This window comes from Micromonospora sediminimaris (assembly GCF_016863575.1).
GTDB lineage: Bacteria > Actinomycetota > Actinomycetes > Mycobacteriales > Micromonosporaceae > Micromonospora > Micromonospora sediminimaris.
In genome coordinates this window covers 1-113,079 of the sequence record NZ_BOPD01000020.1, presented here as the reverse complement: position 1 = coordinate 113,079, position 113,079 = coordinate 1, and the positions used below count along the sequence as shown (strand labels likewise).

General features: G+C 71.9%; 107 protein-coding genes and 3 tRNA genes. 51 read left to right on the top strand and 59 right to left on the bottom strand.

The features are described from left to right. The first annotated feature begins 13 nt into the window (after nt 1-13). From Vse01_RS17420 to Vse01_RS17405, 4 genes are all read left to right on the top strand, one after another. Nucleotides 14-85, top strand: a tRNA-Arg gene (locus Vse01_RS17420). A 355-nt stretch (nt 86-440) separates the two neighbouring features. Beyond that, entirely contained in the window at nt 441-974 is a 534-nt protein-coding gene (locus Vse01_RS17415; protein WP_093405370.1) for a SigE family RNA polymerase sigma factor, read from the top strand. Further along, on the top strand, nt 961-2,130 hold the full coding sequence (locus Vse01_RS17410) for a hypothetical protein (protein ID WP_093405367.1): 1,170 nt from the start codon (nt 961-963) through the stop codon (nt 2,128-2,130). Before Vse01_RS17415 ends, Vse01_RS17410 begins: the two co-directional genes overlap by 14 nt. Before the next feature lie 177 nt (nt 2,131-2,307). Then, nucleotides 2,308-2,901: a DoxX family membrane protein gene (locus tag Vse01_RS17405; protein WP_093405364.1), complete on the top strand. Its 594-nt coding sequence runs from the start codon at nt 2,308-2,310 to the stop codon at nt 2,899-2,901. Nucleotides 2,902-2,968: 67 nt separating this feature from the next. Here Vse01_RS17405 and Vse01_RS17400 read toward each other — a convergent pair whose 3' ends face one another. Both Vse01_RS17400 and Vse01_RS17395 read right to left on the bottom strand, forming a co-directional pair. Beyond that, nucleotides 2,969-3,931 (bottom strand): DNA polymerase domain-containing protein, encoded by a 963-nt coding sequence (locus tag Vse01_RS17400; protein ID WP_093405361.1) that lies wholly within the window; start codon nt 3,929-3,931, stop codon nt 2,969-2,971. Between the two features lie 127 nt (nt 3,932-4,058). Next, nucleotides 4,059-4,829, bottom strand: coding sequence for an isocitrate lyase/PEP mutase family protein (locus tag Vse01_RS17395; protein ID WP_093405524.1), 771 nt, complete (start codon nt 4,827-4,829; stop codon nt 4,059-4,061). A 126-nt stretch (nt 4,830-4,955) separates the two neighbouring features. Between Vse01_RS17395 and Vse01_RS17390 the strand changes: the two genes are divergently transcribed. Continuing rightward, on the top strand, nt 4,956-5,507 hold the full coding sequence (locus Vse01_RS17390; RefSeq protein ID WP_093405359.1) for a TetR/AcrR family transcriptional regulator: 552 nt from the start codon (nt 4,956-4,958) through the stop codon (nt 5,505-5,507). 36 nt (nt 5,508-5,543) lie between these two features. Beyond that, a complete protein-coding gene (locus Vse01_RS17385) occupies nt 5,544-7,796 on the top strand; it encodes an MMPL family transporter (RefSeq protein ID WP_093405356.1) in 2,253 nt (750 codons plus the stop codon). Between the two features lie 59 nt (nt 7,797-7,855). On the opposite strand, the gene Vse01_RS17380 is transcribed toward Vse01_RS17385, so the two are convergent. Further along, entirely contained in the window at nt 7,856-9,112 is a 1,257-nt protein-coding gene (locus Vse01_RS17380; RefSeq protein ID WP_093405354.1) for an erythromycin esterase family protein, read from the bottom strand. An 86-nt stretch (nt 9,113-9,198) separates the two neighbouring features. On the opposite strand from Vse01_RS17380, the gene Vse01_RS17375 reads away from it, so the two are divergent. After that, nucleotides 9,199-9,390: a DUF2795 domain-containing protein gene (locus tag Vse01_RS17375; protein ID WP_093405351.1), complete on the top strand. Its 192-nt coding sequence runs from the start codon at nt 9,199-9,201 to the stop codon at nt 9,388-9,390. 4 nt (nt 9,391-9,394) lie between these two features. Here Vse01_RS17375 and erm read toward each other — a convergent pair whose 3' ends face one another. After that, a complete protein-coding gene (erm, locus tag Vse01_RS17370; RefSeq protein ID WP_093405348.1) occupies nt 9,395-10,192 on the bottom strand; it encodes an ErmE/ErmH/ErmO/ErmR family 23S rRNA (adenine(2058)-N(6))-methyltransferase in 798 nt (265 codons plus the stop codon). 327 nt (nt 10,193-10,519) lie between these two features. Then, a complete protein-coding gene (locus tag Vse01_RS17365) occupies nt 10,520-11,422 on the bottom strand; it encodes a Gfo/Idh/MocA family protein (RefSeq protein ID WP_093405345.1) in 903 nt (300 codons plus the stop codon). A 259-nt stretch (nt 11,423-11,681) separates the two neighbouring features. Between Vse01_RS17365 and Vse01_RS17360 the strand changes: the two genes are divergently transcribed. Next, complete coding sequence (locus Vse01_RS17360; protein ID WP_093405343.1) at nt 11,682-12,080, top strand: hypothetical protein; 399 nt, start codon at nt 11,682-11,684, stop codon at nt 12,078-12,080. Beyond that, complete coding sequence (locus Vse01_RS17355; RefSeq protein ID WP_093405339.1) at nt 12,073-12,501, top strand: hypothetical protein; 429 nt, start codon at nt 12,073-12,075, stop codon at nt 12,499-12,501. Before Vse01_RS17360 ends, Vse01_RS17355 begins: the two co-directional genes overlap by 8 nt. A 38-nt stretch (nt 12,502-12,539) precedes the next feature. Here the strand turns inward: Vse01_RS17355 and fabG are convergent, their stop codons facing one another. Further along, nucleotides 12,540-13,298: a 3-oxoacyl-ACP reductase FabG gene (gene fabG / locus Vse01_RS17350; protein ID WP_093405336.1), complete on the bottom strand. Its 759-nt coding sequence runs from the start codon at nt 13,296-13,298 to the stop codon at nt 12,540-12,542. 140 nt (nt 13,299-13,438) lie between these two features. Then, on the bottom strand, nt 13,439-15,091 hold the full coding sequence (locus Vse01_RS17345; RefSeq protein ID WP_093405335.1) for an alpha-amylase family protein: 1,653 nt from the start codon (nt 15,089-15,091) through the stop codon (nt 13,439-13,441). Nucleotides 15,092-15,149: 58 nt separating this feature from the next. Here Vse01_RS17345 and Vse01_RS17340 point away from each other — a divergent pair, with 58 nt between their 5' ends. Then, a complete protein-coding gene (locus Vse01_RS17340) occupies nt 15,150-15,740 on the top strand; it encodes a DUF1349 domain-containing protein (protein ID WP_093405332.1) in 591 nt (196 codons plus the stop codon). 77 nt (nt 15,741-15,817) lie between these two features. Next, entirely contained in the window at nt 15,818-16,468 is a 651-nt protein-coding gene (locus Vse01_RS17335; protein WP_093405331.1) for a DedA family protein, read from the top strand. Between the two features lie 111 nt (nt 16,469-16,579). Here the strand turns inward: Vse01_RS17335 and Vse01_RS17330 are convergent, their stop codons facing one another. Beyond that, nucleotides 16,580-17,968 (bottom strand): chitinase, encoded by a 1,389-nt coding sequence (locus tag Vse01_RS17330; protein ID WP_093405329.1) that lies wholly within the window; start codon nt 17,966-17,968, stop codon nt 16,580-16,582. A 150-nt stretch (nt 17,969-18,118) separates the two neighbouring features. Further along, nucleotides 18,119-19,543: a carbohydrate-binding protein gene (locus Vse01_RS17325; RefSeq protein ID WP_093405326.1), complete on the bottom strand. Its 1,425-nt coding sequence runs from the start codon at nt 19,541-19,543 to the stop codon at nt 18,119-18,121. A 212-nt stretch (nt 19,544-19,755) separates the two neighbouring features. On the opposite strand from Vse01_RS17325, the gene Vse01_RS17320 reads away from it, so the two are divergent. The 4 genes from Vse01_RS17320 (at nt 19,756) to Vse01_RS17305 (ending at nt 24,721) form a co-directional block, all read left to right on the top strand. Next, entirely contained in the window at nt 19,756-20,904 is a 1,149-nt protein-coding gene (locus Vse01_RS17320) for a carboxylate-amine ligase (protein ID WP_093405323.1), read from the top strand. Between the two features lie 16 nt (nt 20,905-20,920). Then, nucleotides 20,921-22,291, top strand: coding sequence for an FAD-dependent oxidoreductase (locus tag Vse01_RS17315; RefSeq protein WP_093405320.1), 1,371 nt, complete (start codon nt 20,921-20,923; stop codon nt 22,289-22,291). Nucleotides 22,292-22,381: 90 nt separating this feature from the next. Then, nucleotides 22,382-23,806 (top strand): WGR domain-containing protein, encoded by a 1,425-nt coding sequence (locus Vse01_RS17310; protein ID WP_093405318.1) that lies wholly within the window; start codon nt 22,382-22,384, stop codon nt 23,804-23,806. Between the two features lie 42 nt (nt 23,807-23,848). Next, entirely contained in the window at nt 23,849-24,721 is an 873-nt protein-coding gene (locus Vse01_RS17305) for an aminoglycoside phosphotransferase family protein (RefSeq protein WP_232511271.1), read from the top strand. Nucleotides 24,722-24,797: 76 nt separating this feature from the next. Here the strand turns inward: Vse01_RS17305 and Vse01_RS17300 are convergent, their stop codons facing one another. Continuing rightward, nucleotides 24,798-25,604: an Fpg/Nei family DNA glycosylase gene (locus Vse01_RS17300; RefSeq protein WP_093405519.1), complete on the bottom strand. Its 807-nt coding sequence runs from the start codon at nt 25,602-25,604 to the stop codon at nt 24,798-24,800. A gap of 217 nt (nt 25,605-25,821) precedes the next feature. On the opposite strand from Vse01_RS17300, the gene Vse01_RS17295 reads away from it, so the two are divergent. The 4 genes from Vse01_RS17295 to rocD all read left to right on the top strand — a co-directional run bounded on the left by Vse01_RS17295 (nt 25,822) and on the right by rocD (nt 30,044). After that, complete coding sequence (locus Vse01_RS17295; protein ID WP_093405315.1) at nt 25,822-26,511, top strand: SDR family NAD(P)-dependent oxidoreductase; 690 nt, start codon at nt 25,822-25,824, stop codon at nt 26,509-26,511. Nucleotides 26,512-26,711: 200 nt separating this feature from the next. Then, on the top strand, nt 26,712-27,647 hold the full coding sequence (locus tag Vse01_RS29370; protein WP_232511270.1) for a thrombospondin: 936 nt from the start codon (nt 26,712-26,714) through the stop codon (nt 27,645-27,647). A gap of 370 nt (nt 27,648-28,017) precedes the next feature. Beyond that, complete coding sequence (gene ddaH / locus Vse01_RS17285; protein WP_170863453.1) at nt 28,018-28,833, top strand: dimethylargininase; 816 nt, start codon at nt 28,018-28,020, stop codon at nt 28,831-28,833. Continuing rightward, complete coding sequence (gene rocD, locus Vse01_RS17280; protein ID WP_093405310.1) at nt 28,830-30,044, top strand: ornithine--oxo-acid transaminase; 1,215 nt, start codon at nt 28,830-28,832, stop codon at nt 30,042-30,044. The genes ddaH and rocD overlap by 4 nt, the downstream gene beginning before the upstream one ends. Before the next feature lie 53 nt (nt 30,045-30,097). On the opposite strand, the gene Vse01_RS17275 is transcribed toward rocD, so the two are convergent. The 6 genes from Vse01_RS17275 to Vse01_RS17250 all read right to left on the bottom strand — a co-directional run bounded on the left by Vse01_RS17275 (nt 30,098) and on the right by Vse01_RS17250 (nt 37,693). Continuing rightward, a complete protein-coding gene (locus tag Vse01_RS17275; RefSeq protein WP_093405308.1) occupies nt 30,098-31,246 on the bottom strand; it encodes an FHA domain-containing protein in 1,149 nt (382 codons plus the stop codon). Beyond that, on the bottom strand, nt 31,243-31,536 hold the full coding sequence (locus Vse01_RS17270; RefSeq protein ID WP_093405305.1) for a 4a-hydroxytetrahydrobiopterin dehydratase: 294 nt from the start codon (nt 31,534-31,536) through the stop codon (nt 31,243-31,245). The genes Vse01_RS17275 and Vse01_RS17270 overlap by 4 nt, the downstream gene beginning before the upstream one ends. Before the next feature lie 224 nt (nt 31,537-31,760). After that, the gene (locus Vse01_RS17265) at nt 31,761-35,468 is read right to left on the bottom strand and encodes an SCO7613 C-terminal domain-containing membrane protein (protein ID WP_093405303.1); all 3,708 of its coding nucleotides are present in this window, start codon (nt 35,466-35,468) and stop codon (nt 31,761-31,763) included. Nucleotides 35,469-35,516: 48 nt separating this feature from the next. After that, nucleotides 35,517-35,837 (bottom strand): divalent-cation tolerance protein CutA, encoded by a 321-nt coding sequence (gene cutA, locus Vse01_RS17260; RefSeq protein ID WP_093405300.1) that lies wholly within the window; start codon nt 35,835-35,837, stop codon nt 35,517-35,519. A gap of 9 nt (nt 35,838-35,846) precedes the next feature. Further along, nucleotides 35,847-36,863 carry a 1-acyl-sn-glycerol-3-phosphate acyltransferase gene (locus Vse01_RS17255; RefSeq protein WP_093405298.1) on the bottom strand — a complete coding sequence of 339 codons (1,017 nt, stop codon included), beginning with the start codon at nt 36,861-36,863 and terminating at the stop codon, nt 35,847-35,849. Continuing rightward, nucleotides 36,863-37,693 (bottom strand): patatin-like phospholipase family protein, encoded by an 831-nt coding sequence (locus Vse01_RS17250; RefSeq protein WP_093405517.1) that lies wholly within the window; start codon nt 37,691-37,693, stop codon nt 36,863-36,865. The genes Vse01_RS17255 and Vse01_RS17250 overlap by 1 nt, the downstream gene beginning before the upstream one ends. Nucleotides 37,694-37,879: 186 nt before the next feature. Between Vse01_RS17250 and Vse01_RS17245 the strand changes: the two genes are divergently transcribed. Next, the gene (locus Vse01_RS17245; RefSeq protein WP_093405295.1) at nt 37,880-39,580 is read left to right on the top strand and encodes a serine/threonine-protein kinase; all 1,701 of its coding nucleotides are present in this window, start codon (nt 37,880-37,882) and stop codon (nt 39,578-39,580) included. A 10-nt stretch (nt 39,581-39,590) separates the two neighbouring features. Here Vse01_RS17245 and Vse01_RS17240 read toward each other — a convergent pair whose 3' ends face one another. From Vse01_RS17240 to Vse01_RS17210, 7 genes are all read right to left on the bottom strand, one after another. Beyond that, nucleotides 39,591-40,652, bottom strand: coding sequence for a glycosyltransferase family 4 protein (locus Vse01_RS17240; RefSeq protein ID WP_093405514.1), 1,062 nt, complete (start codon nt 40,650-40,652; stop codon nt 39,591-39,593). A gap of 151 nt (nt 40,653-40,803) precedes the next feature. Then, on the bottom strand, nt 40,804-41,475 hold the full coding sequence (locus Vse01_RS17235) for a BON domain-containing protein (RefSeq protein ID WP_093405292.1): 672 nt from the start codon (nt 41,473-41,475) through the stop codon (nt 40,804-40,806). A 181-nt stretch (nt 41,476-41,656) separates the two neighbouring features. Beyond that, a complete protein-coding gene (locus Vse01_RS17230) occupies nt 41,657-43,210 on the bottom strand; it encodes a S1C family serine protease (RefSeq protein ID WP_093405290.1) in 1,554 nt (517 codons plus the stop codon). A 65-nt stretch (nt 43,211-43,275) separates the two neighbouring features. Beyond that, complete coding sequence (locus Vse01_RS17225) at nt 43,276-44,826, bottom strand: HAMP domain-containing sensor histidine kinase (protein ID WP_093405286.1); 1,551 nt, start codon at nt 44,824-44,826, stop codon at nt 43,276-43,278. Beyond that, entirely contained in the window at nt 44,823-45,524 is a 702-nt protein-coding gene (locus Vse01_RS17220) for a response regulator transcription factor (protein ID WP_093405284.1), read from the bottom strand. Before Vse01_RS17220 ends, Vse01_RS17225 begins: the two co-directional genes overlap by 4 nt. A gap of 113 nt (nt 45,525-45,637) precedes the next feature. Next, a complete protein-coding gene (locus tag Vse01_RS17215) occupies nt 45,638-46,603 on the bottom strand; it encodes a lysophospholipid acyltransferase family protein (RefSeq protein WP_093405281.1) in 966 nt (321 codons plus the stop codon). Then, a complete protein-coding gene (locus Vse01_RS17210; protein ID WP_093405280.1) occupies nt 46,600-47,364 on the bottom strand; it encodes a GNAT family N-acetyltransferase in 765 nt (254 codons plus the stop codon). The genes Vse01_RS17215 and Vse01_RS17210 overlap by 4 nt, the downstream gene beginning before the upstream one ends. Nucleotides 47,365-47,529: 165 nt before the next feature. On the opposite strand from Vse01_RS17210, the gene Vse01_RS17205 reads away from it, so the two are divergent. The 7 genes from Vse01_RS17205 (at nt 47,530) to Vse01_RS17175 (ending at nt 57,643) form a co-directional block, all read left to right on the top strand. Then, nucleotides 47,530-48,177 (top strand): PaaI family thioesterase, encoded by a 648-nt coding sequence (locus Vse01_RS17205; RefSeq protein WP_093405277.1) that lies wholly within the window; start codon nt 47,530-47,532, stop codon nt 48,175-48,177. 149 nt (nt 48,178-48,326) lie between these two features. Beyond that, entirely contained in the window at nt 48,327-49,262 is a 936-nt protein-coding gene (locus Vse01_RS17200; protein WP_093405275.1) for an ABC transporter ATP-binding protein, read from the top strand. Next, nucleotides 49,259-50,074 carry an ABC transporter permease gene (locus Vse01_RS17195; RefSeq protein WP_093405272.1) on the top strand — a complete coding sequence of 272 codons (816 nt, stop codon included), beginning with the start codon at nt 49,259-49,261 and terminating at the stop codon, nt 50,072-50,074. The genes Vse01_RS17200 and Vse01_RS17195 overlap by 4 nt, the downstream gene beginning before the upstream one ends. 273 nt (nt 50,075-50,347) lie before the next feature. Further along, the gene (locus Vse01_RS17190) at nt 50,348-54,100 is read left to right on the top strand and encodes a multifunctional oxoglutarate decarboxylase/oxoglutarate dehydrogenase thiamine pyrophosphate-binding subunit/dihydrolipoyllysine-residue succinyltransferase subunit (protein ID WP_093405269.1); all 3,753 of its coding nucleotides are present in this window, start codon (nt 50,348-50,350) and stop codon (nt 54,098-54,100) included. 87 nt (nt 54,101-54,187) lie between these two features. After that, the gene (locus tag Vse01_RS17185; RefSeq protein ID WP_093405266.1) at nt 54,188-54,367 is read left to right on the top strand and encodes a DUF6104 family protein; all 180 of its coding nucleotides are present in this window, start codon (nt 54,188-54,190) and stop codon (nt 54,365-54,367) included. A gap of 76 nt (nt 54,368-54,443) precedes the next feature. Further along, entirely contained in the window at nt 54,444-56,528 is a 2,085-nt protein-coding gene (gene pta, locus Vse01_RS17180) for a phosphate acetyltransferase (RefSeq protein WP_093405263.1), read from the top strand. Further along, on the top strand, nt 56,525-57,643 hold the full coding sequence (locus Vse01_RS17175) for an acetate/propionate family kinase (RefSeq protein WP_093405261.1): 1,119 nt from the start codon (nt 56,525-56,527) through the stop codon (nt 57,641-57,643). Before pta ends, Vse01_RS17175 begins: the two co-directional genes overlap by 4 nt. Nucleotides 57,644-57,654: 11 nt before the next feature. Here the strand turns inward: Vse01_RS17175 and Vse01_RS17170 are convergent, their stop codons facing one another. After that, on the bottom strand, nt 57,655-57,822 hold the full coding sequence (locus tag Vse01_RS17170) for a hypothetical protein (protein WP_170863447.1): 168 nt from the start codon (nt 57,820-57,822) through the stop codon (nt 57,655-57,657). 84 nt (nt 57,823-57,906) lie between these two features. Between Vse01_RS17170 and Vse01_RS17165 the strand changes: the two genes are divergently transcribed. Next, nucleotides 57,907-58,890 (top strand): alpha/beta hydrolase family protein, encoded by a 984-nt coding sequence (locus tag Vse01_RS17165; protein WP_093405258.1) that lies wholly within the window; start codon nt 57,907-57,909, stop codon nt 58,888-58,890. Nucleotides 58,891-58,999: 109 nt separating this feature from the next. On the opposite strand, the gene Vse01_RS17160 is transcribed toward Vse01_RS17165, so the two are convergent. The 3 genes from Vse01_RS17160 to Vse01_RS17150 all read right to left on the bottom strand — a co-directional run bounded on the left by Vse01_RS17160 (nt 59,000) and on the right by Vse01_RS17150 (nt 61,735). Further along, a complete protein-coding gene (locus Vse01_RS17160; RefSeq protein WP_170863446.1) occupies nt 59,000-59,962 on the bottom strand; it encodes a zinc-binding dehydrogenase in 963 nt (320 codons plus the stop codon). 66 nt (nt 59,963-60,028) lie between these two features. After that, on the bottom strand, nt 60,029-61,207 hold the full coding sequence (locus Vse01_RS17155) for an NAD(P)-dependent malic enzyme (protein WP_093405256.1): 1,179 nt from the start codon (nt 61,205-61,207) through the stop codon (nt 60,029-60,031). Nucleotides 61,208-61,342: 135 nt separating this feature from the next. Then, on the bottom strand, nt 61,343-61,735 hold the full coding sequence (locus Vse01_RS17150) for a S24/S26 family peptidase (RefSeq protein WP_093405253.1): 393 nt from the start codon (nt 61,733-61,735) through the stop codon (nt 61,343-61,345). A 25-nt stretch (nt 61,736-61,760) separates the two neighbouring features. On the opposite strand from Vse01_RS17150, the gene sodN reads away from it, so the two are divergent. Together sodN and Vse01_RS17140 are read left to right on the top strand one after the other, a co-directional pair. Next, nucleotides 61,761-62,165, top strand: coding sequence for a superoxide dismutase, Ni (gene sodN / locus Vse01_RS17145; protein ID WP_093405250.1), 405 nt, complete (start codon nt 61,761-61,763; stop codon nt 62,163-62,165). Nucleotides 62,166-62,376: 211 nt separating this feature from the next. Continuing rightward, nucleotides 62,377-62,784 (top strand): ATP-binding protein, encoded by a 408-nt coding sequence (locus Vse01_RS17140; RefSeq protein WP_093405509.1) that lies wholly within the window; start codon nt 62,377-62,379, stop codon nt 62,782-62,784. Nucleotides 62,785-62,802: 18 nt separating this feature from the next. On the opposite strand, the gene Vse01_RS17135 is transcribed toward Vse01_RS17140, so the two are convergent. Next, nucleotides 62,803-63,192, bottom strand: a complete 390-nt coding sequence (locus tag Vse01_RS17135; protein WP_093405247.1) for a hypothetical protein — start codon at nt 63,190-63,192, stop codon at nt 62,803-62,805. Between the two features lie 42 nt (nt 63,193-63,234). Between Vse01_RS17135 and Vse01_RS17130 the strand changes: the two genes are divergently transcribed. Together Vse01_RS17130 and Vse01_RS17125 are read left to right on the top strand one after the other, a co-directional pair. After that, entirely contained in the window at nt 63,235-64,179 is a 945-nt protein-coding gene (locus Vse01_RS17130; protein ID WP_093405245.1) for a diacylglycerol/lipid kinase family protein, read from the top strand. 445 nt (nt 64,180-64,624) lie between these two features. Next, nucleotides 64,625-64,882 carry a WhiB family transcriptional regulator gene (locus Vse01_RS17125; RefSeq protein WP_007072794.1) on the top strand — a complete coding sequence of 86 codons (258 nt, stop codon included), beginning with the start codon at nt 64,625-64,627 and terminating at the stop codon, nt 64,880-64,882. Nucleotides 64,883-65,060: 178 nt separating this feature from the next. Here the strand turns inward: Vse01_RS17125 and Vse01_RS17120 are convergent, their stop codons facing one another. Genes Vse01_RS17120 through Vse01_RS17105 form a run of 4 tightly spaced genes read right to left on the bottom strand, consistent with a single transcriptional unit; the run spans nt 65,061 to nt 68,441 of the window. After that, nucleotides 65,061-65,849, bottom strand: a complete 789-nt coding sequence (locus Vse01_RS17120) for a sirohydrochlorin chelatase (protein ID WP_093405242.1) — start codon at nt 65,847-65,849, stop codon at nt 65,061-65,063. Further along, nucleotides 65,831-66,595, bottom strand: coding sequence for a phosphoadenylyl-sulfate reductase (locus Vse01_RS17115; protein ID WP_093405239.1), 765 nt, complete (start codon nt 66,593-66,595; stop codon nt 65,831-65,833). The genes Vse01_RS17120 and Vse01_RS17115 overlap by 19 nt, the downstream gene beginning before the upstream one ends. After that, entirely contained in the window at nt 66,592-66,753 is a 162-nt protein-coding gene (locus Vse01_RS17110) for an IS1 family transposase (RefSeq protein ID WP_139233147.1), read from the bottom strand. The genes Vse01_RS17115 and Vse01_RS17110 overlap by 4 nt, the downstream gene beginning before the upstream one ends. Further along, the gene (locus Vse01_RS17105) at nt 66,750-68,441 is read right to left on the bottom strand and encodes a nitrite/sulfite reductase (protein WP_093405237.1); all 1,692 of its coding nucleotides are present in this window, start codon (nt 68,439-68,441) and stop codon (nt 66,750-66,752) included. The genes Vse01_RS17110 and Vse01_RS17105 overlap by 4 nt, the downstream gene beginning before the upstream one ends. A gap of 389 nt (nt 68,442-68,830) precedes the next feature. Between Vse01_RS17105 and Vse01_RS17100 the strand changes: the two genes are divergently transcribed. Beyond that, nucleotides 68,831-70,333: a glycosyltransferase family 39 protein gene (locus tag Vse01_RS17100; RefSeq protein ID WP_232511273.1), complete on the top strand. Its 1,503-nt coding sequence runs from the start codon at nt 68,831-68,833 to the stop codon at nt 70,331-70,333. A 33-nt stretch (nt 70,334-70,366) separates the two neighbouring features. Here Vse01_RS17100 and Vse01_RS17095 read toward each other — a convergent pair whose 3' ends face one another. Both Vse01_RS17095 and Vse01_RS17090 read right to left on the bottom strand, forming a co-directional pair. Further along, nucleotides 70,367-71,917 carry a sensor histidine kinase gene (locus Vse01_RS17095; protein ID WP_093405231.1) on the bottom strand — a complete coding sequence of 517 codons (1,551 nt, stop codon included), beginning with the start codon at nt 71,915-71,917 and terminating at the stop codon, nt 70,367-70,369. Nucleotides 71,918-71,942: 25 nt separating this feature from the next. Beyond that, on the bottom strand, nt 71,943-72,974 hold the full coding sequence (locus Vse01_RS17090) for an SIS domain-containing protein (protein WP_093405228.1): 1,032 nt from the start codon (nt 72,972-72,974) through the stop codon (nt 71,943-71,945). Between the two features lie 194 nt (nt 72,975-73,168). Here Vse01_RS17090 and Vse01_RS17085 point away from each other — a divergent pair, with 194 nt between their 5' ends. Further along, nucleotides 73,169-74,839: a tetratricopeptide repeat protein gene (locus Vse01_RS17085; RefSeq protein WP_093405225.1), complete on the top strand. Its 1,671-nt coding sequence runs from the start codon at nt 73,169-73,171 to the stop codon at nt 74,837-74,839. A 15-nt stretch (nt 74,840-74,854) separates the two neighbouring features. On the opposite strand, the gene Vse01_RS17080 is transcribed toward Vse01_RS17085, so the two are convergent. Beyond that, complete coding sequence (locus tag Vse01_RS17080) at nt 74,855-76,441, bottom strand: MDR family MFS transporter (protein ID WP_093405223.1); 1,587 nt, start codon at nt 76,439-76,441, stop codon at nt 74,855-74,857. A gap of 114 nt (nt 76,442-76,555) precedes the next feature. Here Vse01_RS17080 and Vse01_RS17075 point away from each other — a divergent pair, with 114 nt between their 5' ends. Continuing rightward, nucleotides 76,556-77,173: a TetR/AcrR family transcriptional regulator gene (locus Vse01_RS17075; protein ID WP_093405220.1), complete on the top strand. Its 618-nt coding sequence runs from the start codon at nt 76,556-76,558 to the stop codon at nt 77,171-77,173. A gap of 6 nt (nt 77,174-77,179) precedes the next feature. Here the strand turns inward: Vse01_RS17075 and Vse01_RS17070 are convergent, their stop codons facing one another. After that, entirely contained in the window at nt 77,180-77,698 is a 519-nt protein-coding gene (locus tag Vse01_RS17070) for a GNAT family N-acetyltransferase (protein ID WP_093405218.1), read from the bottom strand. After that, a complete protein-coding gene (locus Vse01_RS17065) occupies nt 77,695-77,910 on the bottom strand; it encodes a biotin/lipoyl-binding carrier protein (protein ID WP_093405215.1) in 216 nt (71 codons plus the stop codon). Before Vse01_RS17065 ends, Vse01_RS17070 begins: the two co-directional genes overlap by 4 nt. Before the next feature lie 201 nt (nt 77,911-78,111). Here Vse01_RS17065 and Vse01_RS29805 point away from each other — a divergent pair, with 201 nt between their 5' ends. Further along, nucleotides 78,112-78,186 carry a 50S ribosomal protein bL37 gene (locus tag Vse01_RS29805; protein ID WP_370461611.1) on the top strand — a complete coding sequence of 25 codons (75 nt, stop codon included), beginning with the start codon at nt 78,112-78,114 and terminating at the stop codon, nt 78,184-78,186. Nucleotides 78,187-78,267: 81 nt separating this feature from the next. On the opposite strand, the gene rsrA is transcribed toward Vse01_RS29805, so the two are convergent. From rsrA to Vse01_RS17040, 5 genes are all read right to left on the bottom strand, one after another. After that, nucleotides 78,268-78,555, bottom strand: coding sequence for a mycothiol system anti-sigma-R factor (gene rsrA, locus Vse01_RS17060; RefSeq protein WP_093405211.1), 288 nt, complete (start codon nt 78,553-78,555; stop codon nt 78,268-78,270). Between the two features lies 1 nt (nt 78,556). Beyond that, nucleotides 78,557-79,372, bottom strand: a complete 816-nt coding sequence (locus tag Vse01_RS17055; protein ID WP_170863445.1) for a sigma-70 family RNA polymerase sigma factor — start codon at nt 79,370-79,372, stop codon at nt 78,557-78,559. A 245-nt stretch (nt 79,373-79,617) separates the two neighbouring features. Then, on the bottom strand, nt 79,618-80,229 hold the full coding sequence (locus Vse01_RS17050; protein WP_093405207.1) for an alpha/beta hydrolase family protein: 612 nt from the start codon (nt 80,227-80,229) through the stop codon (nt 79,618-79,620). Nucleotides 80,230-80,271: 42 nt separating this feature from the next. Then, nucleotides 80,272-80,664 (bottom strand): WhiB family transcriptional regulator, encoded by a 393-nt coding sequence (locus Vse01_RS17045; protein ID WP_093405204.1) that lies wholly within the window; start codon nt 80,662-80,664, stop codon nt 80,272-80,274. Nucleotides 80,665-80,860: 196 nt separating this feature from the next. After that, a complete protein-coding gene (locus Vse01_RS17040; RefSeq protein WP_093405202.1) occupies nt 80,861-81,571 on the bottom strand; it encodes an SOS response-associated peptidase in 711 nt (236 codons plus the stop codon). Nucleotides 81,572-81,673: 102 nt separating this feature from the next. Here Vse01_RS17040 and aroA point away from each other — a divergent pair, with 102 nt between their 5' ends. The 4 genes from aroA (at nt 81,674) to Vse01_RS17020 (ending at nt 85,986) form a co-directional block, all read left to right on the top strand. Next, on the top strand, nt 81,674-82,978 hold the full coding sequence (gene aroA / locus Vse01_RS17035) for a 3-phosphoshikimate 1-carboxyvinyltransferase (RefSeq protein ID WP_093405199.1): 1,305 nt from the start codon (nt 81,674-81,676) through the stop codon (nt 82,976-82,978). Nucleotides 82,979-83,185: 207 nt separating this feature from the next. After that, a complete protein-coding gene (gene rsgA, locus Vse01_RS17030; RefSeq protein WP_093405197.1) occupies nt 83,186-84,070 on the top strand; it encodes a ribosome small subunit-dependent GTPase A in 885 nt (294 codons plus the stop codon). Between the two features lie 109 nt (nt 84,071-84,179). After that, nucleotides 84,180-84,992 (top strand): histidinol-phosphatase, encoded by an 813-nt coding sequence (gene hisN, locus Vse01_RS17025; protein ID WP_093405194.1) that lies wholly within the window; start codon nt 84,180-84,182, stop codon nt 84,990-84,992. A 49-nt stretch (nt 84,993-85,041) separates the two neighbouring features. Then, nucleotides 85,042-85,986: a DMT family transporter gene (locus Vse01_RS17020; protein WP_170863451.1), complete on the top strand. Its 945-nt coding sequence runs from the start codon at nt 85,042-85,044 to the stop codon at nt 85,984-85,986. On the opposite strand, the gene Vse01_RS17015 is transcribed toward Vse01_RS17020, so the two are convergent. Further along, nucleotides 85,941-87,143 (bottom strand): glycosyltransferase, encoded by a 1,203-nt coding sequence (locus Vse01_RS17015; RefSeq protein ID WP_093405189.1) that lies wholly within the window; start codon nt 87,141-87,143, stop codon nt 85,941-85,943. The genes Vse01_RS17020 and Vse01_RS17015 overlap by 46 nt on opposite strands. Nucleotides 87,144-87,278: 135 nt before the next feature. Here Vse01_RS17015 and Vse01_RS17010 point away from each other — a divergent pair, with 135 nt between their 5' ends. Beyond that, the gene (locus Vse01_RS17010; protein WP_093405187.1) at nt 87,279-88,271 is read left to right on the top strand and encodes an SDR family oxidoreductase; all 993 of its coding nucleotides are present in this window, start codon (nt 87,279-87,281) and stop codon (nt 88,269-88,271) included. An 87-nt stretch (nt 88,272-88,358) separates the two neighbouring features. Then, nucleotides 88,359-88,931: a DUF5709 domain-containing protein gene (locus tag Vse01_RS17005; protein WP_093405184.1), complete on the top strand. Its 573-nt coding sequence runs from the start codon at nt 88,359-88,361 to the stop codon at nt 88,929-88,931. Here the strand turns inward: Vse01_RS17005 and Vse01_RS17000 are convergent. Both Vse01_RS17000 and macS read right to left on the bottom strand, forming a co-directional pair. Continuing rightward, the gene (locus tag Vse01_RS17000) at nt 88,928-89,590 is read right to left on the bottom strand and encodes a response regulator (RefSeq protein ID WP_093405181.1); all 663 of its coding nucleotides are present in this window, start codon (nt 89,588-89,590) and stop codon (nt 88,928-88,930) included. The two genes, Vse01_RS17005 and Vse01_RS17000, sit on opposite strands and share 4 nt — an antisense overlap. Further along, entirely contained in the window at nt 89,587-90,711 is a 1,125-nt protein-coding gene (gene macS, locus Vse01_RS16995; RefSeq protein WP_170863444.1) for a MacS family sensor histidine kinase, read from the bottom strand. The genes Vse01_RS17000 and macS overlap by 4 nt, the downstream gene beginning before the upstream one ends. A 116-nt stretch (nt 90,712-90,827) precedes the next feature. Here macS and Vse01_RS16990 point away from each other — a divergent pair, with 116 nt between their 5' ends. Beyond that, a complete protein-coding gene (locus Vse01_RS16990) occupies nt 90,828-91,301 on the top strand; it encodes an ATP-binding protein (RefSeq protein WP_093405178.1) in 474 nt (157 codons plus the stop codon). A 40-nt stretch (nt 91,302-91,341) separates the two neighbouring features. Here Vse01_RS16990 and Vse01_RS16985 read toward each other — a convergent pair whose 3' ends face one another. From Vse01_RS16985 to Vse01_RS16960, 6 genes are all read right to left on the bottom strand, one after another. Continuing rightward, nucleotides 91,342-92,172: a phosphoribosylaminoimidazolesuccinocarboxamide synthase gene (locus Vse01_RS16985; protein WP_093405176.1), complete on the bottom strand. Its 831-nt coding sequence runs from the start codon at nt 92,170-92,172 to the stop codon at nt 91,342-91,344. Between the two features lie 87 nt (nt 92,173-92,259). Further along, nucleotides 92,260-92,499: a hypothetical protein gene (locus Vse01_RS16980; protein ID WP_139233146.1), complete on the bottom strand. Its 240-nt coding sequence runs from the start codon at nt 92,497-92,499 to the stop codon at nt 92,260-92,262. Between the two features lie 116 nt (nt 92,500-92,615). After that, nucleotides 92,616-92,689, bottom strand: a tRNA-Met gene (locus tag Vse01_RS16975). A gap of 149 nt (nt 92,690-92,838) precedes the next feature. Next, nucleotides 92,839-92,912, bottom strand: a tRNA-Met gene (locus Vse01_RS16970). A 182-nt stretch (nt 92,913-93,094) separates the two neighbouring features. Continuing rightward, nucleotides 93,095-96,118, bottom strand: a complete 3,024-nt coding sequence (locus tag Vse01_RS16965; protein ID WP_170863443.1) for a UPF0182 family membrane protein — start codon at nt 96,116-96,118, stop codon at nt 93,095-93,097. 101 nt (nt 96,119-96,219) lie between these two features. Beyond that, complete coding sequence (locus Vse01_RS16960) at nt 96,220-97,233, bottom strand: YlbL family protein (protein ID WP_093405169.1); 1,014 nt, start codon at nt 97,231-97,233, stop codon at nt 96,220-96,222. A 184-nt stretch (nt 97,234-97,417) separates the two neighbouring features. Between Vse01_RS16960 and Vse01_RS16955 the strand changes: the two genes are divergently transcribed. Then, on the top strand, nt 97,418-98,647 hold the full coding sequence (locus Vse01_RS16955) for a zinc-dependent metalloprotease (RefSeq protein WP_093405167.1): 1,230 nt from the start codon (nt 97,418-97,420) through the stop codon (nt 98,645-98,647). A 33-nt stretch (nt 98,648-98,680) separates the two neighbouring features. Here Vse01_RS16955 and Vse01_RS16950 read toward each other — a convergent pair whose 3' ends face one another. Together Vse01_RS16950 and Vse01_RS16945 are read right to left on the bottom strand one after the other, a co-directional pair. Next, nucleotides 98,681-99,364, bottom strand: coding sequence for a hypothetical protein (locus tag Vse01_RS16950; protein ID WP_093405164.1), 684 nt, complete (start codon nt 99,362-99,364; stop codon nt 98,681-98,683). A gap of 41 nt (nt 99,365-99,405) precedes the next feature. Next, on the bottom strand, nt 99,406-99,927 hold the full coding sequence (locus tag Vse01_RS16945) for a M48 metallopeptidase family protein (protein WP_093405162.1): 522 nt from the start codon (nt 99,925-99,927) through the stop codon (nt 99,406-99,408). A gap of 535 nt (nt 99,928-100,462) precedes the next feature. On the opposite strand from Vse01_RS16945, the gene Vse01_RS16940 reads away from it, so the two are divergent. The 3 genes from Vse01_RS16940 to Vse01_RS16930 all read left to right on the top strand — a co-directional run bounded on the left by Vse01_RS16940 (nt 100,463) and on the right by Vse01_RS16930 (nt 103,269). Then, complete coding sequence (locus Vse01_RS16940) at nt 100,463-100,630, top strand: DUF5679 domain-containing protein (RefSeq protein WP_012014940.1); 168 nt, start codon at nt 100,463-100,465, stop codon at nt 100,628-100,630. Nucleotides 100,631-100,823: 193 nt separating this feature from the next. Next, nucleotides 100,824-101,870 carry a hypothetical protein gene (locus tag Vse01_RS16935; RefSeq protein ID WP_093405161.1) on the top strand — a complete coding sequence of 349 codons (1,047 nt, stop codon included), beginning with the start codon at nt 100,824-100,826 and terminating at the stop codon, nt 101,868-101,870. A gap of 70 nt (nt 101,871-101,940) precedes the next feature. Beyond that, entirely contained in the window at nt 101,941-103,269 is a 1,329-nt protein-coding gene (locus Vse01_RS16930; protein WP_093405158.1) for an ABC1 kinase family protein, read from the top strand. Nucleotides 103,270-103,563: 294 nt separating this feature from the next. Here Vse01_RS16930 and Vse01_RS16925 read toward each other — a convergent pair whose 3' ends face one another. The 3 genes from Vse01_RS16925 to Vse01_RS16915 all read right to left on the bottom strand — a co-directional run bounded on the left by Vse01_RS16925 (nt 103,564) and on the right by Vse01_RS16915 (nt 106,640). Beyond that, a complete protein-coding gene (locus Vse01_RS16925) occupies nt 103,564-103,929 on the bottom strand; it encodes a WhiB family transcriptional regulator (RefSeq protein WP_093405152.1) in 366 nt (121 codons plus the stop codon). Nucleotides 103,930-104,062: 133 nt separating this feature from the next. Further along, entirely contained in the window at nt 104,063-104,347 is a 285-nt protein-coding gene (locus tag Vse01_RS16920) for a hypothetical protein (protein ID WP_093405502.1), read from the bottom strand. 139 nt (nt 104,348-104,486) lie between these two features. After that, nucleotides 104,487-106,640 (bottom strand): ATP-dependent DNA helicase UvrD2, encoded by a 2,154-nt coding sequence (locus Vse01_RS16915; protein WP_093405149.1) that lies wholly within the window; start codon nt 106,638-106,640, stop codon nt 104,487-104,489. Between the two features lie 92 nt (nt 106,641-106,732). Between Vse01_RS16915 and Vse01_RS16910 the strand changes: the two genes are divergently transcribed. After that, nucleotides 106,733-106,975, top strand: coding sequence for a mycoredoxin (locus Vse01_RS16910; protein WP_093405499.1), 243 nt, complete (start codon nt 106,733-106,735; stop codon nt 106,973-106,975). Nucleotides 106,976-107,062: 87 nt separating this feature from the next. On the opposite strand, the gene Vse01_RS16905 is transcribed toward Vse01_RS16910, so the two are convergent. Continuing rightward, nucleotides 107,063-108,433, bottom strand: coding sequence for an MFS transporter (locus Vse01_RS16905; protein ID WP_093405146.1), 1,371 nt, complete (start codon nt 108,431-108,433; stop codon nt 107,063-107,065). Between the two features lie 217 nt (nt 108,434-108,650). On the opposite strand from Vse01_RS16905, the gene Vse01_RS16900 reads away from it, so the two are divergent. The 3 genes from Vse01_RS16900 (at nt 108,651) to Vse01_RS16890 (ending at nt 110,419) form a co-directional block, all read left to right on the top strand. Next, a complete protein-coding gene (locus tag Vse01_RS16900) occupies nt 108,651-109,631 on the top strand; it encodes a helix-turn-helix domain-containing protein (protein WP_093405143.1) in 981 nt (326 codons plus the stop codon). Nucleotides 109,632-109,699: 68 nt separating this feature from the next. Further along, the gene (locus Vse01_RS16895; RefSeq protein ID WP_093405140.1) at nt 109,700-109,936 is read left to right on the top strand and encodes a DUF397 domain-containing protein; all 237 of its coding nucleotides are present in this window, start codon (nt 109,700-109,702) and stop codon (nt 109,934-109,936) included. A gap of 210 nt (nt 109,937-110,146) precedes the next feature. Then, a complete protein-coding gene (locus Vse01_RS16890) occupies nt 110,147-110,419 on the top strand; it encodes a hypothetical protein (RefSeq protein ID WP_093405137.1) in 273 nt (90 codons plus the stop codon). Nucleotides 110,420-110,556: 137 nt separating this feature from the next. Here the strand turns inward: Vse01_RS16890 and nudC are convergent, their stop codons facing one another. Together nudC and Vse01_RS16880 are read right to left on the bottom strand one after the other, a co-directional pair. Next, on the bottom strand, nt 110,557-111,507 hold the full coding sequence (gene nudC, locus Vse01_RS16885) for an NAD(+) diphosphatase (RefSeq protein ID WP_373870680.1): 951 nt from the start codon (nt 111,505-111,507) through the stop codon (nt 110,557-110,559). A gap of 106 nt (nt 111,508-111,613) precedes the next feature. Next, nucleotides 111,614-112,948: a M16 family metallopeptidase gene (locus tag Vse01_RS16880; RefSeq protein ID WP_093405132.1), complete on the bottom strand. Its 1,335-nt coding sequence runs from the start codon at nt 112,946-112,948 to the stop codon at nt 111,614-111,616. Nucleotides 112,949-113,079 lie beyond the last annotated feature (131 nt).

Here is a 113,079-nt window from a genome sequence, read left to right as displayed (position 1 = left end):
CTCCAGTCGCTGAGCCCCCGTAGCTCAGGGGATAGAGCACCGCCCTCCGGAGGCGGGGGCGCAGGTTCGAATCCTGCCGGGGGCACGAGCTTTGGTGCCCCATGTCCGCTGAGAAGCGCGGACCTGGGGCGCTCGTCATTTCTCCTGGGGCCCGAGCCCCAGACCCCACGGCGGCGGACGCCGACGCCGTCCGACCCTGCCGGGCTTCCTCCCGGCCCGAGCCCCGAACCCCACGGCGGCGGACGCCGACACCGTCCGACCCTGCCGGCTTCCTCCCGGCCCGAGCCCCGAACCCTACGGCGGCGGACGCCGACACCGTAGGAGCGTTCCGGCTTTCCTCCCCGATGAGCCCCAAACCTCACCCGGCGGTCGCAGGCAGCGTCGTGCAACTTCTCGGGTCGCGGGCACCGTTCTACCTTCGTCAGAGGGGAGACGGCCGGTTGAAAGCCGCAGACGAGCAAGCGTTCCGAGAATTCGTCAACGCCCAGATGGGAGCACTGCGCAAGCTGGCCTACGTGACCTGCGGGGACTGGCACATGGCCGAGGATGCCGTCGCCAACGCGCTGGTCAAGCTCTATCCGCGTTGGCGGAAGCTGGACCGACCGGACCTGTACGTCAAGACCATGGTCTACCGGGCCGCCATCGACGAGCAGCGGAGACCCTGGCGTCGGGAACGCTCGTCCAGCGATGCCATGCCGGACGTGGCTATGCGGGACCTGAGCGGCGTCACCGACGAGCGGTTGCGGATAAAGGCGGCGCTGGACGCGGTGCCGGCCCGCCAACGGGCAGCCGTGATCCTGCGTCACTACCTGGGCCTGTCCTTGGAGGACACCGCCGCTGTCCTGGGCTGCAACGTCGGTACCGCGAAGAGCCAGACCTCGCGCGGGCTCGCCAAGCTACGGGAACTGCTGGCGACAGATCGGATCAGACTCACCGGGGATCGGATGGAGGAATGGGAAAGTGCAGTTGCGTGAGGTCGTGGACGTGGTGACGGCGGACGAGCCGCCGGTGTCGCACAGCACCGAGGAAATCATCAGGGCCGGCCGGAAGGCCGAGCGTCGGCGCCGGGCCGGATTCGCATCGGCCGGCGCGGCCGGGCTGGTCGCTGTCGTGGTGGCCGGCGTGTCCGCGCTGCCGCTGGTCACCGGGGGCCAGGCGGGGGACGTGGCCGCCGGGACCGGCGAGAGCATCGCCGCTCCGGCCGCCGGGAGCGGGGCAGCCGAGTGGCCGGACGCCCCGCCGTTCACCTTCACCTTCAAGGCGTTCGACGCCGGCAAGCTTCGCGTACAGGATCCGATCGTGGCGTCCACGGCCTACCAGATAGCGCGGGTGTACGTCGATGGCATGGTCACCAACGACCGGGCCGTCACCGACCAGGAAGACAAGCAGCACTCGGAGCAGCGGAAGACCGCTGCGGGGCCGTCCGACAAGCATGTTTCCGCCTACCTGACGCTCTACCGGCCGGGTGCGTTCGACCCGTCCGGCACCGAGGGCGGCACCAGCAGCACAGTGGCCGGGCGGGACGCGGTCCAGTGGACCTTCACCAGCCCGGCCGGCCGGCAGCTTGCCTGGGAGTACGCCGACGACGCGTGGGCGGTCGTCACCGCGTACACGCACGAGGCCGCCCCCACCTTCGCAGAGCTGTCGGCGCTGGCCACCGCCATGAAGCCGAGCACGCCCGAGGCGGCCACGCTGCCGTTCACGGTGGGCCACGTGCCCTCCGGCTACGCCCCGGTGGAACTCGGCACCCGAGCCACCTCCGGCGTCAACGGCGTCGCCTCGGCACGCGACGGCAACTACGGCGGCGCGGTCTACACGAAGCCGGCCCTGGCCACAACGGGGCTGGCCGCCCCCTGGGGATCCGACGGAGGGAACATCCCGGGTAGCTTCACCGTCTTCGTCACGCCGAGCACCAACTCCAACCAGCAGGCCGAAGCCGGTCGAACGCGGTGCCAGCAGAACGACTCGACGTTCTGCAACGTCTGGAGTCCCGACGGCAAGGTGCAGGTGCAGGTCAGCTCCGAGCACCTCTCGGTGGCGGAGACGACCAGGATCGCGGAGTCGGTGACGCTGGCCGACGTGCAGGACCAGGACACCTGGATCCCGGCGGCAGAGGCACTGGTGCCGTAGCCCCCGGTGCCGTTGGGCGCCGTGTTCCCGACCGGGAACACGGCGCCCGGTCCGTGCGCCGACGGGCCTGCCGAGGTCGGGACCTTGGTCCCACCGGCTTCGGGTGTTCCGGCCCGCGCGCGCCGACCCGCACCGGGGCGAGAGTGGTCACGTAAGAAGCTGACCACGGAGGCAACGATGACCATCCACCACGGCACCCACCGATCGATCGAGCGCCCGCTCGAACACGCCGAACTGCCCGGCGCCATGCTGACCACGACCGCCGCCCGGGCCCTTGCCGTGCTGCGGATCTCCACCGGCCTCGTCTTCATCTGGGCCTTCCTCGACAAGACCTTCGGCCTCGGCTACGCCACCCCGGCCGAGCGAGCCTGGATCAACGGCGGATCGCCGACCAAGGGCTTCCTCGCCAACGTCGAGGTGGGACCGTTGCAGTCGGTGGCCCATTCGATCGCCGGAACGTGGTGGGCGAACGCCCTCTTCATGGTGGGCCTGGCCGCGATCGGCCTCGCCCTGATCGCCGGCGTCGGCCTGCGGGTGGCGGCCGCCTCGGGCACCCTGATGATGGCGCTGATGTGGCTGGCCGAGTTCCCGCTGGCCAGGTTCACCGCCGGTGGCGACCCGACCGGCTCCACCAACCCGGTGGTCGACTACCACCTGATCTACGCCGTGGTCCTGGTCGCCCTGGCCGCTGCGTACGCCGGGCACACCTGGGGTCTGGGCCGGCTCTGGGCCCGCCTGCCCTTCGTGCAGCGCCACCGCTGGATGATCTGAAGCCCGACCCGGTGCGGGGCCGGACCGTCACCACGGTCCGGCCCCGCGCGGCCCGTTGTCGCGGTCCTCAGTCGGTGGCGGCGCGTCGGGCACGGGCCCGGCGGCGCCCCTCGTGCATGGCCTGCACCCTCGGCACGGGGATGGCCCGGCCCTCCTCGATCAGCTCGCCGGGGAGCCGCTGGGGTGCCGGCATCAACTCGCTCCACGGGTCCCGCTGCGCCACCAGCGCCGGGACCGTCCGGACGGTGAAGTCCGCAGCGGTGACGGACTCCAGGTCCGGCCAGGGCACCGGGAAGGAGACCGGCACGCCGGGACGCAGCCGGGGGCTGTACACCGACACGACGGTCGCGCCGCCGGTGCGGGTGGGATCGACGAAGACCTTGCCACCCCGGTCCTCGCGGATGAACGCGGTGGTCGCCAGCGCCGGATCCAGGCGCTCCGCCCGAGCCGCGAGAGCCCGGGTGGCCGCGGCCAATTCCTCGGCGTCGGGACCGGGTTCGACCGGGACGAAGACGTGCACCCCCTTGGCGCCGCTGGTCTTCACCGCACCCGCCAGTCCGGCGTCGGCGAGCGCCTGCCGGACCAGCAGCGCGGCCGCCACCGCGGCCCCGAACCCACCGGTCTCCGGCGGATCGAGGTCCAGCACCAGGTGGGTGGGACGGCTCAGGTCGTCGGCCACGGCCAGGGTGGGGTGGTACTCGACGGCCCGCTGGTTGGCGAACCAGAGCAGGGTACGGCGGTCGTCGCAGAGCGCGTACGCGATCTCCCGGCGGGACGCCTCGGCCCAGATCGACACCCGACGCACCCAGTCCGGGGTGTAGCGGGGCAGGTTCTTCTGCATGAACGGCGGCTGTCCCGGACGCACCCGGACCACCGACAGCGGACGGCCACGCAACTGCGGGACGAGCCGGTCCGCCACCGCGTCGAGATAGTCGACCAGGTCACGCTTGCGCTCTCCCGACCCGTCGAACAACTGCTGGTCGAGGTTGGTCAGCGCGACCCCGTCCCGGTTCTCGTCAGCCCCGCTCATCCGATCACCATCCCGGCCGGACGCCCGGCGGTCAACCGGAACGGCGCGCCGGATCCGTCCACGCCGTCAGCTCGCCAGCGTCAGCGGAGCCTACCTGCGGGCGACCGCCTTACGGGCCAGCCACCGCTCAGGCGAGGGGATCTCCGGCGGCGACGGCGGCGAGCAGGCGGGTGATGTGGGCGCGGGTCGCCGCGTACAGGCCGGAGCCGTAGCTGATCCGGGCCACTCCCAGGGCGGCCAGTTCCGATTGCTCCGGCGCAGCGGGTCGGGCCAGTACGTTTACCGGTGCCGCCACGGCCTGCACGAAATCCGGCAGTTGCGTCCGGTCGGCCAGCAGGATCGGGTAGACGCAGTCCGCCCCGGCGGCCAGGTAGCGGCGCGCCCGGCGGATCGCCTCGGTGAGCCGTTCGGCCGGTGCACCGCCGGGCCGTAGGAAGACGTCCACCCGGGCGTTCACGACCACCGCGACCCCGGCGTCGTCCGCCGCCGCCCGCACGCCGGCCAGCAGGTCGGCCTGTTCCTCGGCGTCGACCAGGACGCCGGTACGCGGATCCGAGTCTTCCAGGTTGAGCCCGACCGCCCCGCTGTCGAGCAGCCGGGAGACCAGTTCAGCCGGGCGCAGACCGTAGCCCCGCTCCAGGTCGGCGGTGACCGGCACGGCGACCGTGCGGGCGATCCGGGTCACGGCCGCGAACATCTCCCCCGGCGGGATGCGCTCGCCGTCGGCGTACCCGAGCGACTCGGCGACGGCGGCGCTGCCGGTGGCCACCGCCGGAAAGCCGGCGTCGACGACCGCCCGGGCCGAGCCGGCGTCCCAGGCGTTGGGGAGCACCAGCGGGTCGCCGGGACGGTGCAGGGCACGAAGCGCGACCGCCCGGGCCGCCGTCGAGTCGGTCACGATCTGATTCTCGGCCCGGCGCGACGCCCATCCGGAGAGCCAATTCGGCACCGCTGGCTGTGGGGAACGCCACTGATCTGACCGATCGGTCAGTCTCTGACCGATCGGTCAGGCATGCTGAGAGTCATGGCCCGCACCACCCCGCAGACCCACGGCGAGATCCTGGCAGCCGCGGCGAGACGTTTCGCCGCCACCGGCTACCGAGGCACCTCGTTGCAGGACATCGCCACCGAGGTGGGCTGTTCCAAGGCGGCGGTGCTGTACCACTTCGCCAACAAGGAGGCGATCCTCACCGCGCTGATGGCGCCCGCGATCGAGGTGCTGCGGTCGCTCGACGACCGGATCTCCGCCCAGCCCGGGCCGGCCGCCGCCCAGCGGGTCGCCGCCGAGGGCTTCGTCGATCTCGCGGTCCGGTTCCGCAGCGAGATCGCCCTGCTCCGGGGCGAATTCCCGGAGCTGCTGCAACAGCCCGTCTTCGCCCACATCCAGCAGATCTCCGAACGACTCATCGATGCGCTCGCCGGGCAGTCCGCGCGAGCCTCCGCCCGGATCACCGCGCTGGTGCTGCTCGCCGGCATCGCCGAGACCTGCGGCGAGTTCGCCGACGTGCCCGACCAGGAACTGGGCGACGCGCTGCTGGCCCTGCTGCGGCGGGCGCTTGAGCCGCCCGTCCACTGACCCGTCCCACCATCCACGACCGAGGGAAAGGACCTCATGGCGACCCTGCTCTACCGGCTAGGCCGGGGATCGATGCGTCGGCGGCGACTCGTCGCCGCGATCTGGCTCGTCGTACTCGTCGGGCTCGGCCTGGCAGCAGCGACCCTGCGCGGCCCGACGGCCAGCAACTTCACCATGCCCGGAACCGAGTCGCAACGCGCGCTCGACCTGCTCGACGAGCAGTTCCCGGCGGCGGCCGGCGCCACCGGCACCATCGCGGTCAAGGCACCGGCCCCGGGGCAGCTCGGCACCCCCGAGGGCCAGGCAGCGATCCGGTCGATCACCGAGGAGGCCACGACGGTCCCGGGTGTGCTCGCCGCCATCGACCCGTTCCAGGTCGGCTCGGTCTCACCCGACGGCCAGTACGCGCTGATCCAGGTGCAGTTCAACGACGGCGCCGACCAGATCACCGATGAACAGCGCGAGGCGTACGAGGAACTCGGTACCCAGGTCGAGGCCCAGGGTTGGCAGGTGGCACCCGGCGGTGAGGTGCTCAACACCGAGCCCGAGGTCGGCTCCACCGAGGCGATCGGCGTCGCGGTGGCCCTCGTGGTCCTGGTGGTCACCTTCGGCTCCCTGGTGGCCGCGGGCATGACAATGCTCAACGCGCTGATCGGCGTCGGCGTCGGCATGGCCGGCCTCTTCGCACTCAGCAGCGTGGTCGAACTGACCAGCACCGCACCCATCCTCGCGTTGATGCTGGGCCTGGCCGTCGGCATCGACTACTCGCTCTTCATCACCTCGCGGTACCGACAGAACCTGCTCGACGGCATGCCGGCGGACGAGGCGATCGGCCGGGCGGTCGGCACCGCCGGCTCGGCGGTGACCTTCGCCGGTGCCACAGTCGTCATCGCCCTGGCCGGTCTCGCGGTGGTGAACATCCCGTTCCTGACCGTGATGGGTCTGGCCGCCGCCGGCACGGTCACCGTCGCGGTGCTGGTGGCGATCACCCTGCAACCGGCGCTGCTCGGTTTCGCCGGACGCCGGGTGCTGCCCCGCCGGTTGCGCTCGTCGGTGCCGGTGGCCCTGACCGCCGATGACCTCCCGGACGACGCTGCCCGCCGCAGCGACGTGACCACCCACCGCGCGGCACCGGAGACCGCCACCAACGCCAGCGAGGACACCTCGGCGTTCGGCTTCCGTTGGGCCCGACTGGTCACTCGGCTCCGGATCCCGGTGATCCTCGTCGGCCTGCTCGGCCTGGGGCTGCTCGCGCTACCCGCACCGGACATGCGCCTGGCGCTGCCTGACGCCGGTACCGCTCCGGTCGGCTCCGCCGCCAGGGTCTCCAACGACCTGATCACGGAGGGCTTCGGCCCGGGCTTCACCGGCCGTCTCGCAGTGGTTGTCGCCGGCGACGACGCCGCCGCCACAGCCGCAGCCGTTCCGCAGGTCACCGCGCTGGTCCAGCGCACCGACAACGTGCTCGCCGTGGCCCCGCCGCAGCTCAGCCCGGACGGCCGGACCGCGCTGCTCGGGGTGATCCCGCAGACCGGCCCGACCGACCCGGCCACCGAGACGATGGTGCACGACATCCGCACCGCCGTCGGCGGCATCCAGGGCGCCGACGTACTGCTCACCGGCGTGACGGCGATCGGCATCGACATCTCGGAGAAACTCTCCGACGCGTTGCCGATCTATCTGGCGCTGGTGGTCGGCCTGTCGATCCTGCTGCTGATGCTGGTGTTCCGCTCGGTGCTGGTGCCGGTTAAGGCGGCCCTGGGTTTCCTGCTCACCGTCGCCGCCACCTTCGGCATCACGGTCGCGGTCTTCCAGCAGGGGCACCTCGCCGACCTGGTCGGCCTGGACACTCCCGGCCCGCTGATCAGCTTCCTGCCGATCCTGCTGATCGGCATCCTGTTCGGCCTGGCCATGGACTACGAGGTGTTCCTGGTCTCCCGGATGCGGGAGGATTTCGTCCACGGTGACACCGCCCAGCAGGCCACCATCAACGGGATGGGGCACGGGGCACGCGTGGTCACCGCCGCCGCCCTGATCATGACCTCGGTCTTCGGCGGCTTCATCTTCCTCGACGACCCGGTGATCAAGTCGATGGGCTTCGCGCTCGCCATCGGCGTGGCCATCGACGCCTTCGTGGTCCGGATGACCATCGTCCCGGCGGTGATGTCACTGCTCGGCAAGGTTGCCTGGTGGCTGCCCCGCTGGCTGGACCGGGCGCTGCCGAACGTCGACATCGAGGGCGAGAAGCTGCGCGCCGAGCTCGACGACAAGGTCGGCGCCGGCGCCTGACCAGCACGGCGACCCGGCCCTCCACCGAACGTCCGGTGGAGGGCCGGGTCGGCACCGGCTCAGACACCCGCCGGGTAGGTCTCCATCTCGCCCGGAGCGGCCAGCGCGGGCAACGGATGCAGCGCAGTGGTCTCGTCGCACCAGATGAAGGCGTCGTAGCGTTCCCCGAGCCGGGTCGGCACGTAGTTGCCCCACGACTCGAACGACGGGTCGTACACCACCCCGATCGCCCGGTGGTCGAGCGTGTCGGTGACCCAGCCCGGCTGGTCCGGACCGCCGAAGACCAGCACCGCGCGCTCGGGCATCAACTCGTGCAACCGGTGCTCCAGCGAACCGGGTCGGGCCGGCGGCACCACCATCGCCTCCGAAGGCGAGCCCCAGCGCGGCGCGGCGATCACCGTGCCCCGCCAACTGCCGAAGCCGATCAACGCCACCCGGTCCGCGCCGTGGCGTTCCCGCGCCAACTGGCCGATGTTCACCATCCCGTCGGCAGCCATGTCGGTCGCCCGCGCGTCACCGACGTGCGTGTTGTGCGCCCACACGACGCCCCGGGCACCCGGCCCGTAGCGGTCGAGCAACCGGTCCAGGGTGTCGGTCATGTGGATGTCCCGGACGTTCCACGAACCGGGCCCACCGGCCACCATCTCCCGGTAGTAGCGCTCCGCGCCGGCCACCACCTCCGCGTTCTGCCAGGCCGAGAAGGCACCCGGCCCGTCGGTGGCGGCGTGTTCGCGGGTACGGGCCAGCAGCCGGATCACCTCCTGCTCGCACCGGGCGGAGACGAACCGGCTCGCCGCGCCATACTCCTCGACCCGCTTGCCGTACGGCTCGAAGCAGCGGTACGCGTCCTGGGCGGCCTCCAACGACGCCGGCTCCTCCTCGCCGAGGTAGTCGAAGATCGCCTGCATCGACTCCCAGAGGCTGTAGACGTCGAGACCGTGGAAGCCGACCCGGGCCGCCTCGGCCCGCTCCATGTTCCAGGCGCGCAGCCAACGGCAGAAGCGGGCCACCTCGGCGTTGGCCCACATCCACGTCGGCCACCGCTCGAAGCCCTCCAGTGCGGTCTGCGGCTCGGCCACACCGCCGGGGGCGCCGGTCACCGAACGGTGCACCCGGTCGCAGTCCGGCCAGTCACCTTCCACCGCCACGAAGGAGAAGCCGCACTCGGCGACCAGCCGCCGGGTCAACTGCTCCCGGATGCGGTAGTAGTCGTAGCTGCCGTGCGTCGCCTCCCCGATCATCACCACCCGCGCGTCCCGGACACGCTCCAGCAACGGATCGAGGTCGCTCGGCGCACCGAGCCGCTGTACCAGCATGCCTGCGGCTACCCGGCACCCCGACGGGCAAACGCAGCGGCCCGCCGGGGGTGTGCCGGGGCACCTGCGCGGGTAGATCGGACAGCATGACCGACAGTGGTGCCGCCCTGCACGAATACCTCGCCGGGCTGGACTATCCCGTCTCCCGCGAGGACCTGATCCGCTGGTGCCAGGAGAACGGCGCGAGCACCGAGCAGTTGCAGGCTGTACGTGCGCTCCCGGTGGACCAGTTCAGCTCGCCCACCGAGTTGACCGAGGCGCTGGGCACGTTGCCCTGACGGCTCAGCGGGCGTGCAGCAGGCGGTACAGCACCAGCCACTGCTCCGGCCAGACCTGCCCGACCGGGAGGTCCAGGTCGAGCCGGCTGGCGCGCAACGCCGCCGCCAGCCGGGCCCGCGGATACTCGCGGGCCAGCGAGGCCGCGAGCGAGCCGCCGACCCCGCCGAACCCCAGCTCGACCATCCGCCGGTACGCCGGCAGCGCCCGCGGCGGCAGCAACGGCTGCGTCCGGCGCGCGATGCGCAGGATGCCCGCGTCGACCCGGGGCACCGGGCGGAACGCGGTCCGCGGCACCCGTCCGGCGAACCGCCAGTCGAACTCCGGCCAGCTCAGCACCGTCAGCCGGCTCCATCGGCCGTAGTCACCGGCCCGCCGCCGGGCGTACTCCAGCTGGGTGAGCAGGGTGGCCGTGCGCAGCATCGGGGCGGCCAGGCACCACCGCACCACGGCTGCGGTCAGCGACCACGGGATGTTGCCGACCACGGCGAACTCCTCCACGGGTGCCGCGACAGCGAGGAAGTCCGCCTGGCGACAGGTGACGTTCGGCAGGGTTGCGCAGACCCGGGCCAGTTCCGTTCCGGCGACGGGATCCACCTCGTACGCCGTCAGTCGGCCGCAGCGCATGGCCAGCGGGCGGGTCAGCTGCCCCCGCCCGGCACCCACCTCCAGCACCAGACCGTGCGGGTCGGGGCGGGCGGCGTCGACGAACCGCGCGACGGCGGCCGGGTCGGCGAGGAAATTCTGGGAGAGTACGCGACGGGACCGGTCGCGTCCGGTCGTGCGGGTACGGCGGGGCGCCATGGCGTCGTCCTTGTCTGTCGCCGGGTGGCGACGAGAGCGGACAGGCGACCGTCGACGGGGCCTGTCCGAGCGATCGGGACTCGGACGGCCCTGGTGAGATGGCGCGGGAGAACGGCACCGCGATGCAAGGCGGTGCCGGAGACGTACGCGGGAGAGGCGTCAGTCGCGGGTCGCGCCGGCCAGGGCCGGACGCCGGACGCGCGGGCGGGCCACCAGCAGCGGCCCGAACGCGGCCGACGTGGCGACCGCGTTGATCAGGGCGTGCACGCACATGTCGGCGACCCTACCGACCCTCCCGGCCGGTGGCGACCGATTTCCGGCCCGCGCTCAGGCCGGCACGTCGATCACGGTGCCCTGCGCACGGGCGGTCTCGGCGGCGGCGAGGACCGCCACCACCTCGCGGCCGAAACGCACGTCGCAGCGATGGTCACGGGTGCCGGCGTCGACCTCGGCCAGCAACTGATCGATCGCCACCCCGAACGCCGTCGCCGAACTCGCGCCACCGTTGGGGAGCAGCTCGATGCCGCTCTCGCCGTAGAAGACGAACTCCGCGGCGACCGAGCGGGGTGGTGCGTCAAGGGTCAACGAGACCGTGCTGGTGGCACCGTCGGCATGGCTGAGCAGCAGGTGCACCAGGCCACCGGGACCGTCGGTGGCGGCCACCCGGGTCACCCGGCCGAGCACCGGCAACAGGACGGCCAACGCGTGTGGGCCGATGTCCCACAGCGCGCCGTGCTCCCGACGCCACGGCGACTGCCCGTACGGGCTGCCGGGCTGGAAGATCGAGGCGAACCGGATCACGTTTGCGGTGTGCCAGCCTCCGGCTGCGGCGGTCGCGGCGATGAAGCCGGCGACGTCCGGTTGGTATCGGCCGGTGAAGAAGACCACAGACGCCACACCCGTCCCGGTGGCCGCCTCGACCACGCGGTCGGCGTCGGCGACGCTCAACGCGAGCGGCTTGTCCAGCAGCAGGTGCCGACCGGCGCTGGCGGCCCGGACGGCGATGTCCGCCTGGACGTCGGGCGGCAGCGCGACGGCCACCGCGTCGCACGCCTCGATCAGCGAGTCGACCTCCTCGAAGGCCGGTACCCCGTAGCGGGTGGCCAGCGCAGCGGCCTTGTCGGGGTTACGCCCCCACACGCCTACCAGTTCCGCCCTCGGGTGCGCCTCGAGTGCCGCCGCGTGCGTCTCCGCCGCCCAGTGCCCGGTGCCGAACAACCCGAACCGCATCCCTGTACCTCCGCTGTATTCGCCTGGCCACAGCTGACCCGCGACACTGATCACGCTAGTCCCCCGCGGTCCCCCGTGCCCGGCGTCCCCGCCGTGCCACGGCGCGACCGGCGCGACGCTGCCCGGCCGGGCAGGCGACGGTGGGTGCTCGGCCGGCCGCCCAGGACGGCGGGTGTCTGGCCGGCCCTCTCGGCGGGCGCTCTTACTACGGGGGTTAGTAGAGTGGCCCGGTGATCGGAACGAGCACCGGACGACCCAGGTGACCACCGCCGCGACCACCACCGGATCTCCGGCCGACGGGGCGTTGGCCGTCGCCGCCATCGTGCTGTCGCTGCTGGTCGCCGTCTGGGCGCTGGTGGCCGCGTTGCGCCACCGGCCGCCGGACCGGATGCAGTTGATCGGGCTGGCCGTGCTGGAGTTGCTGCTGCTCGGGCTGGTGCTGGTGACCGCCGTGGCGCTGGCCGGCGGCGAGCGACCGGGCGAACCCGGCTCGTTCTTCGGCTACCTCGTCACGCTGGTCTGCCTGCCGCCGCTGGCGGCGGTGCTGGCCCGGATGGAACCGACCCGCTGGGGGTCGGCGATCGTGTGCGCGGTGTGCCTGGTGACGCCGGTGGTGGTGGTCCGGCTCCAACAGACCTGGCAGGTGCTCGGTGGCTGAACTGAGCCCCGCCCGGCCCCGCACCAACTCCGGCCCGGGCCGGTTGTTGATCGCGGTGTACCTGCTCTTCGCCATCGCTGCCAGCAGCCGCGCCACCCTCCAGATCGTCACCAGGTTCGACGAGGCGCCGCTGGCGTACCTGCTCTCCGCGCTCGCCGCGGTGGTCTACATCGTGGCCGCGGCTGGTCTGGCGCGGGCCGGTCACGCGGGCCGTCGGATCGCCCTGGCCTGCTGCGCGCTGGAACTGGTCGGCGTCGTCGGGGTCGGCGCCTTCAGTCTGGCCCGCCCGGACCTCTTCCCCGACGAGACGGTCTGGTCCGGCTTCGGCAGCGGCTACGGCTACATTCCCCTGGTGCTGCCGATCCTCGGCCTCGTCTGGCTCCGGCACACCCGCAGCCGGACGGCACCGGCCCCTTCCTGACACCCGGTGTCCAGAAAGGGGCCGGTTGACGAGGCCGTTCAGTCCCGGGGTCCGCCGGCGACGTAGATGACCTGGCCGGACACGAAGGACGCTCCCTCGCTGGTCAGGAACGAGATGGTGTGCGCCACGTCGTCGGGCCGGCCCACCCGGCGGACCGGGATCTCCGCCTCGGCGTGCTTCTGCATCGCCTCGAAGTCCACCTTCATCCGGGCGGCGGTGGCCGCGGTCATGTCGGTGACGATGAATCCGGGCGCGACCGCGTTGGCGGTCACCCCGAACGGGCCCAGCTCGATGGCGAGGGTCTTGGTGAAGCCCTGCAGGCCGGCCTTGGCCGCCGAGTAGTTGGCCTGGCCCCGGTTGCCCAACGCGGACGTGCTGGAGAGGTTGACGATGCGGCCCCAGCGCGCCTCGACCATGTGCTTCTGCGTGGCCTGGCTGAACAGGAACGCCCCGCGCAGGTGTACGCCGAGGACGGTGTCCCAGTCGGCGTCGGTCATCTTGAACAGCAGGTTGTCGCGGAGCACGCCGGCGTTGTTGACAAGTACGGTCGGCGGGCCCAGCTCGGCGGCCACCCGTTCCACGGCGGCCTCCACCTGGGCCCGGTCCGCCACGTCCGCACCGACGCCGAGTGCCCGGCCGCCGGCCGCCACGATCGCGTCCACGGTCTCCTTGGTCGCCGACTCCTCGATGTCGACCACCGCCACGGCCAGCCCGTCGGCGGCCAACCGCCTGGCGGTGGCCGCGCCGATTCCCCGTGCCGCCCCGGTCACGATCGCGACCCGCTGCCCCTCCGACATGCCTACCTCCCGGTAACTTGGCTCGACGGCAGGAGCCTAACCCACGCCGGGGTGGCTTGACCCCCGTCGATCCCGACCTCCGGACCGGGCACGCCGGCCCGGAGGTCACCAACCCCCGACGGGTCGGCCCGGCCTGCCGCTCAGTGCGACCAGGATCGACAGAGCCGGATCCAGCGGTAGCCGTACCCGGAAAGTTGCAGTTTGTCGAGCTTGCCGACGTCGTCGTAGTTTCGGTCGGCGAGCACGTCGATGGGCAGGTCCGCCTCGGGCTGAAGCTGGCTGAGATCCACCTCGGCGTCGGTGGTGCCGAGGTTGTGCAGGAAGACCATCGTCCCCGTCGGCCCGTCGGCCCGGTGCGCCAGCACCCCCGGCGGCATCGGCACGTCGATGTGCGTGGTGGAGCCGGAGCCGATCTCCGGTGCCTCCCGCAGCGTACGGATCATCCGCTCGAACCAGGCCAGCAGCGAGGTGCGATCCCGTCGCTGGAGGGTGACGTTGACCTTGTCGTACCCGAACTCACCCTTGTCGATGACCGGGCGGACGAGCTTCTCCGGCTCCGCTGTGGAGAAGCCGGCGTTGGGCTGGTTCGACCACTGCATCGGGGTACGGATCGCTTCCCGCCCGTCCAGCGACAGATCCTCTCCCATGCCGATTTCCTCGCCGTAGCGCAGCACCGGCGTGCCGCGCAGGGCGAACTGCAGGGAGTACGCCAACTCGATGCGCCGGCGGTCGTTGCCGAGCATCGGTGCCAACCGCCGACGGATGCCCCGGTCGTAGATGCGCATGTGTTCCTCGGGGCCGAACTGCGCGTACACCTCGTTGCGCTGTTCGGCGGTGAGCCGGGACAGGTCGATCTCGTCGTGGTTGCGCAGGAACGTCGCCCACTGCCCACCCTCGGGCAGCGCCGGGGTGTCCCGCAGCGCCTCGATCACCGGTTCCGGGTCCTGCCGGGCCAGAGCCAGCATCAGCCGGCCGTTGAGCATGAAGTCGAAGAGCATGTGGACCCGGTTCGCCGAGCCGCCGCTGTCACCGAAGAATGCGGGAAGGTGGTCGGGCTCGACGTTCGCCTCGGCCAGCAGGACCGCGTCGCCGCGCCGCCACTGCACGTGCTGGCGCAGCTCGGTGAGGAATTCGAAGTCCAGTTCCGGGTTCGGGTCTCCGGGCTCGGTGCGTTCGATGATGAACGGCACCGCGTCCATCCGGAATCCGGCGACGCCGAGTTGGATCCAGAACGACATGATCTTCTTGATCTCGGCGCGTACCGCCGGGTTCCTGGTGTTGAGGTCCGGCTGGAACTTGTAGAAGCGGTGGTAGTACCAGGCCTTCGCGGTCCGGTCGTGGGTCCAGGTCTCATGCTGTTCGCCGGGGAAGACCATGCCCTGGTACCGGTCGGTCGGCTCCTGCTCCGACCAGACGTACCAGTCGCGGTACGGCGAGTCCGGCGAGGAGCGTGCGGACTGGAACCACGGGTGCTGGTCGGAGGTGTGGTTCACCACCAGGTCGATGATCACCCGGATCCCCCGGTTGCTGGCCTGGTGCAGCAGCTCGGCGAAGTCGCCAAGGGTGCCGAACCGTGGGTCGACGTTGTAGAAGTCGGTCACGTCGTAGCCGTCGTCGTCGTTGGGCGACGGATGGATGGGGTGCAGCCAGAGGCAGGTCACCCCGAGCCGGGCGAGGTAGTCCAGCCGGCCGATCAGACCCCGGATGTCACCGACCCCGTCACCGTCGGAGTCCGCGTACGTGTCGATGTCGAGGCAGTAGACGACCGCCTCCGAATACCACCTGTCAGACATGCCCCGGTACCTTCTCCCAGTCGGGACGTCGGCAAACCCGACTCGGTACGGTGCCGGGATGCGGAGCATCGAATGGTCGGGCGGCGACTGGCACGGCCGACCGGTCCGGGTGACCGAGGAACCGGACGGCACGCTGAGCGTCGAACCGGGCCAGGGCAGCGACCTGTGGCGACACACCAGTTACGGCTTCGTGCACGACGATGCCCCGGCCCTGCTCGCGCCGTTCCCGGCCGGCACCGCCGTGGAGGTCGACTTCCCGCTGGCCTGGACCGGGCAGTTCGACCAGGCCGGCGTGCTGGTCCGGGTGGACGACCGGAACTGGGTCAAGGCCGGCGTGGAGGTCAGCGACGGCCAGCCCCAGGTCGGCGCGGTGGTGACCCGCGACGTCTCGGACTGGTCCGTGGCACCGGTCCCGGACTGGGCGGGCCGGGAGGTGAGCGTACGCGTCAGCCGCGCCGGTGACGCGCTGACCGTACGCGCCCGGGTCGCCGGTGAGCCGTGGCGACTGGTCCGACTCGCCCCGTTGGCTCCCGACGCGGTGGCGACGGCCGGTCCGTACTGCTGCTCGCCCAGCCGGGGCGGGCTGGTCGTGCGGTTCACCGGATGGCGCCACGGCCCGGCCGACGAGGCGCTGCACCCGCAGGAGTGACCTGTCCGGGCCCGGTGTGCGGGGCGGTTCCGGTGGGTAAACGTCCGCTTTACGCCCGCACCGCGAAAGGCATCATCATGGCGCTCGCCCAGGACGTCGACCCCGCTCAGGTCGGCGGGCTGACCGGCTGGATCGCCGGCGTGATCGAGGCGGGCGGGGCGGCGGGGGTGGCCCTGCTGGTGGCGCTGGAGAGCATCATCCCGCCCATTCCGAGCGAGATCGTCCTGGCGATGGCCGGGTACCTGGCCGGCGAGGGTCGGTTCAACGTGGTCGTGGTGACCGTCGCGGCCACCGTCGGCTCAGTGCTCGGCGCGTTGTTCCTCTACTGGGTCGGCGCGGTCGTCGGCGAGGACCGCCTCAAGCGGTGGCTCGACCGGTTACCTCTGGTCGACATGCACGACCTGGAGAAGGCCGACCGGTGGTTCGAGCGGTACGGCCGCTGGGCGGTGTTCTTCGGCCGGATGGCGCCGGTGGTGCGCAGCCTGGTGTCGGTGCCGGCCGGGGCGAACCGGATGCCGCTTGTCGAGTTCGTCACGCTCACCACGCTGGGCAGTGGTATCTGGAACGGGATCTTCATCGGTCTCGGCTACGCGCTCGGCTCCCGCTGGCAGCAGATCGACCGCTACAGCTCCTGGTTCGACTACGGGATCCTCGCCTTGATCATCCTCATGGTCGCCACCTGGGTGATCAAGAAACTCCGCCGCCGCACCCCCACCCACACCCCCTGACCACCCCACCCACCCCTGCATCGAGCCCAAGATCCGGGCAACTTCGGGGATGGTGCTGCCTCAGCCGAGCCTGAAACAGCAACATCAGGGAAGTTGCCCGGATCTTGAGCGTCAGGGGAGGGTGCGGAGGTGGGGGGAGACGGTGCGGGCGAAGGTGTTGTTGTTGGTGATGTCCCAGTTGATGGACCAGGTCATCGCGCCACGCAGGCCGGGGTAGGTGCGCGGCGGGCGGAAGCTGCCGCAGTTGGTGCCCCGGGTCAGGCAGTCCAGCGCGGCGTTGACCACGCTGGGCGGGACGATGCCGCCACCGGCCGCGCCGGGACCGGCCGGCAGGCCGAGCCCGACCTGGTCGGGCCGCAGCCCCGCCTCCAACTGGATACAGGCCAGCGCGACGATGAAGTTGACCGTCCCCTGGGCGTACGCGGCGTTGTTGTCGCAGCCGAGCATCGCCCCGGAGTTGTAGTACTGGGTGTTCACCACGGTCAGGATGTCCTTGATGTCCAACGCCAGCTTGAAGTAGCTGCCCGCCGGGTTCTGCATGTCGATGGTCTGCGGCGCCATCGCGATGATCAGCCCGCTGCCCACCTTCGCCCGCAGTGACCGCAGGGCCTGCGCCATGTACGTCGGGTTCAACCCGTTCTCCAGGTCGATGTCGACGCCGTCGAAGCCGTAGCGCTGGATCAGGCCGTACACGCTGTCGGCGAAGCCCGCCGCGGACGCCGAGCTGTCGACCACGACCCGGCCGGTCTCGCCACCCACCGAGATGATCACCTTCTTGCCGCGACTCTGAAGGGTCCGCACGTCGGCGGCGAAGTCGGCGTCGGTGTACCCGCCGAGCGCGGCGGACAGGCCGGGGTCGATGGCGAAGCCGACCGCGCCGGGCGTGCCAGTCGCGTCGGCGAAGGCCACCGCCACCAGGTCGTACTCGGTGGGTACGTCACGCAGCCGCAACTCGACGGCCGGGTTGTCGAAGTTGTGCCAGTAGCCGGTCAGGATGTGCTTCGGCAGCCCGCCGACCGGCGGCGGCGTGGTCGGCGGCGGCGGCGTCGGCGGCGGCGTGGTGGGGGGCGGCGTGGTCGGCGGCGGCGTGGTCGGCGTGGTGCCGCCGGCGCAGGCCGCGCCGTTGAGCTGGCAGTTCGCCGGTACGCCGGAACCGCTGCCGAGGAAGCCGAAGGAGACCGAGGCACCGGGTGCGATGGTGCCGTTCCAGGAACGGTTGGTGAAGGTGTACCGCTGGCCGCTGGAGGTCAGCAGCGCGTCCCAGTAGGTGCCGACCGTGGTACCGGCGGGCAGGTCGAAGGCGAGACTCCAGCCGTTGACCGTGGTGCCGCCCCCGTTGGTGATGGTGTACTTCCCCTCCCAGCCCGAGCCCCAGTCGGACGTCTTGACGAAGCTCGCGGTGACTCCGGCGGCGTACGCGGCTGGCGCCAACCCGACCGCCCCGATCGCGGCGGCCATCGCGCCGATCACCGCCAGCACCAGCGTTCTGGACCGTTTCATGTGCCCCTCCAGCCCGGACGAAATCCATGGACGTCAACCTGGCGCCTATTATTAAGACTGTTAACTGTTTCTGTCCAGGGTTGGCCCCGGGTGCATCGACACGGCCCCCTGTCCGCCAGAGGCGATGCCAGGGGGCCGTGTCGTCACGCCTCAGCGGCGGAAGTGGAACCAGTTGACGTTCACGAAGTCGTTGGGCTGTCCGCTGGTGAAGGTGAGGTAGACGGTCCGTCGCCCGGTCACTCCGGAGACGTTGCCCGGCACCGACCGCCAGCTCTGCCAGCCACCGGTGTTGGCGATGGCGAAGCTGCCGATGGGTGCGCTGGTCGGGCTGTCCACCCGGACCTCCACCAGGCCACTGACGCCGGCCCCCGCGCCGGAGGCGACCCGGGCCACGAAGTCACGTGGCCCGCCGGAGCCGAACTCCACGTTGTCGAAACGGACCCAGTCGCCGTTGCGCAGTGCCCCGATGTTCTGCCCGCCCTCGGAACACGCCTCGACGATCACGCCGTTCTGGGCGTTGAAGGACTCGGCCTGGATGGTCGCGTACGCGTCCCGCGTCCCGCCCGGCGGCGGGGTGGTCGGCGGTGGCGTGGTGGGCGGCGGGTTGCTGCCCCCACCCCGGCTGTAGACCGCGACGTAGTCGACAAGCATCGGCCGGCCGGGCACGGTGGCCGAGGTCGGCGTGGCGCTGCCGGCGACCCCGTTCGGGAAGGCCCCGCCCATCGCCACGTTCAGCAGCAGGAAGTAACCGGCGTGGCTGGTCATCTGCGACCAGTACGGCTCACCGACCCGGCTCTGGCTGACCGTGTGGTAGAGCTGCCCGTCGACGTACCAGCGCAGTTGCTGCGGGCTGACCGAGGCGTCCCACTCGAAGCGGTAGGTGTGGAAGGCGGACTGGCAGGTGCTGCCGGGGCAGGCCCGGGAGGCGCCGATGCCGTTGAACTCGTCGCACGGGCCGCCCGGCGCGACGCCGCAGTGCAGCACGCCCCAGACCGAGTTGAGCCCGTTGACGTTCTCCATCACATCGAACTCGCCGATGCCCGGCCAGTTCTGGTAGTTGCCCCGGTAGGGCGAACCGAGCGCCCAGAACGCCGGCCAGTACCCCGACGCGGCGGCACCTGTCACGTTGGGCATCTGGATGCGGCCCTCGATGGCCAGGATCCCGCCGGCCGGGGCCTTGAAGTTGCTGCGGACGGTCTCGATGCGCGCCGAGGTCCAGCGGCCGGCGCTGTCGCGCAGCGGGGTGATCCGCAGGTTGCCAGCGCCGTCGTGGCTGACGTTGGCGGTGCTGTTCGTGTACGTCTGGATCTCGCCGGTGCCCCAGTTGGGTGGGCCACCCGGGTAGCTGGTGCCGGTGTCGATGATCCAGTTGCCGGCGGACGGGAGGGTGCCGGCGGCGCCGGTGAAGTCGTCGCTCCACACCAGGTTCCAGCCCGAAGGGGGCGGCGGCACGGCGGCGTCCGCGGTCGTGCCGAGTCCGGCCACGACGGTGGCGACGGCGGTGAGCAGGGTCAACGCCAGCGGCAGCCGGCGTCGCGCAGGCGGGGCGGCGGGTGCCGCCGGGGCAGTTGTCATGATGTGCCTCTCTGCGGGGACGGGAGAGAGCGCTCTCTCACGAGTTGTACGTCCCCCTCGCGCAGTTGTCAATATCGATCGATCCGGTCTGCCTCGCGATCGCGCACACCCCCGCCACACCCGGGCGGAGTTTCCCGGTACCACCACAGCGGGTAATTGCCGGCCGACCCGGTGCGGACGGACCGCCCGGGAGGAAGTGGACGGTGGTAGCGATGGTCAGGCAGGCGGCAACCGCCCCGCGTCCCCCGGTCGAGGCAACCGACATGCTCACCGTGGGTGTCGAGGAGGAGTTCCTACTCGTCGACCCGGAGACCGGGGCCGCGGCGCCCGCCGTCGAGGCGGTGCTGGAGGAGGTCCCCGCCGAGTTGCGGGGACAGGTCGAGCGGGAGTTCCAGACCAGTCAGATCGAGATCGGCAGCCCACCCGGATTGGAACTCTCCTCGATCCGGCACTCGCTCAGCCTGCTCCGCGCCGCGCTGGCCGACGCCGCCGAGCGGGCCGGCGCCCGGTTGCTCGCGATCGGCACCGGGCCGATCGACGGGCCGGTCCCCCCGGTGGTCGACAAGCCCCGCTTCGACCGGATGATCGCCCGGTTCCGGCTGTTGGTGCCCGGGCCGGGCAACAACGGCATGCATGTCCACGTCGGAGTGCCGGACCCGGACGCGGGCGTACAGGTGCTCAACCATGTGCGGCCGTGGCTGCCGATCCTGCACGCGGTCACCGCCAACTCGCCGTTCTCAGGCGGGGAGGACACCGGCTACGCCAGTTGGCGATCGATCGAGTGGGAACGCTGGCCCTCGGTCGCGCCGACGCCCTACCTGGTCAACCACGAGCACTACCAACGACTGATCCGTCAGCTAATCGCCAGCGGCGTGATGCTCGACGAGGGGATGCTCTACTGGTACGCCCGGCTGTCGGCCAAGTATCCGACGGTGGAGCTACGCATCGGTGACGTCTGCCCGACCGTCGACGACGCGGTCCTGATCGCCGCACTGGTCCGTGGGCTGGTGGCGACCGCGCTCGACGACATCGCGGCCGGGCGGCCACCGCTGCCGACCGACCATCACCTGCTGGTCGGCGCGCACTGGCGGGCCGCCCACGACGGGTTGGAGGGAGAGGCGGTCGACCCGCACAGCGGTGAGCTGCGGCCGGCCTGGGATCTGCTGCACCAGCTCGTCGGACGCCTCGGTCCGGCCCTCGACCGACACGGCGACCTCGCCGAGGTGACCGGCCTGCTGGAGGGGCTGCGCCGGCACGGCAGCGGGGCCGCACGGCAGCGTTCGGTGTACGCCCGGACCGGACGGTTGGAGGATGTGGTGGAGGACGTGGCACGCCAGACCCGGGGCGAGGACCCGGCCTGACGAGAGAGGTGATGGCGTGGCGGAACGGTTGATCGTCGTCGGCGGGGACGCCGCCGGCATGTCGGCCGCCGCCCAGGCGCGCCGTCGTCGGGGCGTGGACGACCTGGAGATCGTCGTGTTCGAACGGGGGCACTTCACCTCGTACTCGGCCTGTGGGATCCCGTACTGGATCAGCGGCCTGGTCACCGACCGGGAGCAACTGGTGGCCCGGTCGCCGAAGGTGCACCGCGAGGACTACGCCATCGACGTGCGGATCCGGCACGAGGTGGTCGAGATCGACCTGGTCCGCCGCGAGGTGGTCGCCCGTGACCTGGACGGCGGCGGTGAGGTCCGGGAACCGTTCGACACCCTGATGTACGCCGCCGGAGCGGTGCCGAAGAAGCCAGCCTGGGCGCACACCGACGCCGCCGGGGTGTTCGGGGTGCAGACCCTCGACGACGGTTCGGCGCTGCGCGGTTGGCTGGAGACCGAGCCGCGGCCCCGGCGGGCGGTGGTGGTCGGCGGCGGCTACATCGGCGTCGAGATGGCCGAGGCACTGGTCCGCCGCGGCCTGTCGGTCACCCTGGTCGAGCGCGACGAGCAGCCGATGTCGACAGTCGACCCCGACATGGCCCGACTGGTCACCGAGGCGATGCGCGGGCTGGGCGTGGACATCCGCACCGGCGTACGGGTGACCGGCCTGGCGGAGCGCGACGGCCGGGTCAGCGAGGTGGTCACCGACGACGGGCCGATCCCGGCCGACCTGGTGGTCCTCGGTCTCGGCGTACGCCCCAACACCGAGTTGGCCGCCGCCGCCGGCCTGCCGCTCGGGCCGACCGGCGGCATCCGGGTGGACCGTCAGATGCGGGTGTCCGGGGTGCCCGGGGTGTGGGCCGCCGGGGACTGCGTGGAGACCCTGCACAAGGTCAGCGGCATGCCGGTGCACGTACCGCTCGGCACCCACGCCAACAAGCAGGGCCGGGTCGCCGGCATCAACATCGGCGGCGGGTACGCCACCTTCGCCGGGGTGATCGGCACCGCGGTGACCAAGGTGTGCGAGCTGGAGGTGGGACGCACCGGCCTGCGGGAGCGCGAGGCCCGGGCGTCCGGCTTCGAGTTCGTCTCGGTGATCGCCGAGTCGACGAACCGCGCCGGCTACTACCCCGGCGCCCGGCAGATGACGGTGAAGCTGATCGCCGAGCGGCCGAGCGGGCGACTGCTCGGCGCCCAGATCGTCGGCTGGTCCGAGGCGGCGAAGCGGATCGACACCCTCGCCGTGGCGCTGTGGAACAAGATGACGGTGGACGACATGACCGCGCTCGACCTCGGCTACGCCCCGCCGTACGCCCCGGTCTGGGATCCGGTGCTGGTCGCCGCCCGCAAGGCCGTGGACGCGCTCGCCGGCTGACGGCTCCGGGGCCGGATTCTGTCGGTGCCGCGGGTTAGCGTAGGCGCGCCGCCCGGTCAGGGCCGACGCCAACCCCTCGGAGGAATCCTTATGTCGCAGGAGACGACCTACCTCGAACTGTCCGAAATGGACGGTGCCGCGCACAAGTTCTACGAGGTGATGGTCGACGACGCCACGATGACCGTGCGCTTCGGGCGGATCGGCGACCAGGGTCAGGTGAAGACCACCGGCTACCCCGACAACGCGCGGGCCCGCGCCGCCGCGGCGAAGAAGATCGGCGAGAAGATCCGCAAGGGGTACGCTCCGGCGGTCCGCGGCGTACGCCAGAAGCGGGCAGTCTCCCGGCGGCAGATCGTCAGCACCCGCTCGACCGCCCGCACCGCCCCGGTCCTCTGGCGGTACGACTCCGGCGCACCGGCCTTCGGCATCTTCGTCGACGGGCGCACCTGCATGGTGGGCAACGAGCGCGGTGTGATCACCACTCTCGATCACGACGCCCGCGTGCTGGACCAGGTCCGGCTTCCCGACGGGGTCAAGTGCATCGTCGCCGACGACGCCTGGATCTACGCCGGCTGCGACGACGGCAACGTCTACGACCTGTCCGGCAAGATCCCCCGGGTGGCGTACGCGATCGTTCCCGACATCGACATCTACTGGCTCGACATCCACGACGGCGTGCTGGGTGTCTCCGACGCCGACGGTGGGGTCGCCGCCATCGACCACGAGGACGAGTTCCTCTGGCGACGGGCCGGGCGCGGCCGGTCGGCCTGGATGGTGCGCTGCGACGCCGACGCCGTCTACCACGGCGACTCGACGGGGGTCAGCGGCTACGACTGGCGCACCGGGCGGGAGTTGTGGCACACCCGCACCGGCTCGGTGCTCTTCGGCTGGCAGGAACGCGACGCCGTGTTCGCCGGCACCGCCACCCGCGAGGTGGTGCGCCTCGGCAAGGACGGCGGTTCGGCGCTGCGCACCTACCGCGCCGATGCGCCGGTCTTCTCCTGCGCCACGGCCGCCGACGGTCGTTACGTCTTCGCCGGTGACAGCCAGTCGTCGATCTACTGCTTCGCCGCCGACGGCACCCGGCTGTGGAAGCTCGGCACCGGCTGCGGATCGGCCTACTCCATGCAGTACCACGACGAACGCCTCTACGTGGTGACCACCAGCGGCCACCTGGCCTGCATCGACGCCAGCGAGCCCGCGATCCGGGCGGCGGAGGCGGGCAACGTGCCCGACGTGGTCGACGTGAAGGCCCCGGCCCGGCTGCCCGAACCAGCCGCCGTCACCGAGGTCGAGGTCGTCGGCGACGCCGGTGACGGGGTGATCGTCGAGTGCGTCGAGCAGGGCGGTCGGCTGCGGGTGCACGTGCTGTCCGCCGGCTACCACCGGAACTGGTCGGTGCAGTTCCCCAAGGGCATCCGCCAGCCGGGTGCCCGCTACCTGGTCACCGAGGTCCGGGAGTCCGGCCGTGGCGGCTTCTACCGGGCGTACGGTGACATCCGCCGCCTCCGCTGATCACGGTTGTGGCCGCTGCTCGGCCTCGGTCACCATGAGCCGGTGACCGGCGCGCTGCGACTCCCCGACGGCTTGGCCTGGCTTCGCGACGTGCCGGGTGGCCCGGAGTGGTTGGCCGAGTTGCCGGACCGGCTGGCCACCTGCGCCCGGCGCTGGTCGCTGCGGCTCGGGCCGCCCTTCGGGTACGCCTGCGCCTCCCTGGCCTTGCCGGCCGAACTGCCGGACGGCACCCGTGCGGTGCTCAAGTTGCAGTTCCCCGACGCGGAGAGCGAGCACGAGGTGACCGCGCTGCGGCGTTGGGACGGCGACGGTGCCGTCCGGCTGCTCGGCCACGACCCCGACCTGCGGGCACTGCTGGTGGAGCGTTGCAATCCCGGGACCCCGCTGCACGCGTTACCGCTCGACGCGGCGCTCGACGCGGTGGTGGCGCTGCTCCCCCGCCTCTGGGTACCGGCCGGTCAGCCGTTCACGTCGTTGGCGGAGGCCGCCGCCGGTTGGGTGTCCCGGCTGCCGGTGAAGTGGGAGCGGGCCGGGCGGCCGTTCGAGCGGCGGCTGGTCGACGCCGCGCTCGACCTGCTCGGCGGGCTCACCGGCAGCCAGGGTGTGCAGGTCCTGGTCAACCAGGACCTGCATGCCGCCAACGTGCTGCGCGCCGAACGCGAGCCGTGGCTGGTGATCGACCCGAAACCGCTGGTCGGCGAGCGGGAGTTCTCGGTGGTCCCGATGGTGCGCGGCACCGAGCTGGGCCACTCCCGGGCGGCCGTCCGCCACCGCCTGGACCGGCTCAGCGCCGAGCTGGGGCTCGACCGGGACCGCGTCCTGGGCTGGACGATCGGTCAGACGACGGCCTGGAGCATCGACGGCGACCGGGTCTTCCCCGACCACGTCGAGGTGGTCCGCTGGCTCCTCGACTGATCCGCGTCTCGGTCAAATCTTGGTCGAGCACGGCCCCCTGAAGGGCCGTTCCAGACCAAGATCCCCGCCGGTCGGGTCAGGACTGGCAGGTGGGGCACCAGTAGAGGTTGCGGGCGGTGATGGTGCCTCGGCTGATCGGGGTGCGGCAGACGTGGCAGGGTTGGCCGGGGCGGCGGTAGACGTAGACCTCTCCCCCGTGCCGGTCGACTCGGGCCGGCCGACCCATCGCCTCGGGCAGGTGCGCGGCGCGGACGGTGTCGATCCGACCGGTGGTGACCGCGAGCGTCATCAGCTCGACCAGGTCTGCCCAAAGCACCTGCCAACCGGCCGGGGTCAACTCCCGGCCGGGCAGCCGCGGCGACAGACCGGCGCGAAACAACGCCTCCGTCACGAAGATCAGACCTGTGCCGGCCACCACCGTCTGGTCCAGCAACAGCGCCGCCAGTGGCATCACGCTGCGCGAGATCCGCGCGTACGCCCGCTCCGGATCGGCGTCGGCGCGCAGCGGATCCGGTCCGAGTCGAGCCCGCAGCGCGGCCACCTCGGGCGGGCTGAGCAGTTCGCAGGCGGTCGGCCCACGCAGGTCGAGCCAGTGCCGGTCGCTGGTCAGCCGTAGACGGATCTGCCCCACCGGCTCCGGCGGTTCACCATCGCCGTCGGTAACCTTCCCGTAGAGGCCGAGGTGCACGTGCAGCGCGAACTCACCGGCGTAGTGGTGCAGCAGGTGCTTGCCGTACGCCTCGGTGGCCTCCAGCACCGTGCCGGAGATCCGGGCGGCACCGTCGGCGAAGCGCCCCTGCGGGCTGGCGGCGAGCACCTTGTCCCCCACGAACAGCTCGGCGTGCCGGGCCGCCAGGCGATGAATGGTGTGTCCCTCTGGCACGACGCCAAGCGTAGCCAGCGGGCCGGTGAGCAGCGGTCGGGCCCGGCCTTGCCACGTGGTGACGGCCGGCAGGGGCGTGCCAAGCACCCCGAACCGGTCACCCGTCCCCGGGTAACGCTGCTACTCGACGGTAAGGGATCGCCCTCGGCGTCTGGTTCAATTGCCGATCGGGCCGCCGGCACGGCGGGCACCACGTCGACTCGATGGGGGCGGGGTCATGACGGATGAGATACGCCGTGCGGTGGTGGTCGGCAACAGCGACGGCATCGGGCTGGCGTTCACCCGCAGACTGCTCGCCGACGGCTGGCGGGTCACCGGGCTGTCGCGACGGGACAACGCCATCATCGTCCCCACATACGCCCACCACACGATCGATGTCACCGCGCCGGACTATCCGGACGTGCTGGGCAAGGCGATCGACGAGCTCGGCGGGGTGGACCTGTGTGTTTACGCCGCCGGCATCGGCGAACCTTTTGATCCGGTCGACCTGGACGCGCAGACGCGCACCTTCGAGGTCAACCTGATGGGCGCGGTACGGACCACCGCCGTGGTGGTGCCGAGAATGCTCGCCACCGGCGACGGGCACCTGATCGGGATCTCCAGTCTCGCCGACCGGCTGGTCTCCGGCGAGGCGCCCGGCTACGCCGGCTCGAAGGCCGGAGTGTCGTCGTACCTGACGGGTTTGTCGGCGGCGCTGCGCCGGCACGGCGTGCACGTGACCACCGTGCGATTCGGATTCGTCGACACCAAGATGGCCAAGGGCTCGTTCCGACCGCTGATGATCCCGGTCGATGACGCCGTGGAGATCCTCGTGCGCTGCGTCCGCAAGCGTCCCGTCCGGGTCTCCCGGCCCCGCCGCCTGGCCCTCCTCACCGCCACCCTGGCCCCCCTGATCCGCCCCCGCTAACACCCCACCCCCACCGCCGCCCTCGCCGTCGCAGCCCTCGCCTTTGCCTGCCGCAACTGCATGATCGACGAGGGGAGCGGTGCGGGGCGGGCGGAGTGGGGTGTCGGGTGGGTGGGGGTTGGGTACCTGCTGGGTGTTGTGGCGTGGTTGGCGATACGGGGCTGATGCCGCCATCCACGCATCGATCAGGAGGTGAACCCATGAAATTTTCTTCGTTGTTGCGCCGGGAGGAACCGGCGCCGCCGGCAGCCGACGACAGCAGGACCGGGACGGTCGCCACCGACACCCGCCCCGACGAGCGGTCCGGCGTCGAGGGTCGCACCGACGGCAGCACCACCCGCCGAACCGCTGCGGACCCGGTCGCCGGCCAGCCCGCCACGGACCGCGCCGCCAAGGACCGTGCCGCCACCAGCCCGACCGCTGGCGCCGGCACCGCCCGGGTGGATGGCCAGCCCGACGCACAACGGAGCGCCGAGGCCCGCGCCGCCACCGCCCGATCCACGGTTCACGGTTCCCGCCGCGCTCGTGCCGCCACCACCGAGACCGTCGACGGCCACCGCGTCACCGGCGTGGACCGCACTCTCGACGGTGACCGCGCCAGCGGCCGGGACCGGGCCGTCGATGGCCTCCACACCACCGACCGCACCACAGACCGCGACCGCACCTCCGACGGGGATCGGGCCGGCGACGCGGATCGCCACGCCGACCGGGACCGGAGCGTCGGCACCGTCGAGCGGGACGGCAGGGTCGACGACGACCGGACCCCCGACGGCGCAACCGGCCGGGACGTACCGTCGGCGCCGGTCGGGCCACGGCCCCGGGCCAGTCTGCTGGCCACGCTCGGCCTGATCGTCGGCGTCGGCGGCATCCTGTTCGTGCTCACCGGCGCCCTCGCCGGGTACGGCATCGCGCTGGGCGCGGTCGGAGCGGTGCTCGCCGTGCTCGGTCTGATGGCCACCCGTCGGCGCCACATCGCCGGCAAGTCCGACGCGCTGCTGGGCATCGCCTTCGGCCTCGGCGCGGTGGTCCTCGGCGTGCTGGCGATGACCGGCCAGTACGACTGGCCGTCCACCGACGGAGATGTCGTGGTCCGCTTCCGCGAGTGGCTTGATTCACAGTTTGTCGACCGCCTGTAACGGGCACTTTTCGGCCCGCCGGTGATTCACCGGTGCCGGTCGGTGCGGAACCGACCGTAGCCCGATCAGATCTGGTGGTTCACCAGCCGGGCGCACATGCTCGTCAGGGGCGGCGGTTCGCCGCCCCTGACGTATGTCCGGGGGCGGTCGTCCCCGGACAGCTGCCTGGCGACCCTCAACCCGCGAGCCGGGCCGGGAGCCGCACGCAACGAATCTGCTCCAGCCGGGTGCCATACGCAATGATCTGCCGCCCAATGCAAGGGTTCGCGGTGGATCCGGCTGGTCTAGCCCGCATACCGTTGAACCACGGCGCCAGCCCGTGGGCCGACGGTGGCCGGGCGCGCCCGAGGCTTGGAGCAGGACAATGACGATGGACGCCACCCGCCAGCGCTTTCTGATGTGCCGGCCGACGTACTTCGCCGTCGACTACGCGATCAACCCGTGGATGGACCCGACCGCACCGGTCGATGCCGACCTCGCAGTGCGGCAGTGGGAGCGGTTGCGCCAGGTCTACCTGGATCTGGGCCACACCGTCGAGGAGATCGCGCCGGTGCCGGGCCTGCCCGACATGGTCTTCGCCGCCAACGGTGGCACCGTGATCGACGGCAAGGCGATGGCCGTGCAGTTCCGCGACCCGCAGCGCGCCGACGAGGCGCCCGCGTACCGCGCCTGGTTCGAGGCCGCCGGCTTCGAGATGTACGACCCGAAGCACGTCAACGAGGGTGAGGGCGACGTCCTGCTGGCCGGGGGCCACCTGCTCGCCGGCACCGGTTTCCGCACCGCGCACGCCTCGCACGCCCAGCTCCAGGAGGTCTTCGGCTACCCGGTGATCACCATGCAGCTGGTCGACCCGCGCTTCTACCACCTGGACACCGCGCTGAGCGTGCTCGACGAGCGGACCGTCGCGTACCTGCCGGAGGCGTTCTCGCCCGGCAGTCAGGCCGTGCTGCGCCGGCTCTTCCCGGACGCGGTGCACGCCACCATGGCCGACGCGGAGGTGCTCGGGCTCAACGCGGTCAGCGACGGCCGGCACGTGGTACTGCCCGAGCAGGCCACCGGTCTGGCCGCCAAGTTGCGCGACCGGGGCTACGAGACGATCGGCGTCGACCTGTCCGAGCTGCGTCGGGCCGGCGGTGGCCCGAAGTGCTGCACGTTGCGACTCCGTCAGGGAAAGGCGAACCGATGATCGAGGACATGCTGCGGACCCCGGCCGCGGTGCAGGATGCGGAGCGCCACACCGCGCACAACTACCACCCGTTGCCGGTGGTGATCTCCTCCGCCGAGGGCGCCTGGGTGACCGACGTGGACGGCAGGCGTTACCTCGACTGCCTGGCCGGCTACTCGGCGCTGAACTTCGGTCACCGGCACCCGACGCTGATCGCCGCCGCGCACGCCCAGCTCGACAAGCTGACGCTGACCAGCCGGGCGTTCCTCCACGACCAGTTCGCCGACTTCTGCCGGGAGCTGGCGGCGCTGTGCGGCAAGGACCTGGTGCTGCCGATGAACACCGGGGCCGAGGCGGTCGAGACCGGCATCAAGGTGGCCCGCAAGTGGGGCTACCAGGTCAAGGGGATACCGGCCGGCCAGGCCAACATCGTGGTCGCGGAGGGCAACTTCCACGGGCGTACGACCACAATCGTCAGCTTCTCCACCGACTCCGACGCCCGGGCCGACTTCGGGCCGTACACCCCCGGTTTCCGGATCGTCCCCTACGGCGACCTGGCCGCCCTGACCGAGGCGATCGACGAGCACACCGTCGCCGTGCTGCTGGAGCCGATCCAGGGCGAGCAGGGCGTGGTGGTGCCACCCGAGGGCTACCTGCACGGGGTACGGCTGCTCTGCACCGAACGCAACGTGCTGTTCATCGCCGACGAGATCCAGTCCGGCCTGGGACGCACCGGCACCACCTTCGCGTGTGAGCAGGAAGGCGTCGTGCCGGACATGTACCTGCTGGGCAAGGCGCTCGGCGGCGGCATCGTGCCGGTTTCCGCGGTGGCCGCCGACACCGACGTGCTCGGCGTACTCCAGCCCGGACAGCACGGCTCCACCTTCGGCGGGAACCCCCTCGCCTGCGCCGTGGCGACCGAGGTGGTCCGGCTGCTGGCGACCGGAGAGTTCCAGCGCCGCTCCGCCGCACTGGGCGAGCGGCTGCAAGCCGGCCTGCGCGGCCTGATCGGCAAGGGTCTGGTCGCGGTACGAGGCCGGGGTCTCTGGGCCGGCCTGGACATCGACCCGGCCCTGATGAGCGGCCGGGAAGCCTGCGAGCGGCTGATGGAGCGGGGTGTGCTGGCCAAGGACACGCACGGCTCGACCATCCGACTGGCCCCGCCGCTGGTGATCACCGAGGAGGAGATCGACCACGCGGTGGCGCAGGTGGCCGCAGTCCTGGCCGGCTGAGCGTTCGTACCCTCCGGTGGGCGTCGGGACCCGGTCCCGACGCCCACCGGCGTTCAGCGTGGCAGCCGCATCGCCATCGTCGGGGCCTCGGACATCACCGAGTCCGGGTTGTACGGCGCTCCCGCCGGGAACTCGTTCGGGCGGCCGACCTGCACCCCCGGGTACAGCTCCACCATGTCACCGGTGCCGAGCACCCGGGACTGCTGCGGGGCCAGCGGGATCCGGTCCGCCTCCGTGAGGGATCCGCCCGGCCGTACGCCGGAGCCGTTGGTGCTGACGTCGGTGGCGACGACGTCTCCGCCGCGCAACTCCAGCCGCAGGTGGTTGCGGCTGATCCAGCGCCGCGCCTCGTCGTTGAGCCACTGGCCGAGCATGATGCCGCCGGAGCCCTCCGGTGCCCGGCCGATCACCACCGGCTGTTCCTCGGTGAGTACGAAGCGACGACGGATGAGGCCACCGACCCGGATCGCGAGGACCTCGCTGCGTGGCCGGGGCCCGGCGTCACGCAGCCGCGCACCGTGTCGGGGACAGGTGGGCACGCCGTTGCGCAGCGACGGTGGCGGCTGCCCGGTCGGTGCGCGGTCGATCCGGGCCAGGTCGGCGAAGGCTCCCCCGCCCCCGGCACCGCCGAACAGGGTGCAGCCGGACTCCGGGCAGCGCCACTCGCGGGAGAGCAACTGGGCACCGGCCGGTGAGGGCGGACCGGTGACCGGCGTGTGACCACCGCCGACGTGGGCGATGAAGACCGGACCGCCAGCACCCGGCACCGGAGCGAGGACCCGGCCCGGCTGCTCGACCAGCCAGGGGAACCGTCCCCGCAGGCCGTCGAAGCGGACCCGGCTGAGCACCGGCAGGCCGAGCAGGTCGGCCACCTCCAGCATCCGGTCACCCGGGTTGTCGAGCACCTCCACCAGGCCGTCGTCGGCCCATCTGCGCACCACCATCCGCTCGTTGGAGGTGAGGTCGGCGTCGGAGAGCATCCCCCGGTGCACCACCGCGTAGACCGGGACGCTGTCCTCCTCAAGGCTGCGCGCCAGCGCGTCGATGACCATGCCGAGACGCAGTGAACTGGCCGGCCGCCCACCGTCGAGATCCTGGTAGCGGATGATTTCGGCCAGGTCGAGCACCGCGCGGGCCAGCTGCGGGTCGGTGCAGACCCGCCCCTCGATGGCGTCCAGCACCTTGCTGATCTCGAACCTCATCGGGCACCTTCCACGATCTCGTCGATCCGGCGCGCCAGCCGGATGTCACGCATGGTGACCCCGCCGATCGAGTGGGTCGCGCAACGGAAGGTCACCGTGCGCCACCGGATGTCGATGTCGGGGTGGTGGTCCAGTTCCTCTGCCGCGACGGCAACCCGGTCGACCACTGCGATGGCGTCCGGGAAGCTGGCCAGCTCCACGGTTCGGGTGATCCCGGCGGAGTCTCCCGACCAGCCCGCCAGCCCATCCAGCTCGTCTCGCACCGCCTCGGCGGTGAGCACCTCTGCCATGGCCAGACCCTACCGGTGTCGGCCGGCACCACCGCCACCAGCGACGCCTCATCGGAGGCGACAACATCAGGAATGTGGTCGCCTCCGCCGCTGCCTGATACAGCAGAATCCCCGATGTTGTCGCCTGTCCGGGGAGCGTCCACTTCCCCAGCACGCCCGCGGCCTCGGCGTTGCCGGCGGTGTTGGGGCGACGGTGGTCCCGAAGGGAGGTCGCGGGCCGGGCGTCAGCTCATGCGGCCGACGGCGGATCGCAGTCGGAGCAGGTCCCGGCGGCGGCGCTCGTAGGTGGTCGCCACGCCGATCAGAGCCAGCCCGGCGGCAGCCAGGAACGCCCACCGGGGCAGCAGGTCCCAGCTGCGCACCAGCTCGTACAGGGCCAGCAAGGCCAGTGCGCCCGCGCCGAGCAGCACCGGTGCCTGCCAGCGGCGGACCGCGCCGAACAGCGTCACGGCGAGTGCGGCGGTGCCGATCAGCAGCCGTCGCCACGGGTGCGGGTCGGTGCCGAACAGCACGACGGTCAGGCTGGGCAGCAGCAGGGCGGCCAGGCCCGGGCCGAGCGCAAGCCAACTGTTCAGTCCAGGCCGGGTACGCAGCCCCACCGCACCAGCCCCCAGCGCCACCGCGGCCAGCGGCACCGTGTACGCCTCCAGCACGCTGACTCCGCCGGCCGCCAACAGCAGCCAGACGGCCATCAGTTCGCTGCCCCCGCCGATGCCGGCGAAGACCCGGCGCCGCTCGATCGACTCGTCCCGACGCAACAGCCGGACACCCATCGCGACGCCCCACAACACGCAGATCGTCGCGGCATGCCGGAGTGCCCCAAGGGTGAGCAGCAGCGCGAGCAGCGCCACCGCCTGTGCGGCGGCGTCCAGCACCCGCCCCACCAGCGCATCCTGGGCGGGCCGGGCGGACACCGCGGAAGCCGTCCAGGTGGCCACCGCCGCCCCGGACGTGGCGCCCGGCTGCGGAGGCAGCGATCCCGGCCGGTTCCATCGGCTCGACGGGAGCGTCGCGGCGAGCGCGAGGCTGACCACGGCGACGCCGAGCACCGCGAACGCCGCCACGTGAGGCGGCTGCCCGCCAGCCAGCGGGGCAGTCAACGCGAACCCGGTCGCCGCGGCCACCGCGACCAGCCACCCGAGCACGCGTACCGCGAGGTGACGCCCGCCCACGCCGACAACCGTCGCCGACACCACCAACAGGCCCAGTCCGCCCAGGGTGCCGGCCCGGGTCGCCTGGAGGTTGAGCAGCCCGGCCGCCGCCAGCACCAGACCGACCGGCATGGCCACTCCGACGAACGGCCCGCCCGGGTGGCGCAGCGTAACGGTCAGCAGCAGAACCACGCCACCCAGCAGAGCTGCGGCCGGCACCACCGGCCAGGGCACGGCGGCGGCGACCAGCAGCACCGGCCCGGCGGCGGCCACGAAGGGCAGCATCGCTCCGGCGACCCGCCAGCCATCGATACCGTTGCCGCGAGCCCGGCCACCGCCAGCCCGGCCACTACCGGCCCGGCCACTACCGGCCCGGTCACCACCGGCGCTGTCGGTGCCAGCGGAACCACCGACGGGGCCGGTACCAGCGCCGTCCCCCACAGCGGAGGAACCCGCAGCGGCGGTGCGGGTGGTCGGCCAGGTGAACAGGGCCGCCGCCAAGGACAGCAGCACCAGTGCCAGGCCGACCGGTAGCGCGTCCGGTGACAGACGAGTCGCCGGAACGCCGGACCACGGGGCGGGTGGCGGCCCGTACGGCGTCAGCAGGGCGGTCACCACCACCGGCACGGCCGCCAGCACCGCCACCATGGCCAGGCCCAGCCCGGCCACCGGCAACAGCCCCACCGGGCGGGCCCGGAATCCAGCGAGCGCCACCAGCGAGGCCGCCACCGACGCGTACACCGCCACCCGCTCGGCACCCGGCACGACCAGGGGCGACAGCCCGGTCAGCACCCCCACCACGGCGAGCCCGGTCGCGGCGTACCCGGCCAGTTCGGGCCAGGATCGACGCAGCGCGAGCAGCGCCACCGCCGGCAGCGCGACGGCGGCCAGCGCGCCCCGGGCCTGCCACCACGGCGGGGCACCGACGCCGATCAGCCCGATCGCCGCCCCCGCCGGCACCACGAGCACCGCGGCAGCCAGCCCGCAACCGGCCACCATCTGCCGCACCGGGTCGCCGCCTCGGCCGGCGACCGCCACGCCGAGCCCGACAGCCAGGACCACCGCGCAGGTGGCACCGGCACCGATCGGGTCGGCCAGCCCGACCAGCAGCCCGTGCCCGAGCAGTGCCGCACCGGCCGAGGCCGAGGTCAGCACCGCAACGGTGGGCAGCGTCGGTCGGACCACCGCCGCGACCAGCAACAGCACCCCGACCGCAAGGTCGATCGCGACAACCGCCGGCCACGGCGCGGCCCAGGCCACCGGCACGGCGAACGCGGTCGCGGCGAGACCGGCCACCAGCACCGCCGACCGCGCCGCCCGGGGCAGCAGCACTGCCACCGCCACCGACGTCAGCGCCGTCGCCACCGGCAGTTGCCAACCCCAGGCGAACAACGGGCCCGCCGTGGCTCCCCGCCACGGCGGCAACGATCGGCCCACGGCGGCACCGGCCAGCAGCAGTCCCGCCAGCGCCGCCAACAGCCCACCAGCGCCGGCCACCAGCAACGCCCCCGCGCGCGGACCGGCCCGCCAGCCGGACGGGAGCAGCCGTACCGCGCCGGCCAGCCCGGCCGCGACAAGCGCTGCCACCAGCAGCCACACCGAGGCGCGCAACTCCACCACCGGGCGGAGAATCGCCGCTGCCAGCACCGGCACCAGCGCACCGGCAGCCAGCGCCCGTGCCGGCCCGCCACCGGTCAGCAACGCCGCCCCGAAGGCGGTGAGCGCCACCAGCAGCATCGGTCCGCCAGCCAGCACCGGTACCCCAGCCGCCCGACCGACAAGCAGGGGCACCAGTGCGCAGCCTGCGGCGAGCAGCAGCCAACCGGCGAACCACGCCCAGGCCAGGAGCGTCCCGGCCAGCCGTACCGCCGGTGTCGTCGCGGCCCCCTCGTCCGCGACGACACCGGCCCGCCGCCGCAGCGCCACCACCACCGCCAGGTCGGCCAGCGCCGCCCCGACGAAGACCACCGCCCACCCGGCCGGTTCCGGTCGGACCTCGGCGGCCAGCAGCGGCAACAGCGGCTGAACGACCAGCAGCGCGGCGAACCACGGCACGGCCAGGCGGCTGAACCGGGCGTAACCGACCGTCACCGCCGCGCTGATCGCCACCACCAGGGCGGCGTACCGGCTGCCCGGCCAGGCGGTCACCCCGAACAGGTCGACCGACCAGGCGGCGTACCCGTCGAGCAGTACCAGCAGCAGCCCGACGGCGGCGAAGGTCTCGGCGGTGCCGCGCAGCCCTCGCCGACGTGCGATCAGCGGCACGGCCAGCAGCAGCGCGGTGAACGCCAGCAGGATCGCTGCCCGACCAGCCACCCCGACCGACGCCCAGGCCACTGCGGTGAAGACCGTCGCCGCCGTTCCGAGCAGCAGTCCACCCAGGACGAAGAGCAGGCCCTGCACGGTCCGCGTCGACGTCTCCGCGCCACCCGGGCGAACCGGGACGGAAGCGGGCCGGCCACCGATCGGCACCGGAGCGGGTGCCGGATGTCCGGCGACGGCCGGTGCGGCGCGATGGTTCGGCGGTGCGGTGGGCATCGGGAACTCGGCCCGGACCGCAGCGGCCAGTTCGTCCCGCCGTCGCCGCACCGTGTCCAGTCGCCCGACCAACCCCTCGTACGCCTGACGGGCCCGCTGCACCTCACCGCCCAGCACGGCGATCTCCCGGTCGAGCCGGATCACCTCGGCGGCGGCCGGATGCGGCGGCCGGCCGCAGCCGGTGCAGCCGGAGTTCAGGTTCGCCGGGCCTCCGCAGGCCGGGCAGGGGTAGGCGTTGTCCACGCCGTCATCCTCGACGGCGGAGCGCCGTCGGCACCAGAGTGCGCGTACTCAGGAGCGGGTGTGCTCGAAGACCCAGGCGGCGTACCCGGGATGGCCGCAGTCCACCCGGGTGACCAGAATCTCCGGCACCTCGTAGGGATGGCTGGCCCGTAACTGCTCGACCAACGCATCGACCCGGTCGGGTGCGGTCTTGAACTGCACCGACCACTCGGTGCTGGTCTCCACCCCCGACCGCCACCAGTACGTGCTGTCCACCTGGCCGCCCACCTGCGCGCAGGCCGCCAATCGCCCGGCTACCGCGGCGGCAGCCAGCAGATCGGCGACCGACCGCGCGTCGACCACCGTCGTCACCACGCTGATCTGCTCCACCTGCGCACCCTACGTCGCGTCGTCGCGGTTGGTCGCGATCCACTCGTCTATCCGACTCCACCATTCGTAGAGCCAGTCGATGCGCTCCTGCCGGCCGGTCGGCACCTCCTCCGGCGGCACCGACCAGAACCGCATCACCAGCCGCTTGTCCATCGGCAGCTCCCGCCACACGTCGGTCACGGTGAGCATGCGGTCCAGGCCGGTGTGGGCCACGAAGATCACCCCGGCGTCAGGTGCCGCGTCCAGTGCCGCCAGCAGTCCGCCCGGCTGTGGGGCGAGCACGTGCCGCATCGCCTCCGCCTTCAGCGCCATCCGCTCATGCCCCCGGTCCCGCAACCGCGCGATGGCCCGCAGCCGGCGTTTCGGGGTGAAGTTGCTGCCCTCGGGAAAGATGACGAAGGCGTCGTCGTCGTCCAGTCCGGTGGCGAGGTGCCCGACCTGCTCGGTAAGCGAGCCCCGGCCGTCGCGACCCGGCGCGATGAACCGGCTCGGCAGCCGGTTGAGCAGCACGTCGATCGCCGGGTCCCACTGGAGGGTGTCCTTCAGGACGATCCGTGGCTCGCGCTGGAACCAATTCACCAGCGCGTGGATCAGGATGAACGAGTCCCCCGGACCGGCGTGCCGACACAGCACCAGTTCCGGCCGGCCCGGCAGCGCGGTGTCCGGGTCGGTACCGACCACGTCGATGCGCAGCCGCAGCATCCACCGGGCCTGCCAGAAGAACACCCGCAGGAACCAGCCGGCAAGCACGTAGTGGGCCCGCTGGAAGGCCGGTGCCCGCACCCGCCAGCCGAACCCGGAGCCGACCCAGAGCCCGAAGAGGCTGAGCAACGCCGCCGCGTCCCAGACCAGGTAGAAACAGCCGAGCCAGAGCAGTCGCAGCGGACGCAGGTGCCCGGGGACGAACGGGGACATGGCGAGGGCTAGCAGGGCCCACAGCGGCACCGTGGTCACCAGCAGGATCGCCAGCAGCACCACACCGGGTGCCAGCAGCAGTCGGCGCAGCCAACGCGGCGGTAACGGCATCAACGTTCCAGGTTCGCCAGGTAGTGCCGGGAGGCCGAGTACGCCCGGCTGATCCGCCGGCCCACCGCCGCCATGTCCCGGTACGCCCACGGAGTGTCGTCGCGCGGTTCCAGCCCGCCGGTCGGCAGGACGTGCACCTCCACCCCGTCGGGCAGGGCGGCCATCTCCCGGGCGAACCGGTGCCGGCGGGCGATCTCGAACGCGACCTGGGCGATCTCCCAGGGCCGCCGGGGCGGTGCCAGCGCCCGTTCGATCCGGCCCACCTGAAGTACGAAGATTCGCCCGGCACCGGCCGCGACCGCCTCGCCGATCGGGATGGAGTTGACGATCCCGCCGTCCACATAGTGCTGGTCGCCGATGCGGGCCGGCGGCAGCAGCCCCGGCACCGAGGCGGAGGCGAGGACCGCCGGCACCACCGGTCCGCTGACGAACCAGTGCTCGGCGGCCCGCTCGATGTTGGCCGCGCAGCAGCGGAACGGAATCTTCAGATCGGCGAAGGTGGTCTGGGCGCCGAGTTCGTTCTCCAGCAGCTTCCGCAACGGGCGGGGCGAGTGCAGATGGGTACGGGCGGCGAAGCGCCGCAGCTGCCGGGCGACCGAGTCGCCGTACACCTCGCTGGCCTCCGGGGAAGCCCAGAGCCGTACCAGTCGGTCGGTCACCGCCTCGGACGGGTCGGCGGCCACCAGGGCGCCGTTTACCGCGCCGATGGAGGTGCCGAGCACCAGGTCGGGCCGGATTCCGGCCCGGAACAGGGCGCGCAACATGCCTACCTCGACCGCGCCCAGGACGCCCCCGCCGCCGAGCACGAAAGCCACCGGTCCCCGCGCCATGCCGTTCATCCTGGCACGGCCGGTCCCGACGGTCCCGTCCCGTACGCCCCTGCGCCGGGGAACACCGCCGCGCGGCGACGCCCGCCGGTCATCTCGACCCGTCCCATGTCCATCGAGGCCCGTTGACAGGGGGGCAACATTCGCGCAACCTGATACCGCTCCCACATATGAGGGCAGGTGCAATCCGTGAAGCCAGCACTGCAGCCCGGCCGGTTGCTGGCCACCAGGTACCGGCTGATCGACCAGATCGGCTCCGGCGGCATGTCGGTGATCTGGCGGGCCCACGACGAGGTACTCGACCGGGTGGTCGCACTGAAGGTGCTCGCCCCGTCACTGGCCGCCGACGCCAGGTTCCGCGACATGGTCCGCGAGGAGGCCCGAGCCGCCGCACAGCTGGTGCACCCGAACGTCACCTCGGTGCACGACTACGGCGAGACGGTGTCGCCGGACGGCGCCATCACGTCGTTCGTGGTGATGGAGCTGCTCGCCGGCGAGGAACTGGAGTTCCGGCTCACCGAGGGGCCACTGCCGTGGCCGCAGGCGGTGGAGATCGGCGCCCAGGTCGCCGACGCGCTGGCCGCTGCCCACCGGCTCGGCATCGTGCACCGGGACATCACCACGGCCAACGTGATGATGACGCAGGTCGGTGCGAAGGTGCTCGACTTCGGCATCGCCACCCGGATCGGCGCCCCTGACGACGACGAGGACGGCGCCACCTTCGGCACCCCCGCGTACGTGGCGCCGGAACGGCTCGACGGTGCTCCGGCCCAACCGGCGACCGACGTCTACTCGCTCGGGGTGCTGCTGCACGAGACCCTGACCGGCCGGGTCCCGTACCCGGCGGACACCTGGGATGAACTCACCGTCGCGCTCGCCGAGCGCCCACCGCCGTCGCTGGCCGGGGTGCCGGGGCTACCGGCCACGGTGGCCGAGATCTGTCTGCGCTGCCTGTCGCGGGATCCCGCCGACCGCCCCACCGCCCGGCAGGTGGCGACCGTGCTGCGGGACCAGATGCTGCCCGCCGATCCGCAGGCCAACACGATGCTTGCGCCCACCGTCACGCTGCCCGCGATGGGGCGGACCGACGTCGCCCCGGTGCCTGCCTGGGTCCCGCCGACCACCGGCCCCACCGCTTTGCAGCCCGCCCTCACCGGGGCCGTCTCGGGCGCGCTGGCGGGCACCTCGGTCGCCCCTTCCGGTGGCGTCGCCGACGGCGCCGCCGGACATCCGGATGGGCGCGACGCGCAGACCGGCACCGGGGTGGTCGACGATGCCGGCTCCGTACCGGTCTCCGGGGCCGATCCGGGGCGGGGACGGCGGCTGCCGCGCCCAGCACCGGTGACCGGGGACGACCCGCCGCCGGGACGGCGACTTCGACGCCCGCTGCTCGTCACGGCGGCCGTGGTCACGCTGATCGCTGCGGCGCTGGCGGTGCCGGCGCTGCTGCCGGACGATGACGCCGGACCGCCCGCCGTACTACCCACGACCGGGCCGACGGCGACGTCCGAGCCGGCCCCGCCGGAGGTCACCGCCGGCGTGCCGCCGACCTCCGCACCGTCGAGCACCGCGTCCCCGCCAGCGGCGACGACCGGCGCGTCGAACCCAGCACCGGGTGGCGACAGCCTCGTCGAGGCCGCGAACCGCCTGGACGAGGTGATCGGTGCCGGTCTCGCCGACGGTGGCATCCGCGACGACGTCGGCATCGACCTGCGCAACGAGCTGCGCAACCTCACCCGGGCGGTGACCGGCGGCGAGGGCGAGTTGGGGCCGGGCGTCGCCCGGCTCCGGGAGAAGGTCTCCATCCGACTGCGCGAGAACGGGCTGAGCCCGGCGTACGCACAGCAGTTGGACGCGGCGATCACCGCGCTCGGTGCCGCACAGGTCTGAGAGCGACAGGTCAGGTCGGGGTGATCCGGGCCGGCTCACGCACCGCGGCACGCGGGGTCGCGGCGGCGAGGAAGCGGCGGTACACGTCCTCGTAGCCGACGGCCATCCGTTCCGTGGAGAAGGTCCGGGCCACGTGTGCCACGCAGTCCTTCGGGTCGAGGTCGGCGGCTTGGCGCAGCGCCGCCGGCAGCTCGTCCGGCCGTTGACAGATCAGCCCGCTCACCCCGGGGCGGACAAGTTCCGGCACCGCTCCCCGGTTCAGCGCCACCACGGGCGTCCCGGTGGCCATCGCCTCCAGCATCACGATGCCGAAGGGCTCCTCCCACTGGATCGGCATGACCAGGCAGCGCGCCTCGACCAACAGCCGCAGCACGGCCTTCCGGTCGGCGTCGAGCATCACCGTGACGTCCGGCCCGAGCATCGGCCGGATCACCTCGTCGTAGTAGCGCCGCTCGGCGGGCTCGTTGCACTTCCCGGCCAGCACCAGCGGCAGACCCGCCGCCCGGCAGGCGCGGATGGCCAGCTCCGGCCCCTTGTCGGGGCTGAACCGGGCGAGCCACAACACCGGCCCCTGGCTGGGGGCGTCCTTGCGCGGAAAGTCGTCGAGGCTCATCGCGTTGTGCACGGTGCCGACCCAGGGCAGGTGCGGATTCAATCCCCGCTGGGTGTGTGAGATCGCCACCAGGCCCACCCCCCGGTCGGTGTTGCTGAGTACCGTGCCGTACTCGCCCACCGGGTTGCCGTGCACGGTTGCCACCGTGGGTACCTCCCGCCGGCCGGCCACCAGCGGGCCGATCGTGCTGTGGTCGTGCACGATGTCGAAGTCGGCCGCACTGAGCAGATGGTTGACCCGGGCCAGGTGGGCCAGTTCGGGCAACGCCTCCCCGAGGCGGTCGAACTGCAACTCGTCGAGGGTGGCGAGGAAATCGGCGGCGGTGCCGTGCACCGCACCGGCACCCATCAACGTCACCGCGTGCCCCCGGGCGACCAGGGCGTCGACCAGGCCGGCCACCACCTGTTCCAGTCCGCCGTAGCCGGGCGGCGGTACCGACAGCCAGGGCGGCACGACCATGGCGATCCGCAATCGCTGCTCACGCGCAAGGTTGTCGGCCACGTGCCCTCCCCGTCGCTGTCCGGAGGCGTCGGCCCCGATCGGCTGCCGTGCTGGGATCGAGCGTCTTCCCGGTCCCGGCAGGGACAAACCGGGTCGCCGGGTCGCCGATTCAGCCACCTACCAGCAGTTGGTCCCGTACCATGCACACACCCTCGGCCGACCACGCGATCCGCTCCGCCTGATCCCGCTCCCACCAGGACCGCACCACTCCGCTCAGGGTCACCGTGTCGCCGCGCACCTGGACGGTCACCCGTTCCGTGCCGATCCCCCGCAGCAGGGCCCGTTGCACGTCGGTGCGGACCCGGTCGCTGTCGGCCGGGGCGGCGGGCTGCACCTCGACCAGGTTGGTGACACCGCGTACGCCCCGCAGCCGGCGCAGCTCCCGCTCGGCGGTACGCCGCTGCCAACCGAACTCGACCGCACCACGCAGCATCAGCCAACCGTCGGCGACGGTGAGGTCCAGCCGCTCGGCCGGCACGAAACTGTTCCACTCCAGTGCCCGGCTGGCCGCGATCGCCAGGTCGCCGTCGGTGATGTCGACCGGGCCGGTGGGGCGTACCTCTATGTCGTCGGCGACCGCCCGCACCCCGCGTACCCGTTGGGCCCCGCGCACCGCTGCCCACCGGCGGGCGGCGCTGTCCACGCCGCCGGTGAGCGAAACCACCCCGTCGCGCACACTCACCCCGATGTCGGTCGAACGCACCTGCGCGTCCCAGGCGAGTTCGTCGAGCACGTCGCGCTGGATCCGGTCGTCGCTGCGGGTCGCCGTCGTCGCGGTCATGGCACCCCCATCCGCCTCGGGTCTTGTCCCCCGAGGCTGCCCGCCGACGGGGTGAGCCTGGTTCACCCGGTCGGGGTGAACCGGGCCTGAGACTAAGACGGAGGAAGGGCGGCGGGTGCCATGGCCAACCCCCTTGGCCACGCCACCCGCCGCCCCGGAGGGAGGAAGCAGGTCCTGTTCGTTAGGACGCTTCGGCGAGCGTCACGGTTGCCGTCGCCTCGGCGCCATTTCGCTGGTACGTCACCTCGACCTGGTCACCGACCTTGCCGGCCTGGACGGCGGCCACCAGGTCGTTGGAGTCGTTGATCACCTTGTCGCCGAACCGGGTGATCACGTCACCCTGTTGCAGCCCGGCCCGCTCGGCCGCGCTGCCCGGGTTCACCGCGCCGATCAGCGCGCCGCCGTCGGGCGCTGCGTTCACGCTGACCCCCAGCGACGGGTGACTGACCTTCTCGCCACGCTGGAGCTTCTCCGCGACGTCCTTGGCCTTGTTGCTCGGGATGGCGAAGCCCACGCCGATGTTTCCGGTGCTGCCCTGTCCCGCGGTGGCGATCGCGGTGTTGATGCCGATCACCTCGCCCCGGGTGTTGACAAGTGCGCCACCTGAGTTGCCCGGGTTGATCGGGGCGTCGGTCTGCAACAGCCCCGAGATCGAGCTGACCGCCTGACCCGGAAGTTGCTGGCCGCCACCGGCCTGGATGGTGCGGTCCCGGGCGCTGAGGATCCCAGCGGTGACCGAGCCCTGCAGACCGAGCGGGCTGCCCAGTGCGAGCACCTGGTCACCGACCTGCATGGCGTCACTGTCGCCGAGGGTGGCCGGTTGGAGGTCGGTCAGCCCGTTCGCCTTCAGCACCGCGAGGTCGGTCTTCGGGTCGGTGCCGACGACCTCGGCCTGGGTGCTGGTGCCGTCCGCGAAGAAGACCCGGACCGTGTCGCCGCCCCCGGCGATCACGTGGTTGTTGGTCAGCACGTAGCCGTCGGCACTGAGCACCACGCCGGAGCCCTCACCACTGCCGGTGCTGATGGACACGACGCTGTCCTGCACCGACGCGGCGATGCGCGGCAGGTCGGCGCCGTCGATCACGGGCGCGGCGCTGTAGGTGCGGGTCACCCCGCCGCCGTCGCTCAGCGCCAGGGTGAGCGCCCCACCGGCGACGCCGCTGCCCAGCATCAATGCGAACACCGCCACGCCGGCTCCGGCAAGCTTGGCGATCTTGCCGAGGCGGGGCCCGCTGGACGGAGTGGGTGCCCACGGGGCCGGCTGCCCCGGGTACCCGCCCGGAGTTCCGGGCTGCCCCGGGTAGCCACCCGGCGTGCCGGCGGCCTGCCCGGGATACCCGGACTGGGCGGCACCGGGCCCGGTCGGCTGGGCGCCGCTCCAGGCGGGCTGGCCGGGATACCACGGGTTTGTGGGGTAGCGGGCACCCGGCTGGTACGGATGCTGGTGGTGGTGGCCGCCGGTCGGCGCCCAACTGGGCTGACCGGAGACCGGCTGTGCCGCCGGGGTCGAGCCGGCGGGGGCCGGGGCCGGCTGGCTCGGCGCGGCGTCCGGGCCGGCCGGCGACGGGTCGACGGCCCGGACCGGTACGGTCGGCGCCTCGACCGTCGGGTCGGCGTCGGGACGGGCGGGGGACGGGGAGTCGGACCGCGCGTACTCGGCGCGGGACAGCTCGGGATGCGACGGCTCGGCGTCGGTAGGGGCCGGCCGGCGCGGGTCGGACTCGTACTCGGTCATGCCCCTACCTTCTCCCATCGCTCTGCGTCCCGCCTTGGGCTGAACTGAGGATTGGCTGAAAATCACTAGTCATCGATGTCGGTGTCCGGTGCGAGCGGCAGCCGTACCCGGAAGGTGGCACCGCCACCCGGCGTCTCGGTCACCTCGACCGTGCCCTGGTGCACGGTCACCAGCGCGGCCACGATGGCGAGGCCGAGACCGGTGCCGGTGTTGCCGTCGGTCCGGCGGGTACGCGAGGCGTCCACCCGGTAGAAGCGCTCGAAGACTCGCTCCGCCTGCTCGGCGGTGAGCCCCGGCCCGGTGTCGGCCACCTCGATCACCGCCAGGTTGCCGGGTTCGGCGCGCAGCCGCAACGTCACCGCCGCACCGGGCGGGGTGTGCCGCACCGCGTTGGTCATCAGGTTGCCGATCACCTGCCGCAGCCGGGCGTCGTCGCCGCGTACCACAAGCGGCCCGGAGCCGGGCTCGATCTCCAGCTCGATCCGCCGGTCCGGTGCCATCGCCCGGGCCGCCGCCACCGCGTCGGCGGCCAGCACCGGCAGCTCCACCGGGGCGAGCGAGAGCGGTCGTTCGCGATCCAGCCGAGCCAGCAGCAGCAGATCCTCCACCAGCAGACCCATCCGGGCCGCCTCGTCCTCGATGCGGCGCAGCAGGTCGGAGGTCTGTTCCGGGGCGCGGGCCGCACCCTGGCGGTACAGCTCGGCGAAGCCCCGGATGGTGGTCAGCGGGGTACGCAGCTCGTGTGAGGCGTCCGCCACGAACTGGCGCATCCGTTCCTCGGAGCGGCGGGCCCGGGCTTCGGAGGCTCGGGCCCCCTCGGCGGCCTCCCGGGCGGCCACCTCGGCGGCCCGGGCGGCGGACTCCGACGCCGCCCGGGCGGTGAAGGCCATCTCGATCTGACTGAGCATCGCGTTCAGGGCCCGGGAGAGCCGCCCCAGCTCCGAGGTCGGGCAGGGCTGACCGTCCTCCGGGTCGGGCACCCGTCGGCTCAGGTCTCCGCCGGCGATGGCGGCGGCGGTACGTTCGATCTCCACCAACGGCTTGAGGCTGGTCCGGACGATCGCTGCCCCGATCGAGGCGAGCAGCACCAGCACGGCCCCACCGACCAGCAGGTCGATCCAGATGAGCCGTTTGACCGCCTGATCCACGTCGGTCAGGTGCTGCGCGATCGCCGTCCACTGACCGTTGGGCAGCTCGGTGTACAGCACTCGCCAGCGCATGTCGCTGGCCCGGGCCCGGGCGGGGAACGGCTTCCCGGCCGCCTGCTCGAAGCCGGCGGCGTTCTCCGGCCAGGGCGGCAGGTCGTTGATGTCGAACCGCTTGGTGTCGAAGTAGACCCAGGAGACGGCGCCGGTCCGGCTGTCGGTGAAGACCACCAGGTAGTCGGTGGGCAGGTCGGTGCCGAACCGCTCGGCGCCGGCCACCGCTTCGAGGTTGTTGGCCGAGGTCGTCAGTTCCGCGTCCACCTGGTCGACCAGGTAGCTACGGAGGAAGATCGTGGTCAGCGAGGCGATCACCAGCAGCGCGGCGGCGACCAGGGTCAGCACGGCCGCGACCAGCTTGACCCGCAGCGGTACCGCGCGGAGCCGGAGCTTGCCCTGCTGGAGGGCGTTCACGCCGCCGGCTTGCGCAGGACGTACCCGACGCCACGCAGGGTGTGGATCAGCCGGGGATCGGTCGTGTCGACCTTGCGACGCAGGTACGAGATGTACGACTCAACGATGTTGTCATCGCCCCGGAAGTCGTAGTTCCACACGTGGTCGAGGATCTGCGCCTTGGACAGCACCCGGTTGGCGTTGAGCATCAGGTAGCGCAGCAGTTTGAACTCGGTAGGCGAAAGCTGCACCCGCTGACCGGCCCGGTACACCTCGTGGGTCTCCTCGTCCAACTCCAGGTCGGCGAAGGTGAGCCGGGCGGGTGCCTGATCGCCGGTGCTGGTGCGGCGCAGCACCGCCCGGATCCGGGCGGTCAGCTCCTCCAGGCTGAACGGCTTGGTCACGTAGTCGTCGCCGCCCAGGGTGAGCCCACGGATCTTGTCGTCGGTGGCGTCGCGGGCGGTGAGGAAGACCACCGGAGTACGCGTACCGCCCTCGCGCATCATCCGGATCACCTCGAACCCGTCGAGGTCCGGCAGCATCACGTCGAGCACCACGAGGTCGGGACGATGATCCCGAGCCGCGCTGAGCGCGGCGCTGCCGCTGGTGGCGGTGGCCACGTCGAATCCCGCAAAGCGCAGGCTCGCGGAGAGCAGTTCGAGGATGTTGGGATCGTCCTCGACGACGAGCAGTCGCGCCTCGGTCTGGGTAGCGGCCATGCCGCCCATCATCCGCGCAGACACTGCGCCTCTGCTGGGCGGATCCTGGAAAAAACCTGTGAGCGACAGGATCGGCCCGCTGCTCCAGCCACCGGGTCACCCGGCACCGACGGTCAGGCGGCCAGCGGCAGCTCCCGCTCGCCCGCCACCCCGGCGGGGGATGCCGCGGCCGGAGAACGGGTCGGTCCCGGCAGCACTGTCGCTGCGGGCCGCGCCGGCTGCCCGGGCACGGCAACCACCGACGTCGGCTGCGCGACTGGCGTCGACGGTACGAGATGCACCGCCGACTCGGCGACCCGAGCCAGCGCCCGCCGGTCGGCGGACCGTCCCGGATGCAGCGGCGCGGCGATGTCGACGCAGACCGTCAGGCTCCGGACGGCGAGCATCCGCCGCACCGACCGCAGCAGCGTCTCGTCGCCCACGAAGGCCGGTGCCGTGGTGGTCTCACCGGTCACCCCGCAGCGGTAGCCGATCCGCAGTGGCACGACGGGCGCTCCGGCGTCGATCGCGGCCTGGAACATCGCCGGACGGAAACCGGTCGGCGGACGGCAGCCGGCTGAAGCACCGCACCAGGTGGTGCCCTCCGGGAACACCGCGACCGAGCGGCCCGCCCGCAGCGCCGAGGCGACCCGACCCACCGTCGCGGGCAGCCCACGAGGGCGAGAACGGTCCACGAAGACGGTGCCGCCCGCGCGGGCGAGCAGACCGATCAGCGGCCACCGCCGTACCTCCTGCTTGGCCACCAGCCGGGCGGGCGCGACCGCGAGCAGCGCCAGGACGTCCCACCAGGAGACGTGGTTGGCGACCAGCAGGGCCCGCCGCCGAGGCAGCCGGCCGCGCACTTCGAGGCGTACGCCGCAGGCGCGGGCGGTGGATCGGGCCCAACCGCGCAGCGCGGCCTGACGTTCCCGGGTCGGCAGCGCCGGGAGCAGGGCCGCCAACCCGACGCCGAGCCCGAGCAGGCCGAGCAGGCCGGCGGCGCGACCCAACTGCCGGACCGCCGAGATGGTGGGAGCATCGCCGGGGCCGGGCAGGCAGTCCGGACCGCAGCCGGAACTGGGCCGCCACAGCGTGTTCACGGCTGCCCGCCGAGGAAGTGCCGCAGGTAACGCGGGTTGATCCGATCCATGCAGAGCAGCACGTAGAAGTCGGCCACCCCGAAGTCCGGGTCGTACGCCGGCTCCCCGCAGACCTGGGCGCCGAGCCGCAGGTACCCGCGTAGCAGCGGCGGGACCAGCCGGGCCGATCCGGCGACGGTCTCGGTCGGCACGCCCGGTTCGGTGAACCAGGGCCGCAGCGGCCGGACCCGCAGCGGCGGCGGTGACAGGTGCTTCGCCCGCGCCTGGGCCCAGATCTCGGCGGCGGCGAGGCCACCGTCGGCCACCGGTACGGAGGCACACCCGCCGAGCCAGCGCAGCCCGCGCAGGTGCAGGTAGCGGGCGATGCCAGCCCACATCAAGTTGATCACCGCTCCGCTGCGGTGCGCGGGGTGCACGCACGAGCGGCCGGCCTCGACCAGCTGGGTGCGCAACGGGTCGAGCGCGGTCAGGTCGAACTCGCCCTCGGCGTAGCGACGGTTGGTGCGCCCCGGCGGGAGCAGCCGGTAGGTGCCGACCACCTCACCGCTGCTCTCCTGGCGCACCACCAGGTGATCGCAGTAACTGTCGAAAACGTCGCGGTCGAGGCCGGCCGCGTCGGCGGACACGGTGGCGCCCAACTCGCCGGCGAACACCTGATGACGCAGGCGTTGCGCGGCCTCGACCTGGCTGGGGTTGTCGGCGATCGAGAGGGTGTAGCCGCTGGTCGTCAGTGCGACGCCCGCGGCCGGCAGAACGGCCATGCCCTCTGTGTAGCGCCCGGTCGGTTGCCGGCCATGGTGGCCGGCGATGTCGATCCGGTGAACGCCGGTCGGCGACCGGTGGCTGACCCGCCACCGCAGCCGTCAGCAGCGGCGTGCGAGGCTGCCGGTGTCCCGGCGACGAGGCCGGGCGGGCGGAGGGGCTTGATGATCATCGAGGGACGCTTCAACGGACCGTCCGGCTCAGGCAACGGCGGTTGGAGCGCCGGGGTCTTCGCCGCCGCGTACGGCGGGGACGGTCCGGTCGAGGTGACCCTGCGCCGACCGCCGCCGCTGGACACCCCGTTGACGCTTGTGGACGCGCAGGTGCGCGACCCGGCCGGCGAGGTGATCGCGCAGCTGCGCCCGGCGGGCGATCTCGGCGAGGTCGTCCCGCCGGTGGACCTGGCGACCGCCCGGGCCGCCTCGGCGGCGTACCCGGGGCTGGTGGAGCACCCGTTTCCCGGCTGCTACGTCTGTGGCCCGGAACGCGCCGACGGCCTGCGGATCTTTCCGGGTCGGCTGCCGGACGGCCGGACGGCCGCGCCGGTGCGGGCGCCCCGGCAGGTCGTCCTCGCCACGGTCTGGGCGGCCCTGGACTGCCCCGGCGGCTGGGCGGTGATCGGCGCCGGCCGCCCGTACGTGCTCGGCCGGATCGCGGCCCGGATCGACGCACTGCCCCGTCCGGGCGACGAGTGCGTGGTGACCGGTACGTTGATCGGCACCGAAGGCCGCAAGGCGTTCGTGCACACCAGCCTCTACGCCCCGGACGGCCAGCTACTCGGCCACGCCCGGGCAACCTGGATCGCCGTGTAGACACGTCTGTCCATCGGCTCGTACCTGGGGATGAGACGGCTCCTGCCTGAGGCGGACCACGATTTCCCGAACGAGCCCGATTGAATTGTTTGACCATTAACGTCACGCTGTGCAACGGCGCACCCCGGCGCCGCCACGGGAGGAGAACGATGACCGACGGGCGACCAAGCCCCACCAACGACGCACAGATCGTGGTTTCCGGTCTGACCAAGCGGTACCGCAACGTGCTCGCGGTCAACAACCTGTCCTTCACGGTCGAACCGGGTCGGGTCACCGGCTTCCTCGGCCCGAACGGTGCGGGTAAGACCACCACCCTGCGCATGCTGCTGAACCTGGTCACCCCGACTGCCGGCGGGGCGACCATCGGTGGCCAGCGGTACCCCGAACTGGCCGACCCGCTGCGGCACGTCGGCGCGGTCCTGGAGGCGTCCAGCGCGCACAAGGGCCGTACCGGCATCAACCACCTGCGGGTGATCTGCGCCGCCGCCGGGCTGCCGCGGGAGCGGGCCGACCAGGCGTTGGAGCTGGTCGGGCTGACGCCGGCCGCCAAGCGCAAGTTCAAGGGCTACTCGCTGGGCATGAAGCAGCGGCTCGGCATCGCCGCCGCGATGCTCGGCGACCCGCGGGTGCTGATCCTCGACGAGCCGGCCAACGGGTTGGACCCGGAGGGCATCCGGTGGATGCGCGGGTTCCTCAAGGGCCTGGCCACCGAGGGCCGTACCGTGCTCGTCTCCAGCCACCTGCTCTCCGAGATGCAGTTGCTGGCCGACGACGTGGTGATCATCGCGGCCGGGCAGTTGGTCCGGCAGGGGCCGGTGGAGCAGGTGATCGGTTCCATGGCGCAGGGCGTCCGGGTCCGGGTCCGTACTCCGCAGGCCGACGCGCTCACCGCCGCGCTGAAGGACGGGCCGGCCACGGTGGACAGCGACGGGCAGGGCGCGCTCCTGATCGGCGGGGTCGACGCCCCGACGGTGGGCCGGGCGGCCCTGGCGGCCGGGGTGGAACTGCACGAGCTGACCACTGAACGACCCGACCTGGAACGCGTGTTCCTGGAGCTGACGGCCGGAAAGGCGGGCATCCGATGAGCAACCTTGTCCGCTCCGAACTTCTCAAGATCCGTACGACCAGCACCTGGTGGTGGCTGGCCATCGGGGCGTTCCTGTCGATCGCCCTGGCCTTCGCCTTCAACGCGTGGCTGGCCAGCGAGACGCTCAGCGGCGGCGGGGAGGAGTTCGGCTACACCGGCGACGCCGCCTCCGCGCCCGCTCAGGCGGCGAACCTCTACACCTCGGGGCAGTACCTGGGGCTGATGTTCGTGATGCTCATCGGCATTCTCATGGTCACCAACGAGTTCTTCCACCAGACCGCGACCACGACGTTCCTGGCCACCCCGCGACGCACCTCGGTGATCGTCAGCAAGCTCATCGCGGCCAGCCTGCTCGGCTTCGCGTTCTGGCTGGTCACCACGATCATCGACCTCGCCGCCGGTGCGACGTTCCTGTCGCTGAACGACTACGGCACGCTGCTCGGCGAGTGGGAGGTGCAACGGGCCCTGCTGCTCAACCTGATGGCGTACGCGATCTGGACGGTGCTCGGCGTGGGCATCGGCACGCTGATCACCAATCAGTTGGGCGCGGTGATCACCGCCTCGGTGCTCTACCTGATCGGAACCCAGGTGGTGGGCCTGCTCTTCCTTCTGCTGGCCAACGTGCTGGACAACATGGCCGTGATCAAGTGGCAGGTGGTCTGGCCGGCCGCCGCCTCCCAGGTGATGATCACGCCAGGCGAGAACGAGATGCTGCCCGCCTGGTGGGTCGGCGCGCTCGTGCTGGTGGGGTACGCCGTGGTCAGCGGCGTGGTCGGAATCCTCATCACCCGGCGCCGCGACGTCTCCTGACACCCGGGCGACCGACTCGGGTCGCCTCCGCCCCGACGGGCCCGGTGCACCGGTCGACAGCCGGCGCACCGGGCCCGTCGGCCATAGCAGCGATCAAGGGAATACGCAGCGCTTACCGAACTTCTGGCATCTTCTGTGAATCCGACCACGCGACGGAGGCGGAAATGCCCCGGGGTTCGCTACGGCGTAGCCTGGAACCGTCCTCTGCGTCCGTCCCGGCGCATCGGACACCGCGTGACACACAAACCCGCGTGAAAGAGGCGATTACCGGCCGTGTCGACCCAGCAGACTTCGCAGGAGAACCCACTGGCGGGTTTCGGCCCGAACGAGTGGATCGTCGAGGAGATGTACCAGCGGTATCTCGCCGATCCCAGCAGCGTCGACCCGGCCTGGCACGATTTCTTCGCCGACTACCGTCCCGGCCAGAGCACAGCGGGCACCGGTGACGGGCGGCCGGCCACCACCGCCGCGACCACGGACGCCACCCCGGCCAGGACCGAGCCGACGGCGAAGAGCGAACCGGCGGCGAAGGCCGAGCCGGCGGGCAAGGCGGAACGCGGTACCACGGCGGCGACGTCGAAGCCGGCGCCCGCCGCGAAGCCGACCACCGCGAAGCCGGCCAAGGCCGAGCCGGCGAAGAGCCAGCCGACCCGGACCGCGCCCACCGCCAACGGGCCACAGACCACCCCGCTGCGCGGAGTAGCCGCCAAGATCGTCCAGAACATGGATGCGTCGCTGGCCGTACCGACCGCGACGAGTGTCCGAGCCGTGCCGGCCAAGCTCCTGGTCGACAACCGCATCGTGATCAACAACCACCTCGCCCGGGGCCGCGGCGGCAAGGTCAGCTTCACCCACCTGATCGGCTACGCCCTGGTGCGGGCGCTTGTCGCGCACCCCGAGATGAACAACTCCTTCGCCGAGGTCGACGGCAAGCCGGTGATGGTCCGCCCCGAGCACGTCAACCTGGGCATCGCCATCGACCTGACCAAGCCGGACGGCAGCCGCAACCTGGTGGTCCCCTCCATCAAGGCCTGCGAGCAGATGGACTTCCGGCAGTTCTGGCAGGCGTACGAGGACGTCGTCCGGCGTGCCCGGCGCAACGAGCTGACCATGGAGGACTACTCCGGCACCACGATCTCGCTGACCAACCCCGGCGGCATCGGCACGGTGCACTCCATGCCGCGCCTGATGCAGGGCCAGAGCGCGATCATCGGGGTCGGCGCCATGGAGTACCCGGCGCCGTACCAGGGCATGAGCGAGGCCACCCTGGCCGAGCTGGCGGTCAGCAAGGTCATCACACTGACCAGCACGTACGACCACCGGATCATCCAGGGCGCGCAGTCCGGTGAGTTCCTCAAGGTCATGCACGAGCTGATGCTCGGCGAGCACGGCTTCTACGACCAGATCTTCACCTCGCTGCGCATCCCCTACGAGCCCGTGCGCTGGATGCGCGACGTCGCGGTCGACAGCGAAGGCCAGATCAACAAGACGGCCCGGGTGCACGAGCTGATCCACGCGTACCGGGTGCGCGGCCACCTGATGGCCGACACCGACCCGCTCGAGTTCAAGATCCGCAAGCACCCGGACCTGGACGTCCTCCAACATGGGCTGACCCTCTGGGACCTGGACCGCACCTTCCCGGTGAACGGTTTCGCCGGCAAGCAGCGGATGAAGCTGCGCTCGATCCTGGGCGTGCTGCGCGACTCGTACTGCCGGCGGGTCGGCATCGAGTACATGCACATCCAGGATCCGGAGGAGCGCCGCTGGATCCAGGAACGGGTCGAGCGCAAGTACGAGAAGCCGCCGGCCGGCGAGCAGAAGCACGTGCTCAACCGGCTCAACGCCGCCGAGGCGTTCGAGACCTTCCTCCAGACCAAGTACGTCGGCCAGAAGCGCTTCTCGCTGGAGGGTGGCGAGTCGCTGATCCCGCTGCTCGGCGAGGTGCTGGAGTCCGCCGCCGAGAGCGGACTGGACGAGGTGGTCATCGGCATGGCCCACCGGGGCCGGCTCAACGTGCTTGCCAACATCGTCGGCAAGCCGTACGAAAAGATCTTCTCCGAGTTCGAGGGGCACCTGGACCCGCGCTCCACCCAGGGCTCCGGCGACGTGAAGTACCACCTCGGCCAGAACGGCAAGTTCACCACCCCCGACGGCGACCACGCCGTGAAGGTCTCGGTGGTGGCGAACCCGTCCCACCTGGAGGCCGTCGACCCGGTGCTGGAGGGCATCGTGCGGGCCAAGCAGGACCGCATCGATCTCAAGTTGGAGGGCTACACCGTGCTGCCGCTGGCGGTGCACGGTGACGCGGCCTTCGCCGGTCAGGGCGTGGTGGCCGAGACGCTCAACCTCTCCCAGCTGCGCGGCTACCGCACCGGCGGGACCGTGCACGTGGTGGTCAACAACCAGGTCGGTTTCACCACCGCCCCGGAGTACAGCCGCTCCAGCCTCTACAGCACCGACGTGGCCCGGATGGTCGAGGCGCCGATCTTCCACGTCAACGGCGACGACCCGGAGGCCGTGGTCCGGGTCGCCCGGCTCGCCTTCGAGTACCGTCAGGCGTTCAACAAGGACGTCGTCATCGACCTGGTCTGCTACCGGCGGCGCGGGCACAACGAGGGCGACGACCCCTCGATGTCCAACCCCCAGATGTACCGGATCATCGACTCGAAGCGCTCGGTCCGCAAGCTCTACACCGAGGAGCTGATCGGGCGGGGTGACATCACCGTGGAAGACGCCGAGGAGTTGCTGCGCGACTACCAGGCACAGTTGGAGCGGGTCTTCAAGGCCACCCGCGACGCGGCCAGCACGCCACGCCAGCTGAGCCGCCCGCCCCGGCAGGACGAGCCCGAGCCGCAGGTGGAGACCGCGACCGAGGCGTCGGTCATCAAGGCCATCGGTGAGGCGCACGTCAACCTGCCCGAGGGCTTCACCCCGCACAAGCGGATCCAGCAGCTACTCGACCGGCGGGCCCGGATGGCCGTCGAGGGCAACGTCGACTGGGGCTTCGGCGAGATCATCGCCTTCGGCGCGCTGCTGCACGACGGGATCACCGTCCGGCTCGCCGGGCAGGACTCACGTCGGGGCACTTTCGTGCAGCGACACGCCTCCGTCGTCGACGCCCAGACCGGCGACGACTACCTGCCGTTGCAGACGCTGACCGGCGACGGCGAACGTTCCCGGTTCTTCGTGCACGATTCGCTGCTGTCCGAGTACGCGGCGATGGGCTTCGAGTACGGCTACTCCGTGGAGAACCTCGACGCCCTGGTCTGCTGGGAGGCGCAGTTCGGCGACTTCGTCAACGGTGCCCAGACGGTGATCGACGAGTTCATCTCCTCCGGCGAGGTGAAGTGGGGCCAGCGCTCCGCGGTCACCCTGCTGCTGCCGCACGGCCACGAGGGTCAGGGGCCGGACCACACCTCCGGCCGCCCGGAGCGCTTCCTCCAGCTCTGTGCCGAGGACAACATGCGGGTGGCGAACCCGACCACCCCGGCGAACTACTTCCACCTGCTGCGCCGCCAGGCCCTCTCGCCCAAGCGCAAGCCGCTCGTGGTGTTCACACCGAAGTCGCTGCTGCGGCACAAGCTCTGCGTCTCGTCGGTGGAGGACTTCACCACCGGCACCTTCTCCCCGGTGCTGGCCGACCCGGCGGCCGGCAACCCCGAGCGGGTCAAGCGGGTGCTGCTCTGCTCGGGCAAGGTCTACTACGACCTGTTCCAGGCCCGGCAGGAGCGCGGCATCAGCAACACGGCGATCATCCGGCTGGAGCAGCTCTACCCGATGCCGGTGGAGGAGATCCGGGCCGCGCTCGCGCAGTTCCCGAACGCGGAGGACTTCGCCTGGGTACAGGAGGAGCCGGCCAACCAGGGCGCCTGGTCGTTCGTCGCGCTCAACCTGCTGGAGCACCTCGACGGTGTCCGGCTGCGCCGCATCTCCCGTCCGGCCGCCGCGGCTCCGGCCGTCGGGTCGGCGAAGATGCACGAGGTCGAGCAGAACGCGCTGATCGAGGCGGCACTTCCCCGCCCCTGACGAGAACTGACCCGGTCCCGTCCCGCCCTACGGTGGGGCGGGACCGGCCGGCTTCACCGGGGTTCCGGTGAGGAAGCGAGTAGGACCATGTACTTCACCGACCGGGGCATCGAGGAACTGGTCGAGCGGCGCGGCGACGAGCAGGTCAGCCTGGAGTGGCTGGCCGCCCGGCTGCGTGACTTCGTCGACGTGAACCCGGAGTTCGAGGTGCCGATCGAACGGTTCGCCACCTGGCTGGCCCGGCTCGACGACGAAGACGACGACTGATCGCCGGGCGGCCACCCCGGCTGGCCCGGGTGGGCGGGTCCGAGGACCCACGCGGGAACAACCCTGATCTTGTAGCGTGAGTGCCGTGGCCCGCAGCGTGTACCTGACCAGTGTCGGCTCGGGCGGGGGGAAGTCGACGATCGCCCTCGGCCTCGCCGAGTTGTTGTCCCGGCAGGTCGGCGGGATCGGCGTGTTCCGTCCGCTGGTCGCACAGGATCGCCCCGATCCGATCCTCACCCTGCTCAGCGAGCGTTACCGGGTGGGGTTACCGGTGGCAGACCTGAACGGCACCACGTACGCCGAGGCCACCGCCCTGGTCGCCGACGGTCGTCGGGAGGAGTTGATCTCCCGGATCGTCGAGCGCTACCGGGACGTGGAGCGACGGTTCGCGGCGATGGTCGTGGTCGGCAGTGACTTCGCCACCGCCGGTGACACCGCCGGTCCGCGTGAGCTGGCCTTCAACGCCCGGCTGGCCACGGAGTTCGGCAGCGTCGTGGTGCCGGTGGTGGACGGCTACGGGCAGCAGCCGGCGGCGATCGCCGCCGCCGCCCGGGGCGCGTACCACGACCTCGCGGACCTCGGCGCGACCGTGCTCGCGGTGCTGGCCAACCGGGTCCCCGGGGCGATGGCGCTGCCCCGGCTGCCGGTCCCCGCGTACGCCATCCCGGAGGTGCCGAGCGTCTCCGCGCCGACGGTGGCGGAGGTGGCGGGGGCGCTGGGCGCCACGCTGCTGGCCGGTGACGAGACCGCGCTCGCCCGCGACGTGCTCGACTACGTCGTCGGTGCGGCCCACGTGCCGACCCTGCTGGAACACCTGACCGAGGGCGCGCTGCTGATCATGCCGGGTGACCGGGACGATCTGCTGGTGGCGGCGAGCGCCGCACACGTCGCCGGTCAGGTGTCCCTGGCCGGGTTGGTGCTCACCCTCGGCGTGCCGCCCGATCCGCGGGCGATGCGTCTGGTGGAGGCGCTGAACGCCCGGCTCGCGGTGCTGTCGGTGACCAGTGACAGCTACCACACGGTGGCCGCGTCGAGCCGGATCGAGGGTCGGCCCAGCGCCGGGAACCCCCGAAAGGTGGAGGCCGCGCTCGGTGCCTTCGAAGCGCATGTCGACACCGTCGAGCTGGCCGGCCGGCTACGGGTCAGCCGGTCCGCCCGGGTCACCCCGTTGATGTTCGAGTACGACCTGATAGACCGGGCCCGGACCCGGCGGCGGCACCTGGTGCTGCCGGAGGGGACCGAGGAGCGGATCCTGCGCGCCACCGAGATCCTGTTGCGCCGGGGAGTGGCCGATCTGACCCTGCTCGGCCGGCCGGAGGAGGTTGCCCGGCGGGCCCGGGAACTGGGGGTGGACATCGGCGAGGCCCGCGTGGTCGACCCGACGAGCAGCCCGTGGCGCGACGAGTTCGCCGAGGCGTACGCGAAGTTGCGCGCACACCGGGGGGTCACCGCCGAGTTGGCGCACGACATCGTCGCCCAACCCAACTACTTCGGCACCATGATGGTGTGGGCGGGCCACGCCGACGGCATGGTCTCCGGTGCCACGCACACCACAGCGGCGACCATCCGGCCGGCCTTCGAGATCGTCAAGACCCTGCCGGAGGTCTCCGTCGCCTCCAGCGTCTTCTTCATGCTGCTCGCCGACCGGGTGCTGGTCTACGGCGACTGCGCGGTCAACCGCGATCCGGATGCCGCCCAGCTCGCCGACATCGCCATCTCCTCGGCGGACACCGCGGCCCGGTTCGGCATCGAACCCCGGGTGGCGATGCTGTCCTACTCGACCGGGAGTTCGGGCGCGGGCGAGGACGTGGAAAAGGTCGCGGCAGCCACCGCGCTGGTCCGGCAACGCCGACCCGAACTGGCCGTCGAGGGCCCGATCCAGTACGACGCGGCCATCGACCCGGCCGTCGCCGCCACCAAGCTGCCCGGCAGCGCGGTCGCCGGCCGCGCGACGGTTTTCATCTTCCCGGACCTGAACACCGGCAACAACACGTACAAGGCGGTGCAGCGCTCCGCCGGAGCGGTGGCCGTCGGGCCGGTCATGCAGGGCCTGCGCCGGCCGGTCAACGATCTCTCCCGGGGGGCCACCGTGCCGGACATCGTCAACACCGTGGCGATCACCGCCATCCAGGCCGCCGCGCTCGCCGAGGTGCACCCGTGAGCAAGGTGCTGGTGCTCAACAGCGGATCTTCGTCGATCAAGTACCGGCTGTACGACGGCGACCGGGTGCTGGACAAGGGCACCGTCGAGCGGATCGGTGAGCCCGGCGGTGGGCCGAGCGACCACACCGGCGCGATCCGGCAGATCCTGGACGGGCTGGACCTGACCGGCCTCGCCGCCGTCGGGCACCGGGTGGTGCACGGCGGCCAGCGGTTCACCGCACCGACGCTTGTCGACGACGAGGTGCTGACCGCCATCACCGACCTGGTGCCGCTGGCGCCCCTGCACAACCCGGCGAACCTCGCCGGCATCGAGGTGGCCCGCCAGGCCCTGCCCGAGGTGCCGCAGGTCGCCGTCTTCGACACCGCGTTCCACCACACGCTGCCCGACTCCGCCGCGACGTACGCGATCGACCGCGAGGTCGCGCAGCGGTACGGAATCCGGCGGTACGGCTTCCACGGCACCTCCCACGCGTACGTCTCCCGGCGCACCGCGGAACTGCTGGACCGCCGGTACGAGGAGATCAACACGATCACACTGCACCTGGGCAACGGCGCCAGCGCCTGTGCGGTGGCCGGCGGACAGAGCGTCGCCACCTCGATGGGCATGTCGCCGCTGGAGGGGCTGGTGATGGGCACCCGCAGTGGCGACCTCGATCCGACGATCGTGTTCCACCTGCGGCGCGAGGGCGGACTGGGCGTCGACGAGATCGACGACCTGCTCAACCATCGCAGCGGCCTGCTCGGGCTGAGCGGGGTCAACGACATGCGCGAGTTGCTCGCCCAGCGGGCGGCCGGCGACCAGGCCGCAGCGCTCGCCTTCGACGTCTACTGCCGCCGGATAACCGGCTACGTGGGGGCGTACTACGCGCTGCTCGGCCGGGTGGACGCGGTCACCTTCACCGCCGGGGTCGGCGAGCACGCGGCGCCGGTGCGTGCGGCGGCGCTGGCCGGGCTGGACCGGCTCGGCATCACGGTCGACCCGGACCGCAACGCGGCCAGCGGCGACCGGCTCATCTCACCGGACGGCGCGGAGGTCGCCGTCTGCGTGATCGGTACCGACGAGGAGCGGGAGATCGCCCGCGCCGCCCGTGCCGTGGTCAGGGGCGGCGGCTGACGCCGGCCTGGTCAGCCGAAGGCGAGCCAGGTGGCGAGGGCGAGCAGCACCGCGGCGACCACAGCCGCCCCGATGATCAGACCAGTACGCGACGCGGCCTCCGCCGGAGCGGCCTCCGTGTCGACGAAGGCACGGAACGCCTCGGTGTTGCCGCTCGGGTCGGTGTAGTTCTCAGCCATGCCGGGAACCTTAGCGAAACCTGTCCAGCCGGCGTGCCCGGTGCGCCCGTACGCGCCGCGGATGGTGCGGGCACAATCGGAGCCATGTCGCGTCGTGCCGCCTCCGCTCTGGCCGCCACCGCTCTCCTCGCCAGCACCCTGGCAGGCTGTTCCACCGACCGTGAGCCCACCGAGCGGGCGGATGCCCCCACTCCGCAGGCCACTGTCTCCGTCGCGCCCTCGGTCTCCCCGGCGGTCCCTGCCGGCAACGCCCCGGAGGGCACCTTCGCGCTCGGCGTACGGCAGCTGAAGCTGAACCGCGACGGCGACCGACCACTGCCGGTGACCGTCTGGTACCCGGCGGCCGGCCGGGCCGGTGGGCAGCCGGCCAGCGGTGTCGACGCCGCGGACGGGAAGTTCCCCGTGATCATGTTCAGCCACGGCCTGGGTGGCCGTCCCGACGACTACGAGTCGCTGCTGACCCGGTGGGCTTCGGCCGGTTTCGTGGTGGCCGCGCCGACCTTCCCGAAGACCTCCCGTGGTGGCGGCGACCCAAATGTGCTCGATGTGCTCAACCAGCCGGCCGACGTGTCGTACGCGCTGACCCGGTTGCTCGCCCTCGACACCCGGGACGGTGATCCCCTTCGCGGGCGGCTGGCCACCGACCGGGTGGCCGCCGCCGGCCACTCCGCGGGTGCGGTGACCACCATCGGGCTGTTCACCGCCGGCCGCGACGAGCGGCTGGCTGCCGGAATCGTCTTCGCCGGCACCGCCCTCGGGGTGGGCACCGCGTTCGCCGGTGCCGCCGCGCCGCAGCTGTTCGTGCACGGCCAGGCCGACGAGGTGGTGCAGTACGCCGCCGGCAAGGCCGTGTACGACAAGGTGCCGTGGCCGAAGGCGATGCTGAGCCTGCCCGACGGCGACCATGGCCGTGCCCTGCTCCGCGGCGAGGGGGCCGCGCTGCGGGTGGTCGCCGACACCACCACCGAGTTCCTGCGTTGGACGCTCTACGGCGACGCCGAAGCCAAGAAGCGCATCCCCACCGCCGCCTCCCGCGACGACGTCGCCACCCTCGACAACAACCTGTAACCCGCACACCGCCGGATCCACGCCGCACCATCGGGGATGTTGCTGCCTCAGCGGCCGGGCAGCCCCCACCATCGGGGAAAGTGCGCGATCCGGTCGGTCCGGGGACGGATCAGGCGGTGTGGTCGACGACCACCTTGCCGAAGACGTCACCTGAGTGCAGCCGGGCGAAGGCGTCGCCGACGCGGCTGAACGGCACCACGCTGTCGATCACCGGACGCACGCCTCGCTCGGCGCAGAACGTCAGCAGGGCGGCCAGTTCGTCAGGCGTGCCCATCGAGGTACCCAGGATCTCCAGCTGCATGGCGAAGACCCGGCGCAGGTTGACAGTCGGCTCGTGGCCGGCGGTGGCGCCGGAGACCACGATCCGGGCACCCAGGGCGGCCGACTTCAACGAGTGGTCGAAGGTCGCCGCACCGACCGTCTCGATCACCAGGTCGACCCGCTCGGGCAGCCGCGCGCCCGGTTGCACGGCGGTCGCGCCCAACTCGGCGATGCGCTCGCGCTTGGCGGCGTCGCGGCTGGTCGCGTACACCCGCTTGCCGAGCGCGACGGCCAGCACGACGGCCGCGGTGGCCACGCCACCCCCGGCGCCCTGGACCAGGACGGCGTCGGCGTCGGCGACCCGGCCCTTGGTGGTGAGCATCCGCCAGGCCGTCAGCCAGGCCGTCGGCAGGCACGCGGCGTCGGCCGCCGCCAGCCCCGCCGGCAGCGGCAGCAGGTTCGACCTGGGTACGGCCACCCGCTCCGCCAGCGTCCCGGGGAAGTGCTCGGAGAGGATGGACATTCCGCGCGGGTCGCCGGGCGTCGGTACGACGGGGTAGACGACCACCTCGTTACCGTCGGGGTCCACGCCGGCCGCGTCGCAGCCGAGGATCATCGGCAGTTGTTCGGCACGGAGCCCGACGCCGCGTAGCGACCACAGGTCGTGGTGGTTCAGCGAACTGGCCGTGACGCGCAGCGTCACCCAGTCCTCGTCGGGCAGGCGCGGCTCGGGCTGATCACCGACGGTGAGCGCGGCGAGCGGGTCGGCGTCGTCGAAACGGGAGGCGAAGGCGGCACGCATGATCCGCACCGTAACAAGCTGAGCGCCCGTTAAGAAGGGCCCTGTCCACGCCTGGACAGGGCCCTTCGTGACACCTCAGGCGCGGGCCACGCCGTCCCGGCGGGCCGCCTCGGCGACCGCGTCGGCCACCGCCGGTGCCACCCGCGGGTCGAGCGGCGAGGGCACGATGGCCTCGGGCGTGAGCGTCTCGGCCACCACCGAGGCGATCGCATCGGCCGCGGCGACCTTCATGGCGTCGGTGATCCGGGTGGCTCGGGCGTCGAGCGCACCTCGGAAAACGCCCGGGAAGGCCAACACGTTGTTGATCTGATTCGGGTAGTCACTGCGGCCGGTGGCGACCACCGCGACGTGTCGGGCCGCCACCTCCGGGTCCACCTCGGGGGTGGGGTTGGCCAGCGCGAACACGATGCCGCCCGGGGCCATGCCGGCCACCGCACGTTCGGGGATCCGCCCGCCGGAGACCCCGATCAGCACGTCGGCGTCGCGCAGCGCCTCGGCGACGTCGCCCTGCCGGCCGTCGGCGTTGGTCAGCTCGGCGAGTTCGGCCTTCGTCCCGGTGAGTCCGGTGCGCTGCCGACAGATGATGCCCTGGGAGTCGCAGACCACGACTCGCTCCGGGTCCACGCCGCCGGCCACCAGCATCCTGGTCACCGCCACGCCGGCCGCTCCCGCACCGCTGACGGCCACCCGCAGATCCCCGAGCTTGCGGTTGAGCAGCGTCGCCGCGTTGCGTAGCGCGGCCAGCACGACGATCGCGGTGCCGTGCTGGTCGTCGTGGAAGACGGGGATGTCCAACGCCTCGTCGAGCCGCCGCTCCACCTCGAAGCACCGCGGCGCGCTGATGTCCTCCAGGTTGATGCCACCGAACGACGGCGCGAGCGCGGTGACCACCGCGACGATCTCGTCGACGTCCTGGGTGGCCAGGCAGACCGGTACCGCGTCGACCCCGCCGAACTGCTTGAACAGCACGGCCTTGCCCTCCATCACCGGCAGTGCGGCGCTCGGGCCGATGTTGCCGAGACCGAGTACGGCCGAGCCGTCGGTGACGACCGCGACTGCGCGCGAGGCCCAGGTGTAGTCGTGGGCGAGGGACGGGTCGGCGGCGATCGCCTCGCAGACCCGGGCCACACCCGGGGTGTACGCGAGGGAGAGATCGTCCCGGCTGGTCAGCGGCACGGTCGAGACGACGGCCATCTTGCCGCCCCGGTGCAGTTGGAAGACGGGATCAGCAGGGTCCACGGTGGACGAAGACATGGTGACTCCAGAAAGATCGAGCAGCTGGGCCGGCCGGTCGGGCGCACGGTGAGGCGAGCGAGCGGCGGCGGTGCGGGGGGTCACCCGGGCACTTCCGAGCATAGTCAGGCTCAGGGGTCCAGTATGTGAGCAGGTTCATAACGGTCTTGGCGGCACCCGGCCGGGCCGGGGCCAGTACCGGGCCACCACCCGGCCCTGCACGTCCGCCACGCCGTAGCTGCGGGAGTCGTCGGTGACCAGGCCGTTGTCACCGGACAGCCACCAGCCGCCGTCGACGGGGCGGACGGCCCGTTTGACCACCAGCAGGTCCGGTCGAGTGCGGAAAACCGCAATCACCACGTCACCGGGCCGGGTGGCCCGGCCGCCCCGGCGCACCAGCACCGCGTCACCGTGACGCAGCGTGGGTGCCATGGAGGGTCCGGTCACCAGCACGGCCGACAGCGGCCACCGCAGCCGGGTGGCGGGCACGGGTTTCACCTCCAGCCCCCTCGGGGACCACCGTCCAGGAGTAATGTCGTCTTGGATCATCGCAAACTTCCCATGGAGGATCCCGATGCGACTTCCACGCATCCTTGCGCCCCGCGTGAGCGCCAGCGCCCACTGCGACCTGCCCTGCGGCGTCTACGACCCCGCGCAGGCCCGCATCGAGGCCGAGTCGGTGAAAATGATCTGCGAGAAGTACCAGGCCAACACCGACCCGGAGTTCCGCACCAGGGCCATCCTGATCAAGGAGCAGCGGGCCGAGCTGGTCAAGCACCACCTCTGGGTGCTGTGGACCGACTACTTCAAGCCTCCGCACTTCGAGAAGTACCCGCACCTGCACCAGCTGTTCAACGAGGCCACCAAGCTGGCCGGTGCCGCCGGTGCCAAGGGCGCCACCGATCCGACCAAGGCGGACGAGCTGCTTCAGAAGATCGACGAGATCTCCAAGATTTTCTGGGAGACCAAGCAGGCGTGAGGTCGCCCGCGTACGGCACCTGAACCTGGTTCATCGCGTCGGCGGTCGGCGCGTCCCCAACGGGACGCGCCGACCGCCGACGCGTTGTGGCCCTCGGATCCCCGTCCGGGCGGTGCCGTGCGGTCCGGCCGCGCCGCCGGGCCGCCGCACTGACCGTCGTCAACCGCGTGGCGGCCCGAGCGGGTAGAGTCCCCGACCGGGGGGATGAGTGGTGACTCAACTGACCGGCCAGCCGACGACCGATGACGACATCGTGCACCTCACCGTGCCCGCGGACGGCGGATATCTGAGCGTTCTCCGCACCGCCACCGCCGGTCTCGCGGCACGGCTCCAGTTCGCCCTGGACGAGATCGAGGATCTGCGGATCGCGGTCGACGAGGCGTGCGCGATGCTGCTCGCCATCGCCGCCGCGGACGCCGAACTGGACTGCCGCTTCGCGGTCACCGAGGACGCACTGACCGTCGAGGTGACCGTGCCGACGATGCCGGGCGCCCGGCTGCCGGCGGAGTCGTCGTTCGCCTGGAAGGTGCTCACCGCGCTGACCACCTCGGCGGGGGCACGGGCGAGCGACGGCCGGGCGACCATCTCGCTGCTCACCCGACGCGCCTCCGGCTGGTGACCGGGCGCCCGGGTCAGCTCACTCGAAGCCCAGGGCGCGGGTGGTCGGCGGGCTCACCAGCAGCCAGGTGACCCCGACGCCGAGCGCGATAAGTGGCACGCCGAGCCAGCCGAGCCCGCCCTGGATCATGAACCAGCCGATCGGCAGCAGCATGAGCTGAAGCACGATGGCCGGCGCGCGGGCACCGGCCCGCCGTCGGAGCAGGGCACCGCCCAGCGCCCAGAGGGCGACCGCGGCACCGACGGCGAAGGCCGTCACCAGCAGCGCCGACGTCAGGTGGGTGGTGGTGGCGGTCAGATCCGCGAAGATCAGCCAGGCGGCGACCAGCCCGACGGCGACCGCCTCACCGCGCAGCAGCCGGACCGCCCAACGGAGCGTGACGGGCGTCGGGTCGGAGTCGATGGTCACGCGGTCACGATACCGGTGACGGCGCGGAGTACAGTGCCGCCCATGCGGGCCGTCCTGCTGGTCAATCCGAAGGCCACCACCACCAGTGAGCGCGCGCGTGACGTGCTCGTCCGAGCGCTGCGCAGTGAGGTCGACCTCTCCGTGCGCTACACCCGCCAGCGCGGCCACGCCACCACGCTGGCCCGGGAGGCCGCCGAGGAGGGTGTCGACGCAGTGGTCACCCTAGGTGGCGACGGCACGGTGAACGAGGTGGTCAACGGGCTGATGACGGCGACCACCGCGGGTGGTGCGGAACCGACCGCCGACCGGCTGCCGGCCCTGGCCACCGTGCCCGGCGGCTCGACGAACGTCTTCGCCCGTGCGCTCGGCCTGCCCCGGGAATGGCCGGAGGGCGCCAGCATGATCATGGAGGGACTGCGGCTGGGCCGACGCCGCACGATCGGCCTCGGCCGGGCCGACGATCGCTACTTCACCTTCTGCGCCGGATTCGGGCTCGACGCGGCGGTGATCCACCGGGTCGAGGAGGCTCGCCGCCGGGGCCGGGTCTCCTCCCCCTCGCTCTACTTTCGGGCGTTCACCGCGCAGTTGCTGCTGGGCAACGAGCGACGACACCCGGCCATCCAGTTGGAACGGCCGGGCGAGACGACCGAGGGCGAGCTGGCCACGATCATCGTGCAGAACACCGCTCCGTGGACGTACGTCGGGGACCGGGAGGTCAACCCGAATCCGGCCGCGTCGTTCGATCTGGGGCTCGACGTACTGGCCCTGCGCCAGCTCGGCGTCGCCAGCACGACACGCACCGTGACGCAATTCTTCTCTCCGACGCCCGATCCACACGGTCGCCAGGTGCTGCGGCTGCATGACATGGCCGAGTTCACGCTGGTCGCGAGCCGTCCGCAGGCGTTTCAGCTCGACGGCGACTATCTTGGCGAGCGGGAAAAAGTCAGATTCACAAGCGTTCCCGCCGCACTCAGAGTAATCTGTTAGGTCTCCGGTACCACCGGGGTGAGGTAGTCGGCGACATCCCCCGCGCGACGACTGCGACACCCGGGACGGATGCCGGAAATGTCAGCAATGCGCGGCGGACTGTACTATATTGATCCTCGACTGTGATACGACGGGTAGCCGGAGAGATCCGGAACTCGGACAAATGGGTTGTGGGCTTGCTCACCGTCCGGAGTTTTTCCGAGCGCCACCCTTGACATCGCGTGAGTTCGTGAAAGTATTCACAAGCGAACTTGAGTTACCGGGACATTGCCTGGACATGCTCGGCAAGGTGAGCTTTTCCAGCAGGCCCCCCGGGGTTAACAGCCTGCTCACGCATTGCCGAAATGACGGACGCGAACCGTCACCATCGGCAATGCGGATGCATATAGGAAAAGCACCAACAAGCAACATCTGCCACCCATCCAGAATGAGGAGTGTTGCCGCCATGGACTGGCGTCACCATGCTGTCTGCCGCGACGAGGACCCGGAGCTGTTCTTCCCGATTGGGACGTCCGGTCCGGCTCTCCTGCAGGTCGAGCAGGCCAAGGCCGTCTGCCGGCGCTGCTCCGTGACCGACCAGTGCCTGCAGTGGGCGCTGGAATCCGGTCAGGACGCTGGCGTCTGGGGCGGGATGAGCGAGGAGGAGCGGCGCGCCGTCAAGCGTCGCGGCGGCCTCCGGGTGCTGCGCGCTCACTCCGCCTGACCACCACACACACGTACGAAGCGAAACGCCCTGGCCGGCTCAGCCCGCCGGGGCGTTCTGCTGTCCGCCCTGAACCACCGTTCATGGCCCGCAACGTCACCGACAAATGCCGACTCCGCAGATATCGCCGTTGCGACCCGGGCTGACGTCACGTGCTCTTTTGCGTCGGTACGGAGAGTCAGGTGTGCGTCGACGTAGTGGTTACCCGGCGGAGTATCAGGTCCACGAGATCCGGTACATCGGTCAGCGGGGATGCCACCGCGACCGCGCCGGCATCCCGGGCAGCCGCCGTCACCGCGTCGTGAAACAGCCCGGGGGCCAGGAAGTAGGCCGCCACGGCCACCCGTCGTGCGCCGGCCGCCCGCAGTCGGGTCACCGCCGCACCGGCATTCGGCGGTGCCGCCGAGGCGTACGACACCCGGGTCGGCACGTCCAGGGCCGCGCCCAGTGCGGCGGCCACCCGCCCGACGGACCCCCGTGCCGCGGCGTCACGGGTGCCCGCAGCGGCCAGCACCACGGCGTCGCACCGACCCGGCCGCGACTCGCCGAGCCGCCGCCGCAACCCGGCCAGCAGCGCCGGGTCCACCTCGCCCCGCACCGGCCCGAGCACGTCGGTGACCCGCACCTGGATCGGCGGGCCGGATCGCTGGGCCGCCGCCACCGCTGCCGGGATGTCGACCCGACGGTGATAGGCGGCGGTCAGCAGCAGCGGCACCAGCACCGCCCGGGAGTACCCGGCGGCAACCAGCCCGCGCAGCGCCTCGGTCGGACCAGGCTCGGTGTGGTCGAGCCAACTCGGCAGCACCGGCGTACCGGGGCGGGCGGCGGCGACCGCCCGGGCCAGAGCCCTGGTCGCCTCGGCCGCCCGGGGATCGCGACTGCCGTGGGCGACCAGCAGCAACGGATCGTCACCCGACCGGTGCTCGCCGGTCGGGCCGACGCCTCCGGTCAGACGTGCAGCCCGCACTCGGTCTTCTCGAACATCGCCCAGCGACCGGCCCGGGAGTCCTCACCGGCTCCGGTCCGCCGGGTGCACGGCCAGCAACCGATCGAGCCGTAGCCGCGCCGGAACAGCTCGTTGACCGGGACGTTCCACCGGGCGATGTACGCGTCGACGTCCGCCTGCGTCCAGGCGGCGATCGGGTTGACCTTCACCTTGCCCCGACGCGCGTCGAAGGTGACCACCGGCGTGTTTGCGCGGGTCGGCGACTCGTCGCGACGCAGGCCGGCGGCCCACGCGTCATAGTCGGTAAGCGCCCGCTCCAGCGGCTCCACCTTGCGCAGCTGGCAGCATTCGTCCGGAGACCTGTTGAACAGCCGCGGTCCGTACTCACCGTCCTGTTGACCCACGGTGAGTCGCGGCCGGATGGACCGGACGTTCACCGGGAGGGTGCGGGCCACCTCGTCGCGGACGGCGAGGGTCTCCGGAAAGTGCAGCCCGGTGTCGAGAAAGACCACATCCACCCCGGGTGCCACCCGGGAGACCAGGTGGGCGAGGACGGCGTCGGCCATCGAGCTGGTCACGCAGAACCGCTCCCCGAAGGTCTCCGCCGCCCACCGCGCGATCTCCGACGCGGGCGCGCCTTCCAGTTCCCGCCCGGCCCGTTCGGCAAGCGTCCGCAGCTCGTCCGGGTCGCGTCGGGACGGATCAGCGGTGGCCACGGCGGTGGTGCCGACCAGGCCCAGACCGGCGGCGGAGACCAGGGCGCTCACCGGTTCACCGCCTGGGAGAGCAGGCCGCTGAACCTGACCGTGAAGACCCGCGCGCAGGCGTGGCACTCCCAGGCGCCGTGCCCGGCCTCGCTCGGCCGCAGATCCTCCTCGCCGCAGTACGGGCAGTACAGCGGCACGGAACGAGTCTCACCACTCATCGCAGTTCCTCCTCGTCGACCCGAATCACCCAGTTGGCGAACGTCTCACCCTCGGTCCGGCCGGCCAGGTAGCGAACGGCCAGCCGCTCGACGTACCCGGGCAGTTCCTCGGCGGTCGTCTTCAGGCCACGCAGCTTGCGCCCGAATCCGGCGGTACGCCCCTCGGCCATGCCGAGCCCACCGCCGAGATGCACCTGGAAGCCCTCCACCTGACGGCCGTCCGGCCCGGTCACCAGCTGCCCCTTGAGGCCGATGTCCGCCACCTGGGTGCGGGCGCAGGCGTTGGGGCAGCCGTTGATGTGGATGGAGATGTCCGCGTCGAAGTCGCGTAGTCGCTGCTCCAGCCGGGCCACCAGCTCCTCGCCGCGCGCCTTGGTCTCGACGATGGCGAGCTTGCAGTACTCGATGCCGGTGCAGGCCATGGTGCCGCGCCGCCAGGCCGACGGTTGGGCCTCCAGGCCGATCTCGCGCAGGCCCGCGACCAGCGACTCCGTCCGCTCCGGCGGCACGTCGAGCACCAGCAGCTTCTGGTACGGGGTGAGTCGTACCCGCTCGCTGCCGTGCGCCTCGACGACGTCCGCGAGTTGGGCGAGCTGGCTCCCGGAGACCCGCCCGACCACCGGGGCGGCGCCGACGTAGTTGCGGCCGTCACGCTGGCGGTGTACGCCGATGTGGTCGATCGGCCGCTCCGGCAGTGCCGGGGCGGGGCCGTCGAGCAGCGTCCGGCCGAGGTACTCCTTCTCCAGCACCTCCCGGAACTTCGCCACCCCCCAGTCGGCGACCAGGAACTTCAGTCGGGCCCGGTGACGCAGCCGGCGGTAGCCGTAGTCGCGGAAGATGCCCACCACGCCGGCCCAGACGTCGGGTACCTCGGACAGCGGTACCCAGGTGCCGAGCCGCTGGGCCAGCATCGGGTTGGTGGACAGGCCCCCGCCGACCCAGAGGTCGAAGCCCGGGCCGTGTTCCGGGTGATCGACACCGAGGAAGGCGATGTCGTTCGCCTCGTACGGGGTGTCCACCAGCCAGGAGATCGACGACTTGAACTTGCGCGGCAGGTTGGAGAACTGCTTGTCGCCGACGTACCGCTTGACGATCTCGTCGATGGCCGGGGTGGGGTCGATCCGCTCGGCCTCGGCGACCCCGGCCACCGGGCTGCCCAGCACGATCCGGGGACAGTCGCCGCACGCCTCGGTGGTCTGCAACCCGACCGACTCCAGCCGCCGCCAGATCTCCGGCATGTCCTCGACCCGGATCCAGTGGTACTGGATGTTCTGCCGGTCGGTGACGTCCGCGGTGTCCCGGGCGAACTCCCGGGAGATCTCGGCGATCGTCCGCAACTGGGTCAGGTCGAGCTGGCCGCCGTCGACGCGTACCCGCAGCATGAAGTACTCGTCTTCAAGCTCGTGCGGCTCCAGCACGGCGGTACGCCCGCCGTCGATGCCCGCCTTCCGCTGGGTGTACAGGCCCCACCACCGGAACCGGCCGCGCAGGTCCTGCGGGTCGATGGAGGCGAACCCGCGGTGGGCGTAGATGTTCTCGATGCGGGCCCGGACGTTGAGCGGGTCGTCGTCCTTCTTGATCCGCTCATTGGGGTTGAGGGGCTCTCGGTGCCCGAGCGCCCACTGGCCCTCACCACGGGGGCGCCGGGGCGCCCGCGGCGGGCGGGCCGGAATCTCGCTGACTGCCATCGCGGCGTCCTCCGTTGTCTGCTGCGCCTCGGTGGGGCTGGGCGGGCGCGACGACCGGTTCCCGGAGGGACCGTGGACAGCGATGTCTCTGCACGGCCGGCGCGCTGCGTGCCCGAGGCAGGAATGGTCGGGCGTCGTCAGTGAGCCGGACAGATGGCGCTGCGTACGCGGCCGTAATCGACGTGGCGGCGAGCCACGAAGCGGCGGACGACAGCGGCAGTCATGGACGTCATGCTGCCACACCTCGGGCGGGGCAGCCAATGGTGACGTGCGTGATCCCACATCACGGGCGGTCGCTGCCGGCTCCCCCGAGCGTCACCGTGTGGCAGGCTCGCGACGTGGGGCATTTGTCCGATAGGTCGATTCCGGCGGCCGGGATCGGCGTCCGGCTGAGCGGAGGGCGGCTGCGCTCGGTACCGGTATGGCTGGCACCGGCGACGGTCACCCTGCTGGCCACGCTGGTGGGGCTGGACGCCGCCCAGCCGTGGCGCGACGAGTTGGCGACCTGGAGCGCCGCCACCCGAGAACTGGGCGGCCTGTTCCGGCTGGCCGGCACCATCGACGCCGCCACCGGCCCCTACTACCTGTTCATGCACGCCTGGTTGGCGGCGGCCGGTGACTCGGTGGCCGCACTGCGCCTGCCCTCAGCCCTGGCCATGGCCGCGACCGCCGGCCTGACCGCCGTACTCGGGCACCGACTGTGGGACGCCCGGGTCGGCACCCTCGCCGGCCTGCTGTTCGCGGTGCTGCCCGGCACCTCCCGGTACGGGCAGGAGGCGCGGCCGTACGCCCTGGCCAGCGCACTCGCCGTGCTGAGCACGCTGCTGCTGGTCGCCGGGCTGCAACGCCCCACCCGGCGGCACCTGATCGGCTACGCGGCGGCGACCACCGCGCTCGGGCTCACTCACCTGGTGGCGCTCACCCTGCTCGTCGCCCACGCGGTCGCCGTACTGGCCAGGACCGTCCGCGCCGGTCCCGCCGCCGGCGCGGATGCCGGCCGGAGTGACGGGCAGCGCAGCGCCGGGAAACGGCAGTCGCCAGCGCCGGGCCGCGTGCTCGGGTACTGGTTGGCCGCCCTGGTGCCGGTGGCGATGGCGGTGGTGCCGCTGGCCCTGGTGGCCAGCGGACAGCGGGGACGGCAGCTCGACTGGGTGGACGCCGCCCGCCCTGGGGACCTGGCGGCGCTGGCAGGTGGGGTGGCGCAGAGCGGTGTGGTCGGCGGTGTGCTGATCGGGCTCGCCGCGCTCGGCGCGGCCCGGGCCGGCCGTCGGGCACTGCTGCCGCTGAGTTGCGTCCTGGCACCGGTGCTGCTGCTGTTCCTGGCCGGGTTGGCCGTTCCCCTGTGGGTGCCCCGCTACCTGGTCTTCGTGGTGCCGTTCGGTTGCCTGCTGGCCGGCGCGGCACTCGCCTCCGCCCGGCTACCCGCCGCGCTGGCGGTGGTGATGCTGACCGGCCTGCTCGGCCTGCCCGAGCAGGCGGCCCTGCGCCGTACCCACGAGTGGCCGCGCACCGCAACGGTGGACTACCGGGCCACGGCCGAGATCATCGCGGCGGGCCAGCGTCCCGGCGACGCGGTGGTCTACTCGCCCCGGGACAGCTGGCTCTTTCTCGACCTCGGCCTGCGCTATCACCTGGGCGGCCGAATCCCACGGGACGCGTTGCTGGCCGAGGGGCAGGAACGCCGAGGTGACCTGTGGGCCGCCGAATGCGACCGCCCGGCGGAGTGCCTGGCCGGAGTCGACCGGGTCTGGCTGGTGTTGGCCGGGCGGCGATCCGATCCCCTCGCCGCCGTGCCCGGCGCCAAGGGGGACGCGCTACGCGAGCGCTTCACGCTGAGCCAGGTGTGGCCGCGTGCCGGTGTCACCCTCGCCCTGCTCACCCGGCGCGGTTGACCGGATTGGCCGGAGCGGTGTGGGCGGAACGGGTCACCCGCCGCTGCGGCCCTCGGGGGCGCTGCGCGCCGCCAGCGGAAGGGCCAGAAACGCCTCGGTGCCGCCGTCGGCGCCGGGGCGCAGCTCGATGGTGCCGCGCAGCTCCCCGGTGACCAGCGCCCGGACGATCTGCAACCCGAGCTTCGCGCCGCCCTCGGCTTCGAATCCCGCCGGCAGGCCCCGGCCGTTGTCCGCGACGGTGACATGCAGCATCCGGCGGAGCCGGTGCGCCGAGACCACCACCTCGGGCTTCGGCGGGCCGACTGTCACCGGGGCGTCGTCACCGGCCGGCGGGAAGCCGTGTTCGACGGCGTTGAGCAACAGCTCGTTGAGCACCATCACCAGTGAGGTGGCGATCTCGGCCGGCAGCACGCCGAAGGTGCCCGTACGGCGCATCGCGACGCTCACCTCGGTCGCCGCCACCTCGGTCGCCGCGTTGGCCACCCGGTCGACGATCCCGTCGAACTCCACCGCCTCGTCGCTGGACATGGCGAGCGTCTCGTGCACCAGCGCGATCGACGCCACCCGGCGTACCGACTCCTCCAGGGCCACCCGCGCTTCCGGCATGGACACCCGGCGGGCCTGTAGCCGCAGCAGCGCCGCCACCGTCTGCAGGTTGTTCTTCACCCGGTGGTGGATCTCCCGGATGGTGGCGTCCTTGGTGATCAACGCGCGGTCGCGTCGGCGTACCTCGGTGATGTCGCGGACCAGCACCAGCGCGCCGATCGGCACCCCGGCGGGCATCAGTGGCAACGCTCGGGTGAGCATGGTCGCCCCGCGCGCGTCGATCTCCCGCCGTGGCGGCGCCTCGCCGCGCAGCGCGGCGAGGATGCCGTTCGCGGCCTCCGTGCCGTCCAGGGGATCACCGGCCAGCCGCCGGTGCAGCGCCGCGAGATCCTCACCGACCAGGAGCGAGGCGTGCCCCAGCCGGCGGTACGCCGACTGCGCGTTGGGGCTGGCGTAGGTGACCTTGCCACCGGCGTCCAGCCGCACCAGCCCGTCACCGACCCGTGGCGCCGAGGTGGTCTCGCCCGGGTGCCGGGGCGGCGGGAAGGTGCCGTCGGCGATCATCTGCGCCAGGTCGTCGGCGGTGGTCAGGTAGTTCAACTCCAACTGGCTGGGCGTACGCGCGGTGGAGAGGTTCGTGTCCCGGCCCACCACGGCGATCACCTCGCCGGATTCGCCGTCGGCCGTGCGCAGTCGGACCGGGATCGCCTCGTGCCGGGCGGGCACGTCGCCGTACCAGACCGGGTCGCCCTCCCGCCAGATGCGTCCCTGCCGGTAGGCGACCTCCAGGTGCGCCACCTCCGGGCCGCCGACGATCCGCCCCACCTGGTCGTCCTGGTACGCGGTGGGCGCGGTGGTCGGGCGGACCTGGGCCACGCAGAGGAAGCTGCCCTCGCCGTCCACCGGAACCCAGAGCAGCAGGTCGGCGAAGGAGAGGTCGGACAGCAACTGCCAGTCACCGGCGATGCGGTGCAGGTGGTCGATGTCGACCCGACGTAGGCGGGTGTGCTCCTCGGCGAGATCACGCAGCGTTGACACGCCGACCAGCGTGCCACGCCGACCATCACATCGTCGCGGTGACCTTCTTCAACCCGCGCGGTGCGTCCGGATCCTCGCCCCGGGTCAGGGCGAGCGCCAGCGCCAGCCGCTGCAACGGCAGGATGTCCAGCAGCGGGGCGTACCGCTCGTCGACCTCGGGCACGGCGAGGCGGGTGGCGCCGTCGATCTCGGCGGAGCCGACCACGACGACGTCGGCGCGGCGCTCACCGAGCCGGGGCAGCACCTCGCCCATCGACCGCCCACCCGGCCCCGAGCCGACCACCGCCAGCACCGGCACGTCCGGGTCGGTCATGGCCAGCGGCCCGTGCAGCAGGTCCGCGCCGGAGAAGGCCAGCGCCGGCAGGTAGGAGGTCTCCATCAGCTTCAGCGCCGCCTCCCGGGCGGTCGGATACGCGTACCCCCGGCCGGTGGTGACGATCTGGGCAGCGAAGCGGTAGCGCGGCGCGAGCTGAGCCGCGACGGGGTCGGTGAGGGTGCGGGCGGCCAGTTCGGGCAGGTCGGCCAGGGCCCGGCGCTCCTCGGCGGGCAGCCCGCCGTCGCCGGCCCGGATTCCCTCCACAAGCATCAGCAGGGCGAGCAGTTCGGCCGTGTAGGTCTTGGTGGCGGCGACCGCCCGCTCGTGTCCTGCCGCGATGTCCACGGAGAGTTCTGCGGTCGTCGCCAACTGGGAATCCGGTGCGTTGGTGACGGCGAGGGTGAGCGCACCGGAGTCGCGGGCGGCCCGGAGCACCTCCGTCAGGTCGGGGGATCCGCCGCTCTGGCTGACCCCCACGACCAGGGCCTCGGAGAGGTCGGGCCGGGCGCCGAAGAGGGTGATCGCGCTCGGCGAGGCCAGGCCGGCCGGCAGGCCGAGGCGGATCTCGCTGAGGTAGGCGCCGTACAGCGCGGCGTGGTCCGAGGTGCCTCGGGCGGTGAAGACCACGTGCCGGGGTCGGCGCTCGGCGACGGCCGCGGCCACCCGGGCGATGGCGGTGGCGTGCTCGGTGGAGAGCAACCGCTCGTAACCGGCTGGCTGCTCGTCGATGTCGGCGGCCATGCCGCTACCTGGGCGCGTCACGAAAGCTCCTCCCCTGCGCGATATCCGCGCGATTGCTGCTCAGTCTTGCACCTTTGCGCCAGTATGAGCAATCAAACGAGCAGAAGTGCGCAGTGGATCACCAAAACTGGATCTCGTCACCTACGCTGACCCGACCTCACCGCGCAACCGGTACCGACGAGCGAGAGGATCACGTGGCCGAGGGAACGGACGACCGGGCGCTGCCGGCGACGGAGGAGCTGATCCTGGCCCGGCGGGCCCTGGATTCCGGCGAGCTGACGCATGCCGCCGACCACGTCGCGGCGGCGCTGGCCCGGGCACCGACGCTGCCCGAGGTGCACGAGACCCTCGCCCGGCTGGCGGCCGCCAGCGGCGACGGCGGGATCGACCTGTTCCCGTTGCAGCACCACACCTTCGTCGGCGCCGTGGTCGCCCGGGCGCACCTGCTCGCCGCGGCCGGTCGCCCGGCCGACGGTCTTGATCTGCTGGTCGCCGCCACCGCGCACGCACCCGGCGCGGACTGGGCCGGGGTCCCCTGGGTCACCTCGCCCGAGTTGGCCGAGCGACTCGGACCCGAGCAGGCGGCCCGGGTACTTATGCAGGTCTGCGCCGCCATTCCCGATCCGGTTCCGCCACCGAACCGGAGTGCTCTCACGCCGTACCTCACGCTCGCCCGCAACGCGATCACCGTCCATCCGGAGCATGCCCTGCTGCTGGGCACGGCGTCCGCGCTCGCCCGGCGGGTGGAGGAGGTTCCGCTCGCGGTCCGCTGGGCCAGCCGGGGCGTACGCGCGGCACCGTCGAAGATGGGCGAGGTGTGGCTCGGGTACGCGCTGCGCAGCGCCGGCCGGACCCGGGAGGCGCTCGCCGCGCTCCGCCGCGCCGTCGAGCACGACCCGGACGACCTGGCGGTGTACGCCGACATCGCCGGCACCCTGGCCGACCACGGCCGGCTGGAGGAGGCGCTGGGCTGGATCGAGCGTGCCCTGGCCCGCAACCCGTCCTTCGACTGCGCGGTGCACACCGCGCACCGCCTGCGCTTCCAACGCGACGGTGCGGTGCGTCACCTGGTGGCGCTGGCGGACTTCACCCGCGACCATCCGGACGACTCGCACGAGCACGGCGACCTGGCCGAATGCTGTCGCGGCCGCCCCTGGCTGGGTCAGCTGACGCCGGCTGCGCCGGCCGGCGGGATGAGCGGGCAACCCGGCACCGGAAACGACGGATCGCAGCCGGCAGCGCGCCCCACGCCACCTCCGCCGTCGGCGGAGGCCGCCCGCCGCCTACGTGAACTCGCCCACCCGGCCTGGCCGCATCCGCCGGCGGCCTACGACGCGGCCGTCGGCCTGGCCACGCTCGATCTGGCCGACCTGCTCGGCCTGCTGGCCCATCCACCGGAGACCCCGCAGACCGCGCTGGGGCGGGTGCTCTCCGGCCAGGACCCGGCGCTGTGGTTGCGCTGCGTGCAGGTCTGGACCTGCCTCGGTCTGCTGCACCACCGCACCGACGAGCCGTGGGCGGATTCGACCCGGCGGCGGGTACTTGTGGAGTTGGCGCGCGACGTGCCAGAGGTCGCCGAGGCGGCCCTGTTCGCCCTGGTCACCGCCGCCTGGGTCGATCCGTCGGTCCGCCGGGACGTGGCCGAACTGGTCGCCGAGCGGCTGGCGGCGGCCCGGCGCCATCAGTTGCCCAACGCGGCCTCCCTGGCACACCTGGCGTTGGCCACGCCGGACCTCGACCCGGAGACCACCGCCACCGCGCGGACGCTGGCCGGGGTGAGCACCGGCCAGCGTCGCGGCGCGCTGCGTACCCTGCTGCGTCGTCTCCTGCCCCCGTGGCGGACACGCCCGCACGGCACGCCCTGAGCTGCCTGGGGGACCTCAGACGGCCGGTGACCGGGCCAGGTCGGCCTCGGCCTGCTCCTGGCCGCTGCTGTCCGGCTCCGGCTCGTTGCTCGTGCGCAACGGGATCTCCCGGATGAACCAGGCCAGCACCGGTACCACGACGGCGAAGAGCACCGCCCAGAGGAACACGTGCGAGATCGCGTCGGCGAGCCCACCGAGCACCAGCTCGCGGGCCTGCGCCGGCAGTTCCCGCAGTTGTTCGATGTTCATCGCCGCGCCGGCCTCACCGCCGCCGCTGAACGCGCCGCCGGCAGCCGAGCCGGCCAGCCGGTTGGCGAAGATGGCACCGAACAACGAGATACCGAAGGACCCGCCGATGGACCGGAAGAAGGTGGCCGCCCCGCTCGCCGCCCCCAAGTCCTTCTGGGCGACGCTGTTCTGCGCGATCAGCATGGAGGTCTGCATGAGGAAGCCCATGCCGGCACCGAGCACGAGCATGTAGAGCGACGACTGGAACTTGCTGGTGTCCACGTCGAGCAGGCTCAGCAGGGCGAGCCCGACCGTCATCACCCCGCCGCCGACGATCGGGAAGATCCGGTACCGGCCGGTCCGGGTGATCGCCCGGCCGACGACCAGCGACACCAGCAGCATGCCGAACATCAACGGCAGCAGCAGCAGGCCGGAGTTGGTGGCCGACGCGCCCTGCACGGTCTGCTGGTAGAGCGGCAGGAAGTTCATCGCGCCGAACATCGCGAAGCCGAGCAGGAAGCCGATCACCGAGATGAGGGCGAAGTTCCGGTTGGCGAAGAGCCGCAGCGGCAGGATCGGCTCGGGGACCCGACGCTCGACGAACCCGAACACCACGAGCGCCGCGACGGCCAGTGCGGCGAGACCGAGGATCTGCGGGGAGGCCCAGGCGTACTCGTTGCCGCCCCATGTGGTGATCAACACGATCCCGGTGATACCGACCGACAGCAGGGCGGCGCCGAGCCAGTCGATGCGGTGCTCGGTGCGGTACTTGGGCAGGTGCATCGTTGCGATCAGCAGCACCAGCGCCACCCCGCCCAGCGGCAGATTGACGTAGAACGCCCAGCGCCAGGAGAGGTGATCGGTGATGAAGCCGCCGACAAGCGGGCCGGCGACCATCGCGATCGCCATGATCCCGGCGATCATGCCCTGGTAGCGGCCACGCTCGCGGGGCGGCACCAGGTCGCCGATGATCGCCATGACGCCGACCATCAGGCCACCGGCACCCAGACCCTGAACGGCCCGGAAGGCGATCAACTGGACCATGCCGTCGTCGGGACCGCCGAGGAAGCCCGAGCCGGCCATGCCGCACAGCGCGGAGCCGACGAGAAAGATCACCACAGCGGTGAGGAACACCGACTTGCGGCCGTACAGGTCGCCGAGCTTGCCCCAGATTGGGGTGGAGACGGTGGTCCCCAGCACGTACGCGGTCACCACCCAGGTGAAGTGGTTGAGCCCACCGAACTCGCCCACGATTCGCGGCAGCGCGGTGCTGACGATCATGTTGTCGAGCATCGCCAGCATCATGGCGATCATCAGACCGAAAAGCACGACCCGGACATTGGGTCGCACGGCAGCCTGGTTCTGCTGGGCCATCGGTAAGCTCTCCCCCCGAGATGCGGCGCACTTACTTGCCGCCCGGCTAGTCACCTTACTAGCCGGACGGTAAGTTGGACAGGCAACGACGGTCAACCGGATTGGCAGGTACGGGTGAGTCAGAGCACAGGCGGCACCCGGGAGCGGATCAAGGCCGTCGCGCTGGAGCTCTTCACGGAGCAGGGCTACGAGGCGACCTCCCTGCGTGAGGTGGCCGAGCGCCTCGGGGTGACCAAGGCGGCGCTCTACTACCACTTCAAGAGCAAGGACGAGATCGTCACCAGCGTGGTGGAGGACCGGCTGGAGCGGATGGACGCCCTGATCGCCTGGGCCGAGACCCAGCCGGCCACGCTGGCCACCCGACAGGCCGTCATCGAGCGGTACGCCGACGCCATGTTCAGCGGCGAGCAGCCCTCGGTGATGCGGTTCTTCGAGCAGAACCAGACCGCGTTGAAGAGTCTCTCCGCCGGCCGGGAGCTGCGCGGCCGGATGTTCCGGCTGGCCACCGCGCTCTGCCAGGGCGACGACTCCCCCGGCGCCCAGCTCCGTGCCGTGCTGGCCCTGTTCGCCGTGCACAGCAGCTGGTTCGCCGTACGCACGCCGGACATCACCGACGCCGAGCGCAAGCGAGTGGCCCTGGAGGTCGCCGACGAACTACTCGCCGCAATCACCGCACCCCCCAACCCACCAACCCCCACCCACCCCCACGTCGACCATGAGGTCAGCAGCTAAGTTGATCTATGAGTCTGCCGCCGACCTCAGGGGGAGTCGGAGGGCTAGCAGGTTCACGCCGGGGAAGGGGCTCCAGTCCCGCTCGGGCTGGCGGACGAAGCCACGCCTGCGGTAGAGCCGGTGGGCCGGCTCGGCAAGGCCCTCGCGTACGCAGATGGTCACCGCGGTGCAGCCCAGCTCGATCGCCCGTGCCACGCACGCCTCCACCAGCGCGGCGCCGGCTCCCCGTCCCTGCGCGCTCGGGTCCACCGCCAGCATCCGGAACTCCGCCTCCCCCGGGCCGCACATCTCGGCGTACCGGGTGCCGGGCAGCACGAAGGTGACCGAGCCGAGCAGGTGCCCGGTCGCCGGCTCCACGGCCACCAGCACGTCACCGTGCTCCGCCCGGACGGACACGTCGGCCAGCACGTCGGCGTAGCCGGTCTCCCCCTTGAGCTGCCCGTCCGCCTCGTACGCGGCGACGGTGAGTCGGGCGACCGCAGCGAAATCGGCCGGCTCGATCAGGCGGATCAGCGGGTCGCTCAACCGATCACCGCGATCAGGTCACCGTCCTGCACCACGTCGCCCTCGTTCACCGCGAGCTGCTGCACGACACCGTCGGACTCGGCGATCACCGGGATCTCCATCTTCATCGACTCCAGGATCACCAGGGTGTCCCCCTCGGACACGGTGTCCCCGGCCGATGCGACGACCTTCCAGACGTTCGCCACCATCTCGGCGCGGATCTCCTCGGCCATCTCCCGGCCCCTTCCTCGCGGCTCCTGCGACGTATCCAATCATGAGCGGGCGGCGGGTGGGCGCGGTGCGGCCCCGGGAGCAGCCCACTCGCACCGCCGGCACTAGCATCAACGGGTCGGGATCCGACGCCGGCACGGGCGCCAGCGCCTCGCTGACGGGTTACGTACCCTGCCTGATCCGGCCATCACGAGGAGGTCACCATGGCGAAGAAGGCCCGTAAGAAGAAGGCCCGCAAGAAGAGCGCCGCGAACCACGGCAAGCGCCCCAACTCCTGAGCCGGCGGGCGGCTGCCCGCCGCGATCGGACGACGGACACAGCGGTGCCCGGGTCGGAATCGACCCGGGCACCGGCGCTTGTCAGTCGGCCAGTTCGCGCGACTCGCTGGTCTCGAAGACGACGAGTTCGCTGATCCGTACCCGGAGTCGTTCGCGCAGTTCGTCCGGCGCGGACTCGTTGCCGCAGCAGCGGGCCACCAGCGCCTTGACCTCCTGCTCGATGCCGTACTCGCGCAGGCAGGGACCACACTCGTCGAGATGGTGCCGGATCAGCGTCCGCCGTTCCTCCGCGCACTCCAGGTCGAGGTAGAGGTAGACCTCGGCGAGCACCTCACGGCAGTCCGTCTCGTGCGGATCTCCACAGCTCACGTCACACCTCCCGGCCGGTGGCGGCGGTCGAGCTCCGGGCCGGCTGGGCCGCGGAGAAACCCCGCTCCGCGGCGTACCCCTCAAGCAGCTTGCGCAGATTACGACGCCCACGGTGCAACCGCGACATCACGGTGCCGATCGGCGTGCCCATGATGTCGGCGACCTCCTTGTAGGAGAAGCCCTCGACATCGGTGAGATAGACCGCCAGCCGGAACTCCTCCGGCAGTTGCTGGAGGGCCTCCTTGATGTCGCTGTCCGGCAGCCGGTCCAACGCCTCGGTCTCGGCGGACCGCAGCCCGCTGGAGGTGTGCGACTCCGCCTCGGCCAGCTGCCAGTCGGTGATCTCGTCGGTGGGCGCCTGCACCGGTTGGCGCTGCCGCTTGCGGTACGAGTTGATGTAGGTGTTGGTCAGGATCCGGTAGAGCCAGGCCTTCAGGTTCGTGCCCTGCTCGAACTGGTGGAAGGCGGCATACGCCTTCAGGTAGGTCTCCTGGACCAGATCCTCGGCATCCGCCGGGTTACGCGTCATCCGCAGGCCGGCCGCGTACAGCTGATCGACGAATGGCATCGCGTCCCGTTCGAACCGGGCCCTGCGCTCGTCCGTCTTCTCCGTGGTCAACCGCACATCCCCTCGGGTTGGATGCTTCCCCGCCGAGGATACGCGCACCGACCTCCCGGAAGATTCGGTTCCGACGGGTGTGCCCGTCGCCACCTCGGCCGGTGGCACCGCCGCCGGCCACTTCGGGCCGGCCAGCAGCTGCCTGAGCTGCCGTGCCTCCCGCTCGTCGTGTTCCCGGCTCCGGATCTCGGTCGGCACCGGTCACCCCCTCGCACAGTGGTTGTCCGAGGTGTTCAACACCCGCCGTGGGGCGGGACATTCCGGCTCGGCCCGGGCGTTCCTGGTCCCCGCCCCGGCGGTGCGACCGTGGCTGGGACCAGGAAGGGCCTGGGAGCCCGGTGTCGCCGCCCGGACGGGCGCTGGGACACCATCGGGTGCAACGAAGCGGCGCGGCCGGCGGACACGGCACCCGGGGCACGGTGCCCGGCGGCGACCCGCCTGCCTCAGGCTGCCGCCCAGCCGTGCTCGCGCAGCCAGTCCAGCGCCAGAGCGGCCGTACCGACCGGGTCGCCCCGCAGGTCGTGCCGCTCCCCAGGTCGGACCGTGACCCGTATCCCCGGGCCCGGCTCCGGCACACCGAACGGATCCCGGTCCCCGTTCACCACCAGGGTCGGCACACCGGTCACCAGCTCACCTGCCCGGCTCCGCTCCGGTCGACCGGGCGGATGCAGCGGGAAAGCGAGTGCCACCACCCCGGCAGCGCCCACCGCGGTCGCCGTCCGGCAGGCCACCCGAGCGCCGCTGGAGCGGCCACCGACCACCAGCGGTACGCCCGGATGCCGCTGCCGCAGCACCGTCAACACGGCGGACCAGGCCTCGTCGAGGTGCCCGGCCGGGGCCGGCGCACGGCGGCCGGCGACCCGGTACGGCTGGGTCACCCGCACCACGACCAGCCCGGTGGTCACCGCCGCGTCGCGCAGGGCGATCAGATCCGGGGCGTCGACGCCGCCGCCGGCCCCGTGCCCCAGCACCAGCAGGGCTCGGGGCGGGCCGGACGGCTGATCGGTGTCTACCCGAGCGGGGCCGCGCGGGGTTTCGAGGACGTTGTCGGGCACCGTCCCATTGAACCCTTTTCGACCTGGCCCGGGCCCCGTCGGTCAGCTCAACGGCACCAGGGTGAGCAGCCGGTCGCGTACCGGCGGACCCGGCTCACCGGCGGCATCTGGATCGGGTTGCACCTCGCTGCGCCAGGCGACAAGCATCGCCCGCCGTTCCCGCGGGGTGGTGCCACCCCAGACACCGTGGCAGTCGCCGACCTCCAGCGCCCACGCCAGGCAGGAGCCCTGCACGTCGCAGCTGCGGCACAGGGCCACCGCCGCGTCGGCCGGTTCGTTCGGCGCCGGAAAGAACGTTTCCGGGTCGACGCTCTGACAGGTGCCTCTGGTACGCCAGGCTTCGTCCTGTCGCCGCTCACGCAACGCCCGCAACAGTCGCGGATCACGTCGCGCGGCGGCCACCTCGTGCGGACGGGGCATACGCGCCCGTGTCATCCACCCACCTCCCCCGTGGGACCAGCAATATCGATGGAGATCGTTCACCCAACGCGAACGACACCCACCACCGGCGCTGTGTTGTATCGCATTTGCGCGCACGGGTACAAGACTTCGCCGGGAAGTTGGCAGAACGTGCGCGTCACCTTTCACCCGCAACCGCGGCAAATCACTCCCGACAATGTGCCGGGCGGGATCAGAAGAGCGTCGTCTCCGTCGACTCGGCGGGACGGGTCAGCGGCACCCGGGCGGTCAGCCCCGGACCGTCGTTGCGCACATCGCCCACGGCCCGCCCCACCGGCCGCACCTCCAACCGGGCCAGCCAGTCCACCGGCGGCGGTACGAGCAGCTCGGCCTGGTCCTCACCACCGCCCAGCCAGGTCGCCCAGCGCCCGGGTGGCAGCAGCAGGGGCATCCGGTCGTGCACCTCGGCCAGTTCGCCGAGCGCCGCGGTGGTCAGCACGCTGAAGGTCAGCAGCGTCGCGTCCGGGCCGTCCCAGCGCGACCAGATGCCGGCGAAGGCGAGCACCGAGCCGTCGCGTGGGGTCATGTAGTACGGCTGCTTCGCGCCGCCGGCCAGCCGCACCCACTCGTACCAGCCGTCCGCGGGAATCAGGCACCGACGGCGGGCGAAGGCCGGAGCGTACGCCCGGCTGGTGGCGACCGTCTCGGCACGCGCGTTGATCATGCGGGCCGCACCGGCCGGCGAGCGGGACCACGGTGGCACCAGACCCCAGCGGCCCAGCGAGAGCGCCCGGTGCCCCTCGGCGCTGACCCGGACCAGCGGCACTCGATCGGTGGGCGCCACGTTGTGGTCGGCGACCAGCCCGTCGCCGGTCTCGTCGACGGCCTCGAACAGGCCGCTCAGGTCACCGGCGCTCCGGGTCGTGGCGTACCTACCGCACATGTCGCTCACGCTAGCGCGCGGCACACAGAGCGGCTGTCCCGTTCCCCGGGAGTGGCCGGTGACCGTAGCGGCCACCGGGCCACGGCACGGCAGAATGTACCTGTGGGGAATGTGACCGCGACCCGGCCGCTACAGCCGTGGACCGCACCGACGGCCAGTGACCCGGTGTCGGCGTCGCTGCGCCTGCCCGGCTCCAAGTCGATGACCAACCGGGCTCTGGTACTCAGCGCGTTGGCCGCCGGGCCCTCGACCCTGTCCCTGCCGTTGCGGGCCCGGGACACCGAGCTGATGGCCGCCGCGCTGCGGGCGATGGGTGCCCACGTCTCGATCGCCGACGACGACCGCTGGCTGGTCCGGCCGCACCGGTTGTTCGGCCCGGCCCAGGTCGACGTGGGGCTCGCCGGCACGATCATGCGCTTCGTGCCACCGGTGGCGGGGCTGGCCGACGGGCAGGTCACCCTCGACGGTGACCCCTCCGCCCGCACCCGCCCGCTCGGCCCGCTGATCGAGGCGCTGCGCTCGCTCGGCGTACGCGTCGACACCCCCGCCTCGGGCAGCCTGCCACTGGTGGTGCTGGGCACCGGTCGGGTGACCGGCGGCGAGGTCGTGATCGACGCCTCGGCCTCCAGCCAGCTGGTCTCCGGTCTGCTGCTCGCCGCCCCACGCTTCGACCGGGGGCTGGTGGTCCGGCACGTCGGGCCGCCGGTGCCCTCCGCACCGCACCTGCGGATGACCGTGCAGATGCTGCGCGCCGCCGGCGCCGCGGTCGACGACAGCACCCCCGACGTCTGGGCGGTCGAGCCCGGGCCGCTTACCGGTCGCAGCTGGGAGATCGAGCCGGATCTCTCCGGTGCGGTGCCGTTCTTCGCCGCCGCCCTGGTCACCGGCGGCGAGGTGACCCTGCGCGGCTGGCCGGCGCGGGGCAGCGCCCAGCCGGTGGAGCGACTGCGCTCACTGTTGCAGCAGATGGGGGCGGAGGTCGCGCTCACCACCGAGGGGTTGACGGTGCGCGGCACCGGCCCGGTGAAGGGGTTGCACGCCAACCTGTCCGACGTCAGCGAACTGACCCCGGCGCTGACCGCGCTGGCCATGCTCGCCGACTCGCCCTCGGTGTTCACCGGAGTCAGTCACATCCGGGGCCACGAGACGGACCGGCTGGCCGCGCTGAACCGGGAGTTCACCGGGCTCGGCGCGGACATCACCGAGTCGGCCGACGGCTTGGAGATCCGGCCCCGGCCGCTGCACGGTGGCGTGTTCCGCACCTACCATGATCACCGGATGGCACACGCGGCGGCGGTGGCCGGGCTGGTGGTGCCGGGCGTCGAGTTGGACGACGTGTCGTGCACCTCGAAGACCATGCCCGAGTTCCCGGCACTATGGTCGGCACTGGTGACCGGCAAGAGCTGAGCGGAAGAAGGGGCGGCCCTGGCGACCAGGCGGCGGGAGTACGACGAGGACGACGTCCGGGTCCGGCCCGGCAGGTCCTCCCGCCCGCGTACCCGGACCCGGCCCCGGCACGCCGACGCCAAGGACGGTTTCGTCATCGCGGTCGACCGCGGACGGTACACCTGCGTCCTGCCCGGTGCCGGGCCGGACGACCCCACCGTCACCGCGATGCGGGCCCGCGAGCTGGGCCGTAAGTCCGTCGTGGTCGGCGACCGGGTCGGGCTGGTCGGCGACACCTCCGGTTCGTCCGGTGCGCTGGCCCGCATCGTGCGGATCGAAGCGCGCCGGTCCGTGCTGCGACGCACCGCCGAGGACGACGCCAGCACCGCCGAGGGGCGGCTGGAACGGGTCGTCGTCGCCAACGCCGACCAGCTCGTCATCGTCAGCGCGCTGGCCGACCCGCCGCCGCGTACCGGCTTCATCGACCGCTGCCTGGTCGCCGCGTACGACGCGGACATCGAACCGCTGCTCTGCCTGACCAAGGCGGACCTGGCCGGGCCGGAGAAGGTGCTCGACTACTACACCGAACTCGAACTGCCGTACCTGCTCATCCGGCCGGACTCCCCACTGGACGCGCTGCGCAGCCTGCTGACCGGCCGGGTCTCGGTGCTCGTCGGTCACTCCGGGGTGGGCAAGTCGACGCTTGTCAACCGACTGGTGCCGGAGGCCGAACGGGCGGTCGGCACGGTAAGCGCGATCGGCCGGGGGCGGCACACCTCGACCAGCGCGGTGGCACTGCGGCTGCCCGCGCCACCCGACGCGCAGCAGGATCCGGGCTGGATCGTGGACACCCCGGGGGTACGCAGCTTCGGGCTCGCCCACGTCTCGGCGGAGAGCCTGCTGCACGGCTTTCCGGATCTGGTCGAAGCCACCGCCGACTGCCCGGCGAACTGCCCACACACCGCCGACGAGGCCGACTGCGCACTCGACGGCTGGGTGGCGGCGGGGCGGGCCGACCCGCGCCGGTTGGCCTCGTACCGCCGGTTGCTGGCCTCCCGGGCCGGGGAGACCGATTCCCGGACCGAGCCCGACCCGCACGGGCGCCCGGAGTGACCCTGGCGGGACGACCCGCCGACGTCGCGGTGCTGACGGTAGCGCCACCGACGTGGGCGTCGCCGGCCCCCGGCCATGTGCCGGTGGCGGCGTCGCTACCGTGTCCCGCATGACCGGGTACGCCGCTGACCTGACCCTCGCCCACCGGCTCGCCGACGCCGCCGACGCCCTGTCGACGGCCCGGTTCCGCGCCCTGGACCTGCGGGTCGAATCGAAGCCCGACCTGACCCCGGTCTCCGACGCGGACACCGCCGTGGAACGGGAGATCCGGGCCCTGCTGGCCGAGCACCGGCCCGACGACGGGCTGCTCGGCGAGGAGTACGGCGCGACACCCGCCGCCGGCACCCGCCAGTGGGTGGTGGACCCGATCGACGGCACCAAGAACTTCGTCCGGGGCGTACCGATCTGGGCCACGCTGATCGCCCTGCTGGAGGACGGCCGCCCGGTCGCCGGGCTGGTCTCCGCGCCGGCCCTGGGGCGCCGCTGGTGGGCGGCGCAGGGCACCGGGGCGTACGCGGGCCCGGACGCCGCCCACGGAACGCCCATCCGGGTTTCCGGGGTGACCCGGTTGGCCGACGCCAGCCTCTGCTACTCCTCGCTGGAGGGCTGGGAGAAGGCCGGCCGGCTCGACGCGGTGCTGCAACTGATGCGGGACACCTGGCGCAGCCGGGCCTACGGCGACTTCTACGGTTACATGCTGTTGGCCGAGGGCGCACTGGACGTGATGATCGAGCCCGAGTTGTCCCTCTGGGACGTGGCCGCGCTGGTACCCATCGTGACCGAAGCGGGCGGCACGATCACCGATCTGGCCGGCCGTCCGGCCCCGGCAGGCGGCGACAACAGCACTCTGGCCAGCAACGGCGCGCTGCATCCCGACATCCTTCACCGGCTCGGTAGCCCGCCGCGCATTGACGCCCGGTAACCTCTATCCTCGCCAGGTGGCTACCTCCGGTTGGTGTTTCCTGGCGGCGATGATCGTCGCGTACGGCGTCGCCAACCTGTTGCAGTCGGTCGCCGCCGCCCGCACCACGGTGCATCACACCTTCGATCCCGGGTTGCTGCTGCGCCTGGCCGGACACCGCACCTATCTGGTCGGGCTGGCCTGCCAGGTCGCCGGGTTCGTCCTGGCCTTCCTGTCCCGGCGTGACCTGCCGCTGTTCCTGGTGCAGGCGAGCGTGGCCGCCGGGCTCGGCGTCACCGCCCTACTCGGCGTGGTCCTGCTGAAGTGGCGGCTGCCGGTGGCCGAGGTCGCGCTGCTGGTGCTGCTCTTCGCCGGAATCACCGCGCTGGTCCTCTCCGCCCAACCGGCGCCGTCGAAGGCGCTCGGCACCGCCGGCATGCTCGCCCTGCTGGTGGCCCTCGCGGTGATCGCGGTGCTGGGTTTCTTCGCGGTCCGGTTGCACGGCGCGCCGGGCTCGGTGGTGCTCGGCTCACTGGCCGGGCTGGCTTTCTCCGCCGCCGCGGTGGCGGCCCGACCGCTGGCCTCCGCGTCGAGCTGGGACGCGTTTCTCAGCGACCCGCTGCTCTACCTGCTCGTCGGTCATTCCGTGGTCGGCCAGCTGCTGCTCGGACTGGCGATGCAGCGCGGTTCCACCACGGCCGCGGTGGCCGCCATGGACGCGGCCGGCGCCGTGCCCGCCGCCATCGTCGGGTTGCTGCTGCTCAACGACAAGATCTGGCCGGGCCGGGAGTGGCTCGCCGGGATCGGGTTCCTGGTCACCCTCGCCGCGGTCGTCGGGCTCACCCGGTACGCGGAGCCGCAGCATCAGCACGCTGTCACCCGGGCGGTGGTGGGTGTTCCGCCGCCGCTCGTGACGCCGCCCGCGGCCCGTGTCGCAGGCCCGGCCGGCGTCATCGCTGATCCGTTGCCTCAGGCCGCCTCGACCGGCCTGCGTCGGCCCACCACCCGCTCGTAGAGCCGTTCCAGCGCGCTTGCCGTGCGTTCCCAGGTGTAGCTGCACCGCACCCGGTCGACCGCGGCGTGCCCGTACGCGAAGCGGCCGGCGTTGTCGGCGAGCAGCCTACGTAGCGTCATCCCCAGGGTCCGTACGTCACCCGGTGGCACCAGCTTGCCGGTCACCTCGTCGACCACGGCGTCGGCGATGCCACCCATGGCGTAGCCCACCACCGGGACGCCACAGGCCATCGCCTCCAGCGACACCCGCCCCGCCGACGAGTAGTGCGGAGTGCAGGCCACCACGTCGGCCGAGCGGTACCAGGTGGCCATCTGCTCGTGCGGCACCGCGCCGACCAGGTGCACCTGCTCACCGACCCCGACCCGATCGGCCAGTTCCCGCAGCCGACGGGCCTCGGCGTGGTTTGCCAGTCGGTCCGTCGGTGGCCCACCGGCGATCACCAGCTCCGCGTCACCGACCAGGCGCATCGCTCGGATCAGGTCCTCCTGACCGTGGCCGCGCCCGAGCCCGCCCACCGAAAGTATCCGGGGACGCTGCTCACGCGGAGCGGCCTCGCCGTCGGGGTGGAAGCGGTCCGTGTCGACCCCGGTCGGAACCATCGCGACCGACGTGCGTTGCAGGCCCATCCGGGTCAACTCGTCGACCTCGTCGTTGCACTGGGCGACCGCGATGTCCACCGCCCGGGTCAGCGCCCGCTCCAGCGGGATGCGGGTGCCCGGCCCGTCGTACTGGGCGCCGAGGTGACGCAGCTGTTCCATGCCGATCGAGTGGAACGTCTGCACCATCGGGATGTCGGTCTCCCGCACGGCGTGCGCGGCGGCCAGGCCCCCGATCCAGTAGTGGCCGTGCACCACCTCGGGAGCCCAGTCGGCGGACCACCGGTCGGCCAACCATTCACCGAACGCCGCCACGTAGAGCACCAGATCGGCCGTGGGGATCGGCGCGACCGGGCCGACCGGTGCCCGCTCCACGCGGTAGCCGTCCACGATGTCGGTCTCCGTCGCCTCGGGGTCGTCCCGACGGGTGTAGACCCGCACGTCGTGACCCCGCCCGGCCAGTTCGGCCGCGACCCGTGCGATGTGCTGGTAGGTGCCGACGACGGTTCCGTCGCCGGACGGCGGCGCAGCGGCGTGGGCACAGACAAGGCCGACGCGCATGGGTCACCTCCATGCGGATGAGGCGGTGGTCTCCGGTCAGAGCGTCCCATTAACCGGCCTCCGACGAGCCGAAACCTCGCAGATCCGGGGCACGCTCGGCGGCATGACCCGGACACCACGGGGTACCGATGAGGAATGCCCCTCGCCCGAAACCTGGCCGACGCCACCATCGTCATCACTGGCGCGTCCAGTGGCATCGGCACCGCGACCGCGTACGCCCTGGCCCGTCACGGCAGCACCGTGGTGCTGGCCGCGCGCTCCGAGCCGGCCCTGCGGGAGGTGGCCCGGCACTGCCGTGAGCTGGGCGGTCGCACCCTCGTGGTGCCCACCGACGTGACCGACGCGGACGCGATGCGACGGCTCGCCGCGACCGCGGTGGCGGAGTTCGGCCGGATCGATGCCTGGATCAACAACGCCGCGGTCGGCACCATCGGGTTGTTCGACGAGATCCCGGTGGCCGAGTTCCGCCGGGTGCTGGACGTCAACCTGCTCGGCACGGCGAACGGGATCCGGGCTGCGCTGCCGCACCTCACCGCGACCGGTGGCGGCGTCGTGGTCAACAACGCCTCGGTGCTGGCCGAGGTGGCGATGCCGTACCAGTCCCCGTACAACGCCGCCAAACACGCTGTCCGGGGACTGTCCGACACGGTCCGCCAGGAGCTGCGCGTCACCGGCCGGGGGGCCGTCTCGATCTGCACCGTGCTGCCAGCCACCATCGACACTCCGTTCTTCCGGCACGCCGCCAATCACAGCGGCCGTCAGGTTCTGCCGCCGCCGCCGGTCTATCCGCCGGAGGTGGTCGCGGAGACGATCGTCCGGTTGCTGGAGCGGCCCCGCCGGGAGGCGTACGCCGGCGGGGCCGCTCGCCTGGTCGGCATGCAGTGGCGGCTGGTGCCCGCGCTGGCCGAGAGGGTCCTCAGCTGGTACGGGCGGTACACCCAGTTCGGGCCTCTACCGACCGCGGACACCAGCGGTAACGTCTTCCGGGCCGACGCCGCGGCGACTGCGGAGGGCGGCTGGCACGGCCGGCGTCGCCAGCTGGTCCGGATCTCCGCCGCTTTCGGGCTGGCCGCCGCCGGCACCGCCGTCGGCACGGTCGCCGCCCTGGCCCGCCGGATCGCCCGCTGAGCGCGGACGGGCGGCGTGACGGCCCCGGCCGACCAACCGCCCCGCCTGGGCCGGTTACGGCGGGAGGGCAACGGGTAGTGGTCAGTCATGCGCGACGACGAGTACCCGACCCCCGTGTCCGATCCCGAGGCCGACGGCCTGCCCGACACCGCCGACGACGATTCGACGGCCGGGGACGACGTGCTGACCGGACGGGAAGCGGACGGCCCGGCACCGGCTCAGCTGCCCGGTGACCGGACGCCGGTGGCGGTCGACGAGTTCGGCACCACCGCCGAGGAACAGCTCGACGGCGAGTCGTTGGACTACAAGCTGGGCCGGGAACGGTTCGAGCTGCCGGTCGACGACCCGCTGGCCGGACCGGTCGACCCGGACATCGCGGCCGAGGCGGACAGCCGGGAGCAGGCGGCGCAGGCGCAGCTCGACGCCGACGTGATCGATCCGGGCCCCACCTCCGACCCGAAGTCCCCGGTTTCCCTCTACGACCACGACCGGTTGGGCACCAGCGCGGACGCCACCGTCGGCCGGCTGGTCGAACCGGACGAAGGGGCGCACACCGACCAGGAGACCGATTCGATCGCGTACGACGCGGGGGCCGCCGGTGGCGGGGCCAGCGCCGAGGAGCTGGCCGTGCACGAGACCCGGCCGCCGCACTCGGTCTAGTCGTCCAGGCCGCGTTCGATCGCGTACCGGGTCAGCTCCACCCGGTTGTGCAACTGGAGCTTGCCGAGCGTGTTCTGCACGTGGTTCTGCACCGTACGGTGCGACAGCCCGAGCCGCTCGGCGATCTGCCGGTACGACATCCCCTTGGCCACCAGACGCAGCACCTCGGTTTCCCGGTCGGTGAGCCGGGGTGCCGCGTTCCGGGTGGCGGCCGCCGCGTGATCACCCCCGGCGGCCAGTCGGCGGTACTCGCCAAGGACCAGTCCGGCCAGGCCGGGTGTGAAGACCGGATCGCCCGCAGCGGTGCGCCGCACCGCCTCCAGAAACTCCGCCAGCCCGGCGGATTTGAGCAGGTAGCCGGTAGCGCCGGCCTTCACCGCGTCGAGCACGCCCTGCTGCTCACCGCTGGCCGAGAGCATGAGTATCCGCACCGGGGGGTGCGCCGTCCGCAGTCCGTTGATCACCTCGACGCCGGAGATGTCCGGCAGTTGCAGGTCGAGCACCACCACGTCGGGACGGGCCGCGGCGACCACCCGGATCGCCTGGCGGCCCTCACCGCAGCTGGCCACCACCTCGTGGCCCGCCTCGGCCAGGTCACGAGCCACCCCTTCCCGCCACATCGGGTGGTCGTCCACGACCATCACCCGTACGCCGCTCATGACTGCCTCCTCGGCACGGTGAGTTCCACCTCGGTACCGGCACCCGGTGTCGAGCTGATCCGGGCGGTACCGCCCAGGTCGGCCAGCCGCCCCCGGATGGCCTGGGCAACACCCAACCGTCCCTGGGCCGCTGCCTCGTTCAGCCGCTCGGGCGGGAAACCCGGCCCCTCGTCCCGGATCGACACGGTGACCGCCGACCCCTCGTCCTCGACCAGCACCCAGGCTCGACCGCCGCCGTGCCGGGCCGTGTTGTCGAGCGCCGCTGCGACGGCCGCCGCCAGTTCACGGGCCACCGCCGGGGGCAGCGGCACCGGGCCCGCCGGTGCGGACAGCGAAACGGTGGCCGAGGCGTGCCGGCCGAGCAGCGTACGCAGGTCCACCGGTGCGTCGGCGGCACCCGCCGGAAGCGGTCCGGCACCGGAGATCAACGAGCGCAACGCCATCTCCTGCTCCCCGGCCAGCCGGGCCAGTTCGCCGGCCTCCCCGTCGAGGTGGGCACCCCGCCGCTGCACCAGAGCGAGCACCTGGAGCACCGAGTCGTGGATGTCGCGCGCCAGCCGTTCCCGCTCCCGGGTGGCGGCCTCCAACTCGACAGCCCGGTGCAGCCGCTCCCCGGCGGTCACCGTCAGCCGGGCGACGTGCCCGACCACCACGCCGGCGAGCAGCATCAGGATCGCTCCGTTGAACGCGCTCGGGGTGACCATGCCCCTGGTCGCCAGGTCGGTCGCGCCGAGCACCAGCGCCGCGACCGCGCCCCGCCGCCGCCCGCCGCAGACGGCCCAGGCCAGCACCGGCCCACTCAGCCAGGCCACCGGGAGGGTCGGCAGCCCCGCGTCGAGCGCCGACCGGCCCATCACCCACGGGGTGGCCAGCAGGATCGCCACCACCACGCCCAGATCGGCCAGGAGCAGCGGCCAGCCGCGCCGCGCCGGATCCGCGTACCCGATCGCGGTGACGGCCGTCCAGAACGCCATGAACAACACCAGCGCCGTCGCGGCGAGGGGATGGGCGTAGCGGTCCGCGTCGCGGATCAACACCACACAGACGTACGCCAGGGAGGCCACCCGGAAGACCGCGACGGCCCGCCAGAGCGGCACCTCGAAACCACCGGCAGCAGGCACGTGCGCCACGATGCCACAGGCCCTCAGGGCCCCCTGCGGCCAATGCACCTCGACCAACCCTGACGTACGGTGGTAAAAGCCGCGTAAACCTCTGCGATCTCTGTCGGGACGGGGCCATGACGAACGCAGGACCTCCCCCACCGCGTACGGTGGTGCCCATCGAACACGCCCTCCTGATCGCCGATGCCTTCGACCAGGCCCAGGTGACCGAGCTCCGACACTCGGTCGCCGCCTGCGCGCGCACCGCCGGGCTGCGCGACGACCGGCTGGACGACTTCGTGCTCGCCGTCAACGAGCTGATCACCAACGCGGTGCGACACGGCGGCGGACAGGGCTGGCTGCGGCTGTGGAAAGAGCCCGGCCTGCTGTTGTGTGAGGTCGCCGACCACGGTCCCGGCATCAGCACCCAGAATCTCGACAACCGCAGCCGACCCGCGCCGGAGACGGCTGGCGGGTGGGGCCTCTGGCTGGCCCGCGAGCTGACCGACGCGATGGACGTCGAGACCGGATCGGCCGGCACCACGGTACGCATCATCACCGCGACCGTCCCCGCCGAGCAGCACGTCGGCCGCCACCGCAGCGGCGAATAGCGACGACGGACCGGCCCGCCAGTCCTATTGCCGGTCGCTCTTACCAGCGCTCGCCGGTCAGCTTCTCGTAGACGTCCACGTAACGGGCCCGAGTGGCGTCGACCACATCGGCGGGCAACTCCGGAGCCGGGCTCCGCTTGTCCCAGCCGCTACGCGCCGCCCAGTCCCGTACGTACTGCTTGTCGTAGGAGAACTGGGCGCGCCCTGGCTGGTAGGACTCCGCCGGCCAGAACCGGGACGAGTCCGGGGTGAGCAGCTCGTCGCCGAGGACCAGGGTGCCGTCCGGCGCCCAACCAAGCTCGATCTTGGTGTCGGCGACCAGGATGCCCCGGTCGGCCGCCAGTTCGGCGCCCCGGCAGTACACGTCGATGGTCAGCCGCCGCAGCCGGTCGGCGGTCTCCGCGCCAACCTTGTCGACCACCTCGGCGAAGGTCATCGGCTCGTCGTGCTCGCCGACCGGCGCCTTGGTGGACGGGGTGAAGATCGGCTCCGGCAGGATGGACGCCTCGACCAGCCCGCGCGGCAGCTCGACGCCGGAGACCTTCCCGGTGTTCTCGTACTCCTTCAGGCCGCCACCGGTGAGGAAGCCCCGGGCGACGCACTCGACCGGAACCATTTCGAGCCGGCGGCAGCGGATCGCCCGGCCGGCGAATTCCGGCGGCACGTCGGTGGCCGAGATGACGTGGTTGGGTACCAGGTCGGCCAGCTGCTCGAACCACCACAGCGACAACGCGGTGAGCAGCTTGCCCTTGTCCGGAATCGGGGTCGGCAGCACCACGTCGTAGACGGAGACGCGGTCGGAGGCGACCAGGATCAGGTCATCGCCCTCGGCGTAGACGTCCCTCACCTTGCCCGAGTGCAGAAGTTCCACGCGGACAAGTAGACCATGTGCCGGGCGTACCGCCGCTGCCGGTCCACGGCCCGACCGCCAGGGCGCGCACGGCCTCGGTACGCCTGGTCAGCGCCGGCGGCGGGTCATCCGGATCACCAGCAGGACGATCACGGCCACCACCGCCAGGCAGCAGAGCAGACTCAGGAAACCGAAGACGCCGAAACCGCGCCCGCGCCGTCGAGCCGCCTCCACCACCAGTTCGCCGGTTCCGGTCGACGCCCACGCCGCGACCGGAACGAAAACCGTAAGCACGACCGTACCCAGGAGCGTGCCGAGCCGCCCCCACCACCTACCGAAGGAAGACATGCGCCCATCCTCGCCGAGACGCGCAACCTCGGCCGGCCGAACACGCTCGGGTCGACGCCGTGGACAGCCGGACAACGACAGTGGCCCCGGACGGATCCGGGGCCACTTCATCGCAGTAGCGGGGACAGGATTTGAACCTGCGACCTCTGGGTTATGAGCCCAGCGAGCTACCGAGCTGCTCCACCCCGCGTCGGTAGGACCAGCCTACCCCATCCGTAACGGACTCCATCACCAGCCCCACCCGTAACGCCCGGGGGTCGGGGTGCCGCCCCGCTGGACCGCCGCCTGCCCTGGATGAACGAAAGAGGCCCCGGACGGATCCGGGACCTCTTCTCGCAGTAGCGGGGACAGGATTTGAACCTGCGACCTCTGGGTTATGAGCCCAGCGAGCTACCGAGCTGCTCCACCCCGCGTCGGTAGATCCACCGTAGCGCACCACCCCCGCTGCCCGCAAAACGACCCACGGAACGCCCGGTTCCACCGACGCCACACCGCCGATTTCCGGTGGGCGCTCAGCTCAGTCGCCGCTCAGACACGGTGAAGCCCGCGGCAGTGGCGAGGAACGCCGAGCCGCGGGCTTCACCGTGTGAGTCGGTCAGCCGGTCGGTGAGGGACTACCGGAAGGGGCCGGCGGGCTCGGTGTGCCGTTGGTGCCCGCCGCCTGCTGAGCCTGCTGGAACGCGGTGAGCGCCTCGTCCAGCGCGGCCAGCGCCCGACCGTACCGTTCGAAGTCCCCGGATGCCTGGGCGGCACGCACCTCGGTGATCGCGGCCCGTACCCGCTCGGCGGCCGCACCGAGGTCGCCGGTGAGCGGCGGGGCGTCGCTCGGCGACGGAGTGGCTGTCGGCGACGGAGGTGGCTCCTCACCCTCGGGCGGTGGCTCCTCACCTCCGGCCGGCGGCGGCGGGTTACCGGCGGCTGCCTGCTTGCCCTGCTCGACCAGCTGCTTGATGCCGTCGGCGACGTTGTCCGCCAGGACGACGTAGGAGCCCCCGTCGCCGTACGACATCAGCACCTTCTGCAGCAGCGGATACGCGTCCTGCTGGTTGCTCTTGACGTAGACCGGCTCGACGTACAGCATCCCGTTGCCGAAGGGCAGCGAGAGCAGGTTGCCGTACTGCACCTGGGCCTGGTTGGAGGAGAGCAGGTTCAGCTGCTGCCGGATGGTGGCGTTGGTGTTTGTCATCCGCTGGTGCACCTGCACCGGACCGGAGATCGCCGTCTGGTCCGGCAGCTCCAACACCTGCAACGTCGGCCTGCCGTCCTGGTACGAACCGGAGATCAGTGCGGCCAGGTTCTGCCGACCGTTTGGGGTGACCGCGCTGGTGAGCTGGAAGCGTGGCGCATCCTGGCCCGGGAACTGCGTGTAGAGGTAGTACGGCGGCTGCTTCTGCCCGCTGTCCGGCGCGTCCGGCACGTTCGGCACCTGCCAGAAGTCCTGGCCGGAGTAGAAGTCGCCGGGGTTGGTCACGTGGAACCGGGTCAGCAGGTTGCGCTGCACCTTGAACAGGTCGGCCGGGTACCGGAAGTGGTCGGCCAGCGCCGGCGGGATCTCGGCGCGTGGTTTGATCAGGTCACCGCCGAACGCCTTGTTCCACGCCTTGAGCACCGGGTCGTTCTCGTCGAACTCGTAGAGAACCACAGTGCCGTCGTACGCGTCGACGGTCGCCTTCACGGAGTTGCGGATGTAGTTGACGTTCTCCCGGGCCAGCTGGATGGTGCCCCGGCCGGTCAGCTCGTCGGTGGTCTCCTGCTGGAGGTTGACCCGTTCCGCGTACGGATAGGTCGCGGCGGTGGTGTAACCGTCGACGATCCACTGCACCCGGCCGTCGACCAGGGCGGGGTAGGGGTCACCGTCAAGCGTGAGGAACGGCGCGACCTTCTCCACCCGGTCCCGGGGGTTACGCACGTAGAGCAGCTTTGAGTTGTCGTTGACCGCCTCCGAGAGCAGGAAGTTCGCCTCCTGCTCCTTGATCGCGTAGAGCAGGCGACGGGTGAACGAGCCGATCTCGACGCCGCCGGAACCGGTGTAGGTGTAGTACGACTCGGGTCCCTCACCGTCCTCGCCGCTCTCGCCCGCCGGGCGGTCGAACTCGGCCGGGTTGGCGTCCGCGTTCGGCTTGCCGACGATGGCGTAGTCACCGGTGGCCATCCGCTCGCCGAAGTAGATCCGGGGCTGGCTCGCCGGGATCAGGTCGGTCGGCGCGGCGCACGACTCCTGCGACCGCTCGCCGAGCGAACCGGAGACGAAGAACGGCTGCCCACCGCAGACCACCCGGTTCGCGGGCGCGGCCACCACCCCGTAGCCGTGGGTGTAGACGGTGTGCCGGTTGATCCAGTTGCTCTGCTGCGCGGTCAGCTCGCCGTAGTTGATCTCACGTACGCCGACCACGTAGTCCTGGGTGGCGCCGTTCAGCGTGTACCTGTCGATGTCGAGCTTGGGACCGAAGTCGTAGAAGCCACGGACCTGCTGGAGCTGGGTGTAGGTCTCGCTCACCAGCTGCGGATCGAGCAGCCGGACATTCGGCACCACTGACGTGTCGGTGGCCAGGCTCTCCGGCGGGTTCAGGTTGTTGGCCGAGTACGCCGAACTCTGGGTGATGTCCAGCCCGAACGACGCGCGGGTGGCGTCGATGCTGCGCTGGATGTACGGCGCCTCCTTGTCCCGGGCGCTGGGCTTGACCTCGAAGGTCTGCACCGCCCACGGGTAGATGCCGCCGATCGCCACCGCGGAGACGCCGAGCAGGGCCAACGAGATGCCCGGCCAGACCAGGTTGCGCATCCAGGCGTTGGAGAACACGATGATCGCGATCGCGACCACCACGGAGATGTAGGCGAGGATCTCCTTGGCCGGCAGCAGGGCGTTGATGTCGGCGTAACCGGCGCCGTAGACGTTCACGCCGTCGTTGTACTCCAACAGCATCGCTCGCCGGTCAAGCACGTACGCGACGGCCTTGAGCAGGACGAAGACCGCGACCAGCGTGCTCAGGTGGGCCCGGGCGGCGTTGCTCATCCGGTCGCCGACGCCCTGCAGGCGTACCCCGCCGAACAGGTAGTGCACGGCCAGCGCGCCGATCAGCGCCAGCACCACCGAGGTGAAACCGAGCCCCAGCAGGAACCGCCAGAACGGCAGCTGGAAGACGTAGAAGCCGACATCGACGCCGAACTCCGGGTCGTCCACACCGAAGTTGCCGCCGTGCAGGAAGAGCAGCCACTGGTTCCAGCGGCTCTGCGCCGACAGGCCGGCGAAGAGGCCGACGACAGCGGCGGCCGCAGTGATCCACAGGCCCAGTCGAGGGCCGAGCAGCATCCGGTACCGCTCCAGGGTGGCCTGTTCCGGTGAGTGGGGTCGCATCCGTGGGCGTAGCCGTTGCGCGAGCCAGAGATTGCCGCCGACGATCGCCGCCATCGCCAGGCCCGCGGCCAGGAAGAGCAGCAGCCGGGTGACCAGCACCCCCCGGAAGACCTCGGTGTAGTCGACCTCGGAGAACCAGAGCCAGTCCGTCCAGGCCTGCACTCCCCAGCCGAGCAGGGTGAACAGCACGAACACCCCGATCAGGACCCCGATCGTGACGCGTCCGCGTCGGCTCATCCTCGGCAGGGGGCTGCTGCTACGCATGACCACTGTTGGCTCCGCACGCTCGTTATGATCGGCTCCGACCAGGCACCCAGAGTACGGGGTGTTCCTGAAAGCGTGAGCGCAAGGTCATGCCGCGCGGCTCAGCAGTACGCCGGCTCGCCCCCGGAACGCAGCGTCGCCATCGCGTCCAACGCCTCGTCGAGCGTGCCCACCTTCACCAACGGCAGGTCCGGCTGCCGGTTACGGACCGCCTCGGCGCAGTTGGCCGCCGGCACCAGGAACGCGGTTGCGCCGGCCTGTTTCGCTCCGACCAACTTCTGCGGGATGCCACCGATCGGGCCTACCTGCCCGGAGTCGTCGATGGTGCCGGTGCCGGCGATGATCCGACCGCCGGTCAGGTCGTCCGGGGTCAGCTTGTCGATGATGCCCAGGGCGAACATCAGACCCGCGCTGGGGCCACCGATGTCCTTCAGGTCGAAGGAGAGGGTGAACGGGTGGGGCTGCTGCTGCTCGATCTCGATCCCGATCCGGGGCCGACCGTCGTGCTCCTGGCTGGTGATGGTGTCGGTTCGCGCGGCGCCGTCCCGGGTGTACCCGATCCGCAGGGCCGTGCCGGCCGGCTTGGCCCGGATGAGTTCGGTCAGCCGGGAGGCGAACGGCACCGGTTCACCGTCTACCGACGTCACCACGTCGCCGGGGCGCAGCACCGCGGCGGACGGCCCGTCGGCCGCGACCGTCTTGACCACGACCTGCACCTCGTAGCCGAGTTCCCGCAGCGCGGCGGTCTCCGCGCTGGTCTGCGAGACCTGGAAGTCCTCGGCGTTGCGCTGTTCCACCTCTTCCTGGGTCTCCCCCGGCGGGTAGACCAGTTCCCGCGGCACCACAGCCTGTTCGTCGGAGAGCCAGCCCTGAATGGCCGAGCGGAGCTTGACGCCGGGCTGCACCCCCACCGTGGTCAGCCGCAGTTGGCCGGCGGAGGTGGAGGTTTCCCGGCCGGTGACCTGGATGACCTCCTTGCCATCCTCCTGGCCCAGCGTGTCGACGGTCGGGCCGGGTCCGAGCACCACGTACGGAACGGGCGCGCCGAGCACCCCGATGCTGAGCAGTGCGGTGAGCAGGGCACCGAGCAGGACGGTCAGGCCGCGACGTCTCATGCGGCAGAGCGTACCGATCCCGGTCGCGGCTCCCGGTCGGCACGACGAACGACTTCGCCCTGAGCGGAACCGTGGTGGCGGCGGCTCCTGGCCCGGCGCGCGTACCGTAGACGTCGTGCCTGATATTCCGTTCGGTTTCGCGCTACCGGGTGGGCAGCCGCCCGACCCCAACGACCCTGCGCAGATGCAGCAGTTCATGTCGCAGTTGCAGCACCTGCTCTCCGCGTCGGGCAGCGGGCCGGTCAACTGGGACCTGGCCCGTCAGGTGGCGGCCAGTCAGCTCGCCGCGGCGGGCGACCCGGCGGTCTCCCCCTACGAGCGTCACGCGGTGGAGGAGGCGCTGCGCATCGCCGACCTCTGGCTGGAGCCGGCCTCCGCGCTGCCCTCGGGCATCCGCAACACGGTGTCCTGGAACCGCAACGAGTGGATCTTCAAGACGCTCGACGTCTGGCGCAAGCTGTGCGACCCGGTGGCCAGCCGGATGGTCGGCGCGATGGGCGACCTGGTCCCCCCGGAGGCCCGGGCCCAGCTCGGCCCGATGCAGTCGATGGTCGCCACTCTCGGTGGCGCGCTCTTCGGCGGCCAGCTCGGCCAGGCCCTCGGGTCGCTCGCCGCTGAGGTGCTCTCCGCCGGCGACATCGGTCTGCCGCTCGGACCGGCCGGCACGGCCGCGCTCATTCCCGCCAACATCAAGGCGTACGGCGATGGGCTGGAACTCCCCGAGGACGAGGTCCGCCTCTACGTGGCCCTGCGCGAGGCGGCGCACCAGCGGCTCTTCGAGCACGTTCCGTGGCTGCGGGGGCATGTCCTCAACGCCGTCGAGACGTACGCCGCCGGCATCCGGGTGAATCGGGAGGCGATCGAGGAGGCGATGGGACGGGTCGATCCGACCGACCCGGAGTCGATGCAGGCGATCGCCCTGGAGGGCATCTTCACACCGGAGGACAGCCCGACGCAGAAGGCGTCGCTGGCCCGGCTGGAAACCGCCCTCGCTCTGGTGGAGGGCTGGGTCTGCCACGTGGTCGACGGGGCTGCCGACGGCCGGCTGCCGAACGTCGTGGCGCTGGGCGAGGCGTTCCGTCGCCGCCGGGCGGCCGGCGGTCCGGCCGAGCAGACCTTCGCGGCCCTGGTCGGGTTGGAGCTGCGGCCCCGTCGGCTGCGCGAGGCGGCGGCGCTCTGGGCGGCGCTCACCGAGCACCGGGGGATCGCCGGCCGGGACGCGCTGTGGGGGCACCCCGACCTGCTTCCCTCCGACGACGACTTCGCCGACCCGGTGGCGTTCGCCATGGCCGACGTGGACCTGATGACCGAGTTGGAGAATTTCGACTTCTCCGCCCCGGGTGGCCCGGAGGAGAAGGCCCCGGGCGAGACGGAGCGCCGCGACGACACCGAGGGCGGCGAGGGCCGCAACTGAAAGGCCGGGCACGGCCGCGCCGAGGCGGCGACATCAGCCGCTTCGGCCGGCCCCGGACAGCAGCGACCGGGTGTGCTCCCACCCGTCCAGTGCCGGATCGAGCCGGGCCAGATCCGCCGGACCGCGCAGTCGGTGCCAGGAGGGGGTCACCGCCAGGTCGCCGGGACGGGGTGCCGCCGCCCGCACGGCCGCGGGCACCGTGGCGTCCATGTCCAGCGGTGGCAGCCAGGAGGGCACGGGTAGCCGGGCCGCCACCCCGAGCAACCCGGGCAGGCCGCCCTCGGCCGGGGCGACCGCTACCGGCCGGCTGGTCAGCGGACGCAGCAACTTACCGACGGTGAGTCCGGGCAGGTCGGGCGCGTCGCCCGCGACGACCGCCACCTGCTCGTAGCTGTCGACCGTCGCCGGGGTTCCGTCCGCCGGCCCAGCACCGGTCGCCGGATCCGTTCCGGCCGGGCCGCGGGCACCGGTGAGGGCGGCGAACACCGCGTTCGGGCTCGGCTCGGGCACCTCGTACACCGTCGTGCCGGGCCAGATCACCGCGTCGGCCAGCCAGCGGTCGGCTCTCGTGACCGCGACCGCGGTGTCCACCTCGTTGAGCATGGCGAGCAGGTCCACCACATCCTCAGCGAGCGCGCTGCGCCAGTCCACCGGGTCGACACCGGGCGGCGTCCAGGCGACCGGCGCGAGCAGCGCCACCACCACACGTCGGGCCATTCACCGACCCTACCGCTGCGGCACCGCGGCCCCGAGGTCCGTCAAGGGGCGCCGGCGACGGCCGCCACGCCTTCCAGATAGCCGCGCGCCCGTTCAGTCTTCGGGTACCTGCCTACCAGGGCCCAGAACTGCGCGTTGTGACTGGCCACGATGAGGTGGACCAGCTCGTGCAGCAGCACGTAGTCGATCACCCAGTCCGGCATCTCCTGGATCCGGTGGGACAGCCGGATCGAACGGTCCGCCGGGGTGCAGGAGCCCCACCGCCCATTCTGGTTGCTCACCCACCGGACGCTGGCCGGCAGGGCCTGGTTGCCGTATTCGGTGAGGTAGAGCTTGATCAGCCGGCCGGCGCGGGCCAGCAGTTCGGCGTCGGAGCGGACCAGGCGCCCCTCCCGGGCCGCCAGCCGGGCGAGCATCCGGTCGACCCACTCGCTCTCCTCGGCCCGGGAGAACTGGTCGGGGATGAGGACCACGACCCGCTCCCCGTCGCGGTAGGCGGACACCGTGCGTCGCCGACGCTGGCTGCGCCGTACCTCGACGACCGGCTTCCGCGGCCCTGCCATCAGTGGACCGCGCAGCCTCGGTTTGCTGTCACGTTGGCAAGCTAATGCGTTGTGACCAGGGGTCCGCAAGAGTCAACCCCCCGACACGCGTCCGGAAAATGGGGATTGGTCGCCAGGAGTCCCGAAAAATTCTTTGCCGGACCCGGGGCAGCCGTCACGGTCACCCTTCGTGGTGACCGCCGAGGTGTCACACCCGGGCCGACCAACACGGTAAGTGATCATCGCGGCGGAGCTCAAATCGGGGGGTCGGACCCCTGCTCGACACCCTCACCAGCGCAATTGCGGGATGCTGGTCGGCGTGTCCCCGGCAAACTGACTGATCTGACCCATTTCGGCGTGCACACTCTCGACGTCGCCTTGCTCACAGTGGCAATGCGCAGCTGACATGGAACCGCCCACACCTGGGTAGGGTCCGCCAACCGGTGGTCACGTAGGTGGCCAGCGGACAGGACCGGCGCCGGGCGCCCTGAGCGACCGCCACCGGGAGACCCACCGGGTCGTTATCGACCGGTGGACGACACGAGGAGGGCACACCGTGGCCGACCAGGCCCAGACCTACAACGGTTACTGCGTCAAGTGCAAGGAGAAGCGGGACTTCGAAGGCCGTGTGGAGGTCTCGAAGACCGGCATGAACATGGCCAAGGGCAAGTGTCCGGTATGTGGCACAACAGTGAACCGCATCCTGGGCAAGGCGAAGGTCTGACGTACGCGCACTGGAGCGGGGGGTGGCCTGCGGCCACCCCCCGCTCGCCTGCGTGGTGACTGTCGGACCACCGACAGTAGTACTCGCGGGTTGTGGATAACTCGCCGAAGCCTGTGGACAGCCCTGGATCCAGGGCCGGCCACCTGTGGACAACGATCGACGGAAAGCTTGGACGCGGTCACTATTCGTGCTCATGACGCGGACCGCCGAACGACCGTCCTCCCCCCGCCCCCGCCTGCTGCCGGGGCTCACCCGGCTCTGGCGCGACCGGCACACCCTTCAGCTCGGGCTCGGTCGGGAGCGGGCGGTCCTGGTCGAGGTGGCCGACCCCCGGGCGGCCCGGCTGCTCGACCTGCTCGACGGCACCCGCAGCGAACGGCAGGTGCTGGCCGGCACGGGAGTCCGCCCGGAGCATGCTCGCGCGCTGCTCGACGCCCTGCGCACCGCCGGTCTGGTGGTGCCGGCGCACACCCTTCTACCCCGAGACCTCACCGGGCCGCGCCGGGCCCGGCTCGCCGCCGAGGCCGGCGCGCTGGCGCTGGCCACCGCCCGGTTGCCGGGGACCCCCGCCCAGGTACTCCGGCGCCGCCTGGCCGCCCGGGTGACGGTCACCGGCGGCGGTCCGCTCGGCCCCGCCATCGCGGTGGCACTGGCCCAGGCGGGCGTCGGCCACGTCCACCCCGACCTGCCCGGGGTGGTTCGTCCGCTCGATCTCGTCGGCACCGGTATCGCCGCCACCGAGATCGGCAGTCCGCTCGACGCCGCGGCCCGGGCCGCGGTACAGCGGGCCGCCCCCGGCACCGGTACCGGCCCGCTGCGTCGGCCCCGCCCCGACCTGGTCGTGCAACTCGGCTGTGACCGGCCGGCCGCGCTGCTGGCCGCCGGTCACGCCCAACGGCGACAACCACACCTGTTGGTGGACATCCGGGAGGGAATTCCGGCGGTCGGCCCGCTGGTACGGCCACCGGTCGGCCCCTGCCTGAGCTGTCTTGACCTGCACCGGGCCGACCGGGACCCCGGCTGGCCCACGGTCGCGGCCCAGCTCGCCAGCACCCCGCCCGCCCCGGCCTGTGCCGTGAGTCTCCTGCTGGCCGCGACCGGATACGCAGTCGGCGAAGCGTTGAGCCAACTCGATGGCGGCACACCCGAGACCCTCGGCGGATCGGTCGAGGTGCTGGCTCCCGGCAGCCTCCGGCGACGCTACTGGCCGCCGCACCCGCGCTGCCGATGCGGCGGCTGACCGGTGCACCGGCAGCACGGGTGCGGCTGCACGGCAGCAGCGGGCCAGCCGAGTCGGTAACAATGACCAAGTGACCGACATCCCGCGCCGGGCCGTGTCCCGGACCGCCAAGCTCGCCGCTCTGCCGCTCGGCTTCGCCGGACGGACCGTCCTCGGCATGGGAAAGCGCGTCACCGGGCTCGCCTCCGACGTGATCTCCGCCGAGATCCAGCAACGCACGGCCGAGCAGTTGTTCAGCGTCCTGGGCCAACTCAAGGGCGGGGCGATGAAGTTCGGTCAGGCCCTGTCGGTGTTCGAGGCCGCCCTTCCGGAGGAGATCGCCGCGCCCTACCGGCAGGCGCTGACGAAACTCCAGGAGGCCGCGCCGCCGCTGCCCGCCGCCAGCGTGCACAAGGTGCTGGCGGAGCAGCTGGGGCCGGCCTGGCGGGACCGGTTCGTGAGCTTCGACGATTCCCCGGCCGCGGCGGCAAGCATCGGGCAGGTGCATCGGGCGGTGTGGCGGCTACCGGACGGTTCCGGCCGGAGCGTCGCCGTGAAGATCCAGTATCCCGGCGCCGGTGACGCCCTGCTCGCCGACCTGAAGCAGCTCTCCCGGCTGGGAGCCATGTTCCGGGCCATCCAGCCCGGGCTGGACATCAAGCCCCTCCTGGCCGAGCTGCGGGAGAGGATCACCGAGGAACTGGACTACGAGTTGGAGGCGGAGTCACAGCGTGCCTTCGCCGCCGGATACGCCGACGACCCGGAGATCTACGTGCCGGAGGTCTGCTTCGCCTCGTCCCGCGTCCTGGTGACCGAGTGGATCGAGGGCACGCCGCTGGCCGACATCATCCGGTCCGGCAGCGAGGAGCAACGCGACGAGGCGGGCCGCCTGATGGCAACTCTCCATCTCTCCGCGCCGGCTCGGGCCGGGCTGCTGCACGCCGACCCGCATCCGGGAAACTTCCGGCTGCTGCCCGACGGCCGGCTGGGCGTGATCGACTTCGGGGCGGTGGCTCGGATGCCGGAGGGTACGCCGGAACCGATCGGCCGCATCGCCGGGCTGGCCCTGCGCGGCGACGCCGACGGGGTGGAGGCCGGACTGCGGGCCGAGGGCTTCGTCAGTGGCGCGGAGCCGATCGACGCGCACGCCCTGTTGGAATTCCTGCGGCCGATGCTGGAGCCGATCGCCGCCGACGAGTTCCGGTTCACCCGGGCCTGGCTGCGCGCCGAAGCGACCCGGCTGGCCAGCCCTCGTTCCCCGGCCTATCAGCTCAGCCGACAGCTCAACCTGCCGCCGTCCTACCTGCTCATCCACCGGGTGACGCTCGGATCGATCGGGGTGCTGTGCCAACTGGAGGCCAAGGCCCCCTACCGGGGCATCCTGGAACGCTGGCTACCGGGATTCGCTCCGGTCGGTTGAGTGGTGACGCGGTGGGCGGGGACCGAAGGTCCCCGCCCACCGTCAGCGTGTTCGTCCTACAGAACGCCCAGTTCGCGGGCTGACCGGGCACGGCCGGTCATGGCGATGGTACGGGCGGATCGGGTTGCCTCAGTGCTCGTGGTGGTGCGACCGGCCTGAGGCCGGAGCATTCGAGCCCTCGACAACGCTTCGTGGAGTAGGTACATCTCGGCTCCGTTCGGAAGGTGCAGCACGGTGGTCAGCTTTCTCTCGGCCGGTGCGACACCGGCGGGGTCGGTCTGAATCGGGAACATGTCAGGCAGCCAGCCGGACAGCGCTGCGCGACGCGGCGAGCCCATTGGCCGCCAGCCGCGCCTCGGCCTCGACCCGCAACTCGGCGTCACGGGCGACGTCCTCCTTGCGCGGGCGGCCACGGGGCCGCTTGCGCGGAACGACCGCGCCACGCTCGAAGATCTCGCCACCCCAGACGCCCCACGGCTCGGCCCGCTCCACCGCACCGGCCAGGCACTCGACGCGCAGCGGGCAGTCCCCGCAGAGCGACTTGGCCAGTTCCAGCTCGGTGGGCGAGTCGGAGAACCACAGGTCGGGGTCGAACTTCCGGCAGGGCAGGTTCGCCTCCACCTCGACGCTCACGTCGAGCGGGGCCAACGCCAGACTCATCGCCCGGTCACCTCTCTCTCACTGCGATCTCGTGGATCGCGGTTCCGACGTACTTCGGCGGTGCAAAAAAAACTGAGGCCGCGGATCCCGGTGTGCGGGTTCCGCGGCCTCGAGGTGAGCCGGTGGTCTGTGGTCAGACCGGTCTACCTCGAGGTGGAACACCGCGGACGTCCATCCGCTTGTTGACGCCATCGACGCCCTTGCCCGTGAAGCCACTGCTCCCCTGGAGCCCGTTCGTGACCGGTGCGAGGATCAGCTCGGCCTGAATCTCGGCCCGGTGCACCTGCGGAGCCCACGGTCGCGCAGCGACGGTGGTGGCCCGGACATCCGTCAGCGGAGCGGCGGTCGTCAGGGCAGCCGACAGCGGAGCGACGGCAACGGGCAGCGCCGTCGGACGCTGGTAGATGTAGCTCTCCATCGGTGCCACCTCCTTGACGTTCACTCGTGGTCGACCCGGAAACAGACCCCGTGAGCAGCCCGAACAGGGCCCCCTCCCGAGGTGTGCCCTGAGGCTATGCCGGCCGGCCGGGCGAGGGCAAACGAATTAACGGTCGGATTCAGAAAGTTTTCTGCGGGCAGATTTCGTCGACGGTCGCGCCCCCCACCAACGCCAGCACCGCTTCCCCGTAGAGGCCCAGTTTGCGTGGCCCGATTCCGGCGATCGCGACCAGTTCCTCGGCCCGGCCCGGCCGCCGCTCGGCCAGCGCCACAAGCGTCGCGTCGGTGAACACCACGTACGCGGGTACCTTCTGTGCCCCGGCCACCCGGGACCGCCACTCGCGCAGCCGTTCGTGCAGCTCGTCGTCGATGTCGGAGGGACAGGTGGCACACCGGCCCAGCTTGCGGTCCGGTCCGGCGAGCAGAGTTGTGCCGCAGATCCGACAGGACACGATCCGGGTTGCGGCCCGCCGCTGCGGGGCCCGCCCCGGTCGGCCCGCGTCGACCCGCTCCGTCGTGCCGGCGGGCGCAAGTTGCGGCAGGAATCGACTCGCTCGCCGGGGCCGGCCGCCCGGTGAGCGCGCCGAGGCGTACGACAGCCAGAGCCACTGCCGGGCCCGGGTGATACCGACGTAGAGCAGTCGGCGTTCCTCCTCGACCTGCTCGGTGGTGCGCGCGTAGGTGGTGGGCAGAGTGCCCTCGGCCAGGCCGACCAGGAAGACGGCGTCCCACTCCAGCCCTTTTGCGGAGTGCAGGGAGGCCAGCGTCACGCCGTCCACGGTCGGCACGTGCTGCTGGGCCGCCCGCCGGGCCAGTTCCTCGGTGAAACTGGCAAGGGTGACCGGACGCTCCACCGCGGCGGCCACGCCGAGCGGCAGGATCTCCGGCGTGGCCGCGTACTCCTCGGCGAGCTGCACCAGCGCGGCCAGCGCCTCCCACCGCTCCCGCGCGGCACCTCCCGGCGGCGGAGCATCCGGTGCCCATCCCACGCCGGCCAGCGCCTCGACCACCGCCGCCCGCAACGGGGTCTCACCCGGTACCGACCGGGTCGCCGCGCGCAGCGCGACCATCGCCTGGCGCACCTCGGCGCGTTCGAAGAACCGTTCCGCCCCCTGGACCTGGTAGGGCACGCCGGCCTCGGCAAGCGCCTTCTCGTACGCCTCGGACTGCGCGTTGGTGCGGAACAGCACAGCGATCTCGCGGGCCGGGGTACCGGCGTCGATCATCGCCCGGCAGCGGGCGGCGACCGCGGCGGCCTCGGCCGGCTCGTCGGTGAAGATCCGCCGCTCCGGCTCCGGGCCGGCCGGCTGCTGCCCGACCAGTTCCAGGCGCAGCCGCGCCTCGGTGCCCCGCGCCTGCGAGATGACCGCGTTGGCGAGCCCGACCACCTGCGGCGTCGACCGGTAGTCGCGGACCAGCCGGACCACGGTGGCCGCGCGATGCCGACGCGGGAAGTCGACCAGGTAGGCCGAGGTGGCCCCGGTGAACGAGTAGATGGTCTGTGAGGCGTCCCCGACCACGGTCAGGTCGTCCCGTCCGCCGAGCCAGGCGTCCAGCAGCCGCTGCTGCAACGGGTTGACGTCCTGGTACTCGTCGACGACGAAGTGCCGGTACTGGTTGCGGACCTGCTCGGCGACGTCCGGATGCTCCTCGATCCCCCAGACCGCGGCACGCAGCACGTCCTCGAAGTCGATCATTCCGCCGGCCCGCTTGAGCCTCTCGTACGCGGCGAACACCTCCGCCACCTTCGCCGGCTCGTGCGACGTCTCCCGCAGCGCCTTGGCGGCGGCCACCACGTACTCACCCGGCTCGACGAGGGAGGACTTGGCCCATTCGATCTCACCGGCGAGATCCCGGGCCGCAGTCCGGTCGGCCCGTAGGCCGGCTCGCGCCGCGGCGAGCGTGACCAACCGGACCTTGCTGTCCAGCAACTCGGGCATGGCCCGGCCGTCGAGCAGCCGAGGCGCGAAGTAGCGCACCTGGCGCAGCGCCGCGGCGTGGAAGGTGCGTGCCTGCACGCTGGCCACGCCGGCCACCGCGAGCCGCTGCCGCAGCTCCGCGGCGGCCCGAGCGGTGAAGGTGACCGCGAGCACATGCCGGGCCGATATCTCACCGGTAAGTGCCCGGTACGCGATCCGGGACGTGACGGCCCGGGTCTTGCCGGTGCCGGCACCGGCGAGCACGCAGACCGGGCCGGCCGGGGCGGTCACCGCCGCGCGTTGCTCCGGATCGAGCCCGGCGAGCACGCGTTCGGACGCGGAGTTAACCACCACAGCGGGGAATTGTCGCAGCTTCCCCGGACGTTGCAGCGGATAGCCTGTGCTTGATCGGCAAGCCACCGGGCGCGACGTTGGAGGATCTGACCATGCTCACGATGTATTCCACTCCCTGGTGCGGCTACTGCTACCGGCTGAAGTCGCAGCTCGACCGGGAGGGGATCGCCTACCAGGTGGTCGACATCGAGCGGGATCCAGCGGCCGCCACGTTCGTGATGCAGGTGAACGGCGGTAACCAGACGGTGCCCACGCTGCGCTTCGCCGACGGCAGCGCGCTGACCAACCCGTCGATCAACCAGGTCAAGCAGCACCTGGCGAGCATCGCCGCCTGACCGCACCAGAACGCTTCCCGCACTTCTCCCGCGTCGATCATGAAGTTGTTGCCCAGGTAGCCAGCTACCTGGGCAACAACTTCATGGTCACCTGCGCCGGAGGGGGTCGGGGGTTCGAGCGCGGGCACCGACCTCGGCCTCGGGTGCTCGGCGTTGCGCGGGCACCGAGGGCCGTACCGGCGGCTCGGATGGTGGGCTCAGGTGGCGGCCACGCCAGAGGTAGTTGCCGGCGAGCAGGGTCGCCACGCCGACCGACGCGAAGACCAGCCGGTAGTCGAGCAGGGCGACGACGAGCGCGCCCATGCCGATCGAGAACGCCTGCGGGCACCTGACCGCCGCCTCGGCGGCGGCGGCTACCCGGCCGAGTAGTTCCGGCGGTGTCCGTCGTTGAATCAGGGTGTGCAGCCCGACCAGGGTCAACGGCAGCGACAGACCCGCCACCAGCACCGCGGCGAGGCCGAGCCACAGATTCGGGTACGCCAACATCAGCGCGGCAGGTCCGAACAGCGCCACCCCGACGGCCAGGGCACCCAGCTCGCCGACCCGCCGCAGCACGGCTGCGGAGAGCAGCCCACCCACCAGGCCGCCGATGCCCTGCACGGTGAAGAGCACGCCGACGAACGCCGGTTCCCGCCCGAGCCCCCGGTCCACGTACGCGAAGATCAACGACTCGGTGAAGCCCATCACGAGCGAACCGAGGCCGTATCCGAGCAGCGCCCGCCGCAGTGCCGGCTCGCCCGCGAGGTGGCGGAGCCCGGCGGCCAGTTCCTGCGGCCAGCGCGGTCGGTGCTCGGCGCCACCGGCCGACGCGACGGACGACGTGCGCGACGCGGACGACCTGCCTGACGCGGATGACATGGGCGGCGTGTGCGACGCGGACGACGTGCCGGGCACCGCGACCGCCCGTGGCGCGCCGACCACCACGGCCGCGACCAGGAATCCGAGCATTCCGACCAGGGCCAGCAGCCAGCCGCCGAGCGTCATGTAGAGGCCGGCACCGGCGAGCGGGCCGATCAACCGCAGTCCCTGCCGTGCCGTCTGCAACGCCCCGTTCGCCTCGCCGAGCAGGTCCGGCGGCACCAGTTCCCGCACCAGGCGGCTGAGCACCGCCCCGACGGTCAGGTTCGACAACCCGTACAGCGCGGCCACCGCGTAGATCAGCCACATGTCGCCCGCGTCGCGGACCGCGAAGAGGGGGGTGAGCAGCAGCGCCGTCGCGAGGTTGGTGGCCACGAAGAAGGGGCGCCGTGGATACCGGTCGACGAACCACCCGACCAGCGGCGCCAGCGTGCGTGGCGCGAGGATGACGAAGATCGTGGCACCGGCGAGGCCGTCCGATCCGGTGAGGTCCTTGACCCAGACAGCGAGCGCCAGCAGCAGGATCGACTCGGCTGTCATGCTGGCCAACAGCCCACCGAAGAGCAGACGGAAGTCCGGGCGACTCAGGACGGTGCGCATTGATCCTCCGGTGGCGCGACTCGGTGCGGCGGGCGGTTTCGGCGGAACCGGCGACGCGGATCGCGCCGACCGGAGTCGCTGTCGGGTCTGCGTATTTCTGATGACACGCCCTCCGCCGGTACCTCCGGCGCCGGTCGCGACGTCCATACTGACCGTGGGGGGCGAATTTCATACAGTTACCGTCGCGTCCGCGGCGGTCGACGGAAAAGAGGACACTGTGCCTCCTGCCGCACCCAGCCCGATCCTGCGCCGCCGCCGGCTCGGCGGCGAACTGCGCCGCTTGCGCGAAGCCGCTGGACTCACCGGCGATCAGGTCATCGAACGCGTCGGCTGGGCGTCCGCGTCCAAACTGTCCCGCCTGGAGAACGGCCGCAGCCGCCCCGATCCGGCCGACGTCCGGGACCTGCTCGACCTGTACCACGTCGACGACGCCCTCCGGCTGGAGCTGCTCGGCATCACCCACGAAGCCGGCGACATGCGTGGGTGGCTGAAGCGTTATCCGGCGATGACGCAACAGCAGCGCGGCTTCGCCGAGCTGGAGGCGGGTTGCGCCGAGATCTCCGAGTACAACCCGGTGCTGGTGCCGGGGTTGTTGCAGACCAGCGGGTACGCGCGGATGCGGATCTCTTCGGCCTGGCAGGTCGACCAGGCTGCCGGCGCCCCGGAGGCCGAGGACGAGATCGAGACGGAGATCAGGGCCCGGCTGGCGCGACAGTCGGCGCTGACCCGGGAGACCGACCCACCCCGCTACACCGCGGTGCTGGAGGAGTCCGCGCTCGGCCACCGGGCCGGGCCACCCGATGTGCTCCATGAGCAGTTGGCGCAGCTCTGCGAGCTGGCCATGCTGCCGAACGTCACGCTGCACGTGCTTCCCCGGGACACTCCGATCGGCCAGTGGTACCTCCCGCCGACCGCGTTCTCGGTCTATCGGTTCGCCGACCCCCTCGATCCGGAGACGCTCGCCATCGAAGGTGGCTTCACCGACGTCATGTCGACCGAGGTAATCACCCTAAATCGCTATAAAGTGGTGTTCGAGTGGCTATGCACGGCGGCACTCTCCGCAACGGACACCCTCTCCTGGCTGATCGACTCGTCGGGACGGTTGTCCGTAGCGGCGACCCCGCCCACTGTGGCGAGTGGTCCGGCAACGGCGCCGGCCCAACGCCGCAGTTCCTCCGGGCGCCTGACGGAACGGTGACCAGCACCGGCCCACCGTGGGGACGTGCGGTGCCACTCGTTCCATCGGTTCACCTCAGGAGCGCAACGATGAACGAGTTCCGCAACACACCATCCGTCCTCGCCCAACTCGCGGGCGCGCCCTGGCGCACCAGTACGCGCAGCCAGACCTCCAACTGTGTGGAGGTCGCACCGCTGTCCGACGGTCCCGCCGCGGTGGCGCTGCGCGACAGCAAGGACCGGGGCGGTCCGGTGCTGCTGTTCGGCCGGGCGGGATGGCAGGGCTTCATCTCCGGTGCCAGAAACGGTCAGTTCGACAACCACTAGCGCGTACGCCTGCGGGGCCGCCGGCTGCTCAGCCGGCGGCCCCGTCGTCGTCTGTCCCGCACCGACGTTGAGCAGGGATCGGATGATCGGTCGGGTCTGCGGACCGTTGGGCGCGTTTCACTTGCTGGGACGAGCGCCGGGCGTACGATGGCGGGGTAGTGACGTGGAACTTCCACGGTTCCACCCGTCGCGACACATCCGGAGACCCAGATGCGGTTCCTGATCGTTCGCACCGACATTCGCGCCGCCGCCGACGCCGACATCACCGCTGCCTGGGCCGGAGGCCAGCGGCTGCGGGACGAGACCGCCCGGCCCGAGCCACGTCGCCAGGTCGTCCACGCCGACGACCGCGACGCCGCACTGCTGCTGGCCCGCGCGATCGCCACCGTGGGCTCCGTACGCTCCGGTAAGCAGCGGGTCAAGGTACTGCCGCTGGACGACGCACACCACCAACGAGCCGCCCCCGGCTGGCCCGGCACCTGAACCACCACCCGTCCGTCGTGGTCGACCGGCTCCCCCGCCGAGTTCCTCACCCAGCCGACCACGACGGCCCGTGTCCCCGGTCCGTGACCGCCGCGGCAACGACGGTCACGGACCGGGGCCGCACTCCAGATCGCCGCTCAGCAGTCCCCGTCGAGCCACCGGTGCACCAGGAACAGTGCGATCGACGAGGGTGGTGGCAGCAGCAGTCGGGTGTCACCCACCTCGACGGTCCGTCCGGCGAGCGCCGCCTCGATCTCCTGCCGGGAGAACCAGCGCGCCTCGGCGATCTCAGCCGGATCCAGCCGCAGCGGGCGCCCCGGGTCGGCGATGGCCAGGAAGCCGAGCATCAGCGAGCCGGGGAACGGCCATGCCTGGCTGCCCGCGTACGTGATGCCGGAGACCTCGACGCCGACCTCCTCGCGGACCTCGCGCAGTACCGCCGCCTCGGCCGACTCCCCCGGCTCCAGATAGCCGGCCAGGCAGGAGAACCTTCGCCCGTGCTTCGTACTGGGCCAGGTGGCGTTGTTGCCGAGCAGGCACCGACCCTCGCCGCCGTCGATCCCGTCGTGCACGAGCACGATCATCGCCGGGTCGGTACGCGGCCACACCCGCTCGCCGGTCGGGTCCACCCGGGTCCAGCCGGCCTCGTCCGCCCGGGTCGGCTCACCGGTCACCGGGTGGTAGAGATGCCGCAGGTGCCAGTTGGTCAGGGCCAACGCGGTGGTGAACAGTCCGGCGTCCCGGTCGCTGAGCAGGTGCCCGATGGTGCGTAGTTGGGCCGACCGGGTCTCCGGCACCACCGGCAGGGTGCCGTGTACACAGAAGACCGGCGCCCCGTCCGGCTCGACACCGAGGAACATCGCGCCGGTGGCGAGGGCCGGCGGCAGGTCGTCGGCAGCCACCAGCACCAGCTCCGGCACGGCGGTGTCGGTACGCACCAGGGCCCGCCCACCCGCCTCGACGTCCAGCACCAGCACCCGCGCTCCGGCCCACGCCTGGGCCAGCCACTGCGGATCGGTACGCCGGTGCGCCGCGCGATCCAGCGTGGAACGGGCCAGCGGCGGGCTGCTGTTCCCGCATTCGCTCACCACGGCGCTCCACCGGAACGCCGGCCGGTGTGCGGCACCATCGCTCGACCACGACTACGCACGCCGGTGTGCGGCACCGTCGCGCGACCACGACGACGCACGCTCGTCACGGGACGGGAATGGTCTCGACCTGGGCCAGCGTGGCCAGTGACGCGGCGACCCGCTCGGCGTCGCCGAGCACGACCGTGACGGCTCGGGACGGAGCGAGATAGCGAGCCGCCACCTCGGTGACGTCGTCGACACCCACCTTCGCCAGCCGGGCCGCGTGTTCGGCCAGGAAGTCCAGCCGCAGCCCGTTGCCGGCGTACGCGCTGACCAGCGAAGCCAACCCGGCCTGAGTGGAGATGCCGAGCTGGAGTGTGCCGAGTGCGTACTGCCGAGCCTGTTCCAACTCGTCCGGCGCAGGCGGCACGGTGGCGAGCCGACCCAGCTCGTAACTCGTCTCCAGCAACGCCGGTGCCGTCACCTCGGTGGCCACCTCGGCGGCGGCCACCAGCACCGAGCCGGCCACCGCGTGCTCGATCAACGAGTGCGGGCCGTAGGTGTAGCCCTTGTCCTCCCGGATGTTCTCCACCCAACGCGAGGAGAAGTAACCGCCGAAGACCAAGTTCGCCAGTTGCAGGGCGGCGTGGTCGGGATGGGTACGTGGCACCGCCGGCAACGCCACCCGCATCGACGACTGCACCGAACCGGGTCGGTCGACAAGCAGCAGCGGACCCGGTTTCAGCGGCGGGGCGGGCGGCACCTCGACCGCGTGCCCGGCACCGTTCCAGCCGCCGAGGGCCTTCTCTGCCGCGTCCAACGCCCGTTCCGGACGCAGATCCCCGACCAGTACGAGCACCGCACCCGCCGGATGCACCCGCTGGGCGTGCAGCGACCGCAACGCCGCCGGGCGGACCGCGGCGACCTGCTCCGGCTCCGGTGTCTGCACGGCGTACGGGTGCCCGTCGAAGATCCGCCGGAGCAGTGCCGTACGGGCCAGGTGCGCCGGCTGGCTCCGGGCGACCTCGATGCCGTCGACGAGCCGACTCCGCTCGACGCCCACCCACCCGGCCGGGTAGTTCGCCCCGGTGAGAACCTCGGCGAGGATCTCCAGCATCCGGTCCAGCCCGGTGGCCAGGCCGGTGCCGGAGATCATCAGCCGGTCCGGGTCGAGCCCGGCGGAGAGCCCGCCGCCGATCTTCTGCAACTCGGCGGCGATCTGCACGCTGCTCATCGTCTCCGTGCCGGCGAGCAGGGTCTGCGTGAGCAGGTGACCCCGGGCCAGGTGAGCCCGTCCGAAGGGCATCCAGAGCCGCAGCTCCACCAACGGGACCGCCGGCCGGCGCACCACGATGACGGTGAGCCCGTTGCCGAGCGTGCGCTCGGCCTGCCGGGGCAGCTTGAGCCGGCGGGTCGGTCCCAGCGGCGGCAACGGTCGTCGCGGTGCGATCGCGGTCATCGTGCACCACCTTCCGTTCGTGACTGCGGGGCTCGCAAACCCGGCTCACTCCTCGCATTCACCGGGACCCACCTTCCGTTCGTGACTGCGGGGCTCGCAAACCCGGCTCACTCCTCGCACTCACCGGGACC

Excerpts from the sequence above, each read along its gene's own strand:
- Vse01_RS17090 (WP_093405228.1), bottom strand. The coding sequence starts at position 72,974 with ATGGCCGCCGACATCGACGAGCAGCCAGCCGGTTACGAGCGGTTGCTC.
- Vse01_RS17320 (WP_093405323.1), top strand. The coding sequence starts at position 19,756 with ATGGTCAGGCAGGCGGCAACCGCCCCGCGTCCCCCGGTCGAGGCAACC.
- Vse01_RS17255 (WP_093405298.1), bottom strand. The coding sequence starts at position 36,863 with ATGCCGTTACCGCCGCGTTGGCTGCGCCGACTGCTGCTGGCACCCGGT.
- Vse01_RS17250 (WP_093405517.1), bottom strand. The coding sequence starts at position 37,693 with ATGGCGCGGGGACCGGTGGCTTTCGTGCTCGGCGGCGGGGGCGTCCTG.
- rocD (WP_093405310.1), top strand. The coding sequence starts at position 28,830 with ATGATCGAGGACATGCTGCGGACCCCGGCCGCGGTGCAGGATGCGGAG.
- Vse01_RS17080 (WP_093405223.1), bottom strand. The coding sequence starts at position 76,441 with ATGGCCCAGCAGAACCAGGCTGCCGTGCGACCCAATGTCCGGGTCGTG.
- Vse01_RS29370 (WP_232511270.1), top strand. The coding sequence starts at position 26,712 with ATGAAATTTTCTTCGTTGTTGCGCCGGGAGGAACCGGCGCCGCCGGCA.
- Vse01_RS17130 (WP_093405245.1), top strand. The coding sequence starts at position 63,235 with ATGCGGGCCGTCCTGCTGGTCAATCCGAAGGCCACCACCACCAGTGAG.
- Vse01_RS17155 (WP_093405256.1), bottom strand. The coding sequence starts at position 61,207 with ATGTCTTCGTCCACCGTGGACCCTGCTGATCCCGTCTTCCAACTGCAC.
- Vse01_RS17125 (WP_007072794.1), top strand. The coding sequence starts at position 64,625 with ATGGACTGGCGTCACCATGCTGTCTGCCGCGACGAGGACCCGGAGCTG.
- Vse01_RS16980 (WP_139233146.1), bottom strand. The coding sequence starts at position 92,499 with ATGTCTTCCTTCGGTAGGTGGTGGGGGCGGCTCGGCACGCTCCTGGGT.
- Vse01_RS17000 (WP_093405181.1), bottom strand. The coding sequence starts at position 89,590 with ATGAGCGGCGTACGGGTGATGGTCGTGGACGACCACCCGATGTGGCGG.
- fabG (WP_093405336.1), bottom strand. The coding sequence starts at position 13,298 with ATGTCGGAGGGGCAGCGGGTCGCGATCGTGACCGGGGCGGCACGGGGA.
- Vse01_RS17310 (WP_093405318.1), top strand. The coding sequence starts at position 22,382 with ATGTCGCAGGAGACGACCTACCTCGAACTGTCCGAAATGGACGGTGCC.
- Vse01_RS17165 (WP_093405258.1), top strand. The coding sequence starts at position 57,907 with ATGTCGCGTCGTGCCGCCTCCGCTCTGGCCGCCACCGCTCTCCTCGCC.
- Vse01_RS17040 (WP_093405202.1), bottom strand. The coding sequence starts at position 81,571 with ATGTGCGGTAGGTACGCCACGACCCGGAGCGCCGGTGACCTGAGCGGC.
- Vse01_RS17170 (WP_170863447.1), bottom strand. The coding sequence starts at position 57,822 with ATGGCTGAGAACTACACCGACCCGAGCGGCAACACCGAGGCGTTCCGT.
- Vse01_RS17335 (WP_093405331.1), top strand. The coding sequence starts at position 15,818 with ATGGCGCTCGCCCAGGACGTCGACCCCGCTCAGGTCGGCGGGCTGACC.
- Vse01_RS17405 (WP_093405364.1), top strand. The coding sequence starts at position 2,308 with ATGACCATCCACCACGGCACCCACCGATCGATCGAGCGCCCGCTCGAA.
- Vse01_RS17230 (WP_093405290.1), bottom strand. The coding sequence starts at position 43,210 with ATGACCGAGTACGAGTCCGACCCGCGCCGGCCGGCCCCTACCGACGCC.
- Vse01_RS17295 (WP_093405315.1), top strand. The coding sequence starts at position 25,822 with ATGACGGATGAGATACGCCGTGCGGTGGTGGTCGGCAACAGCGACGGC.
- Vse01_RS17345 (WP_093405335.1), bottom strand. The coding sequence starts at position 15,091 with ATGTCTGACAGGTGGTATTCGGAGGCGGTCGTCTACTGCCTCGACATC.
- Vse01_RS16955 (WP_093405167.1), top strand. The coding sequence starts at position 97,418 with ATGCAGCAGTTCATGTCGCAGTTGCAGCACCTGCTCTCCGCGTCGGGC.
- erm (WP_093405348.1), bottom strand. The coding sequence starts at position 10,192 with ATGGCGCCCCGCCGTACCCGCACGACCGGACGCGACCGGTCCCGTCGC.
- Vse01_RS17275 (WP_093405308.1), bottom strand. The coding sequence starts at position 31,246 with ATGAGGTTCGAGATCAGCAAGGTGCTGGACGCCATCGAGGGGCGGGTC.
- Vse01_RS17045 (WP_093405204.1), bottom strand. The coding sequence starts at position 80,664 with ATGACACGGGCGCGTATGCCCCGTCCGCACGAGGTGGCCGCCGCGCGA.
- Vse01_RS16965 (WP_170863443.1), bottom strand. The coding sequence starts at position 96,118 with ATGCGTAGCAGCAGCCCCCTGCCGAGGATGAGCCGACGCGGACGCGTC.
- Vse01_RS17325 (WP_093405326.1), bottom strand. The coding sequence starts at position 19,543 with ATGACAACTGCCCCGGCGGCACCCGCCGCCCCGCCTGCGCGACGCCGG.
- Vse01_RS17020 (WP_170863451.1), top strand. The coding sequence starts at position 85,042 with ATGATCGTCGCGTACGGCGTCGCCAACCTGTTGCAGTCGGTCGCCGCC.
- Vse01_RS17005 (WP_093405184.1), top strand. The coding sequence starts at position 88,359 with ATGCGCGACGACGAGTACCCGACCCCCGTGTCCGATCCCGAGGCCGAC.
- Vse01_RS17235 (WP_093405292.1), bottom strand. The coding sequence starts at position 41,475 with ATGACCGCGACGACGGCGACCCGCAGCGACGACCGGATCCAGCGCGAC.
- Vse01_RS17185 (WP_093405266.1), top strand. The coding sequence starts at position 54,188 with ATGTACTTCACCGACCGGGGCATCGAGGAACTGGTCGAGCGGCGCGGC.
- Vse01_RS17380 (WP_093405354.1), bottom strand. The coding sequence starts at position 9,112 with ATGCTGGTACAGCGGCTCGGTGCGCCGAGCGACCTCGATCCGTTGCTG.
- Vse01_RS17240 (WP_093405514.1), bottom strand. The coding sequence starts at position 40,652 with ATGGTCGTGCCGCCCTGGCTGTCGGTACCGCCGCCCGGCTACGGCGGA.
- Vse01_RS17010 (WP_093405187.1), top strand. The coding sequence starts at position 87,279 with ATGCCCCTCGCCCGAAACCTGGCCGACGCCACCATCGTCATCACTGGC.
- Vse01_RS17065 (WP_093405215.1), bottom strand. The coding sequence starts at position 77,910 with ATGGCCGAGGAGATCCGCGCCGAGATGGTGGCGAACGTCTGGAAGGTC.
- Vse01_RS16905 (WP_093405146.1), bottom strand. The coding sequence starts at position 108,433 with ATGCGCACCGTCCTGAGTCGCCCGGACTTCCGTCTGCTCTTCGGTGGG.
- Vse01_RS17105 (WP_093405237.1), bottom strand. The coding sequence starts at position 68,441 with ATGGCAGTCAGCGAGATTCCGGCCCGCCCGCCGCGGGCGCCCCGGCGC.
- hisN (WP_093405194.1), top strand. The coding sequence starts at position 84,180 with ATGACCGGGTACGCCGCTGACCTGACCCTCGCCCACCGGCTCGCCGAC.
- Vse01_RS16880 (WP_093405132.1), bottom strand. The coding sequence starts at position 112,948 with ATGACCGCGATCGCACCGCGACGACCGTTGCCGCCGCTGGGACCGACC.
- Vse01_RS17200 (WP_093405275.1), top strand. The coding sequence starts at position 48,327 with ATGACCGACGGGCGACCAAGCCCCACCAACGACGCACAGATCGTGGTT.
- Vse01_RS17150 (WP_093405253.1), bottom strand. The coding sequence starts at position 61,735 with ATGATCCAAGACGACATTACTCCTGGACGGTGGTCCCCGAGGGGGCTG.
- Vse01_RS17385 (WP_093405356.1), top strand. The coding sequence starts at position 5,544 with ATGGCGACCCTGCTCTACCGGCTAGGCCGGGGATCGATGCGTCGGCGG.
- Vse01_RS16935 (WP_093405161.1), top strand. The coding sequence starts at position 100,824 with ATGACGCGGACCGCCGAACGACCGTCCTCCCCCCGCCCCCGCCTGCTG.
- Vse01_RS16960 (WP_093405169.1), bottom strand. The coding sequence starts at position 97,233 with ATGAGACGTCGCGGCCTGACCGTCCTGCTCGGTGCCCTGCTCACCGCA.
- Vse01_RS17340 (WP_093405332.1), top strand. The coding sequence starts at position 15,150 with ATGCGGAGCATCGAATGGTCGGGCGGCGACTGGCACGGCCGACCGGTC.
- Vse01_RS17015 (WP_093405189.1), bottom strand. The coding sequence starts at position 87,143 with ATGCGCGTCGGCCTTGTCTGTGCCCACGCCGCTGCGCCGCCGTCCGGC.
- Vse01_RS16945 (WP_093405162.1), bottom strand. The coding sequence starts at position 99,927 with ATGGCAGGGCCGCGGAAGCCGGTCGTCGAGGTACGGCGCAGCCAGCGT.
- Vse01_RS17205 (WP_093405277.1), top strand. The coding sequence starts at position 47,530 with ATGATCATCGAGGGACGCTTCAACGGACCGTCCGGCTCAGGCAACGGC.
- Vse01_RS16950 (WP_093405164.1), bottom strand. The coding sequence starts at position 99,364 with ATGGCCCGACGTGTGGTGGTGGCGCTGCTCGCGCCGGTCGCCTGGACG.
- ddaH (WP_170863453.1), top strand. The coding sequence starts at position 28,018 with ATGGACGCCACCCGCCAGCGCTTTCTGATGTGCCGGCCGACGTACTTC.
- sodN (WP_093405250.1), top strand. The coding sequence starts at position 61,761 with ATGCGACTTCCACGCATCCTTGCGCCCCGCGTGAGCGCCAGCGCCCAC.
- Vse01_RS17220 (WP_093405284.1), bottom strand. The coding sequence starts at position 45,524 with ATGGCCGCTACCCAGACCGAGGCGCGACTGCTCGTCGTCGAGGACGAT.
- Vse01_RS17390 (WP_093405359.1), top strand. The coding sequence starts at position 4,956 with ATGGCCCGCACCACCCCGCAGACCCACGGCGAGATCCTGGCAGCCGCG.
- Vse01_RS16890 (WP_093405137.1), top strand. The coding sequence starts at position 110,147 with ATGCGGTTCCTGATCGTTCGCACCGACATTCGCGCCGCCGCCGACGCC.
- Vse01_RS17210 (WP_093405280.1), bottom strand. The coding sequence starts at position 47,364 with ATGGCCGTTCTGCCGGCCGCGGGCGTCGCACTGACGACCAGCGGCTAC.
- Vse01_RS17375 (WP_093405351.1), top strand. The coding sequence starts at position 9,199 with ATGACCGACAGTGGTGCCGCCCTGCACGAATACCTCGCCGGGCTGGAC.
- Vse01_RS16895 (WP_093405140.1), top strand. The coding sequence starts at position 109,700 with ATGAACGAGTTCCGCAACACACCATCCGTCCTCGCCCAACTCGCGGGC.
- Vse01_RS17195 (WP_093405272.1), top strand. The coding sequence starts at position 49,259 with ATGAGCAACCTTGTCCGCTCCGAACTTCTCAAGATCCGTACGACCAGC.
- Vse01_RS17400 (WP_093405361.1), bottom strand. The coding sequence starts at position 3,931 with ATGAGCGGGGCTGACGAGAACCGGGACGGGGTCGCGCTGACCAACCTC.
- Vse01_RS17365 (WP_093405345.1), bottom strand. The coding sequence starts at position 11,422 with ATGCGGTTCGGGTTGTTCGGCACCGGGCACTGGGCGGCGGAGACGCAC.
- Vse01_RS17110 (WP_139233147.1), bottom strand. The coding sequence starts at position 66,753 with ATGAGTGGTGAGACTCGTTCCGTGCCGCTGTACTGCCCGTACTGCGGC.
- Vse01_RS16990 (WP_093405178.1), top strand. The coding sequence starts at position 90,828 with ATGACGAACGCAGGACCTCCCCCACCGCGTACGGTGGTGCCCATCGAA.
- Vse01_RS16920 (WP_093405502.1), bottom strand. The coding sequence starts at position 104,347 with ATGGAGAGCTACATCTACCAGCGTCCGACGGCGCTGCCCGTTGCCGTC.
- Vse01_RS17330 (WP_093405329.1), bottom strand. The coding sequence starts at position 17,968 with ATGAAACGGTCCAGAACGCTGGTGCTGGCGGTGATCGGCGCGATGGCC.
- Vse01_RS16910 (WP_093405499.1), top strand. The coding sequence starts at position 106,733 with ATGCTCACGATGTATTCCACTCCCTGGTGCGGCTACTGCTACCGGCTG.
- rsgA (WP_093405197.1), top strand. The coding sequence starts at position 83,186 with ATGCGGGCCCGCGAGCTGGGCCGTAAGTCCGTCGTGGTCGGCGACCGG.
- Vse01_RS17270 (WP_093405305.1), bottom strand. The coding sequence starts at position 31,536 with ATGGCAGAGGTGCTCACCGCCGAGGCGGTGCGAGACGAGCTGGATGGG.
- Vse01_RS16925 (WP_093405152.1), bottom strand. The coding sequence starts at position 103,929 with ATGAGTCTGGCGTTGGCCCCGCTCGACGTGAGCGTCGAGGTGGAGGCG.